We start from the raw sequence: 112198 nt of genomic DNA on the forward strand, positions 1-112198 counted from the left end.
CCCCACGATTGGGCACGTTCCGATGTATTACTCACCCGTTCGCCACTCGCCACCAGGATTGCTCCCGTGCTGCCGTTCGACTTGCATGTGTAAGGCATGCCGCCAGCGTTCAATCTGAGCCAGGATCAAACTCTATAGTTCGATCTTGATTTTTGCGCCCGATTTCTCGAGCAAACTCATAAAAACGGAATTGAAGTGAACTTCACTTCTATTCTCATGAGCGTTTAAAGTCTAAAAGACTTCGTTCCGAAGAACTTGGCCATTCGCCTCAAACGCCCACGCTTATCGGCTGTATATTTTTAACGATCCCAAGCACCAGACTCATCGTCTCGCACTTCCCTTCGCTGCGATCAGCGAAGCCCTCGATTATGACACGTTTTTCTAAACACGTGCAAACTTTTTATTCTCTTCAGCCCCCAAGACCCCTCTCTCAAGAAGCCCCTCCCCACCAACCACCTCATCAACTTCTCAATCAATGAACTCAGTCAGCCGAGCCTTCGATTATGACATGGATTTGGACCACGTCTGAAATTCGATGAGCCATCGACCCGGGCATCCATTGCAACTTCGTCAGAAGCACAAGGGAGTGCTGCGATCAGCGGAGCCTTCGATTATGGCCCATTTTTGACGACCGCCGGCAGCCGGTCGATCTTTTCAACCCTCCCGCCGCTCTGGCCTTCCAGGACTCGAGGCCGGCAAACTTGCGGCGTCTCTCCGGACCGCAGCACGCTCGCTCCGATAATCCGCGCCACATGGCACTCATCACACTCCTCGACGCGCAACTCGCGTACGGCCACGTCCCGCTGCTCGACCATGCGGACTTCTCCCTGATCGAATCTGAACGCATCGGCCTGATCGGCCGCAATGGCGCCGGCAAGTCTTCGTTCCTCAAGATCCTCGCCGGTCTCGAAAAGCCCGATGACGGAACTTTGCAGGTGCAGCAGAACCTGCGGATCACCTATGTGGCGCAGGAGCCCACTCTGGACCTGGACGCCGACGTATTCACGGCAGCAAGTGCCGGATTGGCCACGGCGATCGCCGTTCGCGAGCAGTATCTGTCAGGGGCCGCAGGATTGGACCTGGATGCTCTGCAGTCGCAGATTGAGGCATTCGATGCGTGGAACTGGGAGCAGCGCGTCGATGAAACGTTGCACCGTCTGCACCTGGTCGGCAGCGCCAGGATCGGAGACCTTTCCGGTGGAACACGCAAACGCGTCGCGCTGGCTCAGGCACTGGTCGCAGCGCCCGACGTACTTCTGCTCGACGAACCGACCAATCATCTCGATCTCGACTCGATCGAATGGCTGGAGCAGCTTCTCATCGACTTCAAGGGAAGCGTCGTCACCATCACCCACGACCGGAGCTTCCTGAACCGGGTGGCCACCCGCATCGTCGAGCTGGATCGCGGCAAGCTCGGCTCCTATCCCGGAAATTTCGAGCAGTACCTCGTTCAAAAGGAAGAGCAGCTCGCCCAGGAAGCGGTCATCAATGCGAAGGCAGACAAGCTGCTCGCCCAGGAAGAGATATGGATCCGCAAGGGCGTGGAGGCCCGGCGCACGCGCAGCCAGAGCCGCATCAGCCGCCTCGAGGCGCTGCGCGCGAACCGCGTGTCGCGGCGCGACGTCCTTGGAAGCGTCAACATGGACGTCGCATCCGGACAATCCAGCGGCAAGATCGTCGCCGAGCTCACGGATGCCTCCAAGTCCTTCGGCGAGAAAGCCGTCATCCGGCGCTTCACCGGCACGATCCTGCGCGGCGACAAGGTCGGCCTGATCGGCCCCAACGGCGCGGGCAAGACCACGCTGCTGAAGCTGATCCTCGGCGAACTCGAGCCCGACAGCGGCAAGATCCGCCGCGGCGCCAACCTGCAGGTCGCCTACTTCGACCAGATGCGCAACGCGCTCGATCTCGACGCCACGCTGGAAGATTTCATCAGCCCCGGCAGCGAGTGGATCGAGATCGGCAGCCAGCGCAAGCACGTCAAGAGCTACCTCGCGGACTTCCTGTTCTCGCCGGCACGCGCCAACTCGCCGGTGCGCTCGCTCAGCGGCGGCGAGCGCAATCGCCTGCTGCTCGCACGCCTCTTCGCTCGCCCCGCCAACGTGCTGGTGCTCGACGAGCCGACCAACGACCTCGACATCGACACGCTGGAATTGCTCGAAGATCTCTTGCAGAACTATGACGGCACGGTGTTCCTGGTGAGCCACGACCGCACCTTCCTCGACAACGTCGTGACGAGCACGATCGCCTTCGAAGGTGACGGCCATTGGCGCGAATACGAAGGTGGCGTGCAGGACTGGCTGATCCAGTCGAAGCGCACGCGCGAGGTCGTCGCGCAGCGCGCGGCCGCTGCGCCGCCCGCAACGGCGGCGCAGCCACCCGCAGCCGAAACGCCCCAGCGCGCCGCGCCGCGCAAAAAACTCAGCTACAAGGAACAGCGCGAACTCGAAACCTTGCCGACACGCATCGCCGCACTGGAAGAAGAGCAGAAGCGCATCGCCGAGATCCTGGAGCTCGACGGCGGCGCAATCTACGCCAACGACGCATCGCGCGCGGCCGAACTCGGCGAACGCCATGCGCGGATCGACGACGAGCTGCTCGCCGCGCTCGAACGCTGGGAAGAACTCGGCTCGGCGCGCCAGGGTTAACGGCGCCCTTGTCCGACGCACCGTGCGCGCCCGGTGCGCTATACACGCGGCTGTCCAGGCTCACCGACCACCGCATGCCCTTCTTTCCTGCTCTTGGGTCATCCACTGCCGCGCTGCGTCGCTGGTGCCTCGCGCTGTGCATCGCTCTTCTCACGCCTGCGTGCGCGGAGCTGCCCAAGAACGTCGAGCGGCCAGTGTCCCATGCACTCGCCGCGCCGTCCGGCACGCCGCTCGCCTTGCTGGTGCAGCAGCGCCACGACGCCGCGGCGGCGCATTTCGATTCGGGCTTCCTTCTGCTCGCCGGTCCGCAAGCCGCCTATGGCAGCCGGCTCGCGCTGGTGGAAGGCGCCCGAAGAACGCTCGACCTCCAGTACTACTCGATCCATGCAGATGCCAGCACCGGGCGGCTTCTGGCCGCGGTGCGCGATGCGGCCGCGCGCGGCGTGCGTGTGCGAATCCTGCTCGATGACTTCCACAGCACCGGCCGCGACGCCTTGGTGATGCGCCTGGCCTTCGTGCCCAACATCGAGATGCGGATGTTCAACCCGCTCGCCGGCGCCCGCTCCTCGACGCTCGGCCGCCTCTTCAATTCGCTGGACGACGCATCGCGCATCCAGCAGCGCATGCACAACAAGCTCTTTCTTGCCGACAACGTGATGGGCGTGACCGGCGGACGCAATCTCGGCGACGCCTATTTCGGCAATGCCGACTCGGGCAACTTCGTCGATCTCGATGTGCTGTCGGCCGGCCCGATCGTGCAGGATCTTTCGCGCAGCTTCGACGCCTACTGGAACAACGAGCGTGCCTACCCGGTTCAATCGCTCGTCACGCGCGAGGAGCTCGACAAGATCCGGGACAGCACGAAGGCGGCCGACGGCGCCACCCGTCAGGATCCGAGCGCCACGACGGCACAGCCACCAGACGCAGGCGGTGCCGGCCCCACACCCGAACAGCGCGCCTATGCCTGGGATGAGAAGCCGATGGACCTGAACACCGCGGACTTCGTCTGGGCGCCCGCCGTCGTGATGGCAGACAAGCCGGCCAAGATCCCGCCGGACCCGGCGAGCGCTGACGCCGGCGATGGCAAGGCGCCCGGCCTGACGGTGAGCCAGCAGGTCGACAAGCAGGCCGGCGCGCGAACCAGCCATTCGCTCGAAGCCGCGGCCGATACGGCCGCCGACGGCGAAACCGTGGTCGACGGCCTGCTGCAACTGATCGGCCAGGCGCGCCAGGATCTGCTGATCATCTCGCCCTACTTTGTTCCCGGGCCGGAAATCATGCAGGCCTTCACGGCGGCGCACGAGCGCGGCGTGCGCATCCGCGTGCTGACGAATTCGCTGGCCTCCAACGACGCGCCTGTCGCGCATGTCGGCTATGCGCGCCATCGCGAAGCGCTGCTGGCGGCCGGCGTGGACCTGTACGAATTGCGCAGCGAGCAGACCGGCCTGCGCAGCGCCTTCGGCTCTTCGGGCTCGGACTTAAGCGGCAAGTCGCGCGCGATGCTGCACTCGAAGGCGCTGGTGATGGACGGCCGGCTGCTGGTGGTGGGCTCGATGAACCTCGATCTGCGGTCGCAACTCCAGAACACCGAGGTCGCGCTGCTGATTCGCAGCAACCAGCTCTCCGGGACGGCATCCCATCAGATCGAGAACGTGCTGCGAGAAGGCGCGTGGCACGTCGAGCGCGTCGACGGCCGGCTGATCTGGCGTGCGCCGCAACACAGCGGCGTTCAGGACGCGACCACCGAACCCGACGCCAGCGCCGGCCTGCGCCTGCTGTTGAAACTGTTCGGACCGCTGGCGCCGGACTCGATGCTCTAGCGTCGCTCAGACCTGCGCCCTGATCCGCGCGAACACTTTCCAGAACGTCGCGTCCTGTGCCGTAGCGAAATTGATCCGCATCAGCGTGCTCGGTGGTCGCCGTGCGTGGAACAGGGAACCTGGCGCGAGCAGGTAGCCCTCGTCGAGCATGCGCTGCGTCAGCGCGTCGGTGTCGACGCCGGTGTCGACCCAACCGAACAGGCCGGCCGGCTCGGAAGCCAGCGTGCAACCGGCCGCCAGCGCCAGCTTGACGGTGCGGCCGCGCGCACCGTCAAGCCGCAGGCGCACGCGCTCGGCATGCCGGCGCAGCTGCCCCTGGTCGATACACCACGCCAGCGCACGCTCGAACAGCGCGGGCGTGGTCAGGGTCGCGAGCAGCTTGGTCTCGAGCATGCGGCCGATCAATGCCGGTGAAGCCGCGAGAAAGCCGATGCGCCAGTTGGGCGCGAGGATCTTCGCGAAGCCGCTGACGTAGATCGTGCGCTGCAGCCCGTCGAGCACGCAGAGCCGGGTCGCGTACTCCGGTGCGAGATGGCTGTAGGTGTCGTCCTCGACGATATGGAAGTCATGCTTGCTCGCCAGCTGCAGCACGCGGTGCGCACTGCCGGGCGTGAGGCTGTAGCCGGTCGGGTTGTGCAGCACGCTCACGCTCACGAAGAGCTTGGGCCGGTGGCCTTCGCCCGCATTGCAGTAGCGCTCCATCACCTCCAGATCGGGGCCATCGGCGCGGCGCGGCACGGGCAGGATGCGCATGCCCAGCGCTTCGAGCCGGGCGAACTCCAGCGCCCAGCCCGGCTCCTCGACCATCACCGCGTCGCCGGCGCGCAGCAGGGTGCGGCTCACGATATCGAGCGCATGCGTCGCACCGATGGTGGTCACGATCTGCTCCGGACCCACCGGCAGGCTGATGCTCGCGAGCTTGGCAGACAGGCTGCGCCGCAGGCTGCCGTCACCGCTGGGCTCGCCGTACTGCAGCGAGAACTCCTGCAGCGCCTTGGTGCCAGTGACACGGCGCACGGCGGCAGGCATGAAGGTCGATTCGAGCCAATCGGGTGGGAATACGCCCATGCCCGGTTGCGGCTTGTCGCTGGGACGATGGAACATGCCGCGGATCAGCGTACTCGCATCGGCGGCAACGAGCGGCGTCGCTTGCGGCTGCGCGGAAGCATTCACCGCCGGTTGAATCGTCCCCGGTGGCACGGCGACCGAATCGCGCACGAAGAAGCCGCGCTGCCGACGGGCTTCGACCAGCCCCTGCGCCAGCAACTGGTCGTAGGCTGCGACCACGGTGTGCGGGCTCACGCCCTGCTGCCGGGCACATTCGCGCACCGAGGGAAGCCGCGTGCCGGGTGCCATGAGGCGGGTGCGGATGCGCTCCGCGAAGCGGTCCGCCAATTGGGCCGTCAGCGACTGGGTCGAAGTCCGTGTCAGCATGTGCGTCTCGGGAGCTGTGTCGATGATCGGACCGCTACAGGCACAGAGCTTGTCCGTCAATCTGTATTGATACTGTAATGGTCCTCAGTTTAAAGTGTGTCCCATGAACTGGCAACAATTCACTGCGCTGCTGGCTCTCTCGGCCGGGTGGATGGCCAGCGCATGAAGCTCAAGGATGAAACCCTGGGCATGTGGCTCGGCGTGCTCGGCGTGGCCTTCTTCGCGGTCACGCTGCCGATGACGCGCCTGGCCACCGGTACGCAGGCCGCGCCGCAGCTGTCGCCCTGGTTCGTCACCCTCGGGCGAGCGGCGCTGGCGGGCGTGCTGTCGATGATCTTCCTCCTCGCGACGCGTGCGCCGATGCCCAAGCGCCACCAATGGAAGCCGCTCGGCATGGCGGTGCTCGGCAACGCGATCGGCTATCCGCTGCTGATCGGCTATGCGCTGCGCATGGTCAATGCCAGCCATGCGGCGGTGATCACCGCGCTGCTGCCGCTGGTCACCGCGGCCTGCGCGGCCTGGGTGCTGCACCAGCGCGCGCGGCTGGGCTTCTGGCTCTGTGCCATGGCGGGCAGCGTGCTCGTGATCGCGTTCTCGCTGCTGCGCGCCGACAGCCACGGCGGCGGCTTCGGCTTCGCCTGGGCCGACGCGCTGCTGGTGGCCGCGGTGTTCGCGGCATCGCTCGGCTACATCTACGGTGCGCAGATCACGCCGGCGCTGGGCGCCGAGCGCGTGATCTGCTGGATCTGCGTGATGGCACTGCCCGTCACCCTGCCGGGCGCGCTGCTGCTGTGGCCGACGCAGCCGGTGGCCCCATCCGCCTGGATCGGGCTCGTCTACGTCGGCGTATTCTCGATGTGGATCGCCTTCTTCGCCTGGTTTCGCGGCCTCGCGATGGGCGGCGCGCTGCGCGTGAGCCAGACCCAGCTGTTGCAGCCCTTCCTGACCATCCTCGCTGCGGTACCGTTGCTGGGCGAGCAGCTCGACATCGTGACACTGGGCTTCGCCGGTGCCGTGGTGGCCACGGTGATCGCCGGCAAGAAACTCTCGCAGCCCCGCGCACCGGCCCGCCTCGCCGGCGCGTCCTGACGGACATTCATTCAGACAACGACTCGCGCAACCAAGGAACAGACATGCAGTGGAAACTCGCCGCCCGCGCCGACAAAATGAACCCCTCGGTGATCCGGGAAATCCTCAAGGTCACCGAGCGGCCCGGCATCATCAGCCTCGCCGGCGGCCTGCCCTCGCCCAAGACCTTCCCGATCAGCGCCTTCGCCGAGGCCTGTGCCGAAGTGCTGCGCCACAACGGCGAGGCCGCGCTGCAATACGCCGCCAGCGAAGGCTATGGCCCGCTGCGCGAAGCGGTGGCCGGGATGCTGCCATGGCCGGTGGACCCAGCCCAGGTGCTGATCACCACCGGCTCGCAGCAAGGCCTGGACCTGATCGCCAAGGTGCTGCTCGATCCGGGCAGCCGCGTACTGGTCGAGACGCCGACCTACCTCGGCGCACTGCAGGCCTTCGCGCCGATGGAACCCGAGCCGGTGAGCGTCGCCAGCGACGACGAGGGCGTGATCGTCGACGACCTGGTGGCCAAGGCGCGCGGCGCCTCGAGCGACGCCGCGCGCTTCGTCTACCTGTTGCCCAATTTCCAGAATCCGACCGGCCGCACGATGAGCGAGGCACGCCGCGCGGCAGTGTCGGCTGCGGCCGCCAAGGCCGGCTTGCCGATCGTGGAGGACAACCCCTACGGCGACCTCTGGTTCGACGAAGCGCCGCCGCTGCCGCTCACCGCGCGCAATCCCGAGGGCTGCATCTATCTCGGCTCGTTCTCGAAGGTGCTCGCGCCGGGGCTGCGGCTCGGCTTCATGGTCGCGCCCAAGGCCATCTTCCCCAAGCTGCTGCAGGCCAAGCAGGCGGCCGATCTGCACAGCCCGATCTTCAACCAGCGCATGGTGTCGGAGGTCATGAAGGACGGCTTTCTGGATCGCCACGTGCCCACCATCCGCGCGCTCTACAAAGGGCAGCGCGACGCGATGCTGGCCGCGCTCACGCGCGAGATAAAGGAACTCGACGTCGCGTTCAACAAGCCGGCCGGCGGCATGTTCCTGTGGGTGCGGTTGCCCGAAGGCATGGACGCGGTCGCGCTGCTGCCCAGGGCGGTGGAACGCGGCGTCGCCTTCGTGCCGGGCGTGCCCTTCTATGCGGGAGCGGGCGATCCGCGCACGCTGCGCCTGTCCTTCGTGACGGCGAGCGTGAGCGAGATCGACACCGCGATCGCGGCGCTGGCCGAGGCCGTGCGCGAACAGTTGGCGCACAACGCAGCCGCCGAGGTACATCGCCAGCTCGCGGCCAGTCCGACTTGAGGCGCGCCGTCGATCACCGCGATGCACATCGCCGTGATCGACGGCGCTACGCTGTCGCTCTTCCCGCTCGCCTTGCGCCTCGAACCATCCGCCAAAGGAATCTGACCATGCTCAACATCTGGGGGCGCATCAGCTCCATCAACGTGCGCAAGGTGGTGTGGTGCGCGCAGGAACTCGGACTCGACTTCCAGCGCACCGAGGCCGGCGGCCGGTTCGGCGTGGTGCAGACGCCCGAATACCAGCGCCTCAATCCGAACGCGCTGGTGCCCGCCATTGACGACGGCGAAGGCGAGGGCCGCGTCACGCTCTGGGAATCGAACGTGATCGTGCGCTACCTCTGTGCGAAATATACGGCCGGCCGGCTCTATCCGGAGCCGCTCGCGACGCGCTTCGATGCCGAGCGATGGATGGACTGGCAGCAGACCACGCTGAACCGGGCCAGCGGCACCGCCTTCCGGCAATGGGTGCGCACGCCACCGGCGCAGCGCGACGCCGAAGCGATCGCGCAGTCCGTGAACGCCACCGAGCCCTTGTTCGCGCTGCTCGACGCGCACCTGGCCACACGCGCCTTCATGCTCGGCGACGACTTCACGATGGCCGACATCCCGCTCGGCTGCGAGGCCCATCGCTGGTTCGGGCTGCCGGCCACCGAATACACGCGGCCCTCGTGGCCGCACGTCGAACGCTGGTTCGCCGACCTGCGCAGCCGCGCCGGCGCACGCGGCGTGCTCGACCTCATCCTGGAATGAAAGCCATGACGACCCGTCCCTTCAAGCAGGTCGACGTATTTACATCGTCGCCCTATTTCGGCAACCCGCTCGCGGTGGTGCTCGACGGCAGCGGCCTCGACGACGCCGCGATGCAGCGCTTCGCCGAGTGGACGCATCTGTCCGAAACCACCTTCCTGCTGCCACCCACCCATGCCGAAGCCGACTACCGCGTGCGCATCTTCACGCCAGGCGGCGAGCTGCCCTTCGCCGGCCATCCGACGCTCGGCACTTGCCATGCCTGGTTGCAGGCCGGCGGCAAGCCCAGGGTCGCAGATCGCATCGTCCAGCAATGCGCAGCGGGCCTGGTGGCGATCCGGCGCGAAGGCGAACGGCTGACCTTCGCCGCGCCGCCGATGCGCCGTAGCGCGCCGAGCCCGACGGTGCTGGCCAAGGTGGCCGCCGCGCTCGGCCTGAAGGCGCAGCAGATCATCGCGGCACAGATGCTCGACAACGGACCGGTGTGGCTGGGCCTTCTGCTGCGCGACGCGGACACGGTGCTCGCTCTCAAGCCCGACCATCGCACGCTGCGCGAGCTGGGCCAGAAAGTGGGCGTGGCCGGCATCCCCGCGGTGGAGGACGCGCAGCCGCTGATCGCGCGCTCGAACCGCGAGGCGCGCGCCTTCGCCCGGACGAACGAAGCGCCGGCCGGCCTCGAAGTGCGCGCCTTCGCGGCGCCGATCGGCATCGAGGAAGACCCGGTGACGGGCAGCTTCAACGCCAGCCTCGCGCAATGGCTGATCGCCGAGGGCCAGCTGCCGGAGCGCTACATCGCGGCACAAGGCCAGAGCCTGGGCCGTGCGGGCCGCGTGCACGTGATGCGCGACGCCGACGGCCAGGTCTGGGTCGGCGGCGATTCGATCACCTGCATCGATGGCGGCGTGACGCTTTAGAGGGAGGCGCAATGACCGCGCGCATCGACCACCTCGTGATCGCCGCCCGCGAACTCGAAGAAGGCGCGCGCTGGTTCGAAGCCACCTTCGGCATCGCGCCGGGGCCAGGCGGCGCGCATCCGCTGATGGGCACGCACAACCGGCTGGCGAAGATCGCGACGGCGCAGTTTCCGGGCGCCTATCTCGAGATCATCGCGATCGATCCCAGGGCCGCGCCCCAACGGGCTGCGGGCACGCATCGCTGGTTCGACCTCGACGATGCGACGCTGCAGGCCAGGCTGGCCCGCGGCGGACCGCGCCTGGTGCATTTCGTCGTGTCCGTGTCCGACGCCGCGGCCGCGGTGCATGCGCTGGCCCATGAACGCATCGATCGCGGCCGCCTGCTGGAAGCTTCGCGCGACACGCCGGCCGGCCGGCTGTCGTGGCAGATCACCGTGCGCGACGACGGGCAGCGGCTCTTCTACGGCGCGCTGCCGACCTTGATCCAGTGGGGTCCGGTGCACCCGACCGACAGCATGGCGGACTCGGGCGTGAGCCTGCGTTCGCTGACCCTGGCCCATCCGCGCGCGGACGACCTGCATGTCGCGATGCGCGCCATCGGCCTGGCCGGCATTCCCCTGACGGCCGGCCCGCCCAACCTGCGCGCGGCGTTCGACACGCCGCGCGGCATCGTCACCCTCGACTCGCAAGGATCCTGAACATGCTGACCGCCAACGAACTCGCGTGGTTCGCGCTCGCCGCACTCGTGCTGGTGCTCACGCCGGGCCCGAACATGATCTATTGCGTCTCGCGCACGCTGTGCCAGGGCCGCAGCGCGGGACTGATCTCGCTGGCCGGCGTGGTGCTGGGTTTCCTGGTCCATCTGATGGCCGCGGCGCTGGGGCTGACCGCGCTGCTGCTGGCCGTGCCGCTCGCGTTCGACACCATCCGCCTGACGGGCGCAGCCTACCTGCTGTGGCTCGCGTGGCAGGCCGTGAAGCCCGGCGGCACCGCGCCCTTCGAGGCCCGCCTGCTGCCGCACGACCGGCCCGCCAGGCTGTTCAGCATGGGCTTTCTCACCAACCTGCTGAATCCGAAGGTCGCGATGTTCTATCTCTCCTTCTTTCCGCAGTTCCTGCATCCCGATCGCGGCTCGGTGCTGCTGCAAAGCCTGGCGCTGGGCGCGGTGCAGATCGGCGTGAGCGGCGGCATCAACGCGCTGCTGGTGCTCGGCGCCGCGGGGCTGACGCGCTTTCTCTCGAAGAGCCAGGGCTGGTTGCGCGCGCAACGCTACCTGATGGGCAGCGTGCTGGCCGCGCTCGCGGTGCGGATCGCCGTCACGGATCGGAAGTAGCAGATGAGATTCACCCGCGAAGAGATCGAGGCGGCGCGCCGCACCGTCCATGCCACGATGCCGCCGACGCCGCAGTACGCGTGGCCGCTGCTGGCGGAGCGCCTCGGCTGCACGATATGGGTCAAGCACGAGAACCATACGCCGGTCGGCGCCTTCAAGCTGCGCGGCGGGCTGACCTATTTCGAAACCCTGGCGCGGGAGCATCCCGAAGTGCGCCACGTGATCAGCGCCACGCGCGGCAACCACGGCCAGTCGGTCGGCTTCGCCGCGCGGCGCCATGGCATCGCCGCGACCATCGTGGTGCCGCATGGCAATTCGGTCGAGAAGAACGCGGCGATGCGCGCGCTCGGCGTGACGCTGGTCGAGCACGGCGACGAGTTCCAGACTGCGAGCGAGCATGCGGCGCTGCTGGCCGAACGCGACGGCCTGCATCGCGTGCCGTCCTTTCATCGAGAGCTGGTGCGCGGCGTCGCGACGGCGTATGTGGAGTTCTTCGAGGCGCTGACCAGCGCACCGCCCGAGGTGCTGTTCGTGCCGATCGGACTGGGCTCCGGCTTCGCCGGTGCCGCGGCTGCACGCGCGCATTGCGGCGTGTCGACGCGGCTGGTCGGCGTGGTCTCGGCCCATGCGACCGCCTACCGCGATTCGTTCCGCGCGCGCCAACCGGTGGATGCACCGGTCGGCACGCGGCTGGCCGACGGCATGGCCTGCCGGACGCCCGTGCCCGAGGCACTCGAGGTGATCCTGCGCGAAGCCGATGACGTGGTCGCCGTGACCGACGACGAGGTCGCGCTGGCGATGCGCGCGCTCTTCATGGACACCCACAACGTGGCCGAGGGTGCAGGCGCCGCCGCGCTGGCCGCCGCGATGCAGGAGCAGACGCGCTGGCACGGCAGGACGGTCGGCGTCGCGCTGTCGGGCGGCAACGTCGACGCCTCGATGTTCGCCGGCGTGCTGGCTGAACGCTGAAGGCGCCGCGCGGCGCCTTCAGCGTTCCTGCTACCAGCGCACGCGCAGGCCGATCGCGCCCTGCACCGAGGACCTCACCTTGGTGTCGCCGCCGGCACTGAAGGCCTTGCCGATTTCGCCGTAGATGCTCACGACCTTCGTCAGTGACAGGGTGGCGCCGGCCGCGAGTTCGGTCGAGGTGTAGCTGCCCGTGTTCGCGATCGCCGTGACGAAGCCACCGTTGCTGAACTGCGTCGGATCGCCACCGCCCGTGCCGTGCACGAGGCCGATGCGGCCATAGGGCTGGAGTCGTCCGGCGGAGGTGGCGAAATCGCCCTTCACGCGCACGCCGATGCCGGCCGTCCAGTCGCCCGCATGGTCCTGGCGCACCAGGGCACCCGAGATCGACAGGTCGTCAAGGCGGGCCCGGCGATAGCTCAGTTGGGCTTCGGGTTCCACGGTCCAATTGCCGCTGAGCGCAAAGGCCTGCCCAACCTCGACCGAGGCGATCAGGCTGTTGCCCTTGCCCGAGGCAGCGAAACTGCCGAGCGGCCGGATGGTGTAGCGCTGCGAGCCATACTGCAGCACGCTGTCGACGTAGAGACCGGTCGCGTTGGCGTAGGTGGCATAGGCACCGACGTAGCGTGCGCGCAGGTCGGTGTTGCCGACGGCGCGCCACAGGCCGCTGGCCGAACCGCTGACATCGACGTTGCCGTCGAGGCTGCCCACGTAGAGGCCGGCACGCCAGTCCCCGAGCGCGGACACATAGAGATCGGTGCCCGCCTGGACGCCCGCGACGTTGCCCTGAGTGGACGGGCTGACCGTGCCGCCCTGGCGAATGTCGATGTCGGTGTAGACGGCACGTGCCCAGGCACGGCGCTCGGTGGTGAGCGTCCCTGCGGTGGGGGTGAGGCTGGCAACGGCCTGGGCACTGGCATCGTCATCGCCCAGGCGGCGATGCATGTTGCCGACCATCGCCAGATCGGCCTGGCGCATTTGTGCCGGCAGTGCGGACAGCATCGCGACTTCGGCGCGATAGGCGGTGACCGGCGCCGGCGCAGGCGTCGGGGCTGGTGCGGGTGCCGGCGGTGCCGGCGGTGCAGGCGGTGCAGGCGGTGCAGGCGGTGCAGGTGGCGCCGGGGGCGCGGGCGGTGCCGGAGGGGCCGGCGGTGGTGGTGGCGGAGGAGGTGGTGGAGGCGGCGGCGTCACACTCGAGCGCAGATACCAGTTCTCGCCGGCGCCACCGGCGTCGGCTGCGTACAGGCGGTACTCGAAGGCGCCCGCATCCACGTGGCCCGTACCGCCCAGCGCAAAGGCATCCTTGGTCGTCTGTGCGGTGGTGGTGGCGCCGCCCTGCGCCGTGATCACCTCGATGCCGTTGCCGGTGGTCAGGCCGCCGAGGCCGCCGAGTTGGGTGACCTGCAGCGTCGTGTGGCCGGTCGCCGAACCGCCGTTGATCACCAGGCGGTCGGACGTGCCGATTGCATCGAGCGTCGCGCCGAGCACCAGCGTGCCGTTGTTGCCCACGTAGTTGCCGTTCACCGTCAGCGTCGTGCCGGGCACGGAGCCCACCAGCGAAACCGTGCCGGCATTGGACAGCGACGCCACCGTCTGATTGAAGCCGGCCAGGTCGAGCGTGGCACCCGTGGCCACCGTGTGTGCCGAGGCGGCGCTGAAGCTACCGGCCGCGCCCGCACGCAGCGTGCCGGCATTCACGAAGGTGGCGCCCTGGTACGCATTGGCGGCGGTGAGCACGGTGGTGCCGGTGCCGTTCTGCGCCAGCGTGCCGGTGCCGGTGATCTGGTTGGCGAGCGTGAAGGTGTCCGAGCGATCGATGGCCAGCGCGGCATTGTCGACGATGGGGCCCAGGACGCTGCCCGAACTGTGGCCATCGCCCAGTTGCAGGGTGCCGGCACTGATGGTGGTGCCGCCGGTGTAGGTGTTGGTTCCGGTCAAGGTGAGCGTGCCGGTACCGACCTTCACCAGCGAGCCGCCGACATCGGTCACCGCGGTGTTGTAGAACCCGCCCAGCGAATCGAGGGTCGCCACCCCGGTGTCCGAAATCACGCCGCTGATCGTGTCGGCGTTGCCGAGGCCACCGACCGTCAGGATCTTGGAGCCCAGCACGACATCGCCCGCGCCGGACAGCGAGCCGATCGATGCGTTGGACACGATGTTGTTGATGTAAACGCGCCCCGTGGCGTTGTCGATCGTGGCGCCGCTGGTGTCGCTGGTGTCCGACAGGTACACGACGCCGTTGTTGTTGTGGATCGTCGATGCGCCGCCGCTGGCGGAGTCGTTGAACATCAGCCGGCCGCCGTTGCTCGTGATCTGCGCCGACCCGGCCGTGCTGGTGTTGGCGAAGCCGACGAAGGATCCGGTGCCGTTGATCTGCACCGTCGCGCTCCCGGCACTGGCGGCGTTCGAGAACTGGACGCCGCTGTTGGTGCCCAGTACGTTGCTGCTCGTCTGGACCGTGACGGCGAGAGCGCCGAGGCTGCCGCCGACCATGTCCAGCTCTGCATTGCCGAGCAGCGTGACCGCGCCCGTGCCGAGAGAACCGGTGGTCGGTGTCTGCACCGTGGTGCGGCCGGTCCCGCCGCCGATCAGGGTGCCGCCGCTGTAGCTGTTGGTCGCGTTATCGAGGATGAAGCGCGCGGTCAGGGCGTTGTTCGTGCCTGAGTTGGTCAGCGACAGCGCGTCCCCGATGGAGCCGGTGATCTGGCCGCTGAAGGTGTTGTTGACGTGATCGCCGGCATCGAGCGTGCCGCCGCCGGCGCCCAGATTGATCCCTTGCGTGAAGCTGGCGTTGTCCGCCTGCGTGATCAGCCTGGCGTTGTTCAGGAAACTCAGGCCGCCGGTGCCGAGATTGGCGGAGGACGAGGCGCCGAGCGCGCCTGCGCTGATCGTGGTGCCTCCTTGATAGCCGTTGTTGCCGCTCAGGATGATGGTGCCGGCGCCGGTCTTGAGGACTGCGCCCGTTCCGTTGATGTCGCCGGTCTGGGTCGCCGTGCCGGTGCCGGTACTGTGCAATTCAGCATCCACGGGCGCGGTGACGGTGATCGGGCTGGTCCCTTGGCCTGGAGGGGCAGGAGGATCGTCATAGTTGAAGACCTGCGCCGCACTGGTCGCCGCCAGCACGCTCAGGCCGGCGCCCACCAGCAAGGTGGCCATACCGGAACGCTTGCCCCGCGCTACTGTGATCTCCGAAACCGCGACCCATGCGTTCAACGCGTGGTTCCATACGCTGCGATATGTCTTGTTCATTGCTCCTGCGTCCTCTTGGTGGAATTTGCCTCGTTGCGAATGTGTTGCACTCGAACGACTACGAAAGTACCTATTCTTACATATTGAGAACTTTATGATTCAATTGTTTACACTTCCGTTGCGTCAATGCAAGGTCACGACCGTGACCGAGTTCACGGACGATGCTGGGCAGAATCCTGCGCATGGGAATCCTCTACCTCGTGCGGCATGGGCAGGCCAGCTTCGGCGCCAGTGATTACGACAACCTGAGCGAGCTCGGCCATCGCCAGTCCCGCCGGCTGGGCGAATACTGGCGAGAGCGCGGCATGACTTTCGACGCCGTCATCACCGGCACCCTGAAGCGCCACCGGCAAACCTGGGAAGGGATCGCCGAAGGCCTGGGCCTGGCGGATGGCGAGGTACTGGGCTGGCCGGGCCTGAACGAATACGACGCCGAAGCGGTCATCGCGACCATTCATCCGGAGCAGCTGCCAAAACCCGACTCACCAGAGAAGTACCGCCATCACTTCCGCCTGCTGCGCGAAGGTCTGGGCGCATGGATGCACGGGAAGACCGCACCGGCCGGCATGCCTAGCTACCTCGACTTCCTGGCCGGCGTGACGACCGCGCTGGATCACGTACGCGGCAAGCACCATGGCGCCCGGGTGCTCGTGGTCTCGAGCGGCGGCCCGATCAGCACCGCAGTCGGCCATGTGCTCGGCACCAGCCCCGAAACCACGATCGAACTCAACCTGCGCATCCGCAACACCGCCATCACCGAATTCGCATTCACGCCCAAGCGCCACATGCTGGTGACCTACAACACGCTGCCGCACCTCGACGGGCCGGCCTACGAGGACTGGATCACCTACGCTTGAGGGGGCGGCGCCGGGCGGCTGCCCGCGTCGAGCCAATGCAGGTAGTCGGCCGAGCCGCGCGCGATAGGCACCTGCACGATCTCCGGGGTCTGATAGCTGTGGCGCTCGCGGATGAAGGCTTCGAGCGCGGCATAGCGCTCCCCGATGGTCTTGATCGAGAGCAGCCACTCGGGCTCGCGGTGCAGAACGCCTTGCCAGCGGTAGAAGCTGCGAACCCGCTGCACCTGGACGCAGGCCGCGAGCTGCGCCTCGACGATGGCCGCGGCCAGTGCCTCGGCCTCGTCCTCGGTGCCGGTAGTGGTCATCACGATGCAGGCCTGCGTTTCCATGGGTCGTCTCCGTTCCAGCGGCGAGCCTAGGCCTGCCAGACCCCGTAGCCGGCTTCTCGCAGCGCGATGCCGAGCTCGACTTCCATCTCGCGGGCCACTTCGTAGGGCATCGGGTTGTAGACCGCGTACAGCGCCGGCAGCAGGCGCAATCCGTGGTCGCGAACGAAGCTGTTGGCCTGGATGCCGGCCTTGTGCTTGTCGAAGCGCAGGTCGGGGTCCAGCCCGGTCATGCCGACGTACACGAAGGGCTTGCCGAGCCGCCAATCGGGATTGGCGCGCCGGAAGCGGGCGTTGTTCCAGACCTGGTCGTCGAGTTCGACCACATACACGTGGTGATGTGCCTTGGGCTTTCGGGCCATCGGTGCAGCAGCGTCATGGGCAGCGCGGTCGTGCCCGCGCGTGGTCAGCGGCGCTTGATCATGCCGTAGATGAAGAGCAGCACGATCGCACCGACCACCGAAGCGATGAAACCGGCGCCCTGCCCCGCCATGTACCAGCCCATCGCCTGCCCCACATAGGTGGCGATGAGCGAACCGGCGATACCGATCAGCGTGGTCATGATGAAGCCGGCCGAATCGTCGCCGGGTTTGATCGCGCGAGCCACCAGGCCCGCCACGAAGCCGATCAGGATGGTCCAAATGATGCTCATACGGTTCCTTGAGGGATTGAATCGAAGACGCGCCGCAGGGGACTCGCCGTTTTCATGATAGCGGAGCCACTGCCGCCCGACGCACTGACGAGCGCATCGGCGGATCGGGCATTCGCGCGATGCCTGTCCAATCACGTCCTACATGGCATCCATCCCGCACGCGCTATACAGGGGCCATGCTCGAAAAACTGCCCGGCGCGATCGGTCACGCACTGCATGACGTGCGTGCCGGGCTCGACGCGATCGTCTTCAACACTCTCGGTCTGCGCCAGGGCACGGGCTCGATCTCCGTGACCAGCCTGGCCTTCGCCGACCACGCGCCCCTACCGCCACGCTACACCGCCGATGGCGAAGGCCTGTCGCCGCCGGTGCAATGGACCGGCGTGCCCTCGAATGCGGCCTCGCTGGTGCTGGTGGTCGAAGATGCCGACTCGCCGACGCCGCATCCGCTGGTGCACGCGATCGCGGTAGACCTGCCGGCCGGCGACGGCGCCTTGGCCGAGGCGGCGCTTGCCAGCACCGATACGCCGGGCACGGGCGTTCACACCGGACGCAATTCGTACCTTCAGGCTGCGTGGCTGCCGCCCGATCCGCCGCCGGGACATGGCGTGCATCGCTACGCCTTCCAGCTCTTCGCGCTCGACGCGGCACCGACGTTCTCGCAGGCGCCGGGCCGCGACGAGGTGTTCGATGCCCTGCGCGCGCACGCGCTTGCGAGCGGCTTGCTGATCGGCACCTGCGAGCGGCCCGACGGCTCGATCAAGATCGACGAAGCGGCACCCGTCGGCCCGGTGATTGCCGGCTGAGCACGGACAACTCGCGGCGCCGGATGCTCAGCCTTGCCTTGCGTTGTTCGCGGTGGCGAGCGGCAGCTGCGACACTTCCTGAAGCAACGCTGCGAACTGGCGGCCAGCGGCATCGACCACTGCGCGGCCCTTTTCGGGCGCCGCCGCGGCGGCGTTGCCCGCAGCGCCTTCGATGTTGTAGTCCTCCATGGCCCAGCCGAGCTTGGCGCTCCTGCCATTGCCGAGGATCGCGTAGTCGGCCGCGCGCTGGCGCGAGGTCGAACCGAAATCGCGCGCCTCGCCCATGACCACTTGCTCGGGCGCGAGCGCCAGCATCATCGAGGTCTCGATCTCGCCCGCATGGATGCCGAAGCGATGCTCGTCGGCGCTGAACTGCGCGCCGGCGTCACCCAGGGGCAGGTTGAACCAGCTGACGCTGTAGACGATGAGCCCGTGCGCCGCGCGCAGCTCGCGCGCGACGATGTCCATGGCACCGACGTGACCGCCATGCGCATTGAAGAACACCAGCTTGCGCACGCCGGTGCGCGCCACGCCGGCGCCGATCTCGCGCCAGAGCCGGATCAGCGTTTCGGCCGACAGCGTCAGGGTGCCCGGGAAACTCGCGTGTTCGGGGCTGAGGCCGATCTGCTGGGTCGGCAGGAAGAGCACCGGCACATCGGCGGGCAGCAGCGGCAACGCGGCCGCGACGATGCCGTCCACCAGCGTCGAATCCACGCCGAGCGGCAGATGCGGCCCGTGCTGCTCGGTCGCACCCAGCGGCAGCACCGCCACGGTCGTGGCCGGATCGAGCGCGCCGAAATCGCGCGTCGTGAGGCGGGACCAGAAACGGCTGGCAGGTGCGGTCATCCGGCGATCTTCTCAGAAAGCGCGCACCAGCAACACGAGGCCCGACACGATCGCGAAGACCTGGACGAAGACCCGCAGAAATCCCCCGTTGACGCGGCGATGGACCATGCGGCTGAGCACGGCGCCCACCACCAGCGCCGGCAGCAGGCTCGTCGCGGCGGAAAGCTGCGACGCGCTGATGCGCCCCGCCACCATCAGCGTGACCAGCGACACCAGCTCGCCCACGAGAAAGCACAGCGCGACGGTCGAGCGCATGGTGGGCGCGGCCTGATGCTGATACACCAGCGCCAGCGGCGGACCGCCGATGCCGGTCGCCGTCTCGGTGACGCCGGTGACCAGCCCGGCCGCAATGAAGGCCGGCCGGCCCGGCGAGAAGGCCGGCATCACCAGCGTGACGAGCGCGGCAGCGATCGTCGAGGCGCCGACGAACAGCGACAGGTGGCTGGCACTCAGCGCCGCCAGCACCCAGAGCCCGCCCGCGGTGCCCAGGATGCGCCCGCCGGTGATCCAGCCCGCGCCGACGCGATCGACCGCCGTGCGCTCGCGCCACACCACGTACAGATTGAGCGGCAGCATCAGCACCAGCACGCAGACCGGCAGCAAGGCCGGCTGCAGGATGCCGACCACCGGCGCGGCGATCAGCGCGAAGCCGACGCCGGTCGAGCCCTGGACGAAGGCCGCGAAGAAAACGACGAGGGAGATGAGGAGAAGATGATCGAGGCTCACTGTGGCGTCCGGCTGTTGGCGGCGGAAAGAAGGCGGTGTTCGGCCGCGGGCGGATGCAGGCGCTGGATGGGCGCGCGGGCGATCGCCTCGTGCGCGATCCGCGATACCTGCCGCTGAAGGGCCCGGGCGTCCCAATCTGGCGGCCATCCCTGCCACAGGCGCAGGCGCCCGGCGACGAAGACGGCGGTGATCTGGTCCCGGTTGCCCAGGCGCACCAGGTCCCAGGTCAGATCGACCGAGGTGCACATCTCGGGCGTGTCGATGTCGACGATCAGGAAGTCGGCCTCCTTGCCGACCGCAATCTCGCCGATCCGGTGGCCGAGGCCGATGGCTTTCGCGCCCGCGTGGGTTGCATGGTCGAACCACGTCCAGCCGCCGCCGCAGGAGGCATCGCCGATGCCGAGGCCGAAGGCAAGCTTCTGCGCTGCCTCGGCCGCATCCATCAGACGGAAGCCGTCGCTGCGGGTCGCATCGGTGCCCAGCCCGAAGCGGATGCCGAGCGCGGCCATCATCTGCGCCGGTGCCACCGCATTGCCCTTCCACTGGCTGGCGACCGGGTTGTAGCTCACGGCCGTGTCGGTCTGCCGCAGCAGGTTCAGCTCCGGCGGCGTGACCAGGGTGCCGTGCGCGATCAGCACCTGCGGGCCGAGCGCGCCCAGATGCGCCAGCAGTTCGAGCGGTCGCATGCCGCGCTGCACGACCGAGCGCTCGACCGAGGCCAGGTGCTCGTTGACGTGGGTCTGGAAGATCGTGCGCGCGTCGGCACAGAGCTTCGACACAGCGACCAGCATCTCGTCCGAGGCCGCCTCGGGCACCGAGATCGCGAGCGAGGGGTGCACCAGCGGATCGTCCGACCATTGCTGCAGGAAGCGCTCCGCCTGCGCCTTCAGCGCCGCGCGCTCGGCGGCGCTGCTGTCGTTGCCGCCGTCGTTGCAGATCAGGCCCAGCACGCAGCGCAGTCCGGCCTCGCGCGTGGCGGCGGCGATGGCGCCGATGTCGCCCTTGGCGCGCGTGCCCGCATCGCAGACGGTGGTGAAGCCGCCGCGCAGCGACTCCAGCGCCGCAAGCTTGGAAACCAGAAAGACGAACTCGTCATCCAGGCTCGACTCGAGCGGAACCCAGACGCGGCGGAAGATCTCGGACGGCTCGCCATAGGCCAGCGACTTGCCGAAGGACTGCGTGAGATGGTGGTGCGCATCGATCATCCCCGGCATCAGCAGCTTGCCGGGCAGGCGCACGGGCACGAGCCGCGGATAGCGCGCTGCGAGCACCTCGGCAGGACCGAGGTCGTGGAACTTGTGGCCCGAGACCAGCACGGCATGGCCGGTCACCGGACCGTCGCGCAGCATCAGGTGGTCAGGGACGAGCAGCAGCTCGTCGGCCGCGAGTTGCGCGACATCGAGTTCAGGGAACATGGCGTTCGGAAGGGTGGTCATTGCGAAGCAGGCGCCGTCTCGTTCACGGCCGCCTCGGCGCGCTCAGCGGAGAAATGATGAAAGACGATGTTCAGCACGATGGCCGTGAGCGAGCCCATCGCGAGGCCGTTGCCGAGCACCAGCTGCAGCGTATCCGGGAACTTGCTGTAGAGCCCCGGCACCAGGATCGGCAGCAGGCCCATCGTCAAGGCCCCCGCGAGCACGAACATGTTGCCGCGCTCGTGCAGGTCGACCTTGCGCAGCATGTCGATGCCCATGGTGCCGATGATCGCGAAGACCACCATCGCCGTGCCACCGACCACCGCCGACGGAATGGCGTTGAACAGCCGCCCGAGCGGTGCCGACAGTGCGACCAGGATGAGGATCGCGCCGGCCGTCGCCGTCACATAGCGCGAGCGCACGTTGGTGGCCCGCACGATGCCGATGTTCTCGCCGCTGGTGATGATCATCGAGGTGCCGAAGAAGCCGCCGATGAGCGACATCAGCGCATCGCCGCGGATAGTGCGCGGCACCACGTCGCGCGGGTCGATCGGCCGGCCCACGACTTCGGCCACGGCGACGGTCTGGCCGGTGGCCTCGACCATCGAGATGACGCTGAAGATCAGGAGCGGCACGGCGGCGACCACGTCGAAATGCGGCACGCCGAAGGGCAGCAGCGTCGGCGCGCTCCAGACCGGTCCGGCTGCAACGCCGCTGAAGTCCATCATGCCGAACAGCGCGGCGACGATCGAGCCCGCGAGCAGGCCGAGCAGCACGGCGAGCTGGCCCAGCATGCCCTTGAAGAGACGCGCGAACACTACGGTGAAGCCGATGGTTGCGAGCGCGAGCCCGATGTTTGCCGGGTCCGCGAAGCCGGGCGTGCCGGCCCGGCCCGCGATGATGCCGCCGTACACCTTCACCAGGTTGATCGAGACCAGCAGCAGCAGCGTGCCGATGACGATCTTCGGAAAGTATTTCAGGCAGCGCGAGAACACCGGCAGCACCACGAAGTAGAACAAGGCCGTGAGGATGACCGCGCCCGAGGCGGTTTGCAGATCCCGCTGCTGCGCGATGGTCAGGAACATCACGATCGGCGCGCCGCCCGGCACCATCACGAAAGGCAGCCGGGCACCGAACTTCCACGGACCGAAGGACTGCAGCAGCGTGCCCACGCCGCACAGCAGAAAGGTCGCGCTGATCAGGTTCACCGTCAGCGCCTGCGACAGGCCCAGCGCCTTGGCCACCAGGAAGACGGAGGTGATGGGCACGGCCGCCATCACCAGCACATGCTGCAAGCCGAACACGAGCAGTTGCCCCAGGGGCAGCACGGCGTCGACGGCAGGCGTATCGGATACACGGGACATGATCGATTCCTTTGACCGGACTGGCACCCAAATCGATTTGGGCAGGTTGGCAAAAAAACCGCCGGAAGGCGGGTGGAGTACATTTCAGGACATTTCCCAAAACGATTTGGGGATTGAATCACCGCTTTGGAAAAAGTCAACAGCATGAATCCCGATACGACGCGGCGGGTGAACATCAAGGACGTGGCCCGGGAAGCGGGGGTGTCGCCGACCACGGTGTCGCACGCACTGAACGCGCGCGGCCAGGTCGATGCGCGCACCCGGGCGCGGGTCGAGAAGGCAGCGCTCAAGCTGGGCTACCAGCCGAACCGCCATGCCCAGCGGCTGCGCACCGGCGAAGCGCACATGATCGTTCTGCTGTCGTCGATGCCCTTCGCGGTGGCCGGCGGCCCGTCGCGCCTGGGCTTCCTGATGGAGATCGCGGCGGTCGCGGCCAGCGCGGCGCTCGATCGCAGTCTGGCCCTGGTGCTGGCACCGCCGATGGAAAGCGGACAGGTTCCGCTGGAACTTCTGGACGTGGACGGCGCGCTGGTCATCGAGCCCTCGGCCGGCGATCCCAACATGGAGTACCTCAAGCGCCGGGGCTTGCCGGTGGTGGCGATCGGAAAGCCCGGCGGCGCCCGCAGCGCGGTACCCTACGTCGACATCCATTCCGCGCAGACCACGCGGCTGCTGCTCGATCATCTCTACGCGCAGGGGGCCTGCAAGGTCGCGATGATCCTGGGCTCCGCGCAGCGCAATTCCTATCTGGAGGCGCAGGCGGCCTACCGGGAGGTCGTCACCGCGCGAAGGCAGCCGTTCCTGCTGTCGCTGGCCGACGAAGTCCGCGGCGAGGATGGCGGCCGTGAAGCGGCGCATGCGCTGCTGGCGGCGCATCCCGACATCGACGCCTTGTGCGTGCCGGTCGACGCCTTCGCGGCCGGCGCGGTGAAGGCGATCGCCGAAGCGGGCCGACGCATTCCACAGGACGTGATGGTCGCGACGCGCTACGACGGTGTTCGCGCGCGCACCTGCGATCCGCCACTCACGGCCGTGGATCTGCACCTGGAGCAGGTCGCCCACGAGGCGATCGATCTGCTGTTCGACCACCTGCGAGGCGACCTGAGCCGCCGAGCGGTGGCCGGGCCGGCGGCTGACCTGGTGGCACGCGCATCGTCCGCGCGCAAAGGCACGGGCGGCTGAGCGGGCTTGGCGCGGCGGACGGCCAAATGGCGGCCCGCTGTGGGCGCTTTCCGGCGTGAGCGCACCCCGGAGCGGCAGCGCCGCTACCATCGGGCGATGACCGACGACCTGTTCCGATCCGACGCCTACCTGCGCGACTGCGAGGCGCGCATCCTGCGCGTCGACGAGGCCGGCATCGTGCTCGACCGCACCGTGTTCTATCCGCAGGGCGGCGGCCAGGCCGGCGACAGCGGCCGCCTGCTGCTGCCCGATGGCCGCGAACTCGCGATCGCCGACACGCGCAAGGCCAAGGACGCCGAAGGCCGGCCGACGGCCGAGATCCTTCACGTGCCCGCACCCGAACAGGCCGATCTGCTCGCCGGCCTGAAGCCGGGCGATGCGGTGACGGTCCGGCTCGACTGGGAACGCCGCCACAAGCTGATGCGCTTCCACACCGCCACGCATCTGCTGTGCCATCTGGTTCCGCAGCCGGTCAACGGCTGCTCGATCACGCCCGAGTACGCACGGCTCGATTTCCACATGACGGATCCGCTCGACAAGGAGCTGCTCACGGTCGGCCTCGCGCGGCTGGTCGCGGCGGCCCATCCGCTCACGGTGGGCGCGATCACCGACGACGAACTCGACGCCAATCCGGCGCTCGTCAAGAGCATGAGCGTGCAGCCGCCGCGCGGCACCGGCACGGTCCGCACGATCCGCATCGGCGATGCCGAGCAGATCGACTTCCAGCCCTGCGGCGGGACCCACGTGGCGAACACGCAGGAGATCGGCGCCGTGGTCGTGACCAAGATCGAGAAGAAGAGCGCCAACAGCCGCCGGGTCGTGCTCGGATGGGCGTCATGAGTTTCGGCCGGAACTTCGCCCACCGCGGCCGCTCCGATTGAGCTGCATGGCCTTTTCGCTTCCTCTTCGTTTCGCGGGCATCCTGCTCGCCGCGCTCGCCACTTGCATGCCGGCGGCCGCGCAACTGTCCTCCCGGGTCGGATCCGTCGTCACGACGCCGCACGTGCGGGCCGAACTGATCGCCGATGCGCCGGACGGCGTCGCGCCGGGCGTGCCGATCTGGGTCGGGCTGCAGATCACGCACCAGCCGCAGTGGCACACCTATTGGAAGAACCCTGGCGATTCCGGATTGCCGACCGAACTCGCCTGGTCGCTGCCGGCCGGCGTTTCCGCCGGCGAGATCGCCTGGCCGGTGCCGAAGAAGATCCCGATCGGCAACCTGGCCAACTACGGTTACGAAGGCACCGTGCTGCTGCCGGTGCCGCTGACCGTGGCGCCGGACTTCAAGCCACCGTTGGCGCTCACGGGCGGCGGCGAACTCGATGTCCGGCTCAAGGCCTCCTGGCTGGTCTGCCGGCAGGAGTGCGTGCCCGAGGAAGGCGAGTTCCTGCTCAAGCTGCCGCTCCAGAGTTCGACCGCGCTGCACAAGAGCGACTTCGATGCCGCGCTGGCCGCGCAGCCCGCGGCGCTGACGAAACCCGGCGAAGTCGCCGTGGTCGGCAAGCGCCTGCAGGTGCGGCTCGACGGCCTGCCGGCGTTCGTGCGTGGCAAGACGCTGGAATTCTTTCCCGAGACAGGCGATGTGATCCACACGGCGGCGGTCCAGGGCAAGGACTGGACGCAGGCCTGGCAAGGGGACAGCTGGACGGCCGACATGCCGCTGGACGACCAGCGCAGCGCAAGCCCGGCCGTGATGCCGATCGTGGTGGCGCTCGCGGAAAGTGATCGGCAAGCGGGCCAGCCGGTCGCCTGGCGCACCGAAGCGCCGGTGAGCGGCGACTGGCCACCCGCCGCTGCGGCAAAGACGGAGGTACCGCCGGCGCTGACGGCGGCACTCGCAGCCAACGCCGCCGCCGCGGCAGCGCCGTTGCAACCTTCCGGCAGTTTTGCAACGGCGCTGCTGGGTGCGCTGCTCGGCGGCCTGCTGCTGAACCTGATGCCCTGCGTGTTTCCCATGCTGGCGATCAAGGTGCTGGGCTTCACCCGCCGCGCGGATGACGGCCACGGCCATCGGCGGGCTGCGCTGGCCTACGCGGCCGGCGTGGTGCTCTCGTTCCTGGCGCTGGGCGGGGCGATGCTGGCGCTGCGCGCTGCCGGCGCACAGCTCGGCTGGGGCTTCCAACTGCAGTCGCCGGCGGTGGTCGCGGCGCTCGCGGTGCTGTTCACGCTGATCGGGCTCAACCTCGTCGGCGTGTTCGAGTTCCGCACCCTGGCGCCGGTCTCGCTCTGCTCGGCGCAGGCCCGGCATCCGGTCGTCGACGATTTTCTGTCGGGCGTGCTGGCAGTGGTGATCGCCTCGCCCTGCACCGCGCCGTTCATGGGCGCGTCGCTCGGTTTCGCGATCAGTCTGCCCGCCGCGCAGGCCTTGTTGATGTTCGCGGTGCTTGGTTTCGGCCTGGCGCTGCCGTACCTGGCCGCCGGCTTCGTGCCTGCGGTGGCGCACCTGCTGCCCAGGCCCGGCGCGTGGATGGAAACCGTGCGCAGGTTGCTCGCATTCCCGATCTTCGCCACGGTGGCCTGGCTGGTCTGGGTGCTCGGCCAGCAGAGCGGCATCGACGGCGTCGGCGCATTGCTCGGCCTGCTGGTGTGCCTGGCGGCCATCGTCTGGGCGCTGACGCTGCGCGGCCGCACGCGCATGGTGGTGGCGAGCCTGTTGATCATCGTCACCACGCTGCTGGGCGCCGCCATCGGCGGCAACGTGCTTCGAAACGCCGCGCCGGCCGTCGCGGCCTCCGAGGGCGGGCGTTGGCAAACCTGGTCGGCCGCACGCGCCGCCGAGCTCGCGGCGTCGGGAAGGCCTGTGTTCGTCGACTTCACGGCGGCCTGGTGCGTGACCTGTCAGTACAACAAGCGCAGCACGCTGTCGGATGCCGCGCTGCTGGCCGATTTCGACGCCAGGAAAGTGGCCATGCTGCGCGCCGACTGGACGCGCCGCGATCCGGCCATCACCGAGGCGCTGACGGCGCTGGGCCGCAGCGGTGTGCCGGTCTACGTGCTCCAGGCGCCGGGCAAGCCGCCCGTCGTGCTGACGGAGATTCTGAGCAAGGACGAGGTCCGCGCAGCGCTCGCGGCACTTTGACCCTGCGCCGCAACGGGTTGTCACAAGCAGATGAGGAAACCGTTCTAAGCTGTCGCGGTTGTTGAATTTTTCTGACCGGAGTTCACGCTGACCATGACCTCGACGTCATCCTCCAACTCGCGCTCCTACCGTGCCGCACGCAACGCGCGTGCAGCGCTGAGCCGTGCCTCGCGCCGCGCCGTGATGGCTGCGGCCGTGGCGCTCGGCGCCACCTTCCTGATGGGGACGAACGCCATCGCCGCCCCGGCCGTCGGCCAGCAGGCGCCCGATTTCGTCGCCGTCGACACCAGCGGCAAACAGCATCGGCTGTCCGACTTCGCGGGCAAGTTCGTGGTGCTCGAATGGACCAACCCCGGCTGCCCCTTCGTGCGCAAGCATTACGGCAGCGGGAACATACCCGCCACCCAAAAGGCCGCGACCGACAAGGGCGTGGTCTGGCTCGCGATCAACTCGACCGAACGCGCGGCGAGCGACTACCTCCAGGCGCCGGCGCTCGAAGCCTGGATGAAGGAGCACGCGGCATCGCCCACCGCCGTCCTCATGGACGAGGACGGCGTGATCGGCCAGGCCTACGGCGCACGCACCACGCCGCATCTCTTCATCATCGACCCGAAAGGCGTGCTGGTGTATGCCGGTGGCATCGACAGCATGCCTTCGACGCGCGTCGACGACATCAAGACCGCCACCAACTACGTGAGCCAGGCACTGGGCGAAGCTTTCGGCGGCAAGGCGATCTCGGTGGCGGCCAGCAGACCCTACGGCTGCTCGATCAAGTACAAGAGCTGAGGCCGACCGGGCTGCCTGCGACAATCGCGGGATGCCCTTCGCGCCTCTGCAAAACGATACTTTCCTACGCGCCTGCTGGCGCCAAGCGACCCCGCACACGCCGGTCTGGCTGATGCGACAGGCCGGACGCTACCTGCCCGAGTACGTGGCGACACGCGCCCGGGCCGGCAGCTTCATGGGGCTGGCAACCAACGTCGACTTCGCCACCGAGGTCACGCTGCAGCCGCTCGAGCGCTATCCGCTGGACGCGGCCATCCTGTTCTCCGACATCCTGACCGTGCCCGACGCCATGGGCCTGGGCCTGTCGTTCGAGGCTGGCGAAGGGCCGCGCTTCGCCCGGCCGGTGCGCGACGAAGCGGCGATCGTCGCGCTCGAAGTGCCCGACATGAACAAGCTGCGCTACGTGTTCGACGCCGTCGCCTCGATCCGCCGTGCACTCGACGGCCGGGTGCCGTTGATCGGCTTTTCGGGCAGCCCCTGGACGCTCGCCTGCTACATGGTCGAGGGCGCAGGGTCGAGCGACTACCGGCAAGTCAAGACGCTGCTCTACAGCCGCCCCGACCTGATGCATCGCCTGCTCGCCGTGAATGCCGATGCCGTCGCCGCGTACCTCAACGCGCAGATCGACGCCGGTGCGCAGGCCGTGATGCTGTTCGACAGCTGGGGCGGCGTGCTGGCGGACGGCGCCTTCCAGGCCTTCAGCCTCGCCTACACGAAGCGCGTGCTGTCGCAGCTCCGGCGCGATGGCGCCGACGGCCAGCCGGTGCCGCGCATCGTGTTCACCAAGGGCGGCGGACTCTGGCTCGAGGCCATGCATGCGCTCGATTGCGAAGTCCTGGGTCTGGATTGGACCGTCAACCTGGGTCGCGCGAGGGCGCTCGTGGGTGAAGGCCCGAACGGCAAGGCGCTGCAGGGCAATATCGACCCCAACGTGCTGTTCGCGCAGCCATCGGTCATCGAGGCCGAGGTCACGAAAGTGCTGCAGAGTTTCGGAAGACCGCACATCGACGGCAGCGCGACGGGGCCCACTCACATCTTCAATCTGGGCCATGGCATCAGCCAGTTCACGCCACCCGACCATGTCGCGGCGCTGGTCCACGCCGTGCACGCGCAATCGCGCGCCATGCGCGCCTGAGTTGATTGTTATGCGATGTAAGCACCTGAGATCGACTCGCGCGCGTTTGTCAAGGACGAAACGGTGAGGACGGACTGACTTATGCACAAAACCCGTGTTGCGGTGCGCAAAAACATCCGAGCCGTCTCGCCACCTGCTCCTAAAGCGATAGCGACGCTAAGTTGTTGATTCATATGGGATTTGAACTTTGCTTTTTTTCCGTGCATTCCAGCCGGAGCCTTGATTTTCAAGGGCTGGCGACGAGTCGGGGCCGGATATCAACAAAGTTATCCACACAAACTCTGGATCGTTTGCAAAGCGCAAACAAATCAACGACTTAAGCCGCTTTGTTCAAAATTGCTTTAACGAACGCTCAAAGCGTGAATTTGTCTTGAACTGGCGGGTTGACGTCGCAGTCCAAGCCCCGGCGCACAGCGCGCTGGGCGATCTGCTCAGCTACACGAGCACCGTGGCCCCCGACCCGGGCTCGCTGGTCCGCGTGCCGCTGGGCTCCCGCGAGGTTCTCGGGGTGGTCTGGGCAGTGCATCCGCAGCAGGAAGCCGGCAATGACGCTGCGCCTGCGATGCCGCTCAAGGCCCTGGGCGCCGTGCTCGACGCCCTGCCCGCGCTGAGCGAAGGATGGCGTGATCTGGTGACTTTCGCGGCCCGCTATTACCAGCGCTCGCTCGGCGAAATCGCGCTCGCCGCCCTGCCACCTGCGCTGCGCGACCTGACGGCAGTGCAGCTTGTGCGACGACTCAAGCGGCAGAGCGCGCGGGGCGAATCCGTCGCCGGCAGCGCCAGGGATCTGCCGGCGCCGAGCGTCGAGCAAACTGCGGCCCTGGCCAGCTTCGAAGCCGAGCGGGGCCCCTTCCTGCTCTTCGGCAGCACCGGCAGCGGAAAGACCGAGGTCTACCTGCGCTGCGTGGCGGCGCTGCTGCAGCGCGATCCCGGTGCCCAGGCGCTCGTGATGGTGCCCGAAATCAACCTCACACCCCAGCTCGAAGCCCGATTCGGCGAGCGCTTCGGCGCTGGCGCCGTGGTGTCGCTGCACAGCGGCATGACGAACCCCCAGAGGCTCGCGAGCTGGCTGGCCGCGCACAGCGGCGGCGCCCGCATCATTCTCGGCACGCGGATGGCGGTCTTCGCATCGATGCCGGCACTGCGGCTGATCGTGGTCGACGAGGAGCACGACCCGAGCTACAAGCAGCAGGAAGGCGCGCGCTATTCGGCGCGCGATCTCGCCGTATGGCGCGGCCAGCGCGAAGGTGCCAAGGTCATGCTCGGCTCGGCGACGCCGTCGCTCGAGAGCTGGCACCAGAGCAGACCGCCCGATGGCCCGGACCCCGGCGGCCGCTATCTGCGCCTCGCGATGCCCTCGCGCATCGGCGAGGCGGCGCTGCCGGCCGTGCGGCTGGTCGACATGACGCTCCAGCCTCCCAGGACGGTCCTGTCGGGTGCGCTGCTGGAGGCGATCTCGCAGCGCATCGCGCGCGGCGAACAGAGCATGGTGTTCCTCAATCGGCGCGGCTACGCGCCGGTCCTGGCCTGCGGCGACTGCGGCTGGAAAAGCGAATGCCCGCATTGCAGCGCGTATCGCGTGTTCCACAAGATCGACCGCACGCTGCGCTGCCACCACTGCGGCTACACCGAACGCGTGCCGCGCGCCTGCCCTTCGTGCGGCAACCCCGACATCGCGCCCGTGGGCCGCGGGACCGAGCAACTCGAAGAGCATCTGGGCGCCCTCTTCGCGGATGTCAAACGGCCCGACGGCAGCGCCGTGCGCATCGCCCGCATCGATGCCGACAGCACCCGCAGGCAAGGCGCGCTCGAATCGCAGCTCGCCGCGGTGCACGGGGGCGAAGTCGACGTGCTGGTGGGCACCCAGATGATCGCCAAGGGCCATGACTTTCGTCGCATCACGCTGGTGGCTGCGGTCAATCCCGATGGCGCCTTGTTCTCCAGCGACTTCCGCGCCCCGGAGCGCCTGTTCGGTCTGTTGATGCAGTCGGCGGGACGATCGGGCCGCGATGCCGCTTACCTTGCAGCGCAAGGCGCGACCGCGGAAATGTGGATCCAGACCCAGCATCCGCAGCATCCGCTCTTTGCGGCGCTGCGACGCCACGACTACCCTGCATTCGCACGCGATGAACTTGCAGAGCGCGCCGCCGCGGGCATGCCGCCGTTCGCCTTTCAGGCCCTGCTGCGAGCCGACGCGCGAACGCAGGAGACGGCGCAGGCTTACCTGAATGCCGCCAGCGCGGCAGCGGCAAGCCTGGATGATGCGCAGCAGGTGACGCGCTACCCCGCCGTGCCGCTCTCGATCCAGCGCGTGGCCAATGTCGAGCGTGCACAGATGCTCGTCGAAAGCCGCTCGCGTGCGGCCCTGCAAAGGTTCCTGGCAGCGTGGCAGCCCATGCTGCACGAACTGCGCCGCGGGCCCGAGGGCAAGGGCGTGATCCGCTGGCTGATCGATGTGGATCCGCACATGATCTGAGCCGCGAGCCGGCCGTGCGACTCAGAGAAGGCTGACCGGCTGCTTGCCCATTTCGATGTAGCGAAGGGCCGAACGTCGGCGCCGACTCCACGTCGAGGTCCATGCCAGCGCCGCGAAGCCCAGGGCGAACGCCGCGAGCGTCGCTGCGCTTCCCAGCACGCCCGCATGCCAGAGCCAGCTGACGCCGGCGAGCCAGATCACCAACAGCACCCCGCGCATCCAAGTTGTCATGCCAGTCTCCCGATCGAAAAACCACCTTGGCCAACTTTACCAGCACTACTGAAAACAGAAGCATTAGCCAAAGGCAATACTTAATACTATGTCCTGATATTCGAAGGCGGCGTAGGAGATATTCTGAAACCAGGGTTGATGATGGGCTGATACGCTGGCACAGCGACAAGGCAGCAACATTCGCTCCGAGTTCGAGCAAAAAGGAAATGCCGTGAAGACGCCGTTCGTGGTTCTGCTGGGTCTTTTGCTTGCGGGTGCCGGCGCGGCCGCGTCGGCGGCCGAAGTCACGCTGGAGGGCAACCACCTGGTGGTCACCGGCATGCTCGACGGAAGCGCCATGAAGGCCTTCACGGACCATCTGGCCAGCGGAAAGGTACGCACCGTCGTCTTCGAGAATTCCCTGGGCGGCACGGCCGAGGTCGCCGGCGACTATGCGCGCGCGATCCAGGCCACGGGCGTCAATACCGAAGCCCGGGGCCAGTGCTACGCCGCCTGCGCCTACGCGTTCCTGGCGGGCAAGGAGCATCGCTTCGGGCGTGGATTCCAGATCAACGGCCTGCTGATTCCGGTCGGTACAAGGCCTCAGCCAGGCGAATTGACCAATCGCTGGCGCGGCGACGGTGCGCAGAAGACACTGGCCGAATTCATCACCGCGCCGGCGGACGGCCCCCAACCCACCGCCGCCGCGGTCGCCGCCGTCCCGGCCAGCGCGCCGAAGGAGCGCTGGCAACCGGACCATGGCGTGCTCTTCACCTCCACGCCCACGCTCTTCGGCCGCGTCTACAACAGTTTCTATTGCGACGGCACGCAGGGCCGCGACATGTCCCGCTGCGAAGTGCTGTCCGACGCCGATCCCTACAAGCTCGGCGTGCTCAGCCCCTGAACAGCTTCACGGCCAGGGGAAAGCTGAAAAAGGCCGCGACGGTGGTCCAGAGGATGATGCGGGCGATGCGTCCGTTGTCGGCGCCGAAACGCTCGGCCAGCATCGAGACGTTGCTGGCGCTCGGCAGCGCGGCGACGAGCACGATCGCTGCCAGTGCCGAAGCGCCCAGATTCACGCCGAGCGCGATCGCGCAGCGCGCGGCGCCATAGACCAGCAGCGGGTGCACGACCAGCTTGACCGCAACCACCGGCAGCACGTCGCGCAACGGCGCTTCGCGTGCAGCTTCCGCGCCGCTTCCCATCGCGCTGGCGACGACCCCGCTGGCGCGATGCTCGCGCGCCAGCAACGCCGAGCGCGCCAGCACCGCACCGATGGTGAAGAGCGCGACCGGCGATGCCGCATCGGCCAGCATGGCGATCGTGCGGTCCAGCGGCCCCGGCAGCGCAAGCCGCGATGCCGACACCAGCCCGCCGAGCACGATGGCCCAAGGCATCGGGTTCTGCAGGATGCCGCGCAGCGCCTGCCGGATCGCCCTGGAAGCGCCATGCCCGTCCGCGCTGTCCAGGCGCGACAGCGCGATGCACAGCGACGAGGTGACGATCATGTCGAAGGCGATCGTGATGATGAGCGGCGACGCCGCCTGCGAGCCCAGGATCGCGATCAGCAAGGGCACGCCCATGAAGCCCGTGTTCGGAAACGCCGCCACCAGCGCGCCGAAGGACGCGTCATTCCATCCGATGCGCTCGTTGCGGCCGAACGCGACCGTCGCCCCGACCAGCGCCAACGCACACACGCCCCATACCAGCGCCACGCCGCCATCGAGCAACTGGCCGATCGGCGAACCGGCGCCGAAGCGAAACAGCATGCAAGGCAACGCGAAATACAGCACGAAGGTATTGAGACCCGGGATCGCCGCCAGCGGCAGCACAGCGCCGCGGGCTGCGGCATAGCCCGCCGCGATGAGCGCGAAGAAAGGCAGGGTGACGAGGAAGATCTGCAGCACGCGGCGATTGTCGGCGGGCGAGGCGCCGCCCCGTATCATTGACCGCTTTGCGCTCGCGTTCCGCTCGCCCGCTCCCTTCATGTCCTCCGGTCTCAATCTCGCGCAGCAAGAAGCCGTCAACTATCTCCATGGCCCCTGCCTCGTGCTCGCGGGCGCGGGCTCGGGCAAGACGCGCGTCATCACGCACAAGATCGCACGCCTGATCCAGGCCGGCCTCGAGCCCCAACGCATCGCCGCCATCACCTTCACCAACAAGGCCGCGGCCGAAATGCGCGAGCGCGCCAAGGGGCTGATCGGACGCGACGCGAAGAAGGTGGTGGTCTGCACCTTCCACGCGCTCGGCGTACGCATGATGCGCGAGGACGGCGCCGTGCTCGGCCTGAAGCCGGCCTTCAGCATCCTCGACAGCGACGACGTGACCAAGATCCTGAAGGACGCCGGCGGCACCACCGACGCGGCCACCGCGCGCATCTGGCAATGGACCATCAGCAAATGGAAGAACATGGGCCTGAACGCCGCCCAGGCCGAAGCGCAGGCAGCCGACGACAACGAGCGCATCACGGCACGCATCATGGCGCGCTACGAAGAACGGCTCGCCGCCTACCAGAGCGTGGACTTCGACGACCTGATCGGCATGCCCCTCAAGCTGCTGCAGCAGCACGACGAGGTGCGCGCCAAGTGGCAAGCCGCACTCGGCCACGTGCTGGTCGACGAATACCAGGACACCAACGCCACGCAGTACGAGGTGCTCAAGGCGCTGGTCGGCGAGCGCGGGCGCTTCACCGCCGTCGGCGACGACGACCAGTCGATCTACGGCTGGCGCGGCGCCACGCTGGACAACCTGAAGCGGCTGCCGATCGACTACCCGCAACTCAAGGTCATCAAGCTCGAGCAGAACTACCGCAGCACCAGCGCGATCCTGCGTGCGGCCAACAACGTGATCGGACCCAACCCGAAGCTCTTTCCGAAGACGCTCTTCAGCGAACTCGGTGAAGGCGAACCGGTGCGCATCGTCGATGCCGACAACGAAGCGCACGAAGCGGAGCGCACGGTCGCGCGCATCCAGAGCCTGCGCGCCGGCGATGCCACGACGCAGGGCGAACAGCACAAGGAGTTCCGCGACTTCGCGGTGCTCTACCGCGCCAACCATCAGGCGCGCGTCTTCGAGCAGGCGCTGCGCAAGGCGCAGATCCCCTACAAGGTCTCCGGCGGCCAGAGCTTCTTCGATCGCGCCGAGATCAAGGACCTGTGCGGCTGGTTCCGCCTGTGGGTCAACAACGACGACGACCCGGCCTTCCTGCGCGCCGTGACCACGCCCAAGCGCGGCATCGGCCACACCACGCTGGCCAGCCTCGGCACCTTCGCCAGCCAGTACAAGCTGAGCCTCTTCGAGGCGCTGTTCAGCCCTTCGCTGCCGAGCGTGATGCCCAAGCGCGCACAGGAAGGCCTGCACGAATTCGGCCGCTACATCAACGACCTCGAATACCGCGCGCGCCGCACCATGGGCGCCGAGGATGCGCGCGCCTTCCTGGCCGAATGGCTCAAGGAGATCGACTACGAGAAGCATCTCTACGACGGCGAGGACAGCGAGCAGGTCGCCGCGGGCCGCTGGACCAACGTGATGGACTTCTGCGACTGGATGTCGCAGCGCTGCGGCGGCCAGATCGACGATGCCTCCGGCGCGAGCGTGGCGAGCGAGCGCAAGAGCCTGCTCGAAGTGGCGCAGACCATCTCGCTGCTCTCCACCATCAGCGAACGCGAGCAGGACCAGAACGTCGTCACGCTCTCCACGCTGCACGCAGCCAAGGGCCTCGAATGGCCGCACGTGATGCTGGTCGGCGTGACCGAGGGCCTCCTGCCCTTCAAGCTCGACGACGACGGCGGCCGGCAGGAGATGATCAGCGACAGCACGCTCGAGCGGCTGCAGGAAGAGCGCCGCCTGATGTACGTCGGCATCACGCGCGCGCAGCGCAGCCTGGCCGTGAGCTGGACCAAGCGGCGCAAGAAAGGCCGCGAGATGGTGGCCGCACAGCCCAGCCGCTTCATCGCCGAGATGGCCCTCGACAAGAGCACCGCGAAGGAGGATCCGCGCGAGAAGCTCAAGGCGCTGCGCGCGGAATTCGCGCGCAAGGTTCAGGACAATGCAAGCGCCGCTGCGGCCGCGGCCGCAGCGCCATGAGGCAAGGAAGCCTGCCCTCGGTCCTGCTGATCGCGGCGTGCGCGATCTCTCTCGGCGCATTCGCGCAGGATGCGCCGCGACCGGCAGCCCCGCCTACTTGTCCGTCGAGCGCGCAGGACCTGCCCGTCGACGCGCTCTACGGCACCTGGGAGGCGCGCTTCGATGGCGTGCCCGGCATCGCGGTGGTGCAGCTCGCAAGGCATCCCGACTATGCCGGCGTGAAAGGCACCATCACGCGCGGCGGCGACGACGCGCCGCGCACGACGGCCGAACTCGCGGGCGACATCGACGACGACGGCGTGCTTGCCATCGACGAATCGCAGGACGGCCGCACGATCAGCGGCACATGGTCGGGCGAACTGCGGGCCGGCTCCTGCGGCAGGGAATTCCGGGGAGCCTGGCGCAACGCCGCCGACGACAGCACGCGTTCCTTCGTGCTGAACAAGACTGGCAGCTCGCAATGAAAGCATCCTTTCTCACCACCATGGCACTCGCCGCCTGCCTGGGCGGCATCGCGAGTGCGCAGGCGCAGCCCGTGGACAAGCCGCCGAGCCCCCTCGCCGAGGCGCAGCTGACCTGGCAGCAATGCCAGCGGCTGGCCGACAACAAGGACGCGCGCCTGGCCTGCTTCGACCGCTGGGCCCAGCAGCAGACGCTGCCGTCGGCAGCGGTGCCTGCGGCGCCGCCCGTGCTCGCCAGCACTCAGCCCGCGCCGCCGGTCGATGCGTCCGTGCCGGCGACGCGCGTGGTGGCCGTGGCGACCGAGGATGGCTGCCGCGATCGCCAGTACTCCGCGCTTTCGCGCTTCTGGGAGCTCGAGAACGGCAGCGACTGCGGCACTTTCACCTTCCGCGGCTACCGGCCGCTCAACGTCTCGTTCTCCGCAGCGAACGGCCGGCCGCAGGTGCCGACCTCGCCGTCCCCGGACCATACCGGCACGCCCATCGCCTACCAGGCCGACGAGATGCGCATCGGACTGTCGATGCGCACCAAGCTCGCGCAAGGGCTGTTGACCTCGAACGATCCGACCAAGAAGGACTCGCTCTGGTTCGGCTACACGCAGCAGTCCACCTGGCAGGTATTCAACGGCGCGATCTCGCGGCCGTTCCGCACCACCGATCACGAGCCCGAGCTGATCTATGTCTATCCCACCGACGTCGCGCTCTGGGGCGGCTGGCGCTGGCGCTATAGCGGACTCGGCCTGGTGCATCAATCGAACGGCCAGAGCCTCCCTTACTCGCGCAGCTGGAACCGCGTCTACCTGATGGGCGGCGCGGAGCTGGGCGACAGCTTCACCCTCACCGGCCGCATCTGGCAGCGCATCCATGAAAATCCCGCGAACGACGACAACCCCGACATCGCCGACTACATCGGCCGCGCCGAACTCACCGGCCGCTGGAACTTCAACAAGGACAACACCCTCGGCGTCACCGTGCGCAACAACCTGCGCGACAGCGGGCGCGGCTCGATCCGGCTCGAATGGCTCAAGGCCATCGGCGACCCGGTGAAAAGCAATCTGCGCTTCCATACGCAGCTGTTCTACGGCTACGGCGACACGCTGGTCGACTACAACCGCAAGCGCACCGTGCTCAGCATCGGGCTGAGCCTGGTCGATTTCTAGGCGGGCCGCCCGCGTGCCCGGCCCACGCGGCTGCTAGGAGAAGATCACGACCTGGCGGATGGCCTTGCCCTCGTGCAACAGGTCGAAGCCGTGGTTGATTTCGTCCAGCCGCAGGCGCCCGGTCAGCAGCTTGTCGACCGGCAACCGGCCCTGCTGGTACAACGCGATGTAGCGCGGGATGTCGCGCGAGGGCACGCAGGTGCCAATGTAGCTGCCCTTGAGCGTGCGCTCTTCCGCCACCAGGCTGACCGCGGGCAGACCGAAGCTGGCACCCGCGGGCGGCAGCCCGGCCGTCACCGTGGTGCCGCCGCGGCGCGTCACCGCATAGGCCAGGTCGAGCGCGCGGATCGAGCCCGCGAACTCGAACGCGTACTCCACGCCGCCGGCGCTGATTTCGCGGATCTGCTCTTTCGCTGCCGGATCGCCGGCATTGACGGTGTGCGTCGCACCCAGCGCGCGGGCCTGCTCGAGCTTGGCGTCGGACAAGTCGACCGCGATGATGTGGCGCGCGCCCGCGGCCTGCGCGCCGATCAGTGCCGCCAGGCCTACGCCACCGAGCCCGATGACCGCAACCGATGCGCCGACGCGCACCTGCGCCGTGTTGACCACCGCGCCGACACCGGTCAGCACCGCGCAACCGAAGAGCGCCGCCTCGTCCAGCGGCACCGTCGGATCGATCTTGACGACGGAGCGCCGCGACACCGTGGCGTACTCGGCGAAGACCGAACATCCGAGATGGTGATTCAGCGGCACGCCGTCGTGGCTCAAGCGCCGCTCGCCCGACAGCAGCGTGCCGGCGCCATTGGCGGCGGCGCCCGGCTCGCACAGCGCGGGTCGACCTTCGGCGCAGGGCGCGCAATGGCCGCAACTCGGCACGAAGACGACGACGACATGGTCGCCGCGCTGCAGGTCGCGCACGCCGGGCCCGACCTCCTCGACCACGCCCGCGGCCTCGTGGCCGAGCGCCATCGGCATCGGCCGCGGCCGGTCGCCGTTGATGACCGACAGATCCGAATGGCACAGGCCCGCGGCCGCGATCTTGATCAGCACCTCGTCCGGGCCCGGCGGGTCGAGCTCCACGGTGCGGATGGCGAGCGGACGGCTCTGCGCGTAGGGCGCGGCCACGCCCATCTTGTCGAGAACAGCTGCCTGGATCTTCATGCCGGTCTTCCTTGGATGAAGGCCGATGGTAGCGGTCAGGCGCGCAGCACGCACTTGTCGTAGAGATGCGGCGCGCGGCCCGCGGGGTCGTAGCGCGCCTTCAACGCCTCATAGGACGCCATGCCGTAGGCGCGCGCGAATTCGTCGCGGGTGAAGAAGCTGTCCGAATAGAGCGACTTGATGCCGCCGAGCCGAAGCACTTCCTGCTCGAGCAGGCGATTGAAGTGGCCCGCCTCGTGCGGCTCGCGGCTCTCGATCACGTCCCAGAATCCGAAGTTCAGGTACAGGCCGTCGTCGAGCGGATACAGCGTGAAGGGCGATGTCGTGTCGGGCGCGCGCACAGGGCAGATCCAGATCGGGAGAATGCCGATCTCGCGCAGCAGGAATTCGAGAAAGGCCGGTGCCGCGGCAATCGGAATGTCGACATCCTGGATCACCGACTCCGGGACCACGCCGCGCCAGTGCGCCAGCCGCTTCGTCAGGCCCCATCGCGCGTTCAGCCGCATCAGCCGCGTGTAGGTGCGTGAGTTCAGATGCGAGCGGCCGAACAGGCGACGCACCCAGGGATGCTGGGCGCCGAAGTTCTTCGAGCACCAGAACCAGTCGGTGTCCCAGCGCCAGAGGTAGTCGTGCGTGCGCAGGTGGTCGACCGGCGTGTCGAGCAGCGAGCGGTAGTAGATGCGCTCGAAGCCGTAGTCGCTCGGCGACGATGCCTCGTCCACGAAGCGGGCCGTGCTGAGCACCAGCGACTGCGGCCCGAAGACGACGCCATCGACGAAGTCGGCATCGCTTTCGCATGCACGCGCGAGCGCGGCGAAGAAGTCGTCCGGGTTCGCGTGCCTCGCATGCTCCACGCGCACGCAAGGCTTGACCGGCAGCGTGCGCAGCACCAGCCGCAGTGCATAGCCGAGCGAGCCGTACGAATTCGGGAAGCCGAAGAAGAGATCGCGGTGCGCGTTGTCGGGCGTGCAGGTGACGATGCTCGCGTCGGGCAGCAGCACGTCGAACTCCTTCAGCGTGTGATGAACCAGGCCGTGCCGGAACGAGGTCGCTTCGATGCCGACGCCGGCCACCGCGCCGCCGACCGTGATCGTCTTGAGCTGCGGCACCACGGCCGGCATCGCGCCGCGCGCGAGCGTCGACGCGACCAGTGATTCGTAGGTCGTCATGCCTTCGACCTGCACCAGGCCGGCGGCGCTGTCCACCTCGATGACGTGATCGAACTCGCTCAGATCGAGGCGCTGCCTGGCGCCTTCCGCACGGTCCCGGAAAAGATTCGACGTGCGCTTGGCGAGACCGAGCGGCGCACCGCCGGCCGCGATGGCGCCGCCGATCGCAGACAGCAGCCGCTGCCTCCGCTCGGCATGGGCATCGGCCTCAGCGTTCATAGAGGTGCGCGCGGCTCATCGGATAGTTCGAGCGCGTCACGTTGCCCTTGCTGAAGACGATCTGGAACAGGTGCGTGTAGCCGTTCGCGGAGCGGAACATCTCGGCGCAGCCGATCAGGTAGGTGCGCCAGATGCGCCGGAAGCGTTCGTCGAAGCGCTTCGGGTCGAGCGCATGGATGGCATCCCACCGCGCTTCGAAGCGCTCGGCCCAGGCGTCCAGCGTGGGCGCGTAGTGCCGGCGCAGGTTCTCAATGTCGATCACCTCGAGACCGCTGCGCTCCATCTCGACGATCACGTCGGCCAGGCACGGAATCCAGCCCCCGGGAAAGACATGCTTGCGGATGAAAAGCTCGGTCTCGAAACGGCCGACGTGGCCGATGAAGTGCAGCAGGCCGAGGCCGCCGGGCTTCAGGAAATCGGCATGCGCGCGAACCACCTCGGGAATCTGGTCGCGGCCTGCATGCTCGAGGGTGCCGATCGACACCACCTTGTCGTAGGGGCCGTCCACCTCGCGGAAATCCGCCTCGCGCACCTGCAGGCTGGCGCCGAGACCGCGGCGCTCGATCTCGTCGCGCAGCCAGTCGACCTGCTCGGTGGCGGCATTGAGCCCGACGCCGGTGGCGCCGCAGGCCTCGTGCGCCCTGAACATGAAGCCGCCGAAGCCGCAGCCGATGTCGATGAAACGCTCGCCCTGCCGGAGCTGGATCTTGCGGCACACATGGTCAACCTTGTTGCGCTGTGCCTCCTCCAGCGTGCGCGTGCCTTCGGGCCAGTAGCCGCAGGTGTACATCATCAGCGCCTCGTCCAGCCAGAGCTTGTAGAACGGCGTGCCCAGCCCGTAGTGCGCGCGCGCGTTGTCCTTGGCGCGGCCTGGGTCCCGGTTCGAGTGGCGCCATTCGTGCAGCCGGTTCTCGAGGGCGTTGAGCCCGCCGCTCTGGTCGAAGCGCGACACCATGCCGGCGGCCAGCGCAGCGCCGAGGTCGCCTTCGACGTCGATCGTCTGATTGAAATAGCCTTCGACGAAGCCCATGTGGCCGCGCGCAAGCACGCCCAGCAGGGCGCCCCGGGTATGAAAGTCCGCCGTGAAGGCCGGCGCGCCCTGGCCGGCGACGAACTCGCTGCCATCCGGCAGCCGGGCCGCGAAAGTGATGCCCGCGCGCGTGCCGATCCCTTCGAGCGTCTCGCGCAGGCGGCGTGTGAAGATCATGCGGGGATTCTCTCCGGCCGAAGGCTCCGGGCGTGTCCGCCTTTTGCCCGTCGAAGCCGCCGTTGCCTGTCGGACTTCGACGCGATCCCCGGCCGCCGCGTCATCTGACATTTGATTACATGTCGTTGTAATCACCTCGGATGGAAAAAGGCCGGCCTGACAGGAGGAGGAAGTGCCTTTTCGATGGAGGGCAAGGGACTTTGATGTGCGGATGGGCAGCCTTGGGCGAAACTCAGGGGATGACATCTCGGAGCGACGCGGTCGATGGCCGCAGTGAAAATCCGGACGCGGACGCGACGGAAATCCCCAGCGGAACCTTCACGCTGGAAGTGCCCGATCCCGAGGGCTATCGCAGCGGGCCGACGCCCCTTTCATCCAGCGCGCTCACCGAACAGCTCCGGGAGAGCGACCGCGAGACGAATCGCCATCAGCGCCAGACATGGGCCCTGGCCGTCATCATGACCTTGGCCGCATCCGTGCTCGTCCTCATCGCTCACCTCGTCTAGTTTCGGTCAGCGGTTCGGCGGCCCCTTGAGCTCGACCACATTGCCCTCGGGATCCGTGACATAGATCGACGGCCCTTCGCCCTCGGCGCCGAACCTTTGCGCCAGGGCGCCGGCGGCGCAGCCATGGCGGCCCAGGTGCTGCCGGATTTCCGCCTCGTCGAAGGGCTCGACCCGCACGCAGAAATGATCCATGTTTCGACCCTGCGGCCCCGGCGCGGCGCCGCCGGCGCGACCGAGTTCGCCATCGACCGGCACCAGGTCGATGAGCGAACTGCCGGCGCGGAGTTGAACCAGTCCCAATGCATCCTGGCGGCGCTCGACGGTGCATCCCAGGGCGTCGCAGTAGAAGCGAAGCATCGCTTCGAGATCTGCGACACGCAGAACGAGATGGTCGATTTCGCGGATGCGAATCATGGTGTCTGCATTGTAGGGTGGCTCATTTCATGCCGAGCGGATCACGCCAGGACACGGTAGACGTAGAAGCTTCCCGTCGCGATGAGCAGCAGGCAAACGGCCATTCGAAGCAGCCTGGCCGACAGGAACACGCTGGCCGTCTGGCCGGCCAGCGCACCCAGGACGAGGATGGCGCCGACGATGGCGCTCAGCTTCAGATCGATGCCACCGGAAGCCGTGTGGATGGCCGATGCGCAGATGGAAATCGGAAGCTGGATGGCCTGCGCCACCAGCAGCGAACTTCTCAGTTCCTGTCTCGCCGCCATCATGACCGGCCACAGGACGACCGGGCCGCCGGTGCCTGTCAACGCGGAACCGAAACCCACGGCACATCCCGCGGTGCACGCCAGGGCTCCGGGCAAGGGCGGCGCGGTCCCGGTCGCTTTCTGCTTTCGCAATCCCCAGAAGCCGCTTGCGAGCGTCGCGATCCCCAGTGCGCCCAACAGCAGACGGGTTTCGGCTGCATGCACGAACAGTCCGCCAAGCAATGCGCCCGGAATGGTGGCGCCGATCAGCAGCAGTTCGTCCTTCGTGAGCACACCGCGCTCGCTTCGCATTCTCCAGAGCGCCATCACGCCGGGAAGACCGAATGCCAGCGATGCCGCCGCGATCGACGCGCGAAAATCGATGCCCCGAAGTTCATGAAGGACCGGCACGACGAGCACCCCACCAATGCCCGTCGCACCAATCAGAAATCCGGACACGGTGATCGCGCAAATCCACAGCATGGGCACATTCGCTTTTTCTTCGGCTCAGCCGAGTTCCTGGGCGATCTTCCGATGCACGGCATGGGCCGCATCGTTGAGCCGGCGAACGGCTTCCCGCCTGTTCACATGCAGGGGCTCGCCGCCCTTCACGATCGTCCGGCCCTCCACGATCACCTGGTCGACGTCCTCGCCGGTTGCCGCAAGCACAAGGAACTTGAACGGGTCATAGAGAGGCGAGGCCTTGAAGGTGTCGATGCGCACCAGGACCACGTCGGCCTTGCACCCCGCAGCCAACCGCCCCAGATCCGGACGCCCCAACGCATCGGCTCCGCCGGCGGTGGCCATGGTGAAGATGTCCCTGGACTGCGCGACGTCTGCGGAGTGTTCGACAATGCGGCACACCGTCGCAGCCATCCGCATGTCGTTGAACATGTCGAATGGGAAGGTGTCGGTGCCGAGCGACTGCCGAATGCCCAGCCCGGCGTATTTGTGAATGGAGTTGATCACGCCGCCGCGCCGGGCCTTGACCCACGGCAGGTGCACGACGGTCGTCTGCGAATCGCGCAATGCGGCGACTTCGTCGGGCTTCAGCGATGCCAGATTCCCATCGGCCGTCATGATCTGGCCGTGGCCGATCATCATGTCGGGCCCGAGCAGTCCGGTGTGCTGCATGTACTCGACAGTCGTCATGCCGTATTCCGCGCCGATGCGCTGATACTCGTTGGGCGACTGACCGGCGTGCACCTGGATCAGCAGCTTGTGCGCATTCGCGACGCGCCGGGTCTCCCGCAGCAGATCCGGATCGCAGGTGTCGATCTGGCCCGGCGCCAGCAGCGTACGCAGCCGGCCATCGAAGCGTCCGTCCCAGGAAGTGCAGAAGTCCACGCAATCGCGAAAGCGCTTGCGGCCCTCGAAGGGGTAGTGCTCGTACCAGACCTTTCCCTGCGGTGCATGCCCGTAATGCATGGCCCGATAGCGAGGTCCGGAATACATCCGCAGACCGACGCGCATGGCGGTCTCGGCGATCTTCTCGGTGATCCGGATGTCACCATCGCCGCCGACCTCGTAGTCGTAGCCAAGTTCCACCACGGTCGTCGAGCCGGTGCGCGCCAACTCCGCAAGGGCGCATTCCGCGGCGATCAACTGCGCCTCGGGATCGATCGCATGACGCACCGCAGGCAGCATCCTGTAGAGCGTCCCGTAGTTGGTTTCCTTCGCATCGACGCTCAAGTTCGTGGCTTCTTCCAGATAGCCCCGCGTGAAAGGCGTATCGGTGACATGCAGGTGCGTGTTGACGAAGCCCGGGATGACCAGACGCCCCGAAGCATCGATCAACGCATCCGCGTCGGCACCGGCCTGCTCGAGGACTTCGGCGCGGGTTCCCACCGCAGCGATCGAGCCACCATCCATCAGCACCACGCCGTCTTCGACGACTTCGTGCCTGCCGTGACGCCAAAGCACCACCGTCCCGTTCTCGATCCTTGTCTTCATCATCGACCTCGCTTGTCTTTGCTCACGAATACGCTCTTCGACATTGCCGCGTCACTGGGGCTTGATGCCCGCCGTCTTGAATGCCTCTCCCCACTTGGCGTTCTCGGTGACCATGAAATGCGCGAACTCCGCCGGGGTGCTTCCAGTGACCTCGAGGTAGTTGTCCCGGAGTTTCGCCACGATCTCCGGCGCACGCAGGGCCTTGAGCAACTCCGTGTTGATCGTCGAGATGACCGATGCAGGCGTGCGAGCAGGCACCAATGCGCCGAGCCATCCGTTCGATTCGATGCCGGTGATCCCGAAATCCGCAAGCGTCGGCACATCGGGCGTGGTGGCGTCCCTCTGGGTGCTGAGAACGACCATCGGCGCCAGCTTTCCGTCCTTGACCTGGCTCATGAACGACGCCGGATTCGTCACGCCATACTGAATGTGGCCGCCGACGAGCGCTGTGATCATCGGCGCCGTGCCGGTGAACGTGATGTGCTCCATTCGCAACCCCGTTCGGGCTTTCAGCATCTCCACCGCGAGGTGGGAAAGCGAACCGACGCCGGGCGTGCCGTAGTTCAATCCGTCCGAAGACTTGCTCACTGCGACAAGTTGCCGGAGATCGCGGGTCGGCGCACTGGGCCCCGCCACCAGAACATTCGACCAACGGACCATGAGCGCGACGGGCGCGAAGTCTTCCCGCTTCCAATGCAGGCCGCCGAAGGCAAACTCGTTGGTTGCGATATTGGGCGCCTGGAAGAGAATGGTGTGCCCATCCGGAGCGGCTCTGGACACGTACTCGGTCCCGATGTTCGTGGACGCGCCCCCCTTGTTCTCGATGATCACGGCTTGCTTGAACGCGTCCGCCAGCCGCGGCTGCAGCATGCGCGCGAGCAGATCGCTCGCACTGCCCGGGGGATAGGGCACGACGATCGTGATCGTCTTGGAGGGAAATCCGCCTTGCGCCCATGCACCGGTGCAAGGGAGCGCGGCGGACGCCACGGCCGCGAGGGCGCGGCGGCGGGTCAGAGTGAGGGATGGCTTCTCGACTGTGCTCAAGATAAGGACTCCTTGCTGGATATCGTTGGACGGCCGAAGCATTGTTCTTCGGCCTGCGGAATCTTGACCAGCAACTAATTGCCGGCACTACCGCGCGGCGTGCACGGCCCGCGAGAATGGCGCTTGCTCGTCGTACTCACCGGCCAGTTCATCCATCCGCAAGAACACGGCGTCCTTCCTGATCAGTTGCTGGATCAGCTTTTCCAGAACGATCATTCGGTGCCCTCTGCCGGTGCAATAGGGATGGAAGGTATAGGTCACCGCGCCCCATGCGGTGGTGTCGGCCATATACAGGAAGTCATGAACCCAGTTCTCGAGCACGTTCGTCGCGTTCATCAGCCCCGGCTGTACCCAGTTCGGCGTTCGAACCAGCTCGAAGTGGGGCGCATCATCCAAGGACCAGCTCACCGGGATTTCGATGAGCGGCGTCGCGTCACCGAACTTCAATGGCTTTTGAATGTCGATGGTGTCGGGCGTGCGCGCCCGGTACGGGGTGTAGTCATTCCCCATCAGATTGCTCTCGTAGACGAACCCGTGCCTGAGCAGCAATTCCACGGTGCGCGGCGGAGTCGATCCGCGTGCTGACTCGAGCAAGCCTTGGTGCGGGGCCATAATCAGCGGCCATGGAGAAGTCCGCTCGCCGAGCACCGGCCGCCGTCACTCAGACGACCTTTCTTGCGCAGCCCACACGGCTCCCGCTTCCGGCGTCTCCCTTGCTTTCGGAACTGAGTTCGCCCACGCGAGACGCCCTGCTCTTGCTGGGGCGAAATCGATCGTTCGCGTCAGGCGACCTTCTCTTCAAGCAGGGAGATCGCCACGACGGAATCTTCGTGATCGAGACAGGCGTGGTGCGCTCGTACTATGTCTCGGAAGATGGCCGCGAACTGACCCTTGGCTTCTGGGGCGAGGGCAATTATGTCGGCGGCCCTCAATTGTTCGGGGGCGGACAGCATGCATGGACCTCCGAAGCCCAGGGTCCGACGCGCTGTGTTTTTCTGCCGGGCAAGGAACTCAGGAAGCTGGTCGAGCAAAGGTCCGACCTTGCCATTGCGCTTCTCGATGCACTGGTCCACAAGTCCGAATGCTATTCAGCCCTTCTCCAGCTTCTGGCAACGCACTCCATGAAGGTAAGGCTGGCGCGTCTGCTGGCCATGCTGGCAACCAGCGGAAGCGGCCGCAGCATCCGTCTGACGCACGGTCAGCTGGCGGGCATGATTGGATCGACCCGGCAATGGGTTTCTCAAACATTGGAGTTGTTCGAGAGACAGGACTTGATACAGAAGAAGGCCGACGGCTCGGTCTATGTGCTTCGGCCGGACGCGCTCGCTTCTCTTCGATAACTCCATGCAGCTTCCGGGAAGACTGACTCGCAGCGCCAGTTGCCGCATCACGAGCGGGAGGCCGACCGGGGCTCCTCAATCCGCCTCGACCGTATTGCGAAGCGTGCCCACGCCGCTGACCTCCACCTCGATCTCGTCGCCCGCCTGCAGGAAGCGTGGCGGATTCCGGGCCATGCCGACCCCACCCGGCGTGCCGGTGACGATCACGTCGCCAGCTGCCAGCGGCAGGATGGTGGAGCAGTAGGCGATGAGTTCGGGGATCCGGAAGATGAGCAGGCTGGTGTCGGAATGCTGGACCACCGTCCCGTTCAGACGGGTCGTCAGCGTGAGTGGATTCGTGGCAGGGTCGAGTTCATCGGCCGTCGTCATCCACGGCCCGAACGCGCCGGACGCGGCGAAGTTCTTGCCCGGCCCCCATTGCGTGGTGTGGAACTGCCAATCGCGCATGGATCCGTCGTTGTAGCAGCTGTAGCCTGCGACGTGCGCCCAGGCGTCGCCGGCTGCGATGCGGCGCCCTCCCTTGCCGATGATCAACGCCACCTCGCCTTCGAAATCGAACTGCGAGGATTCGCGCGGCAACAGCATCGGCTGCCCATGACCGACCTGCGATTCCGCGTAGCGCAGAAAGACCGTGGGATGGTCGGCCTTGCGGATGCGGGTCTCTTCGAGGTGGTCCGCATAGTTCACGCCGATGCAGAAGATCTTGGCCGGATTCGTGATCACCGGCAAATACGTCAGACTCTGCAGCGGCAGCACCTCAGGCCTGCCCTCTGCGTGTTGCCGGGCCTGGCGAAGCCCGTCCGGCGCCGCCAGCAGGCCGCGCAGATCCGCAAAGCGATCGGCCAGGCGCGCGCCCAGGTCCACCATGCCGGCGTCGGTGACCACACCGAAGCTCGCGCGGCCATCGATCAGGAACGATCCCAGTTTCATTCGCCGGCCTTCTATTGGAGGGGCTTGTATCGGATGGTCTTGGCCACACGCTCCCAGCGCGCAGTGTCCTCGGCCATGTAGTGCGCAAACGGCTCCGGTCCCAGCGGCATCAGGACACTGCCCTGCCGGAGCAGCGCAGCCCGCACCTCGGGCAGCTTCATGATCTTCAGAAGCGCATCGGACAGTCTGGCGACGATCGGTGCAGGCGTGCCGGCGGGCGCGACGACCCCGTTCCAGAAACCGATGTCGAGCTCGGGCTGACCCGACTCCGCCATGGTCGGCACGCTCTCGAGCGCCGGGAGGCGCTCGCGCGAGGTCACGGCCAGCACCTTGAGGCGATGGGTATTGGCATAGGGCATCAGGGTCACCGGGTTGCTGAACATGAGCTGTACCCGACCCGCATTGAGGTCGTTGAGCGCGGGTCCGCCACCCTGGTACGGGATCTCCTGCCAATCGACGCCGGCCTTGATCTTCATGAGCTCGGTGACCAGGTTCTGCGGTGACCCGGGCCCGGTCGATGCGTAGTTGATCTTGCCGGGATTCGCATGGCTGTAGGCCACCAGTTCGGCGACGCTGGTCACCGGCACGCTGGCATTGACCGCCAGCGCAACCGGCGTTTCGGTCAGCAGTGCGACCGGCGTGAAGTCCTTCGGCTTGAACGGCGTGGCCGGTTCGATCGCAGGTCGCAGCGTGACGTTTCCGGTGTCGATCAGCAGCGTGTAGCCGTCGGGCGCCGCGCGGGCCACCATCGCCGTGCCGATGACGCCGGAGGCGCCCGGCTTGTTGATCACGATGAAGGACTGCCCGAACGCCTTGTCGAGTTCCCTGGTGACGATGCGCGCGAGGATGTCCGTGCCGCCGCCGGCCGGATATGCCACCACGACCTGCACCGGCTTGCTCGGATAGTCGCCCTGGCCGAACGCAGCCAAAGCCGCCCAGGCCGCTGTCGCGGCCAGAAGACGCAGCGCCGCCCGCTTGTTGAATGTCATGTCTTGTCTCCTTGCACGGATTTTTCGTGCGCTACTCGGCGCTCACACCGAGCTTGTCCACCACGTCGGCCCACTGGCCCACCTCGGCCTTGACGAAGGCGGCGAACTTCACCGGCGACGCATCGTTCGACGGCTCCAGGTACATCGCCTCCAGCTTCTCGCGGACCTGCGGCCTGGCCAGTGCCTGGCCGATTCGCGCGCTGAGCTGCTCGATCACGGGCACGGGTGTTCCGGCGGGCGCGAACATCCCGAACCAGCCGGACTCCACGACCGAAGGAAAGCCCAGTTCCGCCACGGTGGGCACCTGCGGAAAGAAGCGGCTGCGCTGCGGCGAGGTGATGGCAATGGCCCTGAGTTGCCCTGACTTGAGGAAGGGCACCACCGCGCCGGGCGTGACGAACATCATCGACACCTGGCCGCCAATCAGGTCGGTCAGAGCCGGCGCGCTGCCCCGGTAGGGCACATGCTGCATCGGCACGCCGGAGGCCTTGGCCAGGGCGAAGCCCGCGATGTGCTGCGGCAAGCCGATGCCGGGGGAGGCATAGGTGAGCGGAGTGCCGGCCCGGCCCCTGGCCAGCAGTTCCGGGAGCGAATGGATGCCGCTCTTCGCCGAGACGACCAGCAGATCGGGCGCCGTGCCCACCAGGCTCACCGGGACGAAGTCGCCGATGGGGTCGTAGGGCCGCGGCTTGATCAGCGCCGGAACGATCGCATTCGTGGCGACCTGGCCGATCAGCAGCGTGTAGCCGTCCGGCGCGGCTTGCGCGACGACCTTGGTGCCGATAATGCCGCCCGCGCCCGAACGGTTCTCGACCACGATGCTCTGTCCGAGCGATTGCGACAGCTCGGCCGAGAGAACGCGGGCGATCGCGTCGGTGCCACCGGCCGGCGGTCCGGCCACCACCATGACGACAGGCTTGCTCGGGTACTTGCCCGGCTGGGCATGGCCCGGCATGGGCGCCAGCAGCATCGTCAGGGCGCCAAGCAGAAGGGCAGGAATTCCGGCGGGTGTTTTCATCTTGTCTCCGATCCGCGCGGGGTTCCGCACGATGGTCTTGTCGTCAGACCGCGATAACGCGGTCGTCGAAGGTCGCCTCTCTCAGCGTGCAGCGTGCGAGCAGGTCGCGGTCGATGCGCGGCGCATAGCCGCCCGGCAGCGTGATCGCACCATCGGCGAAGGGCAGCGGGTTTTCGAAGACGCGGTCGCGGGTCTTGAGGAAGCCGTTCATCTCGCCGGCGTTGTCGATGGTGCCGGCAGCGACGCAGGCCTCCATCCAGCAGCCGATCTCCAGCGAGACGCCGTCGCCCAGCACGGGCGTGAGGCCGTTGGCGCGAATGCGGGCGAGCCCGTCCAGCAGCATGTCGATGCTGCCCATCTTCTTCAGCTTGAGCTTGACGAAGCCGACACCATCGATCGCGGCCGCGCGATCGATGTCGGCGACATCGTAGATCGACTCGTCCAGCATCACCGGCACCGTGGACTTCGCCGCCACGGCCGCATTGGCGCGCCAGTCGTCGAGCGAACAAGGCTGCTCGAAGAGTTCGATGCCCTGCGGCGACAGCCGTTTCGCGAACGCGATGCCGTCGGCCGAGTCGAAGCCCTGGTTGGCGTCCAGTCGCAGCGTGGCGCGGCCGCGCACGAGCTGCTGGATGGTCTCGACCTGCCGAAGATCCTTCGTCCAATCGAAGCCCACCTTGACCTTCAGGGTGCGGTATCCGCGCGCCAGCGTGGCCTCGATTTCCTCGGCCAACGCGCCGCGATCCTCCGAGTGCAAGGGCGCCAGCAGCGGCACGCGGGTATCGGCGCCGGGCGCCAGTCGGGCGTGGCCGGCCACCATGTCGAGCGCAGCCAGCACGGCGCTCGCGGCGCCGACGCCGTCCTGCACGGCCGCACGCGCAAGCGCCCTCGCCTCCCCGGCCTCGAGCCCGACGATGCGCTGCGCGAGGCTCAGGCACAGACGCCAGGAGCCTTCCACGGTCTCGTGGGTGTAGCCCGGCACGATCAGCGCCTCGCCGAAGCCGCTGCGCCCTTCCGTGTCGCGGATCTCGACGACGAAGGGGTCGAAGACCCGCATCGTCAGGAGCGAGACCTTGTAGGGCGTGACGAGCGGCAGTTGCAGTTGCCGCACGCAGGCGTGTTCGATCTTCATCGGCCGGTCCGCCTCAGTCCGCGGTGCCGCCGGCAATCTGCGTGCGGTACATGAGGCGCCGCGAATGGGGGTCGAAGGCGTCGCGGCGGTGCATGGTGCAGCGGTTGTCCCACATCATCACGTCGCCCACCTTCCACACCTGGGTCCAGGTCAATTCCGGCCGTGTCGCATGCGCCCACAGGCGATCGAGGAGCGCCTCGCTGTCGGCGAGGTCCATGCCCACGACGTACGCGTTGCGGCGGCGTCCTAGCAGCAGGCATCGGCGGCCGCTGCCCTCGTGGACCGACACCAGCGGATGCGACGCGCCGACGGTCTGGCGCGGGTCCGTGTTGTCGACGAAGCCCAGGCGCAATTCGCCCGCGCTGTTGCGGCTCGCATCGTGGATGCAGCGAAGGTCGCGGATCTGCTCCCGCAACACGGGGTCCAGCGTTTCGTAGGCCAGGTACATGTTGGAGAAATGCGTGTTGCCCCCGCTCGGCGGCACCTCGACGGCGTAGAGGCAGGCCCCCTTGGGAGGGCGCTCGTTGTAGGTCATGTCGGCGTGCCAGACGGCCTCGCCATCGCCCAGTGCCCCGAGCGGCTTGCCCTCGACCTTGACGTTCGAGATCACCGTGATGTCCGGCGGCAGTGCATCGTGCTCGCGGCTCATGTCGAAGCTGACGGTGGGCCGCTTGTCCAGCGTGCCGAAGTGCCGCGAGAACGCGGCCAGGCCTTCGAGCGTCAGGCTTTCCTGGCCGCGGAACCTCAGCACCAGATGGTCGTTCCAGGCCGCGCGGATGGCGCTGACCTGCTGCGCATCGAGATCGTCGTTGAGGTCGACGTTGCCGATGTCCGCGCCCAGCGCGGCGCCAGTGGGATGAACCGCCGGAACGGTCGAGGCTTCAGCTGTGGGGGTCATGGGAATTTCCTGTGTATCCGTTTCGGGTTCCGCAAAGATAATGGCGGCGCACTTATCCGTCTATTTCGATTTTTCGATGTATTTATCCACCTAGAAGATGAATGTCTCGCTACGCCAAGTAGAGATCTTTCTCGCCGTCGCCAGGACCCTGAGCTTCAGCCAGGCGGCAAGGGACTGCCACCTGTCGCAACCGGCGCTGAGCGCCAACGTGAAGCGGCTCGAGGAATCGATGGGGGCGCGTCTGTTCGACCGGCATACGCGCAAGGTGTCGATGACCGCGGTGGGCCAGGAGTTCTTCAAGGTCGCTTCGGCGATGGCGGAGAACATGGACATGGCATTGGCCAGGATGCAGGACTTCGTCTCGGGAAAGCGTGGGCGGCTGGTGATTGCAGCGGCACCGTCCATGGCCGCCTCCTTCGCACCGCAGGCGATCGCCGAATTCGCACGCGATCATCCGGAGGTCGATGTCGAACTGCACGACGAGTTGTCCGACCTGAGCGTCGGCCTGGTTCGCAGCGGCGTGGCGGACCTGGCCCTGTCACCCGTGGTGCCGAAGGCCGCGGACCTCCGGCAGCTCGAACTCTTCCGCGATCATCTGGTCCTCGTGTGCCACCCGAGTCATCCGCTGGCATCGCGGGCGACCGTGAGATGGCGCGACGTGCAGCCGTATGCGCATGTGGTCGTGAACCAGAGCAGCAGCGTCCGGCAACTCGTGGACGCGCAGTACGCACGCTACGGCGTGCGTCTTCGCCCGGCGTTCGAAGTCGCTCACGTCGGCACGATGCTGGGCTTGATCGCGGCCAAACTCTGCGTCGGCGAGCTTCCCGAATCGTTCATCCGCAACATCGACACGACGGGCCTGAGCTATCGGCGCATCGCGAGCAGCGCCGCCTACCGCACCATCGGCGCCATCACTTCGTCCAGCCGCAGCCCGTCGCCGCTCATCGCACCATTTCTCGAATGCTGCCAGCGCCTGGCGACTCGATTCGCAAGGAACTGACGAGGCCCGGCCGCGCTTGAAAAGCTCACTCAGGATTGATCTTGAGCTGAAGCTTTTCGATGATTTCCTTGTTGTGGGCCATGGTCGTCGCCAGGATCTGGTGAAGCTGGTCTGCCGAGGCCTCTTGCGGCAGATCCAGGCCTTGCGCCGTCAATGCCTCGCGGAACTTGGGCGCGCGAACGACCTTCGCCATCTCGCTCTGGATCCGATCGATCAGCGGCTTGGGCGTGCTGCTCAGAACAAACGCACCGACGCTCGCGTGGGGAAGGACAAAATCAGGCAGTCCGACTTCACCGAAACTCGGCACATTGGGCAGATACTGAGAGCGCGACGGCGAGGCGATGGCCAGTGCCTTCAGCTTGCCGCTCTTGACGAGCGGGACCACGTTGCTCACGACTTCGAAGGTGAGTTGAACCTGGTTCCCCAGCAGATCGACCATGGCCGGCGCCGAACCCTTGTACGGAACGACCAGCATGTTGTTGCCGCTCTTTTCCCTGAGCATTTCACCGAGAAGATTCGAGCGCGTGCCGACGCTGAGGTTCGCGACGCTCACCGAGCGGGGATTGCGCTTGGCGTAGTCCAGCAGTTCCTTGACATTGTTCGGCGGGAAATTCGCGTTGGCCACCAGCACATGGAGCATGCTGCTGGCCTCTGCCACATAGGTGAATGTCTTGAGCGGGTCGTACGGCGTCTTCACGGTCAGCGGTATGTCGGACAGCACGCTCGATGGCCCGACCATCCAGGTGTACCCATCGGCAGGCGCATTCATGACGGCCCGCTCGGCCACCACGGCCGAGCCACCCGGCTTGTTTTCCACCACCACCGACTGACCGAGATTCGCCCGCAGCTGTTCGGCGATCAGCCGGGCCACTGCGTCGGAGATGCCGCCGGGCGGCGCAGGGACGATCAGTCGAATGGGTTTGTCCGGCCATTGCTGTGCCAGCGCAGGCGATACCGCCGCGAACCAGCACAGTGCAATGATTGCGAAGCGTCGGAGTTTCAACAAATTCTGAATCATGGCCGTTCACCTTGAAGCGTGGAGCACTCAAATCACGAAAATGGAGGAGCCTGTGGTCTTGCGAGCCTCCAGGTCCTGGTGTGCCCGCACGGCATCCCGCAGGGCATAGCGCTGATTGATCTCGATGCGGATGCGGCCGGCCGCCACGTGGCCGAACAGTTCATCGACGAGTTCCGCTTTTTCGGCCGGATCGGCGATGTAGTCCGCCAGGCCCGGGCGGGTCAGGTAGAGCGATCCCTTGCGGGCCAGAATCTGCGGATCGAAGGGCGGGATCGTGCCGGAAGCGGTGCCGACGCAGACCATCAGGCCACGGCGCTTGAGGGAGTCCAGCGAGGCCATGAAGGTGGTCTTGCCGACGCTGTCGAAGACCACCGACACGCCCACCCCGCCCGTCAGCTCGCGCACGCGCTTGGCCACATCCTCATGGCTGTAGTTGATCGTGTGGTCGCAGCCGTGGGCGCGCGCCACTTCGGCCTTGGCATCGGTCGAGACCGTGCCGATCACCGTCAGCCCGAGCAATTTGGCCCACTGCGAAACGATCAGGCCGACGCCGCCGGCGGCAGCATGCAACAGCACCGTGTCGCCCGCCTTGAACGGATAGATCCGGCGCACCAGGTAGGCGGCGGACAGGCCCCGCATGGTCATGGCCGCCGCAGCCTCGCAGCCGATGGCCTCCGGCAGCTTGATCAGCAGCGCGGCGGAGATCAGCCGCTCGGTGCTGTAGGCGCCCAGCGTGTTCGTGAAACCCGTGTAGGTCACGCGGTCGCCCACCGCCAGATCGGTCACGCCGGCACCGACGGCCTCGACCACGCCGGCGGCCTCGTTGCCGAGGCCGCTGGGCAGCGGAACCGGGTAGGTGCCACGGCGGAAGTAGGTGTCGGCAAAATTGAGGCCGACGGCTTCATGCCGCAGGCGCACCTCGCCAGGTCCCGGATCGCCGACGGCAACGTCCTCGAAACGAAGTACTTCGGGCCCGCCGGTCTCGTGAAATTTAACGACTACAGCCATGGTGTGTTGTCTCCTTGAAGCGGTGGATGCCGGAAGTCTGAAGTGAAGACCGCATCGTCCGGCTTTGCGTTGTTTCGTGCTTGACATTGCACGTCTGGCACTTGGCTTTTCATGACAGCAACCGCTCACGGATTGCAGAGCGGCGCCATCAATGGTCGACGACCGAGAGCGACACGCCGGACACTCTGGCCACGTCCATGTCATAGCTTCGCGCGCACCAGACAAAGGCCACGGCGGCCAGTATGCTGAAGCAAGGCACCACGGCCAGAGCGTGTTGCAGACCCCACCGGTCCGACAGCGCACCCACCAGGAACGGCCCGACGGCCAGGCCGAAGAGGTTCTGGAACAGCGAGAGCACGGCGGAGCCCGTGGAGCGCGTGCCGGGGTGAATGACGTCGATGACCACGCCGGAGACCACACCCACCGTGCAGGTCATGAAGAAGCCGCCCAGCAATATCAGCTTGAATTGCGCCTCGCCCGGCGGGAAAGCGGCAAAGGCCGTCAGGAAAATCGCCACGGTGATCAGGCACAGCACAGCCAACGCTGCGAGTTTTCTACGTGGACGGCGTATCGCCACTCGATCCACCACAAAGCCCCAGAAGACGCAACCCAGCGCGCCGATCAGCACGACCATGGCGGCCTGCCCGGCAGCAGCCTCTGGCGCCATGCCGTCGAAGCGGCTGAGATAGCTCGGCAGCCACGACCATACGGCGGAGACCACGACAAGCTGCATGGCAGCGCCCACGCAGACCCACAGGAGGGTGCGGGTTCGCGCCAGGGTGCCGAAGGTGTGCCTGAGTGTCTCTCCCAGCGACTGGGCGGCCTGGTTCGACCGCGGTGTGAGCGCCACGGTCTTGTAGTCCGGCACCAGCATATAGAGCAAGGCCAATACAAGGCCTGGGACACCGACCACGCCAAAGGCGGCCTTCCAACCCCAGCGGGCCGCGATCACGCCGCCCAACACGACACCCAGCACCGAACCCAGTGACGCAGCGGCGAAGAAGGCCCCCAGAAGAGCTCCGCGCAAGCGTTTGGGAAACAGCGTCGAGATCAACGCCGCACCCACCGAGCCATAGCCGGTTTCACCCGCTCCCACCGCCGCTCGCGCGGCAAACAGCTGGCCGAAGTTGGCAGTGAACATGCAGGAGATGGTGGCAAGGCTCCACACGGTCGACATGACAACGATGCTCTTCACCCGGCTCACGCGATCTGCCATCAAGGACACCGGAATTCCACCCACCGCCACAACGATCGAAATGATGGAAACCAGCGCACCCAGTTGTTTGTCGCTCAACCCCCATTCGCTCTTGATGTGGGGGAAGAGCGAAACGATCACCTGCCGATCGATGTAATCGAACAGCATGAGCCCGAAGGTCATGGCAAAGGCAAACCAGGCTTGCCCCTTGCCGATCAGGTAATCGTCCTGCCCTGTCGGTACGACCCTGTCCAGAGAATGGATCCCTGGCTGTCTCCACGGTTCTTGCGTGCGGGCCGTCATGCGTGGGCTCCGTGCATCTGAAGGTTCAGCGATCGGCCCAGCCGATCAGAAGGCATGCCGAATGCCGAAGTCATAGCCCATGGCGCTGTGAGGCTGCCAGCCCGGTGTCGAAAGAAAGGCCGGTTGCGGAAAGATGGCCGGATTGCTCAGCACCAACGGGGTCACGCCCATGACGGTGGGGTTGTTGCGGCCATCCTTGATATTGATCCGGGCCACCGTCGCGTAGAGCGCCGTCCGCTTCGACAGGTTGTAGACATAGCCCAGCGACAGCTTGTTGACCGAGGCATCGGCGTCCAGGCTCGAGGCGCCATTGTCGAATTTCACGTTGCCATAGGAGGCTCGCACCATGCCTGCCCCGATGGGGATCGTCACGCCGATCAGCGCGCCGTTGTACTTGTCGTCGATCAGGGGAGACGGAAACTTGCCTCGCTGGTCTTTCACCCGGGACAGTTCCGCAAACACCTTGGCGACACCGAAGTCGTAGGAGCCTCCCAGGTTGACCGTCTTGATCTTTTCTGCCGCCGTCGCCGTGTCCGCGACGGTGCTCTCGCCGTAGGCCAGGGCCACGTCGGCTGCACCGTTGGTCCAGCCGAAGCGGCCACCGACGTAGCGTCCGCGAGCGCCCGAAGACGCAGTGGCCAGCGTGGATTTCACGTTCTCCGGGAAAGCGTACTGCACCTGCCCGTAGAAGCCCCCGAGGTCGGGCGGCAGGAAGTAGCCGATCGAGTTGCTGGTGCGCAGATAGCTGTCGGTTCCCGCGGAGAGTCCACCGTTGAGAAGGCCGCCGGTTGCCAGCGCACGATAGCTCGCCAGGTTGCTGTTGACCACGGCGATCAGATTGGTGCCGACGCCGTTGACGGTCATGGGATCGAATACGGCGTCATTCCAGAAGCTGGCGGTGTAGTCCCGGCCCAGGCGAACTTCACCGAAAGTCCCGGACAGGCTGACTGTCGAGCGGCGGCCGAAATTGGCAATGGCACTCGCGCCGGTGTCGTTGCTCACCGGCGCCTCCAGCCAGAAGCTGGCTGCCAATCCTCCGCCCAGATCTTCCGTGCCTCGAAATCCGATGCGGCTGGACGCGTACCCGGAGGGAGAAAGAACCCACTGACTCTGAGTGACATTGCCCGGCGCGGCAAGCGCATTCAGGCCGTAGGGCGAACTGACGGTCGAGTAGTGGCTCACGCCGGCATCGACGACTCCGAACAGTGTCACCGACGATTGGGCAGACGCTGCACCGGAAAGCGCCATGGCGATGGCGAACATGGATTCTTTTTTCATTTGCGATGTCTCCTGTGAGGAATTCGAAGCTCAGGCCGCCAGACGCTGAGGCATGGCCTGCGCTGCCGACTTGCGGCGCGGCGCAAAGCCATTCGCGGCGAGCGCTTCATCGGCGCTCTTGTAGAAGGTGCCGATCTTGTAGATTTCGCGCGCCTCCTTGGCATTGGCGATATCTCTGCCGAATTCGTGCGAGATGCGCACGAGCTGTTCGATCTGCTCCACGCTGCCGGACTTGCGGTCGCGACGCTGAGTCCAGATGTTGTCCTCGATCCCGCAGCGCACATGCAGGCCCATCGTGATGGCCATCATGTTCAGCGGAAGCACGTTGAGCATCGACGATTCGAGCGTCAACACCGAACCGTCGGGGCAAGCGCGCACGAAGTTGGCCAGGTTGTAGATGTTGGGCTGGTCGAAGCCGCCGCCGATCGCCACCCAGGTCAGGATCAGCGGCACGTTGCAGTCGCCGCGGCGCATCATCCGCTCGACGGTTTCCAGTTGCGTGATGTTGGCGAGCTGGAAGTGCGTCTGGATGCCCTTGGCCGACAGTCGCCGGATGTGCTCTTCGACCCACTCCGGTCCTGCCGGGATCGTCATCTCGCGGTAGGCGCGGTACATGTCGGGCTCCGCCAGTGAGGTGCCCGCGAGATCCGCCGCGCACATCTGTTCCACCACGTTCATCTGGTTGGAGTTGATCGCGATCGTCACCTGGTCGGGCGCCGGCGTGAGGTCGGCCAGCATGTGGCGCGTGTCGTCGGAAAGCCACTTGGCGACTTCGCCATCGCTCTCCGGCGCGAACGAAATGGACCCGCCCACCTGGATGATCATCTCGGGCACCCGGGCGCGCACGCCGGCGATCAGCTCGTTGAACTTGGACAGGCGCTTGGACCCCTTGCCATCCAGTTCGCGCACGTGCAGATGGAGCACGGTGGCGCCTGCGTTGTAGCAGTCCACCGCCTTCTGTATGTGGGCATCCATCGTGACGGGAATGTCTTCCGGAAAGTCCGAAGGCATCCATTCCGGGCCATAGGGCGCGCAAGTGATGACGAGCTTTTGCTGATTCTCGGGGAAGTGATCCCCATCCAGGAAATTCATGAAGGTCTCCTCGGTGTTGGTCGACGTGAAAGGCAGATGGCGTGAACGCGGGGGCTAGAAGACTTTCTCTCCGACGATTCCGGCGCGCTCCATCTGGCGCACGCAGGGCGGATAGTCCATGACGGCATAGTGCTGGGTGCTCCGGTTGTCCCAGATCGCCACGCTGTTCTTCTTCCAGCGCCAGCGCACCTGGTGCTCCGGGATGTAGGCCTGGCTGATCAGGTAGCTCAACAGCAGCGCGCCGCCGGGATTGGCGTCCTGCCCGTACCGGATGCGGTCCGGGGTATGGAAATTGGTGAAATGGGTGGTGAAGCCATTGACGAACAACACCTTCTCTCCCGTATCGGGATGCGTGCGGACCACGGGATGCTCGGCGTCGGGGTACTGCGCCTTGAGCGCCAGACGCTTCTCGATCGGCATCGCCGCACCGAAGGTCGATTCGATGCTGTGCCTCGCGCGCAGATCTTCGATCTGTGTCTTGACGTGGTCCGGCAATTGTTCGTAGGCCAGGACCATGTTGGCCCACATCGTGTCGCCGCCGACGGGCGGGCATTCGACGCAGCGCAGCACGCAGCCGAACGGCGGCTTTTCGCGCCAGGTGGCATCGGTGTGCCACGCGTTCTCGTAGCGGTCGGGCGGGCTGTCGGGCGACTTGTAGATCCGAACGAGCCCGGGATGCTCGGGGTCGCTGCCGACCACGGGATGATCTTCCAGTTCGCCAAAGCGGCGCGCGAACGCGACATGCTCCGCACGGCTGAAATCCTGGTCGCGCAGGAAGAGCACGCGATGGCGGATGAGCTCTTTCTTGATCTCATCGAAGAGCGCGGCGTCATGCACCGCATCTGCCAGCTTGACACCGATCAGTTCGGCGCCAATGCTGCAGGTCAGAGGTTCCACTCTCATCGCCGTCTCCTTTTTTTCTGATGTCTTGCGTGATGGATCCCGCCAAATCACGAAGCGCGACTTTAGGCAGGCCGCTCGGAAGCGACTTGCCATTTCACGCCAAGTGCTTAGCATTTCGCGCCAGCTGGCATGAAGCACATCGGCAGGAATGAAGCCGCGCGACCAGGACGCCGGCACGTTCGGCCGTGCGGACGGCCTACTTCGACGTGGCGCGCACGTTGAATTTCAATGTCGGATCTCGGTGCGGTGAGCCTGCCGATCTCTCATCGGCGGGCGCTGCTCGACGCCCTCGGCATCGGTCGCCCGCGTTCGCACGCAGGGCGATGCAAAGGATCAGGCGGCCAGGGAGTGCACGGCGCCGCGCACGGCCCGGCTCTCCTTGGCGCTGCAACCGAATTGCGCGTGGTACCAGCGGGAAAAACCGCTCGGCGCGGAGAAGCCGAGCAGCATCGCCACCTCGGTCAACGGACGATCGCCCTCGATGACATGGCGCGTGACGAGCTCCTTGCGGATGTCGTTCACCATCGACGAAAAGCTCTGGTCGCGTTCCGCCAGCCGGCGCTGGACCGTGCGGCACACCACGCCCAGGTGCTCGGCCACCTGCTCGATGGTGCAGCGCCCGCTGGGCAGCAACAGCAGGATCGTGCGCCGCACGTCCTCGAGCATTCTTGCCCCTTGTTGCGGTCGGGCCGACGCGTCCAGCAACTGCTGCGCGTAGCGCGCCATGGCCGGATCGGCCGACGGGTTGCGCGTATCCAGATCGGCCTTCGCGCAGACGATGCAGTTGAAGTCGTAGTCGAACTCGATGCAGCGGCCGAACAACCGATGGTGTGCACTGAGGTCGCGCGGCGCGGAGTGCTCGAAGCACACGCGTCGCGGCTGCCAGCTGGCGCCGAGGAACTGGCGCATCAAGCGCAACATCACCCCGAGCGCCAGCTCGATCCTCTGGCGGGTGGGCTGCTGCGCATTGCCGGCCATGACCTCCTCGCGGATCACGACCACGCCGGCGCGTTCCTCGATCATCAGCAACAGCGAGCCGTTGAGCAGCGCCTGGTAGCGCATCAGCACGTTCAGCGAGTCGCGCAGGGTCGGCTGGTCGCGGATCAGCATGCCCACCGCGCCGAGGTTGGACAACAGGCGCGACTCGGCCATGCACAGACCGAAACTCTCGTTGCCCGACATGACGGCGGAGGTCTGGAGCAACTCCCCGACGCGCTCGACGGGGATCAGCAGGTCCGGCTCGCGCAGGACGCTCGGGCTCAGCCCCGCGTCGACGAGCATCCGCGCCGGGTCCAGGCCGCCGGCCAGAGCGACCTCGCTGTAGTTGGTGAGGCTTGCAGCGCGGACGAGTGACGACATCGGAAAACGGCGTGGAATCTGGCATCGAAGGATAAGTGCCTGTCATGCATTGTCAAGCGGGCGAACGCGAGTGCGAGCACACTCCGGCCCATCGATCGGCCCCTTCCGACACCAGGAGACAAGCTTCATGACTCAAGGCCTCAAGGCGGCACCCGCAGTGGTCCGCGCGACCTCTCTGGGCGGTTCGATCCAGGTCGAGCCGCTCACCTGCACGATCGGCGCCGAGCTCGGCAACGTCAACCTCGGCGCGGCGGCCGAGGACGACCTGCTGATGGCGGAGATCCGGGCGCTTCTCCTCAAGCACCGCGTGGTGTTCTTTCGCGACCAGGACATCACGCGCGCCCAGCACGTGGCGTTCGCGCGCCGCTTCGGCGAGCTGGAAGAACATCCCGTGGTGGGCAGCCATCCCGACCACCCGGGGCTGGTTCAGATCTACAAGACACCGGAAAGCCCACCCGAGCGCCACGAGAATTCCTGGCACACCGACGCCACCTGGCGCGAGAAGCCGCCGTTCGGCTGCGTGCTGCGCTGCGTCGAATGCCCGCCCGTGGGCGGCGACACGATGTGGGTCAACATGGTCGAGGCCTACAGGCAACTGCCCGAGGACATCAAGAAGACGATCGCCCCCTTGCGCGCGCGCCACGGCATCGAGGCCAGCTTCGGCGCCGCCATGCCGATCGAGAAGCGCCTGGCGCTGAAGGCGCAGTTTCCGGACGTCGAGCATCCGGTCGTGCGCACCCATCCGGAAACCGGCGAGAAGGTGCTGTTCGTCAACGGCAGCTTCACGACGCACTTCACCAACTTCAATACGCCGGCCAACGTTCGCTTCGGCCAGGACAAGGCACCGGGCGCCAGCCATTTGCTCAATTACCTGATCAGCCAGGCCTACATCCCCGAATACCAGGTCCGTTTCCGCTGGAAGAAGAACAGCGTCGCTTTCTGGGACAACCGCTCGACCCAGCACTACGCGGTGATGGACTACCCGGCGTGCCACCGCAAGATGGAGCGCACCGCCATCATCGGCGACCTGCCGTACTGAACGATCGGCACATGAGTTCCGCGGCACCCACCGTTCTCATCGTCCCCGGCCTGCGTGACCATGTGCCGGACCACTGGCAGACCCTGCTGGCGGCCAGGCTGCCTCGTGTGCGCAGCGTCGCCCCGCTCGAGCACGACAAGCTGAGTTGCGCCGCGCGCGTCGACGCGATCGATCGCGCGCTGGCCGCCATCGAAGGGCCGGTGGTCATCGTCGCGCACAGCGCGGGCGCGATGATGGTGGCCCATTGGGCGGCCCGGCATGCCACACGCGAAATCCGCGGCGCCCTGCTGGCAGCACCTGCGGACCTCGAGACGCCGATGCCGGCGGGCTACCCGACGACCGATGCACTCGAGCAAAACGACTGGCTGCCGATCCCCCGCGCCACCTTGCCTTTTCCGAGCATCGTGGCGGCAGGCAGCAACGATCCCCTCACGCGCCTCGATCGCGCCCGCGACTTCGCGCGCGCGTGGGGCAGCCGCTTCGTCGAACTCGGCGCGGTCGGGCATCTGAATCCGGCTTCGGGCCATGGCGAGTGGCCGCAGGCCGAGGCGTTCATTCGCGAACTCTCGTAGTCCGGAGACCCGACCGATCGGGCCTGCGGGTCCGCCCTCGAAGATCACCTCATCCGGAATGCTTTCTCGAGATCAGGTCAGTGCCAGAATGGTCCTCATGAGTGAGTCCAGGAGACCAATCTCTCGACTGGTGCGCAGCGCCACCTTGAACGGCTACGTCGAGTTGGTGGAGTCGCTCGGGCGGGACCCCCATGTGTTCATGCGAACCGTGGGGCTGGACGCGAAGTTGCTCGAAGACCCCGAGACGCTGATCCCGAGAGATGCCGCGCGCGAGTTGCTCGAGATCACCGCCCGTGCCACGCAGACCGAAGATCTGGCGCTGCGTCTTGCAGCCAAGCGCAAGCTGTCTGCCCTCGGGCCTATCAGTCTCGTGCTGAGGGAGGAGCCCACGCCGAGGGATGCGCTCGACACGCTGTGCCGCTACCTGAAACTGGTGAACACCTCGCTGACCATCCGGGTTGAAGACGCTGCCAGCGTGGTCATCATCCGTGAAGACTTGCTGCCAAGCCCCGGGCTGGCGATGCGACAGTCGACGGAACTCGCTGTGGGCAGCATGTTTCGCATGCTGAGCGAATTGATCGGACCGCATTGGCAACCGCTCGAAGTCTGCTTCACACATCGCCCACCCAAGGACGTCTCCGCACATCGGGCATTCTTCGGGCGGCGCGTCAAATTCGATCAGGAGTTCAACGGCCTGGTCTGCATGGCGATCGACCTGTCAAGACCGCGCGGGTCCGGAGACCAGGTGTCGGCGGGATTCGCGCGCAAATACCTGGAAGCGGCCCTCAAAGATCGGCGTGAAAGCGCGCAGGAAGCCTGTCGCCAGATCATCCTGGCACTGCTGCCGGGTGGCACCTGCAATGCGCAGGAGGTCGCACGGCTCCTGCGCGTCGATCGCCGTACGCTGTACCGTCAACTCGATGCGGAGGGTCTCACCTTCAGCCGTCTGCTCGACCAGGTGCGATCGGATCTGGTCAAGCGCCATCTGCGCGAGAGTGACATACCCCTCAGCGAGGTGGCCGAGCGGTTGGGCTTCTCCAGGCTCAGCAGCTTCAGTCGCTGGTTCCGCAGTCTTTTCGGTTGCAGCGCCTCGCAATGGAGCAAGCTGACCGCTGATATGGCCGCTGTTGACGAACGCGGGACGGAATCGCCCAGTCGTCTGTAGACAGTGGCTTCGCAGTCGCCGTATCGGTTCAGGCAATTTTTCGCGCTCGTTCCCCTATCAGATCCAGCAACTCGAGTGCTCTGTTCGCAGCGTTTGCGCCTCCGTCCATGTCTCCGCGGACGAACTGGGGACGAAGCTCCTCGATTTCTTCAAGTCGTGCAATCAGATCAGGCTCGGCAAGCTTGTACTTGCGAAGGACGCTGACCGTGCACATGGATGCATGCACCATGTCTTCCGACATCTCACTGACGCCGCTTTGATGCAGCACATAGTTGACCCAGTGCGTACCTGCCAGCATGGCGGCCTCGATCCGAATTTCCCAATCCGAGTCGGTGAGCTTGGCGAGCGATCGTTCAATCCGCTCTGCTTTATCGCGATGATTCTCCGGGGTCATGGATGCATGTCCCGAAGGACCAATTCTTCGTAGACGGATATGGCTTGCGATAGCGCGAGATGGCAGTCATCGACAATCGCCTGGGTGGGCGTTCGGTCTCCGCGCAGGCAAGGATCGCGGTGATCTTCCAGTGCATGCAACGCGGCCTCCAGTCGCTGGACGGGCTCCGGCATGTCGCCAGGAATGGCGGGCCAGCCGACATGACTCACATCACCCGGACCGCGCAGTTCCCTGCGGCAGCTTCCGTCGCTCTGAGGTACGACGTGCACACCGGGGATCGTGGAAAAAGCGCGATCTTCACTGGTGAAGCCCGTTGCATGCAGCGAGCTGTTCCAGATGTTGGTTCCCGCTGTCAGACACGTCCAGTACCAGAGTTCGAAATCTGCAAGAGGGTCGAGTCGATCGCGCAATTGCAGAAGGCGACTGATCTTGTCGACGTGAGAGGCGATCTTCATGATCTCTCACTCTGGCTTGATATTGCCGTCCACGACGACCTTCCGCCATGCAGCCAGGTCGTCCGTGATCATCTTCGTGAATTCTTGACGGCTCACGGGAGTTGCAGGCGGGATGTTCAGTTGGCGAAGTGATTCAGCGAACTCCGGCTGCACCAATTCATGATTGATGGCTGCATGCAGACGATCAAGCAACTCCGATGGCGTATTCTTTGGTGCAAAAACACCTTGCCAACCCGTCGCAGTAAACGGATAGCCTTGCTCGGAAAGCGTCTTGACGTCAGGCAGTTTGGGGCTGCGAACCGTGCCCGACAACGCGATGCCGCGCAGTTTCCCTTGCGTAATGAAGCCCAACGGAGAAACGACGTCGACCCAGCCAATGGGAATCACGCCGGCGATGATATCCGTCAGCAACGCAGGCGTTGTTTTATAGGGGACGTGGTTGATGGTCAGGCCTGCCCGTTGCTTGATCCACTCCATCGTCAGGTGTCCATTCGAACCGACGCCCCAACTTCCATACGATTGATATTTCTTGGGGTCGCTTCGCAGAAGAGTAACCAGCTCAGGGAGCGTCTTCGCAGGCACCGAAGGGTGCACTGCAAGCAGCACACCACCTACGGCAGTCAGCGCCACGGGTTCCAGGTCTCGCAGAGTCTTCACCGAGAGGTCTGGATTCAGTGCCTCGGCCATCACCATGGACGATGCTGTGCTGTGCAAAAGCGTATAGCCATCCGGTGCAGCGGTCTTGACCGCTAGGCTGCCGATCAATCCATTCGCGCCCGTGCGATTTTCGATGACCAGTGCCTGACCCAGCGTTTTCCCGAGGTTGGTGTAGAGCTTCCGCGCCATGGCGTCCAACACACCGCCTGCGCCACCTGGCACGATGACTTTGATGGGGCGTGAGGGCCAGCTCCTGCCGGCCTGGGCGCCGGCCAGATTGCTCATCAGGGATGCTACTGCTCCCAGTACGAGCTCTCTACGGGTCAATGACGTCGTCATCTATTCTTTCCTTGATCAAGGTTCGCTGGCACAAAGACGCAAAGCGGGGCTTCAGGCCGGCTTGCGCAGGAATCCCTGGGTGCCACCGTTGCGATTGGGCGCGAAGCCGTTTTCCCGAAGCGTCTCGTCCGCCGTCTCGTAGAAGACACCGATCTTCATGATCTCCCGTGCCTGCTGCGCCGTCGCGATGGGGCGGCCAAATTCGGTCGAGATGCGCACCAGCTGCTTGATCTGCTCGACGGAGCTCATCTTGCCCGTGCGGGTCTGATTCCAGAGCACATCCTCGATGCCGCAGCGCACATGCAGGCCCAGGGCAATGCCGATCATGTTCACGGGCAGCACATTGAGCACCGAGCTTTCCACCGTGACCACCGCGCCGTCGGGCGCAGCACGCAGGAAGTTGGCCAGGTTGTAGATGTTCGCCTGATCCATGCCGCCGCTGATGGCCACCCAGTTCATCACCAGCGGGCCCTTGTAGACGCCGCGGCGAATCATCCGCTCGATCGTTTCGAAGCTGTTGATGTTGTAGCACTGAAACTCGCTCTGGATGCCGGCGGCCGTCAGGCGACGGATGTGCTCCTCGGCCCAGCTGGGATTCGAGGGAACGATCATGTCCTTGTAGGTCGCATAGAGGTGCGGGAAGCCGCGCGAAACGCCCTTGAAGTCGTCAATGCCTGCATGCTCCGTCACGTTCATCTGCGTCGTGTTGACGGTCACCGTCACCTGGTCGGGCTTCGGCGTGAGTTCGGCCAGCATGTGCCGCGTGTCATCGCTCAGCCACTTGGCGGCCGAGCCGTCATCTTCCGGCGCGAAGCTGATCGAGCCACCCACCTGAATGATCATTTCCGGCACGCGGGCGCGCACCCCGGCGATCAACTCGTTGAACTTCGACAGGCGCTTGCTGCCCTTGCCATCGGCTTCACGCACATGCAGATGCAGCACGGTGGCACCGGCTTCGTAGCAATCCACAGCCTTCTGGATCTGATCCTCCATCGTGACCGGGATGTCTTCCGGGAAGTCCGAGGGAATCCAGCCCGGCGCATAGGGAGCGGCGGTGATGATCAGAGGCTGCTGGTTCTCGGGATACAGGTGGCCGTCAAGGAAGTTCATGGTGATGGGTCTCCGAATTGAAAGATGAATATTGAGAATGCCGAACCGAGTGGAAGAACCCGGTGCGGAACATCGCCTGCAATGCCAATGCGCCAACGCAGGCAGTATCCGGGGCACCCGCGACAAGCCCTTGCCCATTTGGGACATGGATTTTTCAATTTGGGCGGGAAGAGACGACGATCGCCCCATTGCGCGCGCCACGGCCTCGAGGCCAGCTTCGGCGCCGCCATGCCGATCGAAAAGTCCCTGGCGCTGAAAGCGCGGGTCCAGGACACGAGCACCCGGTCGTGCCCATCCCACGCGCCGGCCATTGGCCCAACTACCCGATCAGCGGCAGGAGCTTCTTCAGTTGGAAAAAGCCGGCGGAATGGGTCAGCACGGCATTCAGGATCCAGAGGTAGACCAGCGCGAACGGAACATAGAGCGCGCAGAAGCGCAGGTTGCGGCCGCGCACCAGTTCGTTGGAGCTCACGCCGAAGAGGCCCGCGGCGTACATCACCGGAACGACGAACCTGGACAGGACGACGCACATCATCCAGCCCAGCAGCACGCTGCCCGCGGCGACCACAGGATGCAGGGTGTTCACGGAACCCAGGAGCGGCAGCAGCAGGCTGGCGGAGATGATCGGATGCAGGCCGACCAGGGACGTCAGCAACATCAGGACCGTCGGCATGAGAAGCAGCACGGGCAGCGGCCACGCGGCCGTGCCGGCCGGCAGGCCGATGACGCCCTGCGCGAGCAGGGCCTTGAGCACTTCACCCAGCACCAGCGCCGCGCCGACCACCAGCGCCTCGGCGGCAATCGCTTCCAGTGAACTGCACCACCGCGCCGCCAGGTTCATGGCCTGCGCGCGCAGTGCATGGCGCGCAATGACCAGCGCCAGGACCGGTACGCCGATCACCACGGCCTCGAGATTGCCGATGCCCCAGACTTCATGAAAGGCCACGATGGCCGCTGCGAGCAGCAGTGTTTCGACCAGCGCCCTGAGAAGCGGCGTGAGCCATGCGGACCGGATCCGGCCGCCATAGAGGCCGTGCGACAACACCAGTCCGATCGCACCCATCGCCACGCCGTTCAGCACGGCGGGGCCGAGCGCGATCCCTGCGAGCAGCCGCGTACAGACCGCCATGGCCACGAAGAACGGCGACCAGAGCACCGCGAGGCCGAGCCCTTGAAGTGCGCTTTCCGCCGAGGTCGTGCGCTGGTCGCGCGAACGCTCGGGAGCCAGGATCGGAGACACCACGGCCAGTCCGCCCGCGCCGAAGATCGCGCCGACGAGATGCGTGCGCAGCATCAGCGAATCATGCTGCTGCCCAGCGTCGAGGGCCGAGTGATGGCTGCGCAATCGGTGCATCCGCGGATCGACTTCCAGCGACACCTTGAGAAGCTGCATGGCCGCAAGAAATGCCGAGAACAGGATCGCGGACCGGGCGCCGTCGACCAGGGACAGCGGGATGTCGCGCCAGATCGCCACGCCGACCGCACCGAGCGTGACCAGCGCCACCACGACACGCAGCGCCGGCTGCGAAACGATGAAGGCGGCGCCGAAATACACGAGGAGCCCCGCGACGCCTGCATGGTCGATCCACGTCGACGACGGGACGATGAAGCGCGCTTCCTGCAGCACCCACAAGGCCACCAGCGCACAGGCAGCGATTCGCCGGGGCGCAGCCATCGCGAGCAACTTCGCCCTGCCTCAGAAGTTCTCGGTCCCCCACTTGTGCGTGGTGAAGTACTGCACGAGGCGGAACAGGCTTTCGGTGAACAGGCCCACGATGATCACCAGCAGGATGCCGGCGAAGCCATCGGTGATGTTCATGAAGAGGCGGCTGTTGTTGATGTACCAGCCGATGCCTCCGCCCGAGCCGGTGGCGCCGAAGACGAGCTCGGCCGCGACGACCGTGCGCCAGCCGAAGCCCCAGCCGACGCGCAGCCCCGAGATCATCATCGGCAGCGCCGCCGGCAACAGGATCTCCGTCATGATCCGCAGGTGACCCAGCTCGTAGTTCCGGCCCAATCGGTACAAGGTGGGCGAGATGGTCGCGAAGCCCACGGTCAGCGACGACGCGATCGGCCAGACCATGGCCATCACGACGACGAAGACCAGCGACTCGCGGGAGAAGCCGAACCAGAGGATGGCCATCGGCAGCAGCGCGATCGACGGCAGGGGCTGGAAGATCCCTGTCAGCACGCCGAGTGATTCGCGCACCCAGCTGTTCGCGACCGCGAACCCGGTGAAGAGGATCGCGATGACGATGCTGATCGCGAAGGACTGCAGGATGACCGACAGCGTCTCCCAGATGTAGGTCCAGAGCTCGCCGTTGCCGTTCAATCCCAGCCCGGCCGCGAGCCGCACGGCCACTTCGGAGAAAGGCGGAAACAGCAGCCGATTGACGCCCAGCAGCCGCACCACGCCTTCCCACAGGCAGCAAAGAAAGATCAGCACGATCAGCTTCTTGGCGACTCCGGCGCCAAGAATCCTGCCCCACAGCGGGCTTCGCGCAGCGGGCGCTCGCAGGGTGTTGGCGGAAGTCGTCATGGCGTGTCTTTCAGGAGTTCTCGGAGTTCATCGACCAGCTTGAGTGCGCTGGCGTCGTGCGGCGGACTGCCGACGTTCGGGTTGTCGACGAGCGCGCGAAGCCGGCCCGGCCCGCGGCTCATCACCATCACGCGATGCCCCAGGTGCACAGCCTCGTTCACGTCATGCGTGACGAAGGCGATGGTCACACGCTTGTCCTCCGCGTCCCACAGGCGATTCAGCTCGTGCTGCATCTTCTCGCGATTGATGGCGTCGAGCGCGCCGAAGGGCTCGTCCATCAGCAGGATCTCGGGCTGTATCGCGAACGCGCGCGCGATCGCGCAACGCTGCTTCTGTCCGCCGGACAGGGTGTTCGGATACTGCTGCGCCTGCACGCCCAGGCCCACCCGTTCGATGTAGTGGCACGCACGCTCGGCGCGCTCCTTCGCGCCCATCTTCGGCCACCGCTTGGCGATGGCCCATTCGACGTTGTTGACCACCGTGCGCCATGGCAGCAGCTGCCCGAAGTCCTGGAACACGAGCACGCGGTTCATCGAAGGACGGGTCACGGCCTTGCCGTCCACCCGGATCTCGCCGGACGAGACGGGAATGAAGCCGCCGATGGCCGTGAGCAACGTCGACTTGCCGCAGCCGGACGGCCCGAGAAGCACGAACTTCTCTCCGCGCCGGATGGAAACGGAGACATCCTCGACGGCGACGACCGTGCCCCGGCCGCGCGAGCCGGGAAACTGGATCGATACGCGGTCGACTTCGACCAGCGCATCGCTCGTGCCCGCCGCGACGGCGATCATTTGCTCATTCGGCATTCTCATCTCGCCTCCCTACCACTTCGATCCGGCATCCGCAGGAAACGCGTAGAAGTCCGCCGCCGATTTGGGTGCGTTGTTGAGCGCGCCGAAACTGCGCATGGCCTCCGCCTGCGTCTTCAGATCCGCATCGGTGGTGTAGCTCTGGTACATGGGGGACTTGAGGTATTTCAGGAACTCCGCCGGCGGAACCTTGCCGCCCACCGACTTGCTCAGTGCATCGGCGGCCTCCTCGGGATGGCTGTTCATCCAGTCGGCCGTCTTGCGCAATGCCAGGGCATAGCCGCGGACCAGGTCGGGCTGCTCGGACACGGTCTTGTCCAGCGTGCAGGCCCCCACCGCATAGAGCGAGCCCCAGGTTTCCTTGAAGCTGCCGATCTTCTTCATGCCTTGCTCCTGCAAGCGGAGGGCGAAATCCGCCGTCGCGTAGTGGCCGTCCAGCTGCCCCGCGATCAGCGCCTGCATCGCATCGGGGTGCGGCAGGTTGACCCAGTTCCGGTCCAATGCCTTGATGTCCTTGCCCGCGCGCTTGAGCACCTCCTGTGCCGTGAAGTACTGCGCCGTGTTCGGGCCCGGCGAGAGTTTCCTGGTCGTGCCCACGAAGTCCAGCAGCGAATTGGGACCGTCCGGCCGAACCATCAGATAGGCATCGAAGCCACCCGTCGTCTGCAGCCACTTCATGCCGACGCCCTTGTCCCAGGCCTGCAGAAAAGGTCCCGGCGTGCATGAACCGAAACTCAGGCGTCCGGCCATCATCGCGTCGCGTTGCTGTGCCGTGGTGAAGATGTTGACCCATTCGATCTTCGCGTTCGGGAACATCTTCTCGACCACGCCGAGCTGGCGCGCGACCGGCATGGCGCCGTAGATCAGGCCGAAGCCGTGCGCGAAGACATAGGTCCCCTTGACCTTCGGCATCTGCTCCACCGAGAGCCCCGGCGTGACTTCGACGACCTGGGCCGGCGCCGACAGCGCAAGGCCACAGGCCAGGCCCAGACCCAACACCAGCTTGCGGATATGAATTAGCATTTTTCTGTCTCCTTGTAGGTTGAAATTTCCGGCTGCATGCCCGCGGGATCCAGGCGGCCCAGGCATTCGAACAACTGCTGCGCACCGTTGCCCTCGACGAGTCCGGCGATGCAGTGCGAGAGTTCGTCGGCACGGGCAGGCGGCAGCACCGCGGCCATGCAAGCCTGGAACTTCGCCTCGATGTCGTCGTCGGTCATCGGGTTTCCGGGCGTGCCGAGGTTGTGGGCGACATAGGCCGAGCGCCGCGCGCCATCGGCCAGTGTCACGGTGACCCGCGCCGGGAAGGAAGCCGGAAACTCGGGCAATTCTTCCGCGGTGAAAGCCGTGCGCGCAGCGAGCGCGCCGGCCACCGGGTCGGACAGTTTCTCCGGCGAGAAGCTCCGCACGTCGAGGCCACCGTCCAGCAGCGCCCGTGCCATCGACCATGGCGCGCTGAACCGCGCCTCGTAGGGTGTACGCGGCGCGATCTTCGATGCGGCCGGTTCGAACACCAGTTCCCGGTACCACTGCGGCCCCTCGCAGCGGATCTCGCGGATGTCCTCGATGCGATCCGGCGACACCCATCCTTCGCTGCGCAACTGCAGCATGGCCTGGACCGGTGCGTGCACGCACAGGCAGGCCGGATAGGGCTTGGGGCCCATGAGCGCCACTTCCCACGGCGCACCGCAGGCGTCGCGCCAGGTGTCGGTGATGTCGACCCGCGCGAACGAATGGAAGATCCCGAGCCGGTGCTCGAAGATGGCGCGGGGTCCGCGGAAACCCGCGCGCGCGAACTTGGCGGCGCGGATCCCCGACATCGCCGCCCAGCCCGGGTGCATCTGCTTCACGTCGCTGCCGTCCGACAGGTAGGCCATCGATCCGGACGCCATGCTCCCCGCGATGCCGAGGGCGTTCAGCGCCTGGTCCGGCGAAAGCCGCATGAGCCTGGCGGCGACGATCGCCGCCGCGAAGGTGCCCAGCACCGAAGTGGCCTGGAAGCCGTTGTCCTGGAAGGGCCCGGGTGCCAGCCGGCCCAGGCGCGCGGCGACCTGGTAGCCGACGACGAGCGCCGCGAGGATCGAGCGGCCCGATGCCTGCACCGCTTCTCCGACCGCCAGCGCCGCGGGGACGAGCACCGAACTGGAATGCACGATCGCCGCCGCATGCGTGTCGTCGAAATCGAGCGCATGCGAGAGCATTCCGTTGGCGAGCGCGGCATCCTCCATCGAGACGCGCAGGCCAGCGCCCCACAAGGCCGACTGCGGCACGCTCGCATCCTGAAGCGCCACCTGCACGCCGGCCATGCCCACGCCCAGGGCGCGGGCTGCCAGGGCAACGCCCAGCGTGTCCTTGATGCATCGGGTCGTGGCCGCATGGACATGCGCCGGAATCACGCTCTCGTCGAGCGAATACCACTCGGCAACCAGCCGCTCGGCCAGCGTTTGGGCGACGGATCCGGCATTCATGAGAGAACCTCCGCCCTGCGGGCTGCGGTGCGAGCTTGCTTGGGGCGGCCCGGCGCTGCGCTCATGGCCGAACCCCGAAGCGGGCCTTGGGCCCGAGCTTGGTCGGCAGCGTCGAATAGGCCGTCTCGATGAAGCGGCAGAGGTAGGCGCGGGTTTCGCGGGGATCGATGATGTCTTCGAGCGCAAAGGCCTCGGCCATCCGGAACGGCGAGGTCAGCGCGGCCAGTTCCGCTTCGATCTCGGCTTCGCGCACAGCGGGATCCTCGGCCGCTTCGATCTCGCGGCGGAATGCGGCCCGCGCGCCGCCCTGGACCGGCAGGTTGCCGATCTCCGCACTCGGCCAGCCGATCTTGAAGTTGATTCCGGCCTTGTCGCAGGCGGCCATGCCGGCCATCCCGTAGCACTTGCGAACCACCAGCGTGAGCGCCGGAACGCTGGCCTGCATGCCGATGTACACCGCGCGCATCCCATCGCGCAGCGTGCCGGCCGCCTCCGCATCGGGCCCGACCAGAAAACCCGGCTGGTCCACGAGGTAGACGAGCGGGATATGGAAGGTATCGCAGAGCTCGACGAAGTGGCCTTGCTTGCGCGCGGCGCGGCCGTCCATCGCGCCGCCGTACACCATGGGATTGTTCGCCACGATGCCGACCGGCCGCCCGCCCAGCCGCGCGAAGCTGGTGATGATGCCCTTGCCCCAGGACGGCTGGATCTCGAACAGCGAACCGCGGTCGAAGACGGTGCGCAGGATGCGCCGCATGTCGTAGGGCTTGCGGCGATCGCGGGGGATGATGGAGGCGAGCAACTCGTCGCGGCGATCCACCGGGTCATCGCAGGCGAGGACCGGCGGCATCTCCCAGACGTTCTGCGGAAGGTAGGAAAGAAAGTCGGCGATCGCCTCGAGGCAATCCGCCTCGTTGGCCACGACGTTGTCGATCGTGCCCGCGGCGTCGACGGCCATCTTCGCGCCGCCGAGCTCCTCGCGCGTGACCTTGCGGCCCATCGCGCGCTCGACGATCGGCGGTCCGGCCGCGAAGACCTGGCTCTGGCCGGCCACCATCACCGACCAGTGCGCAAGAATCGCCCGGCCCGCGGGACCGCCCGCGGCCACGCCGACCACGGCGCTCACGACAGGCACCAGGCCCAGCAGCTCGACCGATTTCTCGAAGCCGTGCACGCCGGGGAACACGGCGTGGCCGCGCTTCTTGATCGAGGCGACGCTGCCGCCCGAACCATCGATCAGGTTGACCAGCGGAATGCGGTAGTTGGCGGCCATGTCCTCGATGAAGCCGCCCTGCCCGCCCTTGCGGCGATCGCCGCCCCAGCTGACGCCGCCACGCACGGTGAAGTCTTCTCCCCCGACCGCGACGGCGCGGCCGCGGATGCGGCCGATGCCCATGACATAGGGCGCCGGCACGACGGACTGGATCCGGCCATCCCGGTAGTCGGCCGTGCCCGTGATCTTGCCGACCTCCTGGAAGCTCCCGGCGTCCATCAGGCCGCCGATGCGCTGGCGGATGGTGAGGCGTCCGCCGGCCGTGTACCTGGCCACCGATTCCTCGCCGCCCAGGCACTCGGCCCACGCGCGCCGCCGTTCGAGTTCCCCGATCTCGGCGGTCCAGTCGGATGTCGTGCTCTCTGCGCTCATGTGCTGCTCCTGCTTTTCTTCGCGGCGTCGATGCAGGCCTGCATCAGACCGGTGTGCACCTTGCCCTGCTGGAAGTCATCGCTGGCCAGCACCAGCTGGATCGCAGGGATGTTCGTCTTGACGCCGGCGATGTCGAACGCGGCCAGCGCCTCGCTCAGCTTGCCGATCGCGGCATCCCGCGTCGGCGCATGCACGATCACCTTGGCGATGAGCGAGTCGTAGAACGGCGTCACCGCATTGCCTTCGGCATAGCCGGTCTCGATGCGGATGCCCTCGCCCGAGGGCGGCCGGAAGGTCGCGAGCGTGCCGGTCGACGGGAAGAAGCGCAGCGGATCTTCGGCGCAGACGCGCGCCTCGATGGCATGGCCCCGCACATCGATCGACGGCGGCAGGATGTCGGGCAGGCGTTCGCCGGCGGCGCTTCGGATCTGGGCCGCCACGAGGTCCACGCCGGTCACCTCTTCGGTCACGCCGTGCTCCACCTGAAGACGGGTGTTCATCTCCAGGAAGCTGAACTCGCCGGTCGAGGACAGCAGCATCTCGAGCGTGCCGATGTTGTCGTAACCGGCCTTCGCCAGCGCCGCCGCAGCCTGCGTGATCACCTGCAGACGCCGGCTCGCCGCGATGCCCGGCGCGGGCGCCTCCTCGATGACCTTCTGATTGCGCCGTTGCACGGAGCAGTCGCGATCGAAGAGATGGACCACGTTGCCGTGCGCATCGCCGATCAGCTGGATCTCGACGTGCCGCGGTTGCACCAGAAGCTTCTCCAGGTAGACGTCCCCGACACCGAAGCCGCGCTCGGCGGCCGATCGCGCGGTGCGCAATGCGTCGTCGAGCTGGGCGAGCGAGTCGACGCGCAGCATGCCGATGCCGCCACCGCCGGCCGCAGGCTTCACCATGACGGGAAAGCCCAGCTCCGCGGCGCGCTCGTGCAGGTCCGGGTCGTCGACGCCGATCACGTCGGTGCCGCGGCCCGTCGGCAGGCCCCAGGCCTGCGCGAGCTTGCGGGCGTGGGTCTTGTGGCCCATCTCGCGGATCCACTTCGGCGAGGGCCCGATGAAGCAGAGGCCGGCATCGATCACGCGCTGCGCGAAGTCCGCGTTCTCGGCCAGAAAGCCGTAGCCGGGATGGATGGCATCGGCCCCTGTCTCGCGCGCGGCGTCGATGATCTTCTCGATGCACAGGTAGCTCTCGCGCGGCGCGGCCGGCCCGATGCCGACCGACTGGTCCGCTTCGGCGACATAGGGCAGATCGCGATCCGCTTCGGAATGGACGGCCACCGACGCGATGCCGAGCTGCCGGAGTGCGCGAATCACGCGCGACGCCACGGCGCCTCGGTTGGCCACCAGGACTTTGTGGAATGCCGCCATCTTCAGAAACTCGTGGGCCACGCGCGCAGCAGGTGCTGGCCGATGCCGTTCGTGAGCTTGAGCGAATGGACCTCGAGCATCCGGATGAGATAGTCGCGCGTCTCCTCGGGACGAATGACGTTCTGGACGGCGTAGGTGCGCGCGATCTCGTAGGCCGTGTTGTTCTTCTCCATCTCGGCGAGTTGCTCGTCGAAGCCGGGGTCGCCGGGCCGGGTGCCGTGCACGACGGTGGCTGCGAACTGCGGCGTCATGAAGCTGACTTCGGCGGTGGGCCACGCCGCGACCTCGTCGGAATTCTTGCCGCCGCCCATGTTGAGATAGGCCTGCCCGAAGGTCTTGCGGATGATCACCGACAGCTTGGGCACGGTGACGAGCTGGAGCGCATTCATGAAGTTGACGATCTTCCCGGTCGCCTTTTTCTTCTCGGCCTCGATGCCGATGACGAAGCCCGGGGTGTCGACGAGCAGCACCAGCGGCACATTGAAGGAATCGCACATCACCATGAAGGCGATGGCCTTGTCCGCCGCATCCGCGTCGAGCACGCCGCCCTTGAAGAAGGGGTTGTTGGCCAGGATGCCCACCGACTTGCCGCCGATGCGGGCCAGCGCCGTGACCAGGGTCTTGCCGTACTTCGGCTTCAGCTCGAACACCGAGTCCAGATCCACGATCGAGGCGATGAGCTTCCTCATGTCGTAGACCTGGGCGCGATTCGGCGGCACCAGATCCATGATCTCGGCCATCTTGCGGCCCGAGCCTGCAGGGATCGGCTGCTCCGGCGGACATTGGTTGTGGTGCGAGGGCAGGTAGGAGAGGAAGCGCTTCGTCGCGTCGATCGCGTCTTCGTCGCGGTCCACGACCATGTCGATCAGGCCGGTGAGCTCGGTGTGGATCTGCCAGCCGCCGAGGTCTTCCGCATCGACCTTCTGGTTGGTCGCGAGTTCGATCAGGCGCGGGCTCGAGACCGCCATCACCGCGCCTTTGCGGATGACGCTGAAGTCCGAGCAGCAGGTGTAGAGAAAGGAGGAGCCGTAGCAATAGCCGAGCACCGATGCGGCCCACGGCGTTTCGCGCATGCGCTGGTATTGCGCCGGATCGTTGCCCAGGCCGAGGCCCATTCCGCGGGCGCCCATCGTGTCGGGCAGGCGCGCGCCCGAGGACTCGCCCAGGAACACGATCGGCATGCCGCGCTGCGTCGCAACGCGCTTCATGTGCGCCACCTTGCGCACATTGGTGGCGCCGCTCGATGCACCCAGCACGGTGAAGTCGTTGGAGACCACGGCTGCCCAACGGCCGTCGATCTTGCCGTAGCCGGTGATCTTGCCGTCCGCCGGCGTGCGATCCTCGTCTTCGCGCGAATGGGTCGAGGTTGCGAACAGGCCGGATTCCGAGAAGGTGCCGGCATCGAACAGCCGGTCGATTCTGGAGCGTGCGTTCATGACGCCGGCCAGCTGCCGCTTCTCGATCTTCGCTGCGCCGCCCATGGCCAAAGCGATGGCGCGGCGCCTCTCGAACTCCTGGTCCAGGCTCTTCTTGAACTCCGACGGACTGGCAGAACTGCTGCTCATGAAACTTCTTTCTCGATGATGGAGGGGGTGGTGGGCGACGCGACGATGATCCGGTCGCGCTTCAGTTCGGCGATCTCGGCGGCACCGAGGCCGAGGATCTCGGCCAGCACGTCCGCCGTGTCTTCGCCCACGCCGTGGCCGGTGTGCCGGACGGCTCCCGGCGTATCGGACAGCTTGGGAACGACACCCGCGAGAACGACCGTGCCCAAGGTGTCGTCGGGCACGCGCAGCAGCATGTCCCTCGCCTCGAAATGCGCGTCCTTGAAGATGTCGGCGACCGAATAGATCGGGGCGGACGGCACGCCGCCCTCGTTCAGCGCCGCCACCACGTCGTCGAGCGCGTGGGTCCGCACCCAGCCGGCGATGATGTCGTCGAGCACTTCTTCGTTGGCCGAGCGTGCCAGCTGCGTCCGATAGCGGTCGTCGTCGGCCAGTTCGGATTGCCCCATGGCCGTCGCCAGGCGCGCGAACACCGCGTCGCCCATCGCGGTGATGTGGATGTGGCGCTCGTCGCGCGTGACGTAGGTGTTGTTCGGCGCGGAGTCCGGCAGCCGGGCGCCCGCGCGTTCGGCGATCACGCCCAGCTGATCGTAGGTCGGCACGTGCGGCTCGATCAGGCTGAAGGCCGATTCGTACAAGGTCGCATCGACGACCTGCCCGCGCCCCGTGCGGCTGCGCGCAAAGAGGGCCATCATGCCGCCGAGCGCCCCGTAGAGGCCCGTTACCTCGTCCGTGACGGATGCCGCGATCCGCGCCGGCGCGCGGTCGGGGTCGCCGGTGAGGTAGCGCAATCCGCTGAGGGCCTCGCCGATGGCGCCGTAGCCGGCCCGCTGCGCATAGGGCCCGGTCTGGCCGAAGCCGCTGATCCGGATCATGACCAGACCCGGATTGCTTCGGCTCAGCGTGTCGTAGCCCAGCCCGAGCCGCTCCATCGTGCCGGGCCTGAAGTTCTCGATCACGATGTCGGAGCGCTCGGCCAGGCGCGCGACGATCGAGCGGCCTTCGTCGCTCTTCAGGTCGACGGAGATCATCCGCTTGTTGCGGAAGATGCTCGCGGCATAGAGGGACTTGCCGCTGGCCCGCTTGCCCATGCTGCGGACCGCGTCGCCCTCGGCAACCTCCACCTTGATGACTTCGGCGCCGAAGTCGGCCAGCAAGCGGCCGCAAAAGGGCCCTGCAACGCTGGAGCCGAGCTCCAGCACGCGAACGCCCGCCAGGGGGCCGCCGCTCTTCTTGTCCGTCATGCGTTTTTTGTCTCCGTTGCAGCGCGCTGCCTGCTCGCAGGCATGCAGCACCGTGGTCGTGAATTCAATGTACGAGATCGTGGACAACTATGTCAACACTGAAAACACTAGCCTGATAATTTTCAGTGTCCACAATATTGTTCATTACAATCGACGCGACTCGATGCCGCTAAGCTGCGGTCCCTGAAGCGCAACGCACCGGGTCGATGCCGGCATGTGCGTCGGCGCGAGGCTCACGCACGAAAGGACGAAGAAGTGAAAGCGAAGAAAACTGTCAAACCGGAGAGCCCGAAGCGCGGCAGCGCCCGGGTGGAGCAAGACATCGTTCAGGTCCTGCGAGATCGCATTTCCCTCCACCAGATCCCGCCCGGCGCCAAGCTGCTCGAAGGCGAGCTCGCGGAGGAATTCGGGGTCTCGCGCACCCGCGTGCGCGAGGTGCTCACCGAGCTGGAGCTGCGTGGCCTGATCAAGCGCGAGCCCAATCGGGGCGCGATCGTTTCCCGCCTGCAGCTGAGCGAGGTCTTCGAGATCTACGACGCGCGCGAAGGACTGGAGGGAATGATCGTGAGGCTGGCGACGCTCAACAAGCCGCCGGAGTACTGGCAGTCCTGGGTCGATCAACTGAAGGTCGGCGGCCCTTTGGAGAAGCTCATCGAGTCCGGCGATATCGAAGGCTACTTCTCGAACTACGAACGGCTCCGCGGCGAGCTGATTGCGGCCGCCAACAATGCGGTGCTCGCCGGCATGCTGGACAGCATCTTCGAAAAGACGCGCGTCATCATGCGCCGCGTGCAGATCCTGCCCGGCCGCGCGGCCATGGGACTGGTCGAGCAGCGCGCTTTCGTTGCGGCCATGCGCGAAGGCGATGCGGAAAAGGCCGAGCAGCTGCGCCGCCAGAACATCCGCAGTGCGGTGGTCACCTTGAAGCGTTTCCAGCACTACGTGCTGTGAGCCCATGACCGTCCCGCCGACATGCGACCCCCCTCGCCCGCCGCCGCTGGCCGGCGTGCGCGTGCTCGATCTGTCCCGCCTGCTGCCGGGCCCTCTGTGTGCGCAGCACCTGTGCGAACTGGGCGCCACGGTGATCAAGATCGAGGATCCCGGCGCGGGCGACTATGCCCGCCCCGCGATGAGAGAGCTGGTGAATCGCGGCAAGATCGGGTTGACGCTCAACCTCAAGTGCGATGAAGGGCGCGAGATCTTCTTTCAGCTGCTGGCGAATGCCGATGTCGTGCTGGAGGGATTCCGCCCGGGGGTGATGCAGCGCCTGGGCCTGGACTACGCCGAGCTCTCGCGCAGGCGGCCGTCGCTGGTGTATTGCGCCATCTCCGGCTACGGCCAATCCGGTGCCAGGCGGCATGCAGCCGGCCATGACATCAACTACCTTTCCCGCTCGGGCGTTCTCGACATGACGGGCGAAGGGGGCGGCCCGCCGGTCATCCCGGGCTTCCTGATCTCGGACATTCTGGGCGGCACCTTGAGCGCGGCGACCGGCATCCTCGCCGCGCTGGTCGAGGCGCGTCAGACAGGCCGAGGCCGGTTCATCGACGTCAGCATGACCGACGCCGTCATGGCGCACAACGTGCTGCCGCTGGCCGAGTACAACGAATCGGGTTCGGTGCATGCGCGCGGCACCGGCTCGCACACGGGCGGGGCCGCACGCTACAGGACCTATGCCGCCCGGGACGGGCGCTTCCTCGCCGTCGGCGCACAGGAAAAGAAATTCTGGGACCTGCTCTGCGACGCGCTCGAACTGCCCGAGCTCAAGCCCTTGCACAGCCCGGACGACGCGCGGGCGCCCGACGTGGAGCGGCTGTTGCGCCGCGCCTTTGCCACCCGCGACGCCGCGGACTGGCTATCGGTCCTCGAGCCGCTCGATTGCTGCGTCACGGCCGTCCGGTCCTTCGAGGAGGCGCTGAGGGACCCGGATTTCCGATCGCGCGGAACCGTGCGTGCACCGGCCGCGGATGCTCCGATGAGCCTCGGCCTGCCTTTCGTCGTCAGCGAGTTGGCACCTTCAGCCCCCAAGGCCGCGCCACGCCAGGGCGAGCACACCGACACCGTGCTCGGCGAACTGGGTTTCGGCCGCGACACCATCGCCTCGCTGCGCAGCCGGGGCGTCATTTGAATTTCGACAACCATCTCGACAAGACCCAGGAGACGTCAGCATGACCCTACGTGAAATCAAGTCCGAAATCACCGGCTCGCTTTGGAAAGTGTTGAAGGTGCCCGGCGACCGCGTCGCCGAGGATGACCCCCTCATGATCCTCGAATCCATGAAGATGGAAATCCCCGTGATCGCGGATGCGGCCGGGATCCTCAAGGAACTCCTGGTAGCCGAGGGCGAGTCGGTGTCCGAAGGCCAGGTCGTCGCCAGAATCGAGACCTGATCCGTGGGGCCGCTCAACGGATACCGCGTGCTCGAGCTCGGATCTACCGCTGCCGGGCCGTTCTGCGCCCGGCTGCTCGGAGACTTCGGTGCCGAGGTGATCAAGATCGAATCCGAGGAAGGCGATCCGATCCGCCATCTCGGCGAGACCGTCAACGGAAAATCGCTCTACGCAGCCAGCATCGCGCGCAACAAGCACATCGCATCGATCGACCTGCGCCGCCCCGAAGGGCGTGCGCTGATCCTGAAGATGCTGCCGGCCTTCGACGCGGTGGTCGAGAACTTCCGGCCCGGCACGCTGGAGCGCTGGGGCTTGTCCTATGACGAACTCAGCCGCGTCCGGCCCGGTCTGATCCTGACGCGAATCAGCGGCTATGGACAGACCGGACCGTACCGCCATCGGCCCGGCTACGGCGTCATCGGCGAAGCGGTCAGCGGCCTGCGCCACATGATCGGAGAACCGGACCGGCCACCGTCGCGCGCCGCGGTGCCGCTCACCGACTACATCGCCGGGCTCTACGCCGCGTTCAGCACGGTCATGGCCTTGCTGCACCGGGAACGAACCAGCGAAGGACAGTCCATCGACGTGGCGCTCACCGAGGCCGCATTCAGCTTCATGGAGAGTTTCGTGCCCGCGTTCGACAAGCTCGGCAAGATCGGATCGCGCACGGGCTCCCGTCTGCCCAACAGCGCACCGAACAATCTGTACCCCACGCGCGACCACGACCACATCCTGATCGCCGCGCTGGCCAACCCGATCTTCCGCCGGCTCGCGGCGGCGATGGAGCAACCGGACCTGGCCATCGACCCGCGCTTCGCGGACCAGGCATCGCGCAATGCCCATGAAGATGCCCTGGACGGCATCGTGAGTGCATGGACTTCGACCCGGGATCTGGCCGAGCTCGAGCGCATCCTGCAGGCGGCGGACGTTCCCGCGAGCCGCGTGTTCACGATGGCCGACGTCTTCCAGGATCCGCAATACCGTGCGCGAAACATGCTGCAGGTCGTGGACGACGAGGACATCGGCCCCGTCACGCTCGCCGGCGTGGTGCCGCTCATGTCGGGCACGCCGGGCAGCGTCCGCTGGTCCGGCCATCGGGTCGGCCAGGATACGCGCGAGGTGCTGTCGACCTTCGCCGATGTCGACAGCGCCGAGCTCGATGCGCTCGTCCGTCAAGGCATCGTCTTCTGCGGCGAAGCGGCGGCGGCGGTGCCAACGGTCTGATGAGCGAGCGGGCCGGCCTTCGTCGTGCGCGCTCGCCGCTGGACAACGCGCCGGGCTTGTGTTCTTCTCGGTGCGCATTCCCGATTCGAAAGACACCGCGTGGACGCGCTCGATATCCTCATCATTCCCGGCAGCGCGCGCGCAGGCTCGCTCAATCGCAGGCTGGCCGCCTTTGCCGCCCGCAGCGCGGGCGACGCGGGCCTGCGGGTCCGCGAGCTGGACCTTCGCGCCTTGAAGCTCCCGCTCTACGACGGCGACCTCGAGGCCTCGTCGGGCGTGCCGGAAGGCGCCCATGAACTGGCGCAGGCGATCCGCGAAAGCGATGGCCTCCTGCTCGTCACGCCGGAGTACAACGGATTCCCGACGCCGCTGGTCGTCAATGCCTTCGACTGGCTGTCGCGGATCGCGGCGACGCCATCGCAACCCGCGGGCCTGGCCGTCACCGCCAACAAGCCGGTGGGCCTTCTGTCCGCATCGCCCGGACCCGGAGGTGCGCTGCGTTCGATGAATTTCTTGCGCCAATACCTGCAGATGGCCTTCGCGATGCTGGTCGTGCCCCAGCAGTTCGCTCTGTCCCGCGCGCACGAGGCCTTCGACGAGGCCGGTGGCCTCCAGGATGCCAAGGCGGCACGGTCGGTGCAGACCGTGCTGGCTTCGCTGGCCGCGCTGGCGCAGGCGCTCAAGACGGCGGCGCGATAAGGGGACCGATGGCAGCGCGCGCACCCCGCCAGGCACGTGCAGCGCGACGGCCGTTCCCCTATCGGCTCTTCTGCACGCGCGGTCCCCGCCCCGGAATCGCCGCACTCAGGGCTTTGCTTGATTTCCTTGCGACGCGGATCGGCAACCGCTGAGCGGCGCGTGTGTCTGCACCGCCGGGGTCTCGATGCTGCGCCATACATTGACGCCCAATGCGGTGCCATGCACCGCCAGATGGGCACCCATCTGGATGGCTTGCAGCAGCTCGGCCGCTGTCAGCCCTTGCGCCAATGCGGTGGCCACGATCTGCCGTATCGCGCCGGGGTTGAAAGCCGTGAAGCATGCATGCAAGGCCAGCTGTACCAGGCTGCGCTCTGCTGGCGTCAGGCCCGCGCCGGGGCGGCCTTGTTCGACGAAGTCGAGAAGCACCTCGGCATAGCCGGCGTCGAGCCGCGCCACGGACGTCAGGGCGATGGCATGCGCGGGACCGAGCCTGTCGATGCGGGCCTGGAGTTTCCCGTCGATGGCCGCCACCTGGGTCAAGTCGGTGAACTCGGCCAGGATGTCGGTGGCCTGGCAGACGCTCGCCACGCCTTGCACGGCCACCAGGTGCAGCACATCGACAATATCGGCCTGTGTCGCCCCCACTTCGCGTGCTCGCGTCATGTGAGTGTGCAGGCCGGACTCGAAGAGATGGGACGAGGAAGTGTCGAGCGCCACGTAGATGAGCTCGACCATGCGCGGCGTCAGCGGCCCCGTGCGCGCGGGATAGCCGGCATAGCGTGCGTAGTGCTGCACGAAGCCGGGGCAGGCCTGCAGCAGGGTCTCGGTCCATGGGCGCCAGTAGCCGCGCTCGGCGATGAAGAACTCCTTGATCTGCGCGCGCTCGGCATCGGCCGCACTGTCCGGCATGCTCATGGCGATTCCTTTGGAGCGACGCTCCGGCCGATGAGGGTTTGGCCCGTGAGGTACTGGGCGGCAGGCCCGCAGACGAAACGCAGCAGCGGATGCAGCGACTGCGGATCCACATCGCCCGGCACTTCCAGCGCATTGACGCGCAGGGCACGATGGCCCCACTCACAGGCGAGGGTCGAGACCAGCATGCGTGCCGCAGCGCCATCGCCGGCGTGCTGCCAGCGATCGACCTTCCGTGAAGGCAGCAGCACGGTCAGGCTGGCCTGCTGCGCGCAGCGGGCGGCAAAGCGCGCGGCAGCCGCATGCACCGCCTGCAACAGGCCGGCCGATTCGCAGGACAGCGGCGACAGGTCGAGGCAGGCTGCATAGTGCGGCTGTCCAATGGCCGGCTGCGCCACGTCTTGCCACGGTGCAGCATCGCCGCCGCAGACCTCGAGTTGCATCGGCATGTCCAGGGCCTGCGCAGCCCATGTGGCGGGCGCCAGGGCCTGACTGCCGCCATAGATGGACGAGCCGCCATCCACCGGCAGCACCTGCCCACTCAGAGGTTGCGCGCCGGGGCTCGCCAGAAAGTACAGCGCCTGCGCCATTTCCTCGGGCGCGGCCATGCGGCCGAGCGGAATCTTGGCCAACGCGCGCTCGGGCTTGAGTCGGCCGGCCTGGATCAGTCCATCGACCAGTTCGGTGCGCACGAATCCCGGGGCGAGCACCGTCACGCACCAGTCGGGTCGCGCTTGCGCCAAGGCCAGCGTCTGGGCGATGAGTCCCGCCTTGCTCGGACTGTAGGCGCCACGCCATGGAATGGCATGCAGCCCGGCGCCGGACGCGACGTTCACGATGCGTGCGCCGGGCTTGAGCAGGTGCGTACACGCATCGACCACCGCCGCCGGCGCGGCCAGATTGAGCGCGAGCAGGCGGCCCATCTGCGCCGGGCTTTGTTCAGCCAGCGGCGTATTGGACGCATCGGACATGCCGGCGTTGTTGAGGATGGCGTCCAGCGCGGGTGTGCCATCGCCCAGGGAAGCGATCTGCTGCGGGTCGGTCAGGTCGATGGTGCGCAGCACATGCGCGGCCGAAGCAGGAGCGGGCAGGCTTTGTCCCAGCGTGTGCAAGGCCTGCTCGTTGTGGTCGACCAGCACGCATTGCCAGCCTGCGCCGGCGAACAGTCGAGCGGTGTCTCGCCCGATGCCGGAAGCGGCGCCGGTGATCAGAACCGTCTGCATTTGTGCGTCCGTCCCGCAGGAATCAGATGTTGGTCAGCGTGATGCCGCCATCCACCGTCAGCGCCTGCGCCGTGATGAAGCCCGCGTCATCGCCGGCCAGGAAGCAGATGCTGCGGGCGATGTCTTGCACGGTGCCCAGGCGCCCCAGCGGCGTGCGGGCAATGCGGTTGGCGTCGCGCTCGGCGTTGCGGTTGCGCTGTGTGCCTTCGGTGGGAACGGCCGACGGGCACACGGCATTGACGCGGATGTTGCGCGCACCCAGCTCTGCGGCCGCAGCGCGGGTGATGCCCAGAATGCCCGCCTTGATGCCGGAATAGACCACGGAGTTGGCGGCCGAGCGCAAGGCGGCCACCGAGGCCACGTTCACGATCGAGCCACCGCGCTCCGGGTCCATCACGGCCACGGCTTCCTGCAGGCCCCAGATCACGGACTTGAAGCCCACATCCAGCATGCGCTCCACGGTCTCCGGCATGATGTCGGGGATGGCCTGGTAGCGCACCCACGCCGCGTTGTTGACCAGGATGTCGAAGCGCTTGCCGTGCGCGAACGCGCGCTGGATGGCATCGCGAATGCCTTCGCGGCTGGCAATGTTCTGCACGATGCCAAAGGCTTGCCCGCCCTTGGATTCGATGTCCTCCACCACGGGGGTCACCAGTTCTTCCTTGAGGTCGTTCACGCAGACGATGGCGCCACGAGCGGCCATCTGCAAAGCGGTTTCGCGGCCGATGCCGGCGCCCGCGCCGGTGATGAGGGCCACGCGGCCGAGCAGATCCTGGTTCATTCGTATTCCTTGGTTCACACGGACTGGATGAAGTCCCGGCCGACTTGCCGGGCGAGCGCGCCCGAGCCCCATGCGGCATCGAACTTGCGCACTTCGCGCAAGGCGTAGTGCAGGGGCACCTCCCAGGTGAAGCCCATGCCGCCATGCAGGTGGATGGATTTCTCCAGCACGAACGCCGCGCTGGCCAGGGCATTGGCCAGCACCGGCCGCGTATCGCGCACCCTGTCGTCTTCATCGGTGCGAAGCACGCGCTGGATGCCCGCGTTGGAGGCTTCCTGCAACAGGCGCATGCGCGCCAGCAGGTGGCGCACGGCTTGTTTGGCCGACAGCGGACGGCCGAACTGCACGCGGGTCGACATGTACTCGGCCGTGGTGGTCAAGGCGCCTTCGGCGGCACCGTTGACGAGGCTGGCAATCAGGATGCCGCTGTCGCGCTGCAATGCCGCGAACGTGGCGGCATCCAGCGCGGCCAGCACCTTGGCGCCGTCCAGCATCAGCCACGACTGAGGATGCTCCGGGTCCAGCGCTTCGTCGTTCTGGATCTCGACCGAGCCCAGGTCCAGCAGGGCAGCGCCGCCCCGGCCGTCCGCGACCAGCACCCAGTCGCAGTGCCCGGCGTGGCGGGCGTGACCCGCCAGCTTGTCCTGCAGGTTGCCTTGCAGCGCCCAGGTGGCCACGCGCTCGCCGCCGACCAGTTCTGCTGCCAGAGGCGAATCGCCCAGCGCCTTGGCGATCAGAATGGTTTCGAGCAGCGGCCATTGCAGCCGCAGCCTGCCCGCTTCGGCCACGATGGGCACGGCGAACTCGATGCCCAGTGCCAGACCGCCGGCGTCTTCGCGCGCGCACACACCGCACAGGCCGGCGTTGGCCAGAACCCCGGCGGCGTCACGGAAGTTGCGGGTCTGCGCATCCGTGATCGCCTCGGCGGCAGCCTTGGCAAACTCTTCGGGCTTGAGATCGTTGTCCGGCGTGCTCATCTCAGAGGTCCTTCGGCAAGTTCATGATGCGTTGCGCAATGATGTCCAGCTGCACTTCGGTGGTACCGGCGTAGATGGTCTCGGCGCGGGCGTAGAGGTAGGCCGTGGTGAAGGCCTTTCGGGCGCGTTGTGCCAGCGCACTGGAACGCGGGTTCACATGCGACACGATGGACAGCGCCAGCCCCATGAAGGCCTGATGGCACTCGGACCAATGGAGCTTGGTCAGCGAGCCGCGGGCGCCGATCTTCTCGCCCGCCATCATCAGGCTCACCGTGCGCTCGACCAGGCCCTTGAGGGCGTCGATCTCGCCCACCACGTCGCCGATGCGGCGCTGGTAGTAGCCGTCGTCCAGCAGCTTGACCAGCTGTGGGTCGGACTTGCACGCGGCGATGAGCTGACGCAGCTCGCATTCGAAGCGCCATGCACGGTACATGCGGTTGGTCGCGCGTTCGATGGACAGCACGCGGATCGCCGCATTCCATCCCTCGTCCGGTGCGCCGAGGCGCGCGCTGTCGGGCACCACCACATTGTCGAAAAAGACTTCGGCAAACGAGTCCTTGCCGTCGATCGACTTGATGGGCACCACCCGGATGCCGGGCGTGTCCATGGGCACGGCAAACATCAGCAGACCCCGGTGCTTGTCTGCCACCGTGCCGGTGCGGGTCAGCAGCAGGCAGTAACGCGCCTTGGCCGCACCGCTGGTCCAGATCTTCTGGCCGTTGATGCGCCACGTGCCGCCCTCCTGCACGGCCTTGGTACGCAGGCGCGCGAGGTCGGAGCCCGCGTCGGGCTCGGAAAATCCCTGGCACCAGTAGTCGCGCATGGAAAGGATGCGCGGCAGGAACAACTGCTTCTGTTCTTCCGTGCCCACGGTCTGGATGATGGGGCCCACCAATTCCTTGCCGATCGAGCTCACGCTCTCGGGCATGGCCAGCGCGCCCACTTCCTTGTTGACGACCAGATGCTCTCGCAGAGTCAGGCCCAGGCCGCCATAGGCCTTGGGCCATGTCATGCCCGCCAGGCCCGCGTCGTACATGGACGCCTCCCAGTCGCGGCACTCATCCAGCGTGGGCGTGCGGTAGTCGACGCTGTCCGCACGCATGTGCTCGGGCAGATGGGCGCGAAGCCATTGGCGCGCGTACTGGCGATAGACGGCCGGGCCTGCAGCGGCATCCGGAATGGCCGGGTTCTTTTCCATGTGCATGAGAGCCTTCAATGTGCAGGGCGATGGCCGGAGGTCGGCACCATCAGCGCGTCCAGAACGAGGACGCCCTCGCCTTCGGGCCTGACCAGAATGGGGTTCATGTCGATCTCGGCCACATCGGCGGCATGGCGGCACGCGAACTCCGAGAGTCTTGCCACGGTGCGGGCGGCCGCGGCCACGTCCGCCCTGGCCTGACCGCGGGCGCCGTCCAGCAGCGCAAACATCCGGAGGCTGCGGATCATCCGCAGGGCTTCCTCTTCGGAGACGGGCGCCACCTGCACCGCGACATCCTTGAGGATCTCGGCATGGATGCCGCCCAGCCCGACCATGACCACCGGACCGAACACGGGGTCGCGCGAGACACCCGCGATCAGCTCCACGCCGCCGCGGACCATCGGGGCCACCAGCACGCCGTCCAGGCGCGCCTGCGGCGCATGCTTGCGGGCATTGGCCATGAGACGGTCGTACGCCTGCCGCACGGCATCGTCGTCTTGCAGGTCCAGCGCCACACCGCCGATCTCGGTCTTGTGGGCGATGTCTTCCGACGCGATCTTGAGGACCACCGGGTAGCCCGTGGCCCGGGCGCTGCGCACGGCATCGTCGGCCGAAGTCACCACCTCCTCGCGCGGCACGCTGATGCCGGCAGCCGCCAGCGCCTTCTTGGCATGGAACTCGTTGCGGAACACGGCGGCATCCACGCTGTCCACCGGGCCGCCATAGGCAGCGGCCGTGGGCAAGGTGGTGAGCTGGCCGAGCCTGACCAGACCTGCCAGTCCACTGGCTGCCGCTGGAATGGTGGGGAACACCGGAATGCCCAGCGCATTGATCTCGGCCACCGCATCGGCCGGGCCCTGGCTGATGATGACCAGCAGACGGTCGGGGTGGCTGGCGCGGATCCTGGACAGCGCCTCCAGGTACACGCCGCGCAGGCGCGGGTTGTACAGCGACAGGGCCAGCAGCAGCACGAGCGTGCTGCCGTTGGAATCGTCCTGCAGTGCCGTCAGCATCTTCAGCAGAATGTCGGGCCGCGCCGACATCTGGGCCGACGCATCCACGGGGTTGTGGGTGCCGGCGGTCGGCACGGCCTCGCGGATCAGTGCCTGGGTCGCGTCAGCGAGCTGCGGCAGCGTCATGCCGGCCTGCACCATCGCATCCGCCATCATGATGCCGAACCCGCCGGAAGCCGCCACCAGCGTCACGGCGTCGGTGGTGGGCAGACGCTCTGCGCGCAGCAGCGCAGCGGCATGGCCCACGTCGAGCAGCTCTTCGAACGAGCGCACGCGCAGCACGCCATAGCGGCGAAAGACGGCGTCGAACACCGCGTCGGAACCCATCAACGCGCCGGTGTGCGAGGCCGCTGCGGCCTGGCCTTGCTCGGTAGCGCCGATCTTGAGAACGATCACCGGCTTTTGCTGCTGGCGCGCCATGTCCAGCGCCTCGATCAATCGGCCGGCATGGCGGCAGGTTTCCATGCAGCACAGGATGATGCGGGTGTCGGGGTCCTGCGCCAGTGCGGCAATGCCGTCGGCCACGTCCACATCGGCTTCATTGCCGGTGGCAATGAAGCGACTCACACCCAGACCGCGCGCGGCCATGTTCCGCATCGTGAAGCTGCCGATGTTGCCCGACTGCGAGACGATGCCCACCTGCCCGGCAGGCGGCAGGCTTTGTTCCAGCGCGATGGAGAACGAGCCCACCAGCTTGTCCACCACATTGACGGTGCCCAGACAGTTCGGGCCCAGCAGCCGCATGCCATGGTTGCGCACCACGCGAACCAGCTCGGCCTGCAGGGCCGCGCCCTCGGGGCCGGCCTCGGCAAAGCCGGCCGACAGCACGATCACGCCGCGCACACCGCGGCTGGCACAGTCGCGAACGGCCTGCAGCGTGGCTTCCACGGGCACCGCCAGGATCGCCATCTCCGGCGCCGTGGGCGTATCCAGGATCGAGGCGTAGGCCTGCAGCCCCTGGATGGTGCCGCCCTTGGGGTTGACGGGATAAATGGCGCCGGCATAGCCGTACTTGCGCAGCAACTGGACGGGGCGGCCGCCGATCTTGGTGATGTCGTCGGAGGCGCCGATGACCGCCACGCCATCGGCCTTGAAGAATGCGTCCAGCCCGGCGCCCGGGGCTGCTTGAGCCTGGGTCAGCATGTGCTCAACGCCCTTTGAAAACCGGCGCGCGCTTCTCGAGGAAGGCCATGCGGGCTTCGCGGGCGTCCTCGGTCCTGGACAGGGCCACGGTGAACTCCTGCTCGAAGCGATAGGCATCGCGCTGCGGCATCACATCCACCATGTTGGCGGCACGCTTGGCATAGGCGATGGCCAGCGGCGCCTTGGCGGCGATCTCACGGGCGAGCGCCATCGTCACGGGCAGCAGATCCTTTTCAGACAGCACATCCTCGATCACATTGCGCTTGAGCAGGTCGTGCGCGGTCAGGCGCTGGCCGGTAAAGAACATGCGGCGCAAGGTGGAGCGGCCGAACAAGGTCTTGAGCATGGAAGCGCCGCCCGCGAGGCCGACGTTGATCTCGGGCATGCCCACGGTGGTGTTCTCGGAGGCATACAGGATGTCGCAGGCCGCGGCCAGACCGAAGCCGGCGCCCAGCGCGGCGCCATTGATGGCGGCAATCACGGGCTTGGCACATTCGCGGATGGCGTTGCCGGTTTCGCGGGTGATGCGGTTGTGCTCGAGAAAGTCGCCGGCGATCTCGGTGCTGGGACGATCCTTCAGGTCGGCGCCCGCGCAGAACACGCTGCCGGAGCCGGTCAAGACAGCACAGCGGATGTCCTCGCGCTCGGAGATGGCGTCGAACGTGGCCACCATCTGGCGGCGCATGTCCCGGTTCAGTGCATTGACCGGCTTGCGATCCATGGTGACCAGCCCCACTCCGTCGGAGACTTCCAGACGAACCCATTCATCGCTCATACACCACCTCTATAAGAAGCCAGCTTGCTGCGGCACAGATCAGAAAAAGGCACTGGCTCGACAAACAGCCCGCTGCTCGCAGGAAGTGCTGTGGTGGCTCCGGAGGCGGAGCAAGCTTGCGCTGGTTTGTCTCAGTGTCGATATGCTCGATCGATTGTAGAAGTGGCATTCGAATTGATTTCCGATCAATTCGAGAGAGAGTTCTGCAGAAAATGAAGCATTCGCCGGCGAATGGGCGGACACCGGGTTGCTACCATGCGTCGGAATCCGATCCATTGGAGCGGACTGATTCCATCAGACTATCTTGAATTAATGATGCTTCAATTGGCAGATTGGCGATCGAGAAAATGGAAATCCAGCGCCTCGGCGACTTGAAGACGGCATTGGGCGAGTGCCCGGTGTGGCACGGGCAGCAACTGTGGCTGATGGACTGCCGCCTGGGCCTGATCCTTGCGCTGAACCCGGGCACCGGTGCAGTGACGGCACGCCATGAAGTTCCTCCGCCCCTGGGCTCCTTCGCGTTCAACGGCGACGACGGCGACTGCATCGTGCTGTCGCTGAAGGAGGAGATCGCGGCGCTGAACCTGCGCAATGGGCAACTGCGCACGCTGGCACGGATCGAAGCCAGCCACCCCCACCTGCGACTGAACGACGGCATATCCCTCGCCGACGGCAGCTTCGTGGTCGGCACCATGCATGTGTTTCGTGAGCCCGGCGAGGCCCCGCTGGGCGGCCTGTACCGGCTGGACACCCGCCTGCATCTGCACAAGCTCGACGATGGACTGGGCATCACCAACGGCCCCTGCGTGAATCCGGTCAGCGGGCGTCTGCACGTCGCCGACAGCGCCGCGAGGGTCATCTATTCCTACGAGATCGCAGCAGACGCAACGCTGGCCGACAAGCAGGTGTTCGTCCGGACCGATGACCAGGACTCCGGGCCGGACGGCTGCTGTTTCGACGATGAAGGCGGGTTGTGGACCGCGCTGGTGCGCACGGGCGCGCTGGCCCGCTTCGACATGCAGGGTCGGCTCACCCACAAGATCGACCTGCCGGTGGCCCATCCGAGTGCCTTGTGCTTTGGCGGGCCGGAGATGGCCGATCTGTTCGTCACGACGATCAGCGACAGCGGTCGCCTGAGCGCATCCGGCCCTTTGGATGGTGCGGTGCTCAAGCTGACCGGCTCGGGCTTTCGGGGGGCTGCTCGCCCCGTGTGCCGCATGCCCGTATAGGCCGCGCCGGGTTATGACGCCGGCGGGGCATCGAGTCCGGCGGCTTTGCCATGGGCAGCAAACCGCAACTCGGGTCCGGCCACGCGCTCACCCACAAAATCCAGAAACAAGCGGATCTTGGCGGGGATGATGGGCGTGTCCAGAATGGTGGCGTACATGCCCTCGTCAAAGCCCTTGTTGGTGATGCGATAGTCGCTCAACACCCTGACAAGCCGGCCCTGACGGATGTCGTTGTGCACGGTGTAGTCATCCAGCAGCGCCAGGCCCTCACCCAGACGGGCGAGTTCCAGCAGCGCAATGCCGCTGTTGCTCACATGGCGGGGCTTGAAGGCGATTTCGCTGATCTGCGCCTCTTGCTTGAACAGCCACGTGTATTCATCGCCGGGCAACTGATAGGCCAGGCATTCATGCACGAGGATGCTTTCGGGCGCCTGCAGACCGGGTTTGCTGGCCAGGTACGCGGGCGCTGCAACGAGATGACGGTCACTCTGGAAAAGCATGCGGCGCTTCACGCCGGCCTCCACGGGTGGCGAGATGCGAAAGTCGATATCGATCTGGCTGCGCCGCAGGTCCACAGGCGCCTCGGCCAAAGTGAGTTCAATGTGAATCTCGGGATAGAGTTTGCGGAATGCGGCGATCAGGGGTGGCAACACGCCCAGGCCGAACATCATGCGCGAGTGCACGCGCAGCAAGCCCTGCGGTGCGCTGCTGATGGCGGTGATGTTGCCTTGCAGTTCGTTGATGCGCCAGAGGATGCCCTCCAGTTGACGCGCATACTCCTGCCCCGACTCGGTCAGCGCGACCTGGCGCGTGGAGCGCAGCAGAAGCTTGACCTTCAACTCGTCTTCGATGTCGGTGATCATGCGCGAGACCCCCGTGGCGGATATGCCGAAGCGACGCGCCGTCTCGGAAAAATTCCGGGTCTGGGAGATCGACAGAAACAACTCCATGGCGCGCAATCTATCCATGAATCCTCCGGTTTTCGCAGTTCAGATCTGCAGTTTTTGCCGTAACCAATTCAGTTCGCCTCTCTAGAATTTGACAGCCCTTGGGGGCGTCATTTTTGCGGAGACAAGACATGGAATTCGGAGTATTCATTCTGGCCCAGCAGCGGGGCTACCACCAGACTTCGCAGCAGGTCATCCACAACTCCATCCAGCAAACCGTCGCGGCGGAGCAGGCGGGATTTCATAACGCCTGGTATGCCGAGCACCACTTCAACAACTACTCGCTCTCTCCGTCTCCGCTGATGATGGTGGCCCACATGGCGGCCAGGACGCAGCGCATACGTCTGGGCACTGCCGTCTGCATCCTGCCACTCTACCAGCCCGCGCGTTTCCTGGCGGAGGTAGGTTTCGTGGACACCGTCTCCAACGGCCGGCTGGACCTGGGAGTGGGCTCGGGCTATCAGGAGTTCGAGTTCGAGCGTTTCGGCGTGAAGATTGCCAACTCGGGCGCGATCTACAACGAGTTCCTGGACATCCTTCCCAAGGGCCTCACCCAGAAGATCTTCGAGTACGAAGGCCAGTTCCTCAAGATGCCTCCCAGTTCCATTGCGGTGCGCTGCGTACAAAGCCCCATGCCACCGGTGTGGATCACATCGGGCAATCCGGTCACGCTGGGCCGCGGCGTGCGAGAGAACTACAACCTCTTCGTGACCGCACTGCTCAATGGCAGAGAGGCCATTCAGGGCCTGCGTGAACGCCTGGTGAAAGTGGCCAGCGACAACGGCAAGGATCTGGACCGTGACGTGAAGTTCGGCTTCCTGCGCTGCGCCTATGCCTCCGACAACAACGCCGAGATCGATGCCTATCTGGATTGCGCGCGCTTTCAGCGACGCATTTCCGAGAGCCTGAAATTCCGCCGCTCGCAATCCGACGACGGCTACATGATCAAGGAAGTGCCGTCCGAGACGGACCCCACGATCGAACAGTTGCGCAAGAATCTTCCGGTGGGCTCGGTCAACGAAGTCATCGACAAGATGCTGGAAGAGATCAGCATCCTGCGCCCCAAGCACATCGCATTGCAGACCCAGTTGGGCGACTTCGATCAGAAGACCATGCTCAGGCAGATCGAGCTCTGGGGTGAAAAAATCATTCCCGCCATCCAGAAAGAGCTGGGACGCAACCAGCCAATGGCCCACGCGCTGGCCGCGTAAAGAACCTGAATCCAGGCGGCACGGGCGCGATGGCGCTCTTGTCGTCATCCCTGAAAAGCGCACCGAAGCAAGCGGTGCCGACCAGCCGGCCCCTGGTCTTTCTCCACCCCCACAATTTTTCGCGCAGCCGATGCAGGAGACAAGCATGACCCACACACCCATCCAACGACGCACCCTATTGCTCGGCAGCCTGCTGTTGGGCACCGGCGTCAAGGCCCTTGCCAGCACGGGCAACTGGCCTTCGCGCCCCATCCGTCTGGTGGTTGCCGGTTCATCGGGCGCGGGGGGCGATATCTTTGCCCGTTTGATCGCCGTGCCCTTGTCGCAAGCGCTGAAACAGCCGGTGGTGGTGGACGACAAGCCGGGTGCCAATGGCCTGATTGCGTGCGACACGGTGGCCAAGGCTGCGGGCGACGGCTACACCCTGCTGTTTGCACCGTCGTCGTCCATCCTCCTCAATCCGATGATTCACCCGAAGCTCCCTTACGACACGGACAAGGATCTGACGCCCATCACACAGGTGGGCGCCGCAGGTATCTTGCTGATCGCCAATCCGAGCACCGGCTTCAAAAATCTGGCGGACATGGTGGCCTACGCCAAGGCCCATCCCGGCAAGCTCGCGTACGGCTCATGGGGCACCGGTTCGTCCGGCCACCTGGCCATGGAAGGCATCAAGGCGCGCTACGGCCTCGACATGCCTCATGTGCCCTACAAGACGCTCGTCTCCGAAGTGACCGACCTGATCGCCAACAACATCAGCGTGGGCTTCACGGACATCCAATCCCCCATTCCGCACATGCACACCGGCCGACTGGTGGGGCTGGGCCAGACAGGCTCGCAACGCTGGCCTGCGACGAAAGAGCTGCCGACCCTTTCGGAACAAGGCTACAAGTTCGAGGCCGATGGCTGGTACGGCGTGTTTGCTCCTTCGGGAACGCCTGTTGAAATCATCGATCGGCTCAACGGCGAGATCAACCGCTTCCAGAAGACCGATGAGATACGGCAGAAGATCGAAGCGCAGAACATGATCGTGCCGCCGAGCCGCACCGCCAAGGAGTTCGCAGCGTCCATCAAGAAAGATGCCGCCATCTGGCAGAGCCTGGCGAAGACGACCGATCTGAAAGACAAATAGGCGACAGCCGATCGCCGGGATGGCGCGGTGCATCCCGCACTTTTTTGCAGTACTGAATCACGCTCCTTCTATATTCCGGATCGCCGGGTCCAACGAGAGAATTCCCTTCATCGCATCACTCCTTCGAGGTGGAACAACATGGAATTCGGCGTATTCATCCTGGCCCAGCAGCGGGGCTATCACCAGACTTCGCAGCAAGTCATCCAGAACTCGATCGAGCAGACGGTGGCGGCGGAGCAGGCAGGCTTCAACACGGCCTGGTATGCAGAGCATCACTTCAACAACTACTCGCTCTCGCCTTCGCCGCTGATGATGATTGCGCACATGGCGGCCAAGACCCGGCGCATTCGTCTGGGTTCTGCCGTATGCATTCTTCCGCTGTATCACCCCGCACGCTTCCTGGCCGAGGTGGGCTTTGTGGACACGGTGTCCAATGGCCGCCTGGAGCTCGGCATCGGCTCAGGCTACCAGGAGTTCGAGTTTCAGCGCTTCGGCGTGAAGATCGAAGACTCGGGCGCAATCTACAACGAGTTTCTGGACCTCCTGCCCAAGGGCTTGACCCAGAAGATCGTTGAATACGACGGCAAATACCTCCAGCTGCCGCCCAGCTCCATCGCCGTGCGTCCCGTGCAGGATCCGATGCCGCCGCTCTGGATCACCTCGGGCAATCCCGTCACCCTGGGGCGGGGCGTTCGCGAAGGCCACAACCTGTTCGTGACGGCGCTGCTCAACGGCACGGAAGCGATCGTGGCCTTGCGCGAGCGCCTGGAGAAGGTGGCGCAGGACAACGGCGCGGATCTCGATGACGACGTGAAGTTCGGCTTTCTGCGCTGCGCATTCGCGTCGGACAAGCAGTCCGAGATCGATGCTTACCTGGACAACGCGCGCTTTCAGCGCCGCATCTCGGAGAGTCTCAAGTTCCGCCGTGCGCAGTCCGACGATGGCTACATGGTCAAGGAAGTGCCATCGGCCACGGACCCTACGTTCGAGCAACTGCGCAAGAACCTGCCGGTGGGCTCGGTCAATCAGGTCATCGACAGGATGCTGGAAGAAATCAGCATCCTGCGCCCCAAGCACATCGCATTGCAAACGCAGCTGGGCGATTGCGACCAGCCCACCATGCTGCGCCAGATCGAGCTGTGGGGCGAAAGGATCATCCCGGCGATTCGCAAGGAAGTCGAATCGATGAACGCAGTGTCCGCCTGAAGCGCGGATCGACAGGCAGAAAGGATCGCTATGCGTGTGCACCTCACCAATGCCGGAGCCATCACCTTGTGTGAGTCCTCGGTCTTCGACCGACTCGATGTGCTGGTCGATCCGCAATCGCCGGCGCGGCTGGAGCAGGCGATCGCCCGCATAGGCAGCCGTGACGGCGCAGGCCATGTGCGGCTGTCGCCATCCGTGCTGCGCTTCCTGTCGAACCATGCCGGAGCCGCCGAATGGGAAGCCGACTTCAACGCGATGATCGGCTACGCCGCCAGCAAGGGCTGGCTGGACGATCAGGGTCGGGTGCGTGCGCATCTGACGTTCCGCGAAGCCGACGAAGTGGTGTCGGAGTCCGACTTCAAGTCCGCCATGCGCGCGCTGCCCGCCGGCATCAGCGCCGTGACCTGCGGCAGCGGCGACGAGGTGGTGGGCATGATCGTCTCCAGCCTGACGTCGATCTCGGCAGATCCGCCGATGGTGGGCTTCTTTGCGCACCAGAACTCCTCCATCCGCGCGAAGTTGCTGGAGAGCGGCCGCTTTGCAGCCAACGTGCTGGGCGAAGAGCATCGCGACGTGATCTCCACCTTTCTGAGTGCGCCCCAAGGTCCCGCCCGCTTCGCCACTGGCAGCTGGGCAGAAGGTGATCACCAGGTCCCCGTGCTGACCGATGCGCTCGCCAGCATGGAGTGCGACATCGTGTGCACGCATCCGTTGGGCACGCATGATCTCATCGTGGGCAAGATCCGCAAGACGGCGTGTTCCTCCTCGAATCCGGTGGTGCATTTCAATGCGGCGACGCACAGCCTGGTGCCGGTGCAGACGCACTGACCTTTCCACACTTTCACTCTGCAACCCATGCCCTCTTCCACCACATTCGATCGCAACGCGCTACAGGGCAAGGCGGCCGTGGTCACCGGCGCCTCCGGTGGCCTCGGCCTCGCCATCTGCCAGCATCTCCAGTCGATGGGCGCGCAGGTGGTGCAGGTCGACATCAGCTATCCGGCGGCCCCCACCGAGGCCGATGGCATGCTGGCGGTGCACTGCGACATTGCAGACCCCGCATCGATCATCGCGATGGCAGATCGGGTGCGCACGCGTTTCGGTCGTTGCGATGTGCTGGTGAACAACGCAGCCATCACTTCATCGCCAATGGGCCTCGAGGCATTCCCGATCGAGTTGTGGGACCGCATCTTCCACGTGAATCTGCGCGGCGCCTTGCTGTGCGCGCAGGCACTGGTGCCGATGATGTTCGACCAGCAAGCGGGCAGCATCATCAATGTGGCGTCGATCGCCGCGCAGGTGGCGACGCGGGTCGGCGCATACGGGCCGACCAAAGCCGCCATGCGGGCCTTGACCCACCAGATGGCGGTGGAATGGGGGCCGCGCGGCATCCGCGCGAACGCCATCAGCCCCGGCATGATCCGCACGCCGTTGTCGGAAGTGCACTACCGCGATGAGGCCAAGTTGCAGAGCCGCATGTCCAAGATCCCCGCGCGGCGCATCGGCCGCCCCGCGGACATCGCGGATGCCGTGTGCTTCCTGGCGAGCGACGCGTCCACGTACATCAACGGGCAGGACATCGTGGTCGACGGCGGATTCCTGAAGGCCTCCCTGGTCAATCTCTACTGACGGCTTTGCCGCCGCGCAGCGCTCAGAAGGCGTGGCCGATGCCGAAGTCGTAGCCGATCGAACGCGTCGGAGTGAACGCACCGGTGACAAACGCCGGGCCGCCCACGGTGAGATTGGCGCCGTTCTTGTTCCTGATGTAGGCGACCGTGGCATTTCCGAAGGAATGGTCGTCGCGCCCGGCGTGTACGACGGCATCTCCGCCCGCATGGCGGAGCGCTCGCCGTTCAGGGCGATGTACATGTCCGGCTACATGGCGGCCGCGCACCGTTCGCACCTACGAACCGCCGGCGCCTCGGCATTGCACATCGAGGACCAGGAGATGCCCAGCTTCGGAAGGCTTCGAGCGCGCCATGGCCCGCTTACATGCCTACCGCGAGGCCGGTGCCGACATCGTCTCATGGACGCGCCCACCACGGTGGAGCAGATGCGGGCGGTCGCTGCGATCCTCCCCGGCGTCATGGCGTTCCCGTCGATCGGCAGCATGGAGCGCTCGCTCGCAAAGCTTGCGAACGACGAACCCTCGGACTTCATCTCCTCGGAGATTTCACCGCACGAGCTGATGGGATTTCCGCAGGTGTGGGCAGATGAGCAGCGCTGGTGGGAGCGCTACGGCAGCGCCCCCGCCGCGCCCGTTTGATCGACAACCGACGACTGGTAAAGGACGTGCAACTGCTGCATCGGGCCCGGGTGCGATAGATGCATTCAATATGCGAGGACGCATCCGAGATCGCGTTGGCATTCGGATTCGTCCTGGTCAATATATAAGCCTCGCAAGGGTCGAGCGAGGTGACCGGGCCCAGCGTCAATCCGGAAGCCTCCAAGAACGTGGCGGCATGCACAGGAATGCCCTGCTTGTCCTGTGCGACGCTGCGCTGCGCGGCGACCGCCGATGTGCGTGTCGGCGCGCACGTGTCGTATCCGGACCTTGCCGGCTTCGGCCGGCGCGAGATGCAGATCGCCAGCCCGGACCTGCGTGCCGACGTCACCTACCAGGTCGGCGCACTGTCGGCGCTGGCCAAGGTCGCGGGCACGCGCGTGCAATACGTGAAACCGCATGGTGCGTTGTACAACACGATCGCCCACGATCACCGGCAGGCGCAGGACGTCATCGAAGCCCTTCTCGCGCTGGATGCCAGCCTGAAACTGGTGGTGCTCGCGGGCTCGCCTCTCGTCGACTGGGCGCGCGACGCTGGCTTCAGCGTAACGCAAGAGGCATTCGCGGATCGCGGCTACATGAGCGATGGCTCGCTGGTTCCGCGCAGCCGCGAAGGCGCAGTGCTGAGAGATCCCGGGCACATCGCGGAACGGATGCTGCGTTGGGTTCGCGAAGGGGTGATCGACACGATCGATGGCGACACCGTCGTCGTCGAAGCCGATTCCATTTGCGTGCACGGCGACAGCCCGGGTGCGGTATCCATCGCGAAGCACTTGCGCGAGGCCCTGCTGGAAGCCGGTGTGCGCATCGCACCGTTCTGCGAACCGTGATTCCAACTATTGAACGGGCTTGCCGCAACAAGGAAGGGCCGACCTCATCAACAGTGCCCGGCTCCATCCTATGACCCCGTGCCATCGAGCGCCAGCCACGCCCCACGCTTCGTGCGCCGGGGTCGGGCCCGCCCGATGACGAACTATCGAGAGCCCCTCACCCAGCCGGCGGCACCGCTCTCGTCGCGCACCGTTGCGCCACAAACCTCCGCCACGAGCGAGCGAAACCATTGATGGGCCGGGTGCACGTGCAGCCGCTCGTGCCAGATCAACTTGTACAGCAGCTTCTCTACCTCGAACGGCAGCTCATGTGCCACGAGCTGGTTCTTGACCATGAGCTTGCGAGCGGGACCCTGCAGAACGTCGCTGGGGACGCAGACCAGCAGGTCACTGTCGGCGACGATCCGCAGCGCGTCGGCGAAGCGGTTGACGACTGCGACCACGCTGCGGCTGCGGCCATGCAGACTGAGCCAGCTGTCGACGATGCCCATGTCCCGGCCCGACGGCGAAACGAGCACATGCCGCGCATCGGCAAATGCATCCAAGGACATCGCGCGAGCGAGTTCGTGCCCCCGCCGAATGACGCAGACGTAGTGGTCCGCGCGAAGCGCATGCACGTTGACGCTGTGGGGCAGCGCCGGAAACATCCCGACCGCGCAGTCCAGCGTGCCGCGTTCGATCGCCTCGATCGAACTGGCATTCGTGTGGTGGGAGAACGCGACACGTCCGAAGGGTGAGGCTTCATTCAGCCGCAGCGTGATGCCGGAGACCGCCTGAGACGCGAGGCTGTCAGTCACGGCGATCCGGAAGGTGGTAGCGTCCGCGCGAGGATCGAACTGCTGCGGCGCGATCGAGGCGCGCAAGACCGCAAGCGACCGATGGATCTCGGGCCACATCGCCATCATCCGCGCCGTCGGCCGCACGCCGTCGGGTACCTTGATGAACAATTCGTCGTTGGTCAGCCGGCGGGCGCGGCGAAGCGCGTTGCTGACGGCGGGCTGGCTCATGGCGAGACTGGCCGCCGCGCGTGTCACGTTGCGCTCGAGCATGACGGCTTCCAGGATGGAAACCAGATTGAGGTCCAGCCGCACGTTATTCACTGAAATGATGACGATACCGGCGAATTCTAAATTGGACGCTTGCGCCGATGCGCGCAAAGATGCGTACAGGAAATACGAAGGACGCCGAACACGCGAAGACTCGGCGTCGCACCGGCCGAGCCGCGCGGCTGCGAATCAAGAGCCGAACACAACCTACAGGACACGCAATGGCAGAAAGAAAGTTCACTGGAAAGATCGCGCCCGAGCGCATCCGCATGACGGAGCTGCCGAGGCCCGACCCGGATCTGATCGCCGGCTTCCGGTCGCTCGGCGACGCAAGCGGCATCCTGTCGGACATCATGGACGAGCTCGGCATCACGGGTGTGCTGCCCGCCAGCCGGTTCGCGCCCACGATGGCAGGCGCGTGCGTCGTCGGCCCCGCATTGACCGTGCGCAACATCGCGTTGCGCGAGCACCCGTATGAAGCCGCCCGCGCAAAAGTCAACAGGATGGCCGAGTTCGAGGCGCACAACCTCGCCGAGTCAGGCGATGTCATCGTGATCGACGGCGTGGCAGGCGTCTCGAACATGGGCGGCATCTCGGCGCAGACTGGCAAGCGCCAGGGCGAGGCTGGCGCGATCGTCAGTGGCGGCATCCGGGACGTGTCGCACTCGCGAAGCGTCGGCTACCCGGTGTGGGCCACCGAAGTGACGCCGCTGACCGGCAAATGGCGCATCGAGACAGTGGAGATCAACGGCGATGTGAACATCGGCGGCATTCGCGTTTCGCCGGGAGATGTCGTACTCGCCGACGACACCGGTGTCTGCTTCATCCCTCGAGCCAGAGCGCGCCAAGTGCTGGAACTCGCGCTGAAGAAGGCTGCCGCCGAGGATCGCAAATGCCGGCTCATCGACGAAGGCACCCCTGTCGCGGACCTGCCGACGAACGCCTGAGGCAGCCACTCCATGAACATCGCCATCCTCGACGACTACGCAGACGTCGTTCGCAAGCTCGACTGCTTCAGCCTGATAGCAGACGAGGCGGTCACTATCTACACCGACTACGTGTGCGACCTCGATGTCCTCGCCGATCGGCTCAAGGACGCGGAAGCGATCGTGCTGCTGCGCGAGAGAACGCCGGTCGACGACGCGCTGCTGCAACGCCTGCCGAAGCTCAAGGTGATCAGTCAGAACGGCCACGTTCCGCACATCGACCTCCCGGCCTGCACGCGCCATGGCGTGCTTGTCAGCGCGACCTTGACCTCGCGCCCTTCCTACGCGGCAGCCGAGCTGACGTGGGGCTTGATGATTGCTGCCCTGCGCCACATTCCGTTTGAAGTCGAAGCGCTGAAACAGGGACGGTGGCAGAGCACGATAGGAAGAGGGCTGCGGGGCCGCACGCTGGGCATCCTCGGCTATGGCCGGATCGGCAAAGTGATCGCGGGTTACGCCAAGGCTTTCGAGATGCCGGTGCTCGTGTGGGGGCGCGAAGGCAGCCGCAGCGCGGCCGTGAGCGACGGGCTCCCGATGGCGAGGGACCGCGCCGACTTCTTCCGGCGCTGCGACGTGATCTCGCTGCACTTGCGACTCAGCGACGGTACGCGCGGGAGCGTTTCGGCCGACGACTTGGCGCTCATGAAACCCACTTCGCTGCTGGTCAATACGAGCCGCGCGGAACTGATTGCCCCTGGCGCGCTGGTGGCCGCATTGAAGGCAGGCAGGCCCGGGATGGCGGCCGTCGACGTGCTGGACCACGAGCCCGTCTTCGGCGCCGCCGATCCGCTGCTCTCGCTTCCCAACGCAGTGTGTACCCCGCACATCGGCTACGTCGAGATCGACAACCACGAGACCGCCTACGGGAACGCCTTTCGGCAGGTCCTGGCCTTCAAGGCCGGTGAACCGATCGCTGTTCACAACCCGGAGGTGCTGCGCGCACCCGGGGCCTGATGGGCCGGATGCGCGCCGTACGCTCAGAACCCCACCGGAGACAGACTATGTGCTCATTGCGCGTCTACGCTTTCGTGGCGCTTGCTTTGTCGAGCCTTATCCCGGGGCTTGCCGTTGCGCAGCCCTATCCGAACAAGCCTCTCAAGATCGTCGTGCCGTTCACGCCCGGCGGCAGTCCGGACGTGCTCGCCCGTACCGTGGCGCAGAAGCTCCAGCAACTCTGGGGACAGGCAGTGATCGTGGAAAACCAGCCGGGCGCCGGCGGAGCGATTGCGGCCAAGGCCGTGGCGCGCGCGCCCGCCGACGGCTACACCTGGCTGGTGGCCCCGAACAGCGTGCTGGTCTTCGCGCCGTTGCTCGGCGCGGTACCGTATGACCCGGTCAAGGACTTCGCCCCCATTGGTCTTGCGATCTCGGTGGAGAACCTGCTCGTGGTCCATCCGGCAGTGCCGGCCCGGAACGTCAAGGAGCTGCTGACGCTCGCGAAGGCGCGACCGGGACAACTCACCTATGCCTCCGGCGGACCGGGCTCGCCGCAGAATTTCTCGATGGAGCTTCTCAAGAGCATGAGCGGAACCTCGATCCAGCACGTCCCTTACAAAGGCGCACAGGCCGCGCTGCCCGACCTGCTCGCGGGGCGCGTGGATGTGTTCATTGGCCAGGCGAACACGTTGCTGCCGCACATCGAGTCCGGGCACCTGCGGCTGCTTGCCGGTACCGACGCCAAGCGCTATGCGTCGCTGCTGCAGGTGCCGACAGTGGGCGAGGCCCTGCCTGGGTTCTCCGTCGACATCTGGTCGGGATTCGTGGCGCCGGCGGGCACGCCTGCCGATGTGATCCGCAAGGCGAATGCCGACCTTGTGCGCGTCCTCGCCATGCCGGACGTCAAGGCGGTGCTTGCCAGGCAAGGCATCGAGGTTCGTTCGAGCACGCCGGCGGAAATGGCCGCTGCCATCGATGCCGATCTGGTGCGCTGGGCCCGCGTGGTCAAAGACGCGAACATCAAGGCGGAATGAAGGGCGCCGCGGCGCGGTGCCGGTGGGGCAAGTTTGATGAGGAGAATCGAGATGGATCTGAATCTGCAAGACAAGGTGGTCCTGGTAACGGGCGGGAGCAAAGGCATCGGCCTGGCGTGCGCGAGGGCCTTTGCGGCCGAAGGCGCGCGCGTGGCGATCGCTTCGCGGAGCGAGGAGAACCTGCGCGCCGCTGCCGCCGAACTGGCCAGGGACGGCTACGACGTACTTTGCGTCGCGGCGGACTTCATCGACCCGCACAGCGCCTTCGCGGCAGTCGCGCAGGTGGAAGAGGCGCTCGGCCCGATCGACGTGCTGATCAACTCGGCCGGCGGCGCAAAGCGCGTCATGCCGGCGGAACTGAACGCGCAGGCCTGGCGGACAGCGATGGACGCCAAATACTTCAGCTATGTGCACGCGATGGACGCGGCGCTGAAGTCGATGGTCGCGCGGCGTGCAGGCTCGGTCGTCAATATCATCGGAACGGGGGGCAAGGTCGCGAGCGCGATGCACCTGCCGGGCGGGGCGGCCAACGCGGCGTTGATGCTGGTGTCCGCGGGCTTGGCGAATGCATGGGGCAGTCACGGCATCCGCGTCAACGCCATCAATCCGGGCGCGACTTACACCGACCGCGTGAAGAACTCGCTCGAGACGGAGTCGCGCCTGACCGGCAAGCCCGAGGAAGAACTGCTGAAGGCCAACGAGGCTCGGATCCCGCTGGGCCGCTACGCGCATCCGCATGAGATTGCCAACACGGCCGTCTTCCTCGCATCGGACTGTGCCAGCTACGTGACGGGCGCGCTGATCACGATGGACGGCGCCTTGACGCCCCTGGTGGTCTAGGGTTTCAGCTTGAAGTTGCCGTTCGAGTTTCGGCATCCCCCGCGCCGGTGAGCGGCCGGCTGCAACCGTGGTATTCAAGCCCGCCGAAGACACGCCCGCTCAACTCGTTCGCGCTCGTCAAGCGGGTGCAGTTTCGAGACTTCCGCCGGGCTTTCAGAGCGCCCTTCGCAATAGGCTTCTCTGGCTGCGCTGTCTGCTCGCAGAAGGTGTGAAGCTCGATGCCAATCAGCGTCCGGTCGCCGGTGGGCGCGCAAACGCTGGAATTCGGCGGAGTGGCGATCTCGCTGCACGCGCTGTATGTGATCGGTGAAGATGCCGCCGAGGCCGAACTGGCGGCCCGGCGCGAGGTGCCGGACTTCGTGCTGAAGCAACAGCCCTCGTGCACCTTTTGCCCCGGATTGCGGCGGGACAGATAAGAGCGTGCACGCCATTGATGGAGAAGATCCGGGCGGGCCTGCAGATGAGCGCCTGGAACGCCGCCGCTGCCGGGCGAGATCTTCACGCGCCGGGTGCGCAACGACTTCGCCGACCATCTCGCCAAATGGCAGGCCCAGGAGATCGACCGTCGCATGCGGCTGGCCTCGCGGCTGCTGGGCATACCGAACGCCGAGGCGCAGACGCCCTCGCGAGCGTGCACGGCGCCACGATGTCGTCGTCGTCCCGGACACCCCTTTCAGGGTCCGGCCGATGCTCGCGCCGAATGTCGTGCGCCTGTCCTTGACCGCGGCCAAGGACAAGGCCGAGCTCGAACGCGCACTGCTCACTCTCAAGTCCCTGTCGTAGCGGGGGGCGGCGCGTTATGCTGCCTTGCTCATGACAGGTGCTCGGAATGCGCGCGTTCGCAATCGCACTTGCGCAGCAAATCAAGTGCCACATCCACGATCATGTCCTCCTGGCCGCCCACCATTTTGCGTGCGCCCAGCTCGACCAGTATGTCCACAGTCTTCAGGCCATATTTCTTCGCGGCCGCTTCGGCGTGGCGCAGGAAGCTTGAATAGACGCCCGCATAGCCCAGCGCCAGCGTCTCGCGATCGACGCGCACCGGGCGGTCCTGCAGCGGGCGAACCAGGTCGTCGGCGGCGTCCATCAGCTTGAACAGATCGGTGCCGTGATGCCAGCCCTGGCGCTCGGCCGCCGCGATGAACACCTCGAGCGGCGCGTTGCCGGCACCGGCGCCCATGCCGGCCAGGCTGGCGTCGATGCGATCGCAGCCCTCTTCCACGGCCACCATCGAGTTTGCCACGCCAAGGCCCAGGTTGTGGTGCGCGTGGATCCCGGTCCGCGTGTCGGCGCTCAGCACCTCCTTGAATGCTCGGAACCGGTCCCGCACGTCGTCCATGCCGAGCGCACCACCGGAGTCGACCACGTAGACGCAGCTTGCGCCATAGCTCTCCATCAGAAGCGCCTGCTCGGCCAGTTTCCTCGGCGTGGTCATGTGGCTCATCATCAGGAAGCCCACCGGGTCCATGCCGAGTTCGCGCGCGTATTCCAGATGTTGGCGAGACACGTCGGCCTCGGTGCAGTGCGTTGCCACGCGCACGATGCGCGCGCCCGCATCGTAGGCGTTGCGCAGGTCGTGCGTGGTGCCGATGCCCGGCAACAGCAAGGTTGCGACCTTTGCGGTCTTGACCGTTTCGGCGACTGCCGCGATCCATTCGACATCGGTATGCGCACCGAAGCCATAGTTGAAGCTGGAGCCTTCCAGCCCGTCGCCATGCGCGACCTCGATGCTGTCAACGCCGGCAACGTCCAGTGCCGCGGATATCGCCTTGACGTGCGCGATGCTGTACTGGTGGCGAACGGCATGGCTGCCGTCACGCAGGGTCACGTCGCTGATGTAGAGCTTCTTGCCCGCGGTCATGCCAGCTCCTTCAGGCCGCGGGCGATGCCGCTGGCGATGCGTCGTTGCGCCATCAGATCCGCGCACGCGAGTGCGGCCGAGGTCATGATGTCGAGATTTCCGGCATAGGCCGGCAGGTAGTGTGCGGCGCCTTCGACTTCGAGGTATACCGAGGTCTTGAGCCCGTGGCGCAAGCCGAGCTTGGGCACGTTGAGCGGCCGGTCGGCGCAGATCAGGTCGAACTGCACGCGCTGCTTCAGGCGGTAACCCGGCACGTAGGCCTGCACACTCGCCACCATCTGCGCGATGCTGGCTTCCACCGCCGTCCGGTCGGCCACTTCGGACAGTACGAACACCGTGTCGCGCATGATCAGCGGCGGCTCTGCCGGGTTCAGCACGATGATCGCCTTGCCGCGCTCCGCGCCGCCGAGTTTCTCGATCGCGGCCCGAGTTGTTTCGGTGAACTCGTCGATGTTGGCGCGCGTGCCGGGGCCGGCGCTCCTGCTCGAGATCGATGCGACGATCTCGGCGTAGTGCACCTTGGCGACGCGCGATACGGCGGCCACCATGGGGATGGTCGCCTGCCCGCCGCAGGTGACCATGTTCATGTTGCTGGCGTTCTCGGCATCGAGGTTGATCGCAGGGATCACGTAAGGGCCGATGGCAGCGGGTGTCAGGTCGATGACCTGCACGCCATGGGCCTGCAGCACCTCGTCGTGGCGCTTGTGGGCACCGGCCGAGGTGGCATCGAACACGATGTCGATGTCGGGGAACACGCCGAGGCGCACCAGCCCGTCAATGCCTTCCGCCGTGGTGGCGATGCCCAAGCGCTCGGCGCGGGCCAGGCCATCGGACTTCGGGTCGACCCCGACCATGGCACCCATCTCGAGGTGCTTGCTATTGCGCATGATCTTGATCATCAGGTCGGTGCCGATGTTGCCCGGGCCGATGATTGCGACCTTGAGTGCGTTCGTCATGTTGCTTCTTTCAGTTCCCGAGCAGCTTGGCCGTCGCGTCGGCCGCCTGGGCGCCGGCTGATTCGCAGGGCGCTCCATCCAGGATTTCGGACATGGGGCGCCCCCCGCGCCCCCAATGGCCGACCGGGTATTCGTGGAGCAGGACCCGCACGGCGTCGACCGGCATCTCGAGGCTGTCCGCCATGGCCTGCGAAACACTGTCTATCAGCCGGCGCTTTTTTTCGGGGCTGCGCCCCTCGATGATCTTGATCAGGGCAATGGGCACGGTTCACTCCTCGACGTGGAAGCAGGCGGTTCCGAGGCGCTCCATCTCGATCGAGATGCACTGGCCCGGCTTGATCCATTGGGCGGGCGTGGCACCGCCCGCCATCACCACCCAGCCGGCCTGCAGCGGCTCGCCGGCCGCCGCCGAGAGGCGCGCCGCGGCGACCAGCGAGCGCAATGGATGGCCCAGGATGGCGGCAGTGGAACCGACCTGCGCCACGCGCCCGTCGATGCTCATCGTCAGCCCCAGATTGCTGAAATCCTGGTGCGGGTCGCTCCAGGCGCCGATCACGAAGCCGCTCGACGAGGCGTTGTCAGCGATCACGTCGGGCAGGCTGAACTTGAAGTCCTGGTAGCGCGAGTCGATGATCTCGAGCGCCGGCGCCACGGCTTCGACTGCTGCGAGCGCCTCGACCGCGGTGACGTCGCGGGCCAGCGATTTTTTCAGCACGAAGGCCAGCTCCGGCTCGACGCGCGGATGCACGAAGCGCGCGAACTTCACCGGCGTGCCCTCCTCCACCTGCATGCCGCTCGACAGGCGCCCCCAGATGACGTCGCCGATACCCATCTGAACCATCTTGGCGCGGCTCGTGAAGCCCATTTTCACGCCGGCGCGTTGCTCGCCGCGCGCAATGCGTCGCTGAACCGAGGCGGATTGGATCGCGTAGGCCTCGGCCAGGGAGAGCTCGCCCTTCGGATCGATCTGCGGCACTGCCTTGGCGTGGCGGGCCGCATCGTCCAGCAGTTGCGCGAATTCGAGTGCCTGGCTCATCTGGATTCCTTCGTGGCATCGGCGGCTTCGAATACGGCCTTGACGCCTCCGAGGCCGTTGATGAGGGTTTCGAACACGTCGCCCGGTGCGACCGGCACCATCGGGCCGAGTGCACCCGACAGCACCAGGTCGCCGGCACGCAGCGGCCGGCCGAGCGCGGCCATGGTGCGGGCCAGCCAGACCACCGCATTGATCGGGCTGCCCAGGCATGCCGCACCCGCGCCGACCGACACCGGCTCGCCGCGGCGGCTCATGACCATGCCGCACAACCTGAGGTCGACCTCCCCGAGCGATCGCGGGCTTCCACCCAGGACGAAGGCGCCGGAGGACGCGTTGTCCGCGACCGTGTCGACGAAGCGGATGTCCCAGTTCGCGATGCGGCTCCCCACGATTTCGATTGCTGGAAGGATGTGGTCCACGGCCTTGATCACGTCCACGTGCCCGGGGTTGCTCATGTCGAGGTCGCGCCCGAGCACGAACGCGATTTCTGCCTCGACCTTCGGCTGCTGGAGCTGCTTCATGGGAATCGGCTCTGCGTCGCCGAAGCTCATGTCGTCGAAGAGCACGCCGAAATCAGGCTGGTCAACGCCGAGCTGCGCCTGAACAGCCCGTGCCGTCAGGCCGATCTTGCAGCCGACCACGCGACGGCCTCCGGCCAGTCTGCGCTCGGTGTTCATCCGCTGAATGGCGTACGCGTCGGCCGCATCCAGGCCGGGATAGGCGACTCTCAACGGCTGGGTGTAGATGCCGGTCTCGGCAACGCGCCACAGGGCGTCGGCTGCTTCAGCCAGCACGGCTGGTTGGGAAGGCATGGGCACTCCATTGCCTGCGCGCGACAGGCAGATTGAAAATTCGGGGACGGGGGCGAACGCGGGCCGGCTCGGCTGCCGCGCACGATGCTCAGAGGGCGCGATCCTTCAGGCCGACCTTGCTGTAGATCTCGTTCACGTGCTTCTTCACACTTTCGGGCGTCATATCATCGACCGGCATGTGTGCCCAACCCACCTTTGCGCGGGCGTGCTGGCCGATCTCCTCGTCCTGGTCGCCCGTCGCACCGCTGATGCCGTAGGCACCGACCATCTCGTTGCCCTTGAACACGGGCGCACAGCCGCCAGAGGCGACCACCTGGCCGTTGGTGAAGACCGATGCGTTGGCCAGCATCTGCGGGTTGCGCTCCTTGAACCACTGTTGAATGACCAGGCCGTCACTGAAACGCGGGCTCATCGAGCGGAAAGCGGCCACGGTGAACGCCTTCGCGCGCGCCGTGTCCGGCGTGATGAAGCCCGCGTCATCCATGCGCTCGAGCGCGATCAGATGGCCTTCCGGTCCGACGATGGCGACGGAGAGGGGCACCCCCATCTCCGCAGCTTTCTCGGTGACCGCGGCGATGAACTCGCGGCACTCGATAGCGCGCAATTTGGACATTTCTGTATTCCTTTCTGAAGAAAATTCTTCTCTCACTCGGGCTTGATGCCCGTCTGCTGAATGAACTTCGACCACCGTGCCTCCTCGCTCTGCAGGAAGCGGGACAGTTCCTCGTCGCTGGTCTTGAGAACGTCGATGGCCTGCGCCCTGTAGATCGCCTGGATCTCGCTCGAATCGAGCGCCGCGTGGGCCGTGGTGCGCAGCTTGCCGATGACGCTGGACGGCGTCTGGGCCGGGGCCACCAGCCCCATCCACACCGAGGTGTCGAAGCCCTTCAGCCCCAGCTCGTCGAGCGTGTGCAGGTCCGGCGCGCTCGCGGTCCTGCGGGGGCTGGTGACGGCCAGCGCCACCAGCTTGTTCGCGCGCACGTGCGGCAGCACGGTCGAAGCCGGCGAGAACATGAGCTGCACCTGCCCGCCGAGCAAGTCGGTCACCGCGGGCGTGCTTCCCCGGTACGGAACGTGGACCATCTTGACGTCGGCCATCTGTGCGAACAGTTCGCCAGAAAGGTGAGGCGAGGTGCCGACGCCGGATGATGCATAGGTCAGATAGCCCGGCTTGGCCTTCGCGAGCGCAATGAGCTCGGGCACGGTCGCGACCTTCAGCGAGGGATGAACCACCAGGACATTGGGAACATTCCCGATCAGCGTGATCGGCTTGAACTCTTTCAGCGGATCGACCGCATTGGCGCCCGGGAACGCGGCGTTGATGATGTTGGCGATCGTGATCGCGAAGACGGTGTAGCCATCGGGCTGCGCCGTGGCCACGGCCCGGGCGGCGATGTTGCTGCCGGCGCCGGGCTTGTTGTCCACGATGAAGGGCTGGCCCAGGCGCCTGGACATCTGCCCGACGACGGCACGCACCGCCACGTCGGTCGCCGTGCCAGGGGGGAAACCCACCAGCACCCTGACGGGCGCACTCGGATAGACAGGCTGCGCGGCGGTCCATGACGGCAAGGCGACGGCAGCAAGCGCTGGCATGGTGGCGAGGAGTTCACGGCGTTTCATGTCTCAGGTCTTTCTGTTGAGAGTGCAGACCGGGTCTCTCCATCGGCTTGCATGGCACTGATTAGAAGACGCGCGTGGCTATGATTCAATCGAGACTTTCCAATCGAGTGATTGGCTCCGCTCATGAATGTGACTCTCCGCCAGCTCCGGGCTTTCGTGCTGGTCGCGCGGCTTGGCAACTTCACCCGCGCCGCGCAGGCCATGCACGTCACGCAATCGGCGCTCAGCCTGCTCGTGCGCGAACTCGAAGGAGCGATCGAGAGCCGGCTGTTCGACCGCACCACGCGCGCCGTGACACTGACGACCGCGGGCAGCGACTTCTTTCCTCGCGCAGAGCGCATCCTCGCTGAGCTCGAGTCCGCGCTCGCGGGCGTGGACAAGCTGGTGGCGAGGGAACGCGGCCGCGTGGTGGTGGCTGCTCCGCTGGTTCTGTCCAGCACCTACCTTCCGCCGATCCTGGCCGCCTTCGGCGCGAAGTACCCCGGCATCGAGGTCGTCCTGCAGGACACGCTGCCCAATCAGGTGTTGCCGCTGGTGCGCGGCGGTGCGGCCGATGTCGGTATCGGCACTTTCGCATCGGACGAAGTCGACATCCAGCGCACCCTGCTCTTCTCGGAAGCCATGGCAGCCGCATTCCCGGCGGGGCATGCGTTCAGCCGCCTGCATCCACTGACCTGGGCGAATGTCGCGCGGGAACCGGTGCTCGCATTGAGCCGCGGCAGCGTGTTCCGCGATCTCACCGAAGCAGGCTTCGCGGCTGCCGGGCTGATGCTGAAGCCCGCAAGGGAAGCCAACTATGCGGGCTCGCTTATCGGGATGGTGGACGCCGGGCTCGGCGTCGCGATCCTCCCCGGCTATGCAGTGAAGCTGGCGGACCCTGCGCGGATCGGCTGGCGCCGCGTGGAGGAGCCCCTGATCGACCGCGAGGTCTCACTCGTGCGACGAGCAGGCATTTCGCTCTCCCACGCTGCTCAGGGCTTCGTGGACTTCATCGTCGCGCTGCCTGCAGCACAGCAACCGACGCCGACCAGACCGGCTCGAGCAGGCTGACTCAGCGCACCTTGTCCGCGATCCAGCCCAGGATGAAGTCAGCCACCTCCATGTTGTTCCTGTCCTGCATCATCATGTGCGAGTTGCCTTTGATGCCCACGTCGGGAAGCCGCACCAGGCTCGCCCTGCCTGCCTCGAGGCGATTGATCCGCTCGACGACGGCCTTGCGCGCCTCGTAGCGAGGCTGGCCGGTGAACACCGGGGCATCGAGATGGTCGCCGAACAGTTCCAGCACGGGAATGCCTCGGTATGCCGCGATCTGCGCGTCGGTGGGGACGACCGACTGCGCGCCCTCGATGTTGACGACGGCCTTGACGAGGGCGGGACGCAGACCGACCAGCGCATCGGCAAAGGGCCCCGCCAGCGAGTGAACCACGACGATCGCGGGCCCGATTTCGTCCAGCAGCGACGCGAGCGCCGGCGGGGCCGAGGCCATGCCGCCTCCCTCGAGCATGGCCTCTGCAAAGGGCACGCCCTGCGAGGCAAAACTCGGGAATGCTTCGACCGGAAACTGGGTGTCTGGATACGCCGTCCCGTGCGAAGGCCCGAAGCGAAAGAGAGGCCAGGCGAGTTCGGCCGTCACCATCAACACGCTGGCTGGCAGCCCGGAGACGCGCCCCTCAGCCTTGGCTTCGTTGATGGCTGTCGAGTTGAAGCCGGAGCGTCCGCGCCCGGGTGTGTCGACGACATAGACCGCATACCCCTTGCGCGCGAAGTAGGTCGCCCAGCCCTCGCGCCCGTCGGGGGTGGTCTCGTAGCTCATGCCGGTCAGCCCGCCGCCGTGCACCAGCACGATGGGAATGGCGCTGGTTCTGCTTGCGGGGATACGGTAGTGCACGTACATCTGGTTGACCGTCACTGTCCCTGGACGAACCGGACCCGCGGGCGAAACCCCAGGATGTCTGGAAGTGACGGGCTCCCCGTGGACAAAGAACATTCCCTCGTCCGCCAGGTTCAGCGGCCCGCCGATCGAGGCCGCGGCGGCGGCCCCAATGCCGCCGCATCCGACCACAAGC

Annotated in this window: 108 protein-coding genes, 1 rRNA gene and 2 pseudogenes (2 of these 111 running past the window's edge); 48 read left to right on the forward strand and 63 right to left on the reverse strand. The window is 66.3% G+C overall.

What is annotated here, in order from left to right; all coding sequences use genetic code 11:
• Positions 1-141, reverse strand: a 16S ribosomal RNA gene (locus E5P2_RS23380) (it extends 1396 nt beyond the left edge of the window).
• A 611-nt stretch (positions 142-752) separates the two neighbouring features.
• Between E5P2_RS23380 and E5P2_RS23385 the strand changes: the two genes are divergently transcribed.
• Together E5P2_RS23385 and E5P2_RS23390 are read left to right on the forward strand one after the other, a co-directional pair.
• Positions 753-2648: an ATP-binding cassette domain-containing protein gene (locus E5P2_RS23385; RefSeq protein ID WP_162569523.1), complete on the forward strand. Its 1896-nt coding sequence runs from the start codon at positions 753-755 to the stop codon at positions 2646-2648.
• A 74-nt stretch (positions 2649-2722) separates the two neighbouring features.
• A complete protein-coding gene (locus E5P2_RS23390; RefSeq protein WP_162569524.1) occupies positions 2723-4468 on the forward strand; it encodes a phospholipase D family protein in 1746 nt (581 codons plus the stop codon).
• A 6-nt stretch (positions 4469-4474) separates the two neighbouring features.
• Here E5P2_RS23390 and E5P2_RS23395 read toward each other — a convergent pair whose 3' ends face one another.
• Positions 4475-5902 carry an aminotransferase-like domain-containing protein gene (locus E5P2_RS23395; protein ID WP_162569525.1) on the reverse strand — a complete coding sequence of 476 codons (1428 nt, stop codon included), beginning with the start codon at positions 5900-5902 and terminating at the stop codon, positions 4475-4477.
• 162 nt (positions 5903-6064) lie between these two features.
• Between E5P2_RS23395 and E5P2_RS23400 the strand changes: the two genes are divergently transcribed.
• From E5P2_RS23400 to E5P2_RS23430, 7 genes are all read left to right on the forward strand, one after another.
• The gene (locus E5P2_RS23400; protein WP_162569526.1) at positions 6065-6991 is read left to right on the forward strand and encodes a DMT family transporter; all 927 of its coding nucleotides are present in this window, start codon (positions 6065-6067) and stop codon (positions 6989-6991) included.
• 44 nt (positions 6992-7035) lie between these two features.
• Positions 7036-8265: an aminotransferase-like domain-containing protein gene (locus E5P2_RS23405; protein WP_162569527.1), complete on the forward strand. Its 1230-nt coding sequence runs from the start codon at positions 7036-7038 to the stop codon at positions 8263-8265.
• A gap of 107 nt (positions 8266-8372) precedes the next feature.
• Positions 8373-9014 (forward strand): glutathione S-transferase, encoded by a 642-nt coding sequence (locus E5P2_RS23410; protein WP_162569528.1) that lies wholly within the window; start codon positions 8373-8375, stop codon positions 9012-9014.
• A 5-nt stretch (positions 9015-9019) separates the two neighbouring features.
• Entirely contained in the window at positions 9020-9925 is a 906-nt protein-coding gene (locus E5P2_RS23415) for a PhzF family phenazine biosynthesis protein (RefSeq protein ID WP_174262691.1), read from the forward strand.
• An 11-nt stretch (positions 9926-9936) separates the two neighbouring features.
• A complete protein-coding gene (locus E5P2_RS23420; protein WP_162569530.1) occupies positions 9937-10623 on the forward strand; it encodes a VOC family protein in 687 nt (228 codons plus the stop codon).
• A 2-nt stretch (positions 10624-10625) separates the two neighbouring features.
• Positions 10626-11258: a LysE family translocator gene (locus tag E5P2_RS23425; protein WP_162569531.1), complete on the forward strand. Its 633-nt coding sequence runs from the start codon at positions 10626-10628 to the stop codon at positions 11256-11258.
• Positions 11259-11261: 3 nt separating this feature from the next.
• On the forward strand, positions 11262-12227 hold the full coding sequence (locus tag E5P2_RS23430) for a threonine dehydratase (RefSeq protein WP_162569532.1): 966 nt from the start codon (positions 11262-11264) through the stop codon (positions 12225-12227).
• A gap of 30 nt (positions 12228-12257) precedes the next feature.
• Here E5P2_RS23430 and E5P2_RS38180 read toward each other — a convergent pair whose 3' ends face one another.
• Entirely contained in the window at positions 12258-15473 is a 3216-nt protein-coding gene (locus tag E5P2_RS38180) for an autotransporter outer membrane beta-barrel domain-containing protein (protein ID WP_162569533.1), read from the reverse strand.
• A 182-nt stretch (positions 15474-15655) separates the two neighbouring features.
• On the opposite strand from E5P2_RS38180, the gene E5P2_RS23440 reads away from it, so the two are divergent.
• The gene (locus tag E5P2_RS23440) at positions 15656-16330 is read left to right on the forward strand and encodes a histidine phosphatase family protein (RefSeq protein ID WP_162569534.1); all 675 of its coding nucleotides are present in this window, start codon (positions 15656-15658) and stop codon (positions 16328-16330) included.
• Here E5P2_RS23440 and cutA read toward each other — a convergent pair.
• The 3 genes from cutA to E5P2_RS23455 are packed head-to-tail and all read right to left on the reverse strand — an operon-like array spanning position 16321 to position 17308.
• A complete protein-coding gene (cutA, locus tag E5P2_RS23445; RefSeq protein ID WP_162569535.1) occupies positions 16321-16659 on the reverse strand; it encodes a divalent-cation tolerance protein CutA in 339 nt (112 codons plus the stop codon). The genes E5P2_RS23440 and cutA overlap by 10 nt on opposite strands.
• A gap of 26 nt (positions 16660-16685) precedes the next feature.
• Positions 16686-17018: a hypothetical protein gene (locus E5P2_RS23450; protein WP_162569536.1), complete on the reverse strand. Its 333-nt coding sequence runs from the start codon at positions 17016-17018 to the stop codon at positions 16686-16688.
• Positions 17019-17062: 44 nt separating this feature from the next.
• Positions 17063-17308, reverse strand: a complete 246-nt coding sequence (locus E5P2_RS23455; protein ID WP_162569537.1) for a GlsB/YeaQ/YmgE family stress response membrane protein — start codon at positions 17306-17308, stop codon at positions 17063-17065.
• A gap of 176 nt (positions 17309-17484) precedes the next feature.
• On the opposite strand from E5P2_RS23455, the gene E5P2_RS23460 reads away from it, so the two are divergent.
• Entirely contained in the window at positions 17485-18114 is a 630-nt protein-coding gene (locus E5P2_RS23460; RefSeq protein ID WP_162569538.1) for a YbhB/YbcL family Raf kinase inhibitor-like protein, read from the forward strand.
• A 27-nt stretch (positions 18115-18141) separates the two neighbouring features.
• Here E5P2_RS23460 and E5P2_RS23465 read toward each other — a convergent pair whose 3' ends face one another.
• From E5P2_RS23465 to E5P2_RS23480, 4 genes are read right to left on the reverse strand one after another with little or no spacing between them, the layout of a single operon-like run.
• On the reverse strand, positions 18142-18960 hold the full coding sequence (locus E5P2_RS23465) for a creatininase family protein (RefSeq protein ID WP_162569539.1): 819 nt from the start codon (positions 18958-18960) through the stop codon (positions 18142-18144).
• A gap of 12 nt (positions 18961-18972) precedes the next feature.
• A complete protein-coding gene (locus E5P2_RS23470) occupies positions 18973-19686 on the reverse strand; it encodes a sulfite exporter TauE/SafE family protein (RefSeq protein ID WP_162569540.1) in 714 nt (237 codons plus the stop codon).
• Positions 19683-21122, reverse strand: a complete 1440-nt coding sequence (locus tag E5P2_RS23475; RefSeq protein ID WP_197908547.1) for an amidohydrolase family protein — start codon at positions 21120-21122, stop codon at positions 19683-19685. The genes E5P2_RS23470 and E5P2_RS23475 overlap by 4 nt, the downstream gene beginning before the upstream one ends.
• On the reverse strand, positions 21119-22465 hold the full coding sequence (locus tag E5P2_RS23480; protein WP_162569541.1) for a uracil-xanthine permease family protein: 1347 nt from the start codon (positions 22463-22465) through the stop codon (positions 21119-21121). The genes E5P2_RS23475 and E5P2_RS23480 overlap by 4 nt, the downstream gene beginning before the upstream one ends.
• On the opposite strand from E5P2_RS23480, the gene E5P2_RS23485 reads away from it, so the two are divergent.
• From E5P2_RS23485 to priA, 7 genes are all read left to right on the forward strand, one after another.
• A complete protein-coding gene (locus E5P2_RS23485; RefSeq protein WP_162569542.1) occupies positions 22464-22613 on the forward strand; it encodes a hypothetical protein in 150 nt (49 codons plus the stop codon). The genes E5P2_RS23480 and E5P2_RS23485 overlap by 2 nt on opposite strands.
• A complete protein-coding gene (locus E5P2_RS23490; protein WP_162569543.1) occupies positions 22610-23647 on the forward strand; it encodes a LacI family DNA-binding transcriptional regulator in 1038 nt (345 codons plus the stop codon). The genes E5P2_RS23485 and E5P2_RS23490 overlap by 4 nt, the downstream gene beginning before the upstream one ends.
• Positions 23648-23743: 96 nt before the next feature.
• Entirely contained in the window at positions 23744-24487 is a 744-nt protein-coding gene (locus E5P2_RS23495) for an alanyl-tRNA editing protein (protein ID WP_162569544.1), read from the forward strand.
• Positions 24488-24533: 46 nt separating this feature from the next.
• Positions 24534-26726: a protein-disulfide reductase DsbD family protein gene (locus tag E5P2_RS23500; RefSeq protein ID WP_443083526.1), complete on the forward strand. Its 2193-nt coding sequence runs from the start codon at positions 24534-24536 to the stop codon at positions 26724-26726.
• A 93-nt stretch (positions 26727-26819) separates the two neighbouring features.
• Positions 26820-27512 (forward strand): thioredoxin family protein, encoded by a 693-nt coding sequence (locus tag E5P2_RS23505; RefSeq protein ID WP_162569545.1) that lies wholly within the window; start codon positions 26820-26822, stop codon positions 27510-27512.
• Between the two features lie 31 nt (positions 27513-27543).
• Positions 27544-28647, forward strand: coding sequence for a uroporphyrinogen decarboxylase (gene hemE, locus E5P2_RS23510; RefSeq protein ID WP_162569546.1), 1104 nt, complete (start codon positions 27544-27546; stop codon positions 28645-28647).
• A 370-nt stretch (positions 28648-29017) separates the two neighbouring features.
• On the forward strand, positions 29018-31123 hold the full coding sequence (gene priA, locus E5P2_RS23515; protein ID WP_162569547.1) for a replication restart helicase PriA: 2106 nt from the start codon (positions 29018-29020) through the stop codon (positions 31121-31123).
• A 21-nt stretch (positions 31124-31144) separates the two neighbouring features.
• Here the strand turns inward: priA and E5P2_RS23520 are convergent, their stop codons facing one another.
• Positions 31145-31354, reverse strand: coding sequence for a hypothetical protein (locus E5P2_RS23520; RefSeq protein ID WP_162569548.1), 210 nt, complete (start codon positions 31352-31354; stop codon positions 31145-31147).
• Between the two features lie 211 nt (positions 31355-31565).
• Between E5P2_RS23520 and E5P2_RS23525 the strand changes: the two genes are divergently transcribed.
• Positions 31566-32237: a hypothetical protein gene (locus E5P2_RS23525; protein WP_232080810.1), complete on the forward strand. Its 672-nt coding sequence runs from the start codon at positions 31566-31568 to the stop codon at positions 32235-32237.
• Here the strand turns inward: E5P2_RS23525 and E5P2_RS23530 are convergent.
• Entirely contained in the window at positions 32227-33240 is a 1014-nt protein-coding gene (locus E5P2_RS23530; protein ID WP_162569549.1) for an AEC family transporter, read from the reverse strand. The genes E5P2_RS23525 and E5P2_RS23530 overlap by 11 nt on opposite strands.
• Positions 33241-33319: 79 nt before the next feature.
• Between E5P2_RS23530 and E5P2_RS23535 the strand changes: the two genes are divergently transcribed.
• The 3 genes from E5P2_RS23535 to E5P2_RS23545 are packed head-to-tail and all read left to right on the forward strand — an operon-like array spanning position 33320 to position 37040.
• Positions 33320-35419: an ATP-dependent helicase gene (locus E5P2_RS23535; protein WP_162569550.1), complete on the forward strand. Its 2100-nt coding sequence runs from the start codon at positions 33320-33322 to the stop codon at positions 35417-35419.
• Positions 35416-35883, forward strand: coding sequence for a hypothetical protein (locus E5P2_RS23540; protein ID WP_232080811.1), 468 nt, complete (start codon positions 35416-35418; stop codon positions 35881-35883). Before E5P2_RS23535 ends, E5P2_RS23540 begins: the two co-directional genes overlap by 4 nt.
• Positions 35880-37040, forward strand: coding sequence for a phospholipase A (locus tag E5P2_RS23545; RefSeq protein ID WP_162569551.1), 1161 nt, complete (start codon positions 35880-35882; stop codon positions 37038-37040). The genes E5P2_RS23540 and E5P2_RS23545 overlap by 4 nt, the downstream gene beginning before the upstream one ends.
• 33 nt (positions 37041-37073) lie before the next feature.
• Here the strand turns inward: E5P2_RS23545 and E5P2_RS23550 are convergent, their stop codons facing one another.
• From E5P2_RS23550 to E5P2_RS23560, 3 genes are read right to left on the reverse strand one after another with little or no spacing between them, the layout of a single operon-like run.
• Entirely contained in the window at positions 37074-38201 is a 1128-nt protein-coding gene (locus E5P2_RS23550) for a zinc-dependent alcohol dehydrogenase family protein (protein ID WP_162569552.1), read from the reverse strand.
• 35 nt (positions 38202-38236) lie between these two features.
• Complete coding sequence (locus E5P2_RS23555) at positions 38237-39589, reverse strand: FAD-binding oxidoreductase (RefSeq protein ID WP_162569553.1); 1353 nt, start codon at positions 39587-39589, stop codon at positions 38237-38239.
• A complete protein-coding gene (locus tag E5P2_RS23560) occupies positions 39579-40796 on the reverse strand; it encodes an SAM-dependent methyltransferase (RefSeq protein ID WP_174262692.1) in 1218 nt (405 codons plus the stop codon). Before E5P2_RS23560 ends, E5P2_RS23555 begins: the two co-directional genes overlap by 11 nt.
• 221 nt (positions 40797-41017) lie before the next feature.
• Here E5P2_RS23560 and E5P2_RS23565 point away from each other — a divergent pair, with 221 nt between their 5' ends.
• The gene (locus tag E5P2_RS23565) at positions 41018-41302 is read left to right on the forward strand and encodes a hypothetical protein (RefSeq protein WP_162569554.1); all 285 of its coding nucleotides are present in this window, start codon (positions 41018-41020) and stop codon (positions 41300-41302) included.
• A gap of 6 nt (positions 41303-41308) precedes the next feature.
• Here E5P2_RS23565 and E5P2_RS23570 read toward each other — a convergent pair whose 3' ends face one another.
• The 5 genes from E5P2_RS23570 to E5P2_RS23590 form a co-directional block, all read right to left on the reverse strand.
• Positions 41309-41716 carry a VOC family protein gene (locus tag E5P2_RS23570; RefSeq protein ID WP_162569555.1) on the reverse strand — a complete coding sequence of 136 codons (408 nt, stop codon included), beginning with the start codon at positions 41714-41716 and terminating at the stop codon, positions 41309-41311.
• A 41-nt stretch (positions 41717-41757) separates the two neighbouring features.
• Positions 41758-42483, reverse strand: a complete 726-nt coding sequence (locus E5P2_RS23575; protein ID WP_232077516.1) for a sulfite exporter TauE/SafE family protein — start codon at positions 42481-42483, stop codon at positions 41758-41760.
• A gap of 24 nt (positions 42484-42507) precedes the next feature.
• Positions 42508-43953 carry an amidohydrolase family protein gene (locus tag E5P2_RS23580; protein WP_162569557.1) on the reverse strand — a complete coding sequence of 482 codons (1446 nt, stop codon included), beginning with the start codon at positions 43951-43953 and terminating at the stop codon, positions 42508-42510.
• 51 nt (positions 43954-44004) lie between these two features.
• Positions 44005-44997, reverse strand: a complete 993-nt coding sequence (locus tag E5P2_RS23585; RefSeq protein WP_162569558.1) for a Bug family tripartite tricarboxylate transporter substrate binding protein — start codon at positions 44995-44997, stop codon at positions 44005-44007.
• Between the two features lie 87 nt (positions 44998-45084).
• Positions 45085-45552, reverse strand: a complete 468-nt coding sequence (locus tag E5P2_RS23590; protein WP_162569559.1) for a hypothetical protein — start codon at positions 45550-45552, stop codon at positions 45085-45087.
• Between the two features lie 158 nt (positions 45553-45710).
• On the opposite strand from E5P2_RS23590, the gene E5P2_RS23595 reads away from it, so the two are divergent.
• Positions 45711-46337, forward strand: coding sequence for a Crp/Fnr family transcriptional regulator (locus tag E5P2_RS23595; RefSeq protein ID WP_162569560.1), 627 nt, complete (start codon positions 45711-45713; stop codon positions 46335-46337).
• 75 nt (positions 46338-46412) lie between these two features.
• Here E5P2_RS23595 and E5P2_RS23600 read toward each other — a convergent pair whose 3' ends face one another.
• From E5P2_RS23600 to E5P2_RS23620, 5 genes are read right to left on the reverse strand one after another with little or no spacing between them, the layout of a single operon-like run.
• Complete coding sequence (locus E5P2_RS23600; protein ID WP_162569561.1) at positions 46413-47267, reverse strand: fumarylacetoacetate hydrolase family protein; 855 nt, start codon at positions 47265-47267, stop codon at positions 46413-46415.
• Positions 47268-47278: 11 nt separating this feature from the next.
• A complete protein-coding gene (locus E5P2_RS23605; protein ID WP_162569562.1) occupies positions 47279-48256 on the reverse strand; it encodes a Bug family tripartite tricarboxylate transporter substrate binding protein in 978 nt (325 codons plus the stop codon).
• Between the two features lie 31 nt (positions 48257-48287).
• Complete coding sequence (locus E5P2_RS23610) at positions 48288-49274, reverse strand: Bug family tripartite tricarboxylate transporter substrate binding protein (RefSeq protein ID WP_162569563.1); 987 nt, start codon at positions 49272-49274, stop codon at positions 48288-48290.
• Positions 49275-49317: 43 nt separating this feature from the next.
• Positions 49318-50406 carry a mandelate racemase/muconate lactonizing enzyme family protein gene (locus tag E5P2_RS23615; protein ID WP_162569564.1) on the reverse strand — a complete coding sequence of 363 codons (1089 nt, stop codon included), beginning with the start codon at positions 50404-50406 and terminating at the stop codon, positions 49318-49320.
• Between the two features lie 13 nt (positions 50407-50419).
• Entirely contained in the window at positions 50420-51304 is an 885-nt protein-coding gene (locus tag E5P2_RS23620) for a TauD/TfdA dioxygenase family protein (protein ID WP_162569565.1), read from the reverse strand.
• 97 nt (positions 51305-51401) lie between these two features.
• Between E5P2_RS23620 and E5P2_RS23625 the strand changes: the two genes are divergently transcribed.
• Positions 51402-52304, forward strand: coding sequence for a LysR family transcriptional regulator (locus tag E5P2_RS23625; protein ID WP_162569566.1), 903 nt, complete (start codon positions 51402-51404; stop codon positions 52302-52304).
• Between the two features lie 25 nt (positions 52305-52329).
• On the opposite strand, the gene E5P2_RS23630 is transcribed toward E5P2_RS23625, so the two are convergent.
• The 7 genes from E5P2_RS23630 to E5P2_RS23660 form a co-directional block, all read right to left on the reverse strand.
• Entirely contained in the window at positions 52330-53322 is a 993-nt protein-coding gene (locus E5P2_RS23630) for a Bug family tripartite tricarboxylate transporter substrate binding protein (RefSeq protein WP_162569567.1), read from the reverse strand.
• A gap of 27 nt (positions 53323-53349) precedes the next feature.
• A complete protein-coding gene (locus tag E5P2_RS23635) occupies positions 53350-54330 on the reverse strand; it encodes a quinone oxidoreductase family protein (protein ID WP_162569568.1) in 981 nt (326 codons plus the stop codon).
• A 148-nt stretch (positions 54331-54478) separates the two neighbouring features.
• Complete coding sequence (locus E5P2_RS23640; protein WP_162569569.1) at positions 54479-55828, reverse strand: MFS transporter; 1350 nt, start codon at positions 55826-55828, stop codon at positions 54479-54481.
• Between the two features lie 45 nt (positions 55829-55873).
• Positions 55874-57106, reverse strand: a complete 1233-nt coding sequence (locus E5P2_RS23645) for a porin (protein WP_162569570.1) — start codon at positions 57104-57106, stop codon at positions 55874-55876.
• 30 nt (positions 57107-57136) lie between these two features.
• The gene (locus E5P2_RS23650) at positions 57137-58198 is read right to left on the reverse strand and encodes a 3-keto-5-aminohexanoate cleavage protein (protein ID WP_162569571.1); all 1062 of its coding nucleotides are present in this window, start codon (positions 58196-58198) and stop codon (positions 57137-57139) included.
• Between the two features lie 54 nt (positions 58199-58252).
• Positions 58253-59101 carry a TauD/TfdA dioxygenase family protein gene (locus tag E5P2_RS23655; protein WP_162569572.1) on the reverse strand — a complete coding sequence of 283 codons (849 nt, stop codon included), beginning with the start codon at positions 59099-59101 and terminating at the stop codon, positions 58253-58255.
• A 333-nt stretch (positions 59102-59434) separates the two neighbouring features.
• Positions 59435-60460, reverse strand: a complete 1026-nt coding sequence (locus E5P2_RS23660; RefSeq protein WP_162569573.1) for an AraC family transcriptional regulator — start codon at positions 60458-60460, stop codon at positions 59435-59437.
• Positions 60461-60647: 187 nt separating this feature from the next.
• On the opposite strand from E5P2_RS23660, the gene E5P2_RS23665 reads away from it, so the two are divergent.
• From E5P2_RS23665 to E5P2_RS23675, 3 genes are all read left to right on the forward strand, one after another.
• Positions 60648-61499 (forward strand): TauD/TfdA dioxygenase family protein, encoded by an 852-nt coding sequence (locus E5P2_RS23665; RefSeq protein ID WP_197908604.1) that lies wholly within the window; start codon positions 60648-60650, stop codon positions 61497-61499.
• An 11-nt stretch (positions 61500-61510) separates the two neighbouring features.
• Positions 61511-62071 (forward strand): RBBP9/YdeN family alpha/beta hydrolase, encoded by a 561-nt coding sequence (locus tag E5P2_RS23670; RefSeq protein WP_162569575.1) that lies wholly within the window; start codon positions 61511-61513, stop codon positions 62069-62071.
• Positions 62072-62168: 97 nt separating this feature from the next.
• Positions 62169-63236 (forward strand): AraC family transcriptional regulator, encoded by a 1068-nt coding sequence (locus E5P2_RS23675; RefSeq protein WP_174262693.1) that lies wholly within the window; start codon positions 62169-62171, stop codon positions 63234-63236.
• Positions 63237-63264: 28 nt separating this feature from the next.
• On the opposite strand, the gene E5P2_RS23680 is transcribed toward E5P2_RS23675, so the two are convergent.
• The 4 genes from E5P2_RS23680 to E5P2_RS23695 form a co-directional block, all read right to left on the reverse strand.
• Positions 63265-63630, reverse strand: coding sequence for a hypothetical protein (locus tag E5P2_RS23680; protein ID WP_162569577.1), 366 nt, complete (start codon positions 63628-63630; stop codon positions 63265-63267).
• Entirely contained in the window at positions 63627-64085 is a 459-nt protein-coding gene (locus E5P2_RS23685; RefSeq protein WP_162569578.1) for a hypothetical protein, read from the reverse strand. Before E5P2_RS23685 ends, E5P2_RS23680 begins: the two co-directional genes overlap by 4 nt.
• 6 nt (positions 64086-64091) lie before the next feature.
• Positions 64092-65027, reverse strand: a complete 936-nt coding sequence (locus E5P2_RS23690; protein WP_162569579.1) for a Bug family tripartite tricarboxylate transporter substrate binding protein — start codon at positions 65025-65027, stop codon at positions 64092-64094.
• A 105-nt stretch (positions 65028-65132) separates the two neighbouring features.
• Complete coding sequence (locus E5P2_RS23695) at positions 65133-66191, reverse strand: 3-keto-5-aminohexanoate cleavage protein (RefSeq protein WP_162569580.1); 1059 nt, start codon at positions 66189-66191, stop codon at positions 65133-65135.
• A 192-nt stretch (positions 66192-66383) separates the two neighbouring features.
• Here E5P2_RS23695 and E5P2_RS38380 point away from each other — a divergent pair.
• A pseudogene (locus tag E5P2_RS38380) lies at positions 66384-66481 on the forward strand (taurine dioxygenase); the annotation flags it as partial.
• A gap of 29 nt (positions 66482-66510) precedes the next feature.
• Here the strand turns inward: E5P2_RS38380 and E5P2_RS23700 are convergent.
• From E5P2_RS23700 to E5P2_RS23740, 9 genes are all read right to left on the reverse strand, one after another.
• The gene (locus E5P2_RS23700) at positions 66511-67866 is read right to left on the reverse strand and encodes a hypothetical protein (protein ID WP_162569581.1); all 1356 of its coding nucleotides are present in this window, start codon (positions 67864-67866) and stop codon (positions 66511-66513) included.
• Positions 67867-67887: 21 nt separating this feature from the next.
• Positions 67888-68730, reverse strand: a complete 843-nt coding sequence (locus E5P2_RS23705; protein ID WP_162569582.1) for an ABC transporter permease — start codon at positions 68728-68730, stop codon at positions 67888-67890.
• Positions 68727-69536, reverse strand: coding sequence for an ABC transporter ATP-binding protein (locus E5P2_RS23710; RefSeq protein WP_162569583.1), 810 nt, complete (start codon positions 69534-69536; stop codon positions 68727-68729). Before E5P2_RS23710 ends, E5P2_RS23705 begins: the two co-directional genes overlap by 4 nt.
• A gap of 15 nt (positions 69537-69551) precedes the next feature.
• Entirely contained in the window at positions 69552-70562 is a 1011-nt protein-coding gene (locus E5P2_RS23715) for an ABC transporter substrate-binding protein (protein ID WP_162569584.1), read from the reverse strand.
• On the reverse strand, positions 70556-72007 hold the full coding sequence (locus tag E5P2_RS23720; protein WP_162569585.1) for an MmgE/PrpD family protein: 1452 nt from the start codon (positions 72005-72007) through the stop codon (positions 70556-70558). The genes E5P2_RS23715 and E5P2_RS23720 overlap by 7 nt, the downstream gene beginning before the upstream one ends.
• 61 nt (positions 72008-72068) lie before the next feature.
• A complete protein-coding gene (locus E5P2_RS23725; RefSeq protein WP_162569586.1) occupies positions 72069-73652 on the reverse strand; it encodes an acyl-CoA carboxylase subunit beta in 1584 nt (527 codons plus the stop codon).
• Positions 73649-75022, reverse strand: a complete 1374-nt coding sequence (locus tag E5P2_RS23730) for an acetyl-CoA carboxylase biotin carboxylase subunit (RefSeq protein ID WP_162569587.1) — start codon at positions 75020-75022, stop codon at positions 73649-73651. Before E5P2_RS23730 ends, E5P2_RS23725 begins: the two co-directional genes overlap by 4 nt.
• A 2-nt stretch (positions 75023-75024) precedes the next feature.
• Positions 75025-76587 (reverse strand): acyl-CoA carboxylase subunit beta, encoded by a 1563-nt coding sequence (locus E5P2_RS23735; protein ID WP_162569588.1) that lies wholly within the window; start codon positions 76585-76587, stop codon positions 75025-75027.
• Positions 76584-77831 (reverse strand): CaiB/BaiF CoA transferase family protein, encoded by a 1248-nt coding sequence (locus E5P2_RS23740; RefSeq protein ID WP_162569589.1) that lies wholly within the window; start codon positions 77829-77831, stop codon positions 76584-76586. Before E5P2_RS23740 ends, E5P2_RS23735 begins: the two co-directional genes overlap by 4 nt.
• 255 nt (positions 77832-78086) lie before the next feature.
• Between E5P2_RS23740 and E5P2_RS23745 the strand changes: the two genes are divergently transcribed.
• From E5P2_RS23745 to E5P2_RS23765, 5 genes are all read left to right on the forward strand, one after another.
• The gene (locus tag E5P2_RS23745; protein WP_162569590.1) at positions 78087-78782 is read left to right on the forward strand and encodes a GntR family transcriptional regulator; all 696 of its coding nucleotides are present in this window, start codon (positions 78087-78089) and stop codon (positions 78780-78782) included.
• Positions 78783-78786: 4 nt separating this feature from the next.
• Positions 78787-79959, forward strand: coding sequence for a CaiB/BaiF CoA transferase family protein (locus E5P2_RS23750; RefSeq protein ID WP_162569591.1), 1173 nt, complete (start codon positions 78787-78789; stop codon positions 79957-79959).
• A gap of 40 nt (positions 79960-79999) precedes the next feature.
• Positions 80000-80221: a biotin/lipoyl-binding carrier protein gene (locus tag E5P2_RS23755; protein WP_162569592.1), complete on the forward strand. Its 222-nt coding sequence runs from the start codon at positions 80000-80002 to the stop codon at positions 80219-80221.
• Positions 80222-80224: 3 nt separating this feature from the next.
• A complete protein-coding gene (locus tag E5P2_RS23760) occupies positions 80225-81445 on the forward strand; it encodes a CaiB/BaiF CoA transferase family protein (protein WP_162569593.1) in 1221 nt (406 codons plus the stop codon).
• A 99-nt stretch (positions 81446-81544) separates the two neighbouring features.
• The gene (locus tag E5P2_RS23765) at positions 81545-82144 is read left to right on the forward strand and encodes an NADPH-dependent FMN reductase (protein ID WP_162569594.1); all 600 of its coding nucleotides are present in this window, start codon (positions 81545-81547) and stop codon (positions 82142-82144) included.
• Positions 82145-82249: 105 nt separating this feature from the next.
• Here E5P2_RS23765 and E5P2_RS23770 read toward each other — a convergent pair whose 3' ends face one another.
• The 7 genes from E5P2_RS23770 to E5P2_RS23800 are packed head-to-tail and all read right to left on the reverse strand — an operon-like array spanning position 82250 to position 90166.
• A complete protein-coding gene (locus E5P2_RS23770) occupies positions 82250-83059 on the reverse strand; it encodes a carboxymuconolactone decarboxylase family protein (RefSeq protein WP_162569595.1) in 810 nt (269 codons plus the stop codon).
• A complete protein-coding gene (locus E5P2_RS23775) occupies positions 83056-84279 on the reverse strand; it encodes an SDR family NAD(P)-dependent oxidoreductase (RefSeq protein ID WP_162569596.1) in 1224 nt (407 codons plus the stop codon). Before E5P2_RS23775 ends, E5P2_RS23770 begins: the two co-directional genes overlap by 4 nt.
• Before the next feature lie 22 nt (positions 84280-84301).
• Positions 84302-85060, reverse strand: coding sequence for an SDR family NAD(P)-dependent oxidoreductase (locus E5P2_RS23780; RefSeq protein WP_162569597.1), 759 nt, complete (start codon positions 85058-85060; stop codon positions 84302-84304).
• Positions 85061-85074: 14 nt separating this feature from the next.
• A complete protein-coding gene (locus E5P2_RS23785; protein WP_162569598.1) occupies positions 85075-86037 on the reverse strand; it encodes an acyl-CoA dehydrogenase family protein in 963 nt (320 codons plus the stop codon).
• A 1-nt stretch (position 86038) separates the two neighbouring features.
• The gene (locus E5P2_RS23790) at positions 86039-87235 is read right to left on the reverse strand and encodes an acyl-CoA dehydrogenase family protein (protein ID WP_232080812.1); all 1197 of its coding nucleotides are present in this window, start codon (positions 87233-87235) and stop codon (positions 86039-86041) included.
• Positions 87236-87249: 14 nt separating this feature from the next.
• Positions 87250-89391, reverse strand: coding sequence for an acetate--CoA ligase family protein (locus E5P2_RS23795; RefSeq protein ID WP_162569600.1), 2142 nt, complete (start codon positions 89389-89391; stop codon positions 87250-87252).
• Positions 89392-89395: 4 nt separating this feature from the next.
• Complete coding sequence (locus E5P2_RS23800) at positions 89396-90166, reverse strand: enoyl-CoA hydratase/isomerase family protein (RefSeq protein ID WP_162569601.1); 771 nt, start codon at positions 90164-90166, stop codon at positions 89396-89398.
• Between the two features lie 347 nt (positions 90167-90513).
• Between E5P2_RS23800 and E5P2_RS23805 the strand changes: the two genes are divergently transcribed.
• Positions 90514-91395, forward strand: coding sequence for an SMP-30/gluconolactonase/LRE family protein (locus E5P2_RS23805; protein WP_162570630.1), 882 nt, complete (start codon positions 90514-90516; stop codon positions 91393-91395).
• An 11-nt stretch (positions 91396-91406) separates the two neighbouring features.
• Here E5P2_RS23805 and E5P2_RS23810 read toward each other — a convergent pair whose 3' ends face one another.
• Positions 91407-92363, reverse strand: a complete 957-nt coding sequence (locus tag E5P2_RS23810) for a LysR family transcriptional regulator (RefSeq protein ID WP_162569602.1) — start codon at positions 92361-92363, stop codon at positions 91407-91409.
• Between the two features lie 110 nt (positions 92364-92473).
• Here E5P2_RS23810 and E5P2_RS23815 point away from each other — a divergent pair, with 110 nt between their 5' ends.
• From E5P2_RS23815 to E5P2_RS23835, 5 genes are all read left to right on the forward strand, one after another.
• Complete coding sequence (locus tag E5P2_RS23815) at positions 92474-93553, forward strand: LLM class flavin-dependent oxidoreductase (protein ID WP_162569603.1); 1080 nt, start codon at positions 92474-92476, stop codon at positions 93551-93553.
• 145 nt (positions 93554-93698) lie between these two features.
• The gene (locus tag E5P2_RS23820) at positions 93699-94685 is read left to right on the forward strand and encodes a Bug family tripartite tricarboxylate transporter substrate binding protein (protein ID WP_162569604.1); all 987 of its coding nucleotides are present in this window, start codon (positions 93699-93701) and stop codon (positions 94683-94685) included.
• A 138-nt stretch (positions 94686-94823) separates the two neighbouring features.
• On the forward strand, positions 94824-95891 hold the full coding sequence (locus E5P2_RS23825) for an LLM class flavin-dependent oxidoreductase (protein WP_162569605.1): 1068 nt from the start codon (positions 94824-94826) through the stop codon (positions 95889-95891).
• A gap of 99 nt (positions 95892-95990) precedes the next feature.
• The gene (locus E5P2_RS23830) at positions 95991-96719 is read left to right on the forward strand and encodes a flavin reductase family protein (RefSeq protein WP_232080813.1); all 729 of its coding nucleotides are present in this window, start codon (positions 95991-95993) and stop codon (positions 96717-96719) included.
• Positions 96720-96746: 27 nt separating this feature from the next.
• Complete coding sequence (locus E5P2_RS23835) at positions 96747-97520, forward strand: SDR family NAD(P)-dependent oxidoreductase (RefSeq protein WP_162569607.1); 774 nt, start codon at positions 96747-96749, stop codon at positions 97518-97520.
• 22 nt (positions 97521-97542) lie between these two features.
• On the opposite strand, the pseudogene E5P2_RS23840 reads toward E5P2_RS23835, so the two are convergent.
• Positions 97543-97671, reverse strand: a pseudogene (locus E5P2_RS23840) (porin); the annotation flags it as partial.
• A 246-nt stretch (positions 97672-97917) separates the two neighbouring features.
• On the opposite strand from E5P2_RS23840, the gene E5P2_RS23845 reads away from it, so the two are divergent.
• The gene (locus E5P2_RS23845) at positions 97918-98157 is read left to right on the forward strand and encodes a hypothetical protein (protein ID WP_162569608.1); all 240 of its coding nucleotides are present in this window, start codon (positions 97918-97920) and stop codon (positions 98155-98157) included.
• Positions 98158-98363: 206 nt separating this feature from the next.
• A complete protein-coding gene (locus E5P2_RS23850) occupies positions 98364-99005 on the forward strand; it encodes a LamB/YcsF family protein (RefSeq protein WP_162570631.1) in 642 nt (213 codons plus the stop codon).
• Between the two features lie 143 nt (positions 99006-99148).
• On the opposite strand, the gene E5P2_RS23855 is transcribed toward E5P2_RS23850, so the two are convergent.
• Positions 99149-100162 (reverse strand): LysR family transcriptional regulator, encoded by a 1014-nt coding sequence (locus E5P2_RS23855; protein ID WP_232080814.1) that lies wholly within the window; start codon positions 100160-100162, stop codon positions 99149-99151.
• A 110-nt stretch (positions 100163-100272) separates the two neighbouring features.
• Between E5P2_RS23855 and E5P2_RS23860 the strand changes: the two genes are divergently transcribed.
• From E5P2_RS23860 to E5P2_RS23880, 5 genes are all read left to right on the forward strand, one after another.
• Positions 100273-100998, forward strand: a complete 726-nt coding sequence (locus tag E5P2_RS23860) for an RraA family protein (RefSeq protein ID WP_162569609.1) — start codon at positions 100273-100275, stop codon at positions 100996-100998.
• 12 nt (positions 100999-101010) lie between these two features.
• Positions 101011-101991 carry a D-2-hydroxyacid dehydrogenase family protein gene (locus E5P2_RS23865; RefSeq protein WP_162569610.1) on the forward strand — a complete coding sequence of 327 codons (981 nt, stop codon included), beginning with the start codon at positions 101011-101013 and terminating at the stop codon, positions 101989-101991.
• Between the two features lie 56 nt (positions 101992-102047).
• Positions 102048-103007 (forward strand): Bug family tripartite tricarboxylate transporter substrate binding protein, encoded by a 960-nt coding sequence (locus E5P2_RS23870; RefSeq protein ID WP_232080815.1) that lies wholly within the window; start codon positions 102048-102050, stop codon positions 103005-103007.
• 51 nt (positions 103008-103058) lie between these two features.
• Positions 103059-103847: an SDR family NAD(P)-dependent oxidoreductase gene (locus tag E5P2_RS23875; protein ID WP_162569611.1), complete on the forward strand. Its 789-nt coding sequence runs from the start codon at positions 103059-103061 to the stop codon at positions 103845-103847.
• Positions 103848-104065: 218 nt separating this feature from the next.
• On the forward strand, positions 104066-104263 hold the full coding sequence (locus E5P2_RS23880; protein WP_162569612.1) for a hypothetical protein: 198 nt from the start codon (positions 104066-104068) through the stop codon (positions 104261-104263).
• A 395-nt stretch (positions 104264-104658) separates the two neighbouring features.
• On the opposite strand, the gene dmpG is transcribed toward E5P2_RS23880, so the two are convergent.
• From dmpG to E5P2_RS23915, 7 genes are all read right to left on the reverse strand, one after another.
• Positions 104659-105708: a 4-hydroxy-2-oxovalerate aldolase gene (dmpG, locus tag E5P2_RS23885; RefSeq protein ID WP_162569613.1), complete on the reverse strand. Its 1050-nt coding sequence runs from the start codon at positions 105706-105708 to the stop codon at positions 104659-104661.
• Complete coding sequence (locus tag E5P2_RS23890; protein WP_162569614.1) at positions 105705-106664, reverse strand: acetaldehyde dehydrogenase (acetylating); 960 nt, start codon at positions 106662-106664, stop codon at positions 105705-105707. The genes dmpG and E5P2_RS23890 overlap by 4 nt, the downstream gene beginning before the upstream one ends.
• Positions 106665-106674: 10 nt before the next feature.
• Entirely contained in the window at positions 106675-106929 is a 255-nt protein-coding gene (locus tag E5P2_RS23895; RefSeq protein ID WP_162569615.1) for a 2-hydroxymuconate tautomerase family protein, read from the reverse strand.
• 3 nt (positions 106930-106932) lie between these two features.
• Entirely contained in the window at positions 106933-107700 is a 768-nt protein-coding gene (locus tag E5P2_RS23900; RefSeq protein ID WP_162569616.1) for a 2-keto-4-pentenoate hydratase, read from the reverse strand.
• Entirely contained in the window at positions 107697-108512 is an 816-nt protein-coding gene (locus E5P2_RS23905) for a 2-keto-4-pentenoate hydratase (RefSeq protein WP_162569617.1), read from the reverse strand. Before E5P2_RS23905 ends, E5P2_RS23900 begins: the two co-directional genes overlap by 4 nt.
• An 88-nt stretch (positions 108513-108600) precedes the next feature.
• Positions 108601-109125 (reverse strand): GlcG/HbpS family heme-binding protein, encoded by a 525-nt coding sequence (locus E5P2_RS23910; protein ID WP_162569618.1) that lies wholly within the window; start codon positions 109123-109125, stop codon positions 108601-108603.
• Positions 109126-109157: 32 nt separating this feature from the next.
• Positions 109158-110132 (reverse strand): tripartite tricarboxylate transporter substrate binding protein, encoded by a 975-nt coding sequence (locus tag E5P2_RS23915; RefSeq protein ID WP_162569619.1) that lies wholly within the window; start codon positions 110130-110132, stop codon positions 109158-109160.
• Between the two features lie 123 nt (positions 110133-110255).
• Here E5P2_RS23915 and E5P2_RS23920 point away from each other — a divergent pair, with 123 nt between their 5' ends.
• Positions 110256-111182 (forward strand): LysR family transcriptional regulator, encoded by a 927-nt coding sequence (locus tag E5P2_RS23920; RefSeq protein WP_162569620.1) that lies wholly within the window; start codon positions 110256-110258, stop codon positions 111180-111182.
• 1 nt (position 111183) lies between these two features.
• Here the strand turns inward: E5P2_RS23920 and E5P2_RS23925 are convergent, their stop codons facing one another.
• Positions 111184-112198, reverse strand: partial view of a lysophospholipase gene (locus tag E5P2_RS23925; protein ID WP_162569621.1) — the 3' portion only. The gene runs 41 nt beyond the window's last position; the window shows 1015 of its 1056 coding nt (coding positions 42-1056); its start codon lies beyond the right edge, outside the window — the gene reads right to left on this strand; it ends in the stop codon at positions 111184-111186.

The organism is Variovorax sp. SRS16 (assembly GCF_901827165.1).
Taxonomy (GTDB): domain Bacteria; phylum Pseudomonadota; class Gammaproteobacteria; order Burkholderiales; family Burkholderiaceae_C; genus Variovorax.

Coding starts and splice junctions, on each gene's coding strand:
- E5P2_RS23425 (WP_162569531.1), top strand. CDS start 10,626: ATGCTGACCGCCAACGAACTCGCGTGGTTCGCGCTCGCCGCACTCGTG.
- E5P2_RS23915 (WP_162569619.1), bottom strand. CDS start 110,132: ATGAAACGCCGTGAACTCCTCGCCACCATGCCAGCGCTTGCTGCCGTC.
- E5P2_RS23835 (WP_162569607.1), top strand. CDS start 96,747: ATGCCCTCTTCCACCACATTCGATCGCAACGCGCTACAGGGCAAGGCG.
- E5P2_RS23810 (WP_162569602.1), bottom strand. CDS start 92,363: ATGGATAGATTGCGCGCCATGGAGTTGTTTCTGTCGATCTCCCAGACC.
- E5P2_RS23575 (WP_232077516.1), bottom strand. CDS start 42,483: ATGCTGTGGATTTGCGCGATCACCGTGTCCGGATTTCTGATTGGTGCG.
- E5P2_RS23490 (WP_162569543.1), top strand. CDS start 22,610: ATGAATCCCGATACGACGCGGCGGGTGAACATCAAGGACGTGGCCCGG.
- E5P2_RS23500 (WP_443083526.1), top strand. CDS start 24,534: ATGGCCTTTTCGCTTCCTCTTCGTTTCGCGGGCATCCTGCTCGCCGCG.
- E5P2_RS23635 (WP_162569568.1), bottom strand. CDS start 54,330: ATGGCTGTAGTCGTTAAATTTCACGAGACCGGCGGGCCCGAAGTACTT.
- E5P2_RS23805 (WP_162570630.1), top strand. CDS start 90,514: ATGGAAATCCAGCGCCTCGGCGACTTGAAGACGGCATTGGGCGAGTGC.
- E5P2_RS23880 (WP_162569612.1), top strand. CDS start 104,066: ATGCCAATCAGCGTCCGGTCGCCGGTGGGCGCGCAAACGCTGGAATTC.
- E5P2_RS23695 (WP_162569580.1), bottom strand. CDS start 66,191: ATGAACTTCCTTGACGGCCACCTGTATCCCGAGAACCAGCAGCCTCTG.
- E5P2_RS23440 (WP_162569534.1), top strand. CDS start 15,656: ATGGGAATCCTCTACCTCGTGCGGCATGGGCAGGCCAGCTTCGGCGCC.
- E5P2_RS23615 (WP_162569564.1), bottom strand. CDS start 50,406: ATGAAGATCGAACACGCCTGCGTGCGGCAACTGCAACTGCCGCTCGTC.
- E5P2_RS23455 (WP_162569537.1), bottom strand. CDS start 17,308: ATGAGCATCATTTGGACCATCCTGATCGGCTTCGTGGCGGGCCTGGTG.
- E5P2_RS23785 (WP_162569598.1), bottom strand. CDS start 86,037: ATGAGCACGCCGGACAACGATCTCAAGCCCGAAGAGTTTGCCAAGGCT.
- E5P2_RS23660 (WP_162569573.1), bottom strand. CDS start 60,460: ATGTCGTCACTCGTCCGCGCTGCAAGCCTCACCAACTACAGCGAGGTC.
- E5P2_RS23850 (WP_162570631.1), top strand. CDS start 98,364: ATGCCCTGCTTGTCCTGTGCGACGCTGCGCTGCGCGGCGACCGCCGAT.
- E5P2_RS23485 (WP_162569542.1), top strand. CDS start 22,464: ATGATCGATTCCTTTGACCGGACTGGCACCCAAATCGATTTGGGCAGG.
- E5P2_RS23650 (WP_162569571.1), bottom strand. CDS start 58,198: ATGAATTTCCTGGATGGGGATCACTTCCCCGAGAATCAGCAAAAGCTC.
- hemE (WP_162569546.1), top strand. CDS start 27,544: ATGCCCTTCGCGCCTCTGCAAAACGATACTTTCCTACGCGCCTGCTGG.
- E5P2_RS23600 (WP_162569561.1), bottom strand. CDS start 47,267: ATGAAACTGGGATCGTTCCTGATCGATGGCCGCGCGAGCTTCGGTGTG.
- E5P2_RS23730 (WP_162569587.1), bottom strand. CDS start 75,022: ATGGCGGCATTCCACAAAGTCCTGGTGGCCAACCGAGGCGCCGTGGCG.
- E5P2_RS23480 (WP_162569541.1), bottom strand. CDS start 22,465: ATGTCCCGTGTATCCGATACGCCTGCCGTCGACGCCGTGCTGCCCCTG.
- E5P2_RS23875 (WP_162569611.1), top strand. CDS start 103,059: ATGGATCTGAATCTGCAAGACAAGGTGGTCCTGGTAACGGGCGGGAGC.
- E5P2_RS23815 (WP_162569603.1), top strand. CDS start 92,474: ATGGAATTCGGAGTATTCATTCTGGCCCAGCAGCGGGGCTACCACCAG.
- E5P2_RS23920 (WP_162569620.1), top strand. CDS start 110,256: ATGAATGTGACTCTCCGCCAGCTCCGGGCTTTCGTGCTGGTCGCGCGG.
- E5P2_RS23820 (WP_162569604.1), top strand. CDS start 93,699: ATGACCCACACACCCATCCAACGACGCACCCTATTGCTCGGCAGCCTG.
- E5P2_RS23845 (WP_162569608.1), top strand. CDS start 97,918: ATGGACGCGCCCACCACGGTGGAGCAGATGCGGGCGGTCGCTGCGATC.
- E5P2_RS23780 (WP_162569597.1), bottom strand. CDS start 85,060: ATGAACCAGGATCTGCTCGGCCGCGTGGCCCTCATCACCGGCGCGGGC.
- E5P2_RS23910 (WP_162569618.1), bottom strand. CDS start 109,125: ATGTCCAAATTGCGCGCTATCGAGTGCCGCGAGTTCATCGCCGCGGTC.
- E5P2_RS38180 (WP_162569533.1), bottom strand. CDS start 15,473: ATGAACAAGACATATCGCAGCGTATGGAACCACGCGTTGAACGCATGG.
- E5P2_RS23655 (WP_162569572.1), bottom strand. CDS start 59,101: ATGAGAGTGGAACCTCTGACCTGCAGCATTGGCGCCGAACTGATCGGT.
- E5P2_RS23560 (WP_174262692.1), bottom strand. CDS start 40,796: ATGATCTTCACACGCCGCCTGCGCGAGACGCTCGAAGGGATCGGCACG.
- E5P2_RS23520 (WP_162569548.1), bottom strand. CDS start 31,354: ATGACAACTTGGATGCGCGGGGTGCTGTTGGTGATCTGGCTCGCCGGC.
- E5P2_RS23410 (WP_162569528.1), top strand. CDS start 8,373: ATGCTCAACATCTGGGGGCGCATCAGCTCCATCAACGTGCGCAAGGTG.
- E5P2_RS23775 (WP_162569596.1), bottom strand. CDS start 84,279: ATGCAGACGGTTCTGATCACCGGCGCCGCTTCCGGCATCGGGCGAGAC.
- E5P2_RS23545 (WP_162569551.1), top strand. CDS start 35,880: ATGAAAGCATCCTTTCTCACCACCATGGCACTCGCCGCCTGCCTGGGC.
- E5P2_RS23675 (WP_174262693.1), top strand. CDS start 62,169: ATGAGTGAGTCCAGGAGACCAATCTCTCGACTGGTGCGCAGCGCCACC.
- E5P2_RS23720 (WP_162569585.1), bottom strand. CDS start 72,007: ATGAATGCCGGATCCGTCGCCCAAACGCTGGCCGAGCGGCTGGTTGCC.
- E5P2_RS23645 (WP_162569570.1), bottom strand. CDS start 57,106: ATGAAAAAAGAATCCATGTTCGCCATCGCCATGGCGCTTTCCGGTGCA.
- E5P2_RS23755 (WP_162569592.1), top strand. CDS start 80,000: ATGACCCTACGTGAAATCAAGTCCGAAATCACCGGCTCGCTTTGGAAA.
- E5P2_RS23860 (WP_162569609.1), top strand. CDS start 100,273: ATGGCAGAAAGAAAGTTCACTGGAAAGATCGCGCCCGAGCGCATCCGC.
- E5P2_RS23580 (WP_162569557.1), bottom strand. CDS start 43,953: ATGAAGACAAGGATCGAGAACGGGACGGTGGTGCTTTGGCGTCACGGC.
- E5P2_RS23395 (WP_162569525.1), bottom strand. CDS start 5,902: ATGCTGACACGGACTTCGACCCAGTCGCTGACGGCCCAATTGGCGGAC.
- E5P2_RS23905 (WP_162569617.1), bottom strand. CDS start 108,512: ATGCCTTCCCAACCAGCCGTGCTGGCTGAAGCAGCCGACGCCCTGTGG.
- E5P2_RS23415 (WP_174262691.1), top strand. CDS start 9,020: ATGACGACCCGTCCCTTCAAGCAGGTCGACGTATTTACATCGTCGCCC.
- E5P2_RS23505 (WP_162569545.1), top strand. CDS start 26,820: ATGACCTCGACGTCATCCTCCAACTCGCGCTCCTACCGTGCCGCACGC.
- E5P2_RS23690 (WP_162569579.1), bottom strand. CDS start 65,027: ATGAGCAATCTGGCCGGCGCCCAGGCCGGCAGGAGCTGGCCCTCACGC.
- E5P2_RS23450 (WP_162569536.1), bottom strand. CDS start 17,018: ATGGCCCGAAAGCCCAAGGCACATCACCACGTGTATGTGGTCGAACTC.
- E5P2_RS23715 (WP_162569584.1), bottom strand. CDS start 70,562: ATGCTAATTCATATCCGCAAGCTGGTGTTGGGTCTGGGCCTGGCCTGT.
- E5P2_RS23735 (WP_162569588.1), bottom strand. CDS start 76,587: ATGAGCAGCAGTTCTGCCAGTCCGTCGGAGTTCAAGAAGAGCCTGGAC.
- E5P2_RS23710 (WP_162569583.1), bottom strand. CDS start 69,536: ATGCCGAATGAGCAAATGATCGCCGTCGCGGCGGGCACGAGCGATGCG.
- E5P2_RS23890 (WP_162569614.1), bottom strand. CDS start 106,664: ATGACGAACGCACTCAAGGTCGCAATCATCGGCCCGGGCAACATCGGC.
- E5P2_RS23740 (WP_162569589.1), bottom strand. CDS start 77,831: ATGACGGACAAGAAGAGCGGCGGCCCCCTGGCGGGCGTTCGCGTGCTG.
- E5P2_RS23630 (WP_162569567.1), bottom strand. CDS start 53,322: ATGATTCAGAATTTGTTGAAACTCCGACGCTTCGCAATCATTGCACTG.
- E5P2_RS23750 (WP_162569591.1), top strand. CDS start 78,787: ATGACCGTCCCGCCGACATGCGACCCCCCTCGCCCGCCGCCGCTGGCC.
- E5P2_RS23900 (WP_162569616.1), bottom strand. CDS start 107,700: ATGAGCCAGGCACTCGAATTCGCGCAACTGCTGGACGATGCGGCCCGC.
- E5P2_RS23550 (WP_162569552.1), bottom strand. CDS start 38,201: ATGAAGATCCAGGCAGCTGTTCTCGACAAGATGGGCGTGGCCGCGCCC.
- E5P2_RS23725 (WP_162569586.1), bottom strand. CDS start 73,652: ATGAGCGCAGAGAGCACGACATCCGACTGGACCGCCGAGATCGGGGAA.
- E5P2_RS23670 (WP_162569575.1), top strand. CDS start 61,511: ATGAGTTCCGCGGCACCCACCGTTCTCATCGTCCCCGGCCTGCGTGAC.
- E5P2_RS23865 (WP_162569610.1), top strand. CDS start 101,011: ATGAACATCGCCATCCTCGACGACTACGCAGACGTCGTTCGCAAGCTC.
- E5P2_RS23430 (WP_162569532.1), top strand. CDS start 11,262: ATGAGATTCACCCGCGAAGAGATCGAGGCGGCGCGCCGCACCGTCCAT.
- E5P2_RS23570 (WP_162569555.1), bottom strand. CDS start 41,716: ATGATTCGCATCCGCGAAATCGACCATCTCGTTCTGCGTGTCGCAGAT.
- E5P2_RS23800 (WP_162569601.1), bottom strand. CDS start 90,166: ATGAGCGATGAATGGGTTCGTCTGGAAGTCTCCGACGGAGTGGGGCTG.
- E5P2_RS23825 (WP_162569605.1), top strand. CDS start 94,824: ATGGAATTCGGCGTATTCATCCTGGCCCAGCAGCGGGGCTATCACCAG.
- E5P2_RS23475 (WP_197908547.1), bottom strand. CDS start 21,122: ATGACCACCCTTCCGAACGCCATGTTCCCTGAACTCGATGTCGCGCAA.
- E5P2_RS23705 (WP_162569582.1), bottom strand. CDS start 68,730: ATGACGACTTCCGCCAACACCCTGCGAGCGCCCGCTGCGCGAAGCCCG.
- E5P2_RS23680 (WP_162569577.1), bottom strand. CDS start 63,630: ATGACCCCGGAGAATCATCGCGATAAAGCAGAGCGGATTGAACGATCG.
- E5P2_RS23400 (WP_162569526.1), top strand. CDS start 6,065: ATGAAGCTCAAGGATGAAACCCTGGGCATGTGGCTCGGCGTGCTCGGC.
- E5P2_RS23555 (WP_162569553.1), bottom strand. CDS start 39,589: ATGAACGCTGAGGCCGATGCCCATGCCGAGCGGAGGCAGCGGCTGCTG.
- E5P2_RS23610 (WP_162569563.1), bottom strand. CDS start 49,274: ATGAAAACACCCGCCGGAATTCCTGCCCTTCTGCTTGGCGCCCTGACG.
- E5P2_RS23390 (WP_162569524.1), top strand. CDS start 2,723: ATGCCCTTCTTTCCTGCTCTTGGGTCATCCACTGCCGCGCTGCGTCGC.
- E5P2_RS23465 (WP_162569539.1), bottom strand. CDS start 18,960: ATGACCGCACCTGCCAGCCGTTTCTGGTCCCGCCTCACGACGCGCGAT.
- E5P2_RS23495 (WP_162569544.1), top strand. CDS start 23,744: ATGACCGACGACCTGTTCCGATCCGACGCCTACCTGCGCGACTGCGAG.
- dmpG (WP_162569613.1), bottom strand. CDS start 105,708: ATGACCGCGGGCAAGAAGCTCTACATCAGCGACGTGACCCTGCGTGAC.
- E5P2_RS23685 (WP_162569578.1), bottom strand. CDS start 64,085: ATGAAGATCGCCTCTCACGTCGACAAGATCAGTCGCCTTCTGCAATTG.
- E5P2_RS23790 (WP_232080812.1), bottom strand. CDS start 87,235: ATGGAAAAGAACCCGGCCATTCCGGATGCCGCTGCAGGCCCGGCCGTC.
- E5P2_RS23640 (WP_162569569.1), bottom strand. CDS start 55,828: ATGACGGCCCGCACGCAAGAACCGTGGAGACAGCCAGGGATCCATTCT.
- E5P2_RS23620 (WP_162569565.1), bottom strand. CDS start 51,304: ATGACCCCCACAGCTGAAGCCTCGACCGTTCCGGCGGTTCATCCCACT.
- E5P2_RS23405 (WP_162569527.1), top strand. CDS start 7,036: ATGCAGTGGAAACTCGCCGCCCGCGCCGACAAAATGAACCCCTCGGTG.
- E5P2_RS23420 (WP_162569530.1), top strand. CDS start 9,937: ATGACCGCGCGCATCGACCACCTCGTGATCGCCGCCCGCGAACTCGAA.
- E5P2_RS23460 (WP_162569538.1), top strand. CDS start 17,485: ATGCTCGAAAAACTGCCCGGCGCGATCGGTCACGCACTGCATGACGTG.
- E5P2_RS23385 (WP_162569523.1), top strand. CDS start 753: ATGGCACTCATCACACTCCTCGACGCGCAACTCGCGTACGGCCACGTC.
- E5P2_RS23795 (WP_162569600.1), bottom strand. CDS start 89,391: ATGCTGACCCAGGCTCAAGCAGCCCCGGGCGCCGGGCTGGACGCATTC.
- E5P2_RS23625 (WP_162569566.1), top strand. CDS start 51,402: ATGAATGTCTCGCTACGCCAAGTAGAGATCTTTCTCGCCGTCGCCAGG.
- E5P2_RS23770 (WP_162569595.1), bottom strand. CDS start 83,059: ATGAGCATGCCGGACAGTGCGGCCGATGCCGAGCGCGCGCAGATCAAG.
- E5P2_RS23540 (WP_232080811.1), top strand. CDS start 35,416: ATGAGGCAAGGAAGCCTGCCCTCGGTCCTGCTGATCGCGGCGTGCGCG.
- E5P2_RS23605 (WP_162569562.1), bottom strand. CDS start 48,256: ATGACATTCAACAAGCGGGCGGCGCTGCGTCTTCTGGCCGCGACAGCG.
- E5P2_RS23700 (WP_162569581.1), bottom strand. CDS start 67,866: ATGGCTGCGCCCCGGCGAATCGCTGCCTGTGCGCTGGTGGCCTTGTGG.
- E5P2_RS23535 (WP_162569550.1), top strand. CDS start 33,320: ATGTCCTCCGGTCTCAATCTCGCGCAGCAAGAAGCCGTCAACTATCTC.
- cutA (WP_162569535.1), bottom strand. CDS start 16,659: ATGGAAACGCAGGCCTGCATCGTGATGACCACTACCGGCACCGAGGAC.